Raw genomic sequence first — 115343 nt, forward strand, 5'->3', positions numbered from 1 at the left:
CATGAAAATAGGACTACTTAAAACCTCGTTCACTTGGAACAATGGGGTCACACGATTGACCTGGAGAACCCCATCCATCCCAGGCTCCATCCTTCCCTGTTGAATGACGATGCGTTGGCTCGTCGTCTCGACCGCCTGTATAAGGACAGCATTCACCACATCATTAGCGCTTGCTTGATTCATATTTACCCAAAAGAGGACTTTCTCCCCGAGTCTTCACGCCGATGCGACGAACAAGAACCCTTTACAGCGCATATGAATCGGCCTCGCTAGAATCCCTGTAGGTTCACATACGGTGACAACCGCCGTACGAGCATTAGCTGAGGCCGATTCGGTCAACATCCCGCGGAGCGACCCCTTTACGTTGGCGGAGAGAAAAGTGCCACGCGCCGGGTTCAAGAACCGTCCTCCGCCTATGAAGGTCACCTGGTTATTTAGTGCAAAATTCTGATCAAATACCATCGATTTGAGCAAAAAACTAGTTTTTCACTAGCCTTCTAAAGATTATTTTACCATCAAGTATGGCGTATTAATGCAGAGTCATGAACCAGTTGCAAATATTTTAGTATCTCCGTCTTGATAAATATCATCCGGATAAACGTATAACCCGCCATCGTAATCCAAATCACGATTCCCCATCTCGTAATACGCTTTCCAAGCTAATTTGCTACAATACCACGTGCTGTCATCCGACTTGTAAGAACCTACAAATTTGTATGGTTCTCCTAATTGGTTTCTAATGTAATTACGGGCAAGGGTTCTAAATTGCTGTTCTAAAGTATAGACATATAAACCGACGGCTTGGTCGTAGTTTCTAAATTTCCTTGCCGTGGAATAGTGGACATTACTTTGTCCGTCACCAGGTTGGTTTTCTACATTCGCTTCAATGAATGCATATGAATCTAAACTACCAGTATAATAAGTACCGTCCCATACAGCGGCATGACGATAATACCCCCATGCTACTGAACCATCATGTACTACAATAATATCGCCAGGTGCAAACGCCGCGAAAGATATGTTATTCGTACCTTTGGGTGAACCAAAAGAATCACCAGGCGCCCAGTCCGGCTCAGGGTCATCCTTGTCATAACCCTCTTTAACTCCCAATTCTGATTTTCTGACTAAGTCATACTTATCAATATTCACACTTTGTTTAAGTTTTTCTTTTTGTTCTAACACTTCTTTAACTTCTTTGCTTTCATTGTTTACAACTTTTGAGTCTGCAAAAGCATAGTTTACCAAATTAAATCCAGATAGTAGTGTTACAAACGATGAGGCTACCAAAAATTTCTTAAATTTCCCTTTCAAGTAAATACCTCCTCTACCACTGATGTGTAAATAAAAAAATTTTACAGAACTACGACTTTCTTTCCTTAGCGACTTCGTACAAATCCAATAGATCTACTGTTTTTCACCAACTTTCGAATTCTTTTTTTATAATTCCATTCTAAAAAAAAAAAAAATAAAAAACAACAAAAACCATTCAAAAAAATTCGATAATTTTCCACAAATTATGCCACTTGACTTTGTCCTCATCATGAGACGACATTCACGGTCTGCGCCCTGCAGCACAAGACGATCATTGACGAATGGTTCCATCTTATGGAGATGGAGAGGCGCAGCTTTCCTGAATGCGTCAAGACGTCTTGATCACCGCCAGCCATTCGATTCTCTTTTCGCCTCCGGTCAAAACGACAGGCGCCCCCTCCGTTGGGGACGCCTGTTCCCGTTATTTTTTCAAATTGTAAAACGAGCGGATGCCTTGGTAAATGGCCGTGTGGCCGAGTTCATCTTCAATGCGGAGCAGCTGGTTGTATTTCGCGACGCGGTCGGTGCGCGACGGCGCGCCCGTTTTGATTTGGCCGGCGTTGGTGGCGACGGCGATGTCCGCGATCGTGCTGTCTTCCGTTTCACCGGAGCGGTGCGAGACGACGGCGGTGTAGCCGGCGCGTTTCGCCATTTCGATGGCGTCAAACGTTTCGGTGAGCGTGCCGATTTGGTTCACTTTGATCAAAATCGAGTTGCCGACGCCTTTTTCAATGCCTTCGGCCAGTTTTTTCGTGTTTGTGACAAACAAGTCGTCGCCGACAAGCTGCACTTTTTTGCCGAGCCGCTCGGTCAGCAGTTTATGGCCTTCCCAGTCGTTTTCATCGAGCCCATCTTCGATCGAGATGATCGGGTATTTCGATACAAGCTCTTCATACCAAGCGACCATTTCTTCCGACGTTTTCACAACGCCTTCGCCTTCAAGATGATATTTGCCGTCTTCTTTGTTGTACAGCTCGGACGAGGCAACGTCCATGGCGAGCATCACTTGTTCGCCCGGTTTGTAGCCGGCTTTTTCGATCGCTTCGATGATCGTTTGCAGCGCTTCTTCGTTCGATTTCAAGTTCGGGGCGAAGCCGCCTTCATCGCCGACCGCGGTGTTGTAGCCTTTCGCTTTCAGCACCGCTTTTAAGCTGTGGAAAATTTCCGCCCCCATGCGCAGCGCTTCGCGGAAGCTTTCCGCCCCGACCGGCATGATCATAAATTCTTGAATGTCGACGTTGTTGTCCGCATGCGCGCCGCCGTTTAAAATGTTCATCATCGGCACCGGCAGCGTTTTAGCGTTAAAGCCGCCCAAGTATTGGTACAGCGGCAGGCCAAGCTCGTCCGCTGCCGCGCGGGCGACCGCGAGCGAGACGCCTAAAATGGCGTTGGCGCCAAGCTTGCTTTTGTTTTCCGTGCCGTCTAGTTCAATCAACTTCCGGTCGATCGCCACTTGGTCGGCGACCTCCAGGCCGATGATTTCCGGCGCGATGATTTCGTTGACGTTTTCGACCGCTTTTAACACCCCTTTGCCGAGGTAGCGGTTTTTATCGCCGTCGCGCAGTTCGACCGCTTCATATTCCCCGGTCGAGGCGCCGCTCGGCACCAGCGCGCGGCCGAAGCCGCCGTCTTCCGTATACACTTCCACTTCCACCGTCGGATTGCCGCGCGAATCGAGCACTTCGCGAGCGTAGACATCGATAATGGCAGACATGGGAACACACTCCTTTTCGTATCGTTTTCTCAAGATCATCGTTATTTGACAATCAACGATTTCCCCGTCATTTCTTTCGGCTGCGGCAGGCCGAGCAAATCAAGCATCGTCGGCGCCAAATCGCCTAAGATGCCGCCGTCTCTCAGCTTGATGCCCTTTTTCGTCACGATGACCGGCACCGGATTCGTTGTATGAGCCGTTTGCGGCTTGCCGTCCGGCGTCAGCACTTCATCGGCGTTGCCGTGGTCGGCGGTGATGATGGCGATGCCGCCTTTGGCCAAAATGGCGTCGACGACTTTGCCGAGGCATTCGTCCACTGCCTCCACCGCCTTGATCGTCGGCTCGAGCTTGCCGGAGTGGCCGACCATGTCCGGGTTGGCGTAGTTCAAAATGATCGCATCGTACTTATCGGCTTCAATTTCCTTGAGGAGCGCATCGGTCACTTCATAGGCGCTCATTTCCGGCTTCAAGTCATACGTCGGCACTTTCGGCGAGTTGATCAAAATCCGGTCTTCGCCTGGAAATTTCTCTTCGCGGCCGCCGCTCATAAAAAACGTCACGTGCGGATATTTTTCGGTCTCGGCGATGCGCAGTTGGCGCAGTCCGTGCTGCGACAGCACTTCCCCGAGCGTGTTGTCAAGGTTCGTCGGCTTGAACGCCACGTACCCTTTCACCGTTTCGCTGAAATGGGTCAAGCAGACAAAGAACAAATGCTTCGGATGTTTCGGGCCGCGGTCAAACTCGCGGAAATCTTCGTTCGTAAACGTGTTTGAAATTTGGATCGCCCGGTCCGGGCGGAAATTATAGAAGATAATCGCGTCATTGTCTTGAATCGTCGCCACCGGCCGGCCGTCTTCGCGGACGATGACCGACGGCAGGACGAATTCGTCGTAAATGCCGTGTTTGTACGAGTCCTCGATGCATTCGAGCGGATCGCGGTACGTCGGGCCTTCGCCGTATACCATGGCCCGATACGCCTTTTCGACGCGGTCCCACCGCTTGTCGCGGTCCATCGAGTAGTAGCGGCCCGATAATGTGGCGATTTCGCCGACTCCGTATTCCTTGATTTTTTCCTGCAGTTCTTTGATGTATTGCGGAGCCGTTTGCGGGCCGACGTCGCGGCCGTCCAAAAAGCCGTGGATGTACACACGCTTCACGCCTTCTTTTGCCGCTAAGCGCAAGAGGGCGTACAAATGGTGAATATGGCTGTGCACCCCGCCGTCAGAAAGCAAACCGAACAAATGAAGGCTCGTTCCGTGCTGCTTCACATGGTTCATCGCCGCCAAAAACGTTTCATTCCGGTCAAATTCGCCTTCGCGAATGGCAATGTTGACCCGCGTTAAGCTTTGGTACACAATGCGCCCGGCGCCGATGTTGAGATGGCCGACTTCCGAGTTGCCCATCTGCCCTTCCGGAAGCCCAACCGCCTCGCCGCACGCCTTGAGCGTTGTGTGCGGGTATTCGTTCCAATAGCGGTCAAAGTTCGGTTTGTTCGCCTGAGCGACCGCATTGCCGTACGTTTCGTCGCGCAGCGCAAACCCGTCCAAAATGATGAGCGCAACCGGTTTTTTACTCATAGCGCCCCGCCTCCACCAATTGCAAGAATGAAGCCGGCTCGAGGCTCGCCCCGCCGACTAAGGCGCCGTCTATATGTTCTTGCGCCAAGAAGTCGCGGATGTTGTCCGGTTTGACGCTGCCGCCGTATTGGATGCGGATCGCTTCCGCCGCCTCCGGGCCAAACAAGCGCGAAACGACCGAACGGATATGGCCGCACACGTCGTTCGCATCTTCCGGCGTCGACGATTTGCCCGTGCCGATCGCCCAAATCGGCTCGTAAGCGATGACCGCTTGCTTCACTTGATCCGGCGTCAAGCCGGCGAGCGCTTTTTCCACTTGCGAGGCGACAACGGCGTTCGTCTGCCCCGCTTCCCGCTCCTCAAGCGATTCGCCGCAGCAAACAATCGGCGTCAAGCCGCGGGTGAAGGCGGCCAACACTTTTTTGTTCACGGTCTCATCTGTTTCCGCGAACATTTGCCGGCGCTCCGAATGGCCGAGGATGACGTACGTGACGCCGAGATCTTTGAGCATGACCGGGCTCACTTCGCCTGTGTACGCCCCTTGGTCGGCAAAGTGCATCGTTTGCGCCCCGATTTTTAAATCCGTGCCGTCTGCCGCTTGCACCAACCGATCTAAAAAGAGAAACGGCGCGCAAACAACGGAATCCACTTCGTCGGCCGGCGGCACGTGCCCTTTTACGTCCTCGACAAATTGAACAGCTTCCGCCAATGTTTTATGCATTTTCCAGTTGCCTGCAATGATGCGTTTTCTCATCGTTCACCCTTCCTTTCAATGGGCGGCGTCAGCCGCCATGCGCCCAATCCGGCGCCGCGGGTCATTTGTCTTCGAGCGCGACGACACCCGGCAGCTGTTTTCCTTCCATAAACTCGAGCGAAGCGCCGCCGCCGGTGGAGATATGATCCATTTTGTCGGCCAAGCCGAATTTCTCAACCGCCGCCGCCGAATCCCCGCCGCCGATGACCGAATAAGTATCGGGCGCTTCCGCCAGTGCTTGGGCGACGGCTTTTGTCCCATGGGCGAACGCCTCCATTTCAAAGACGCCCATCGGACCGTTCCAGACAACGAGCTTCGACTCGCGAATGACATCGCGGTACAATTCGCGCGTTTTCGGGCCGATGTCAAGCGCCTCCCAATCGCTCGGAATGGCGTCGATGGCGACGACTTTCGTGTTGGCGTCGTTCGCAAACCGGTCGGCGACGACCACGTCCACCGGCATATAAAAACGGACGCCTTTTTCTTTCGCCTTTTCCATAAACGATTTGGCGAGTTCGATTTTGTCCTCCTCAAGCAGCGACTTGCCGACGTCATGGCCGAGCGCTTTGACGAACGTATACGCCAGTCCGCCGCCGATGATCAAGTTGTCGACTTTTTCAAGCAAATTGTCGATGACGCCGATTTTGTCTTTCACTTTCGCGCCGCCGATGATCGCCGTAAACGGGCGGTCCGGATTCGAGAGCGCTTTGCCGAGCACTTCGAGTTCTTTTTCCATCAAAAACCCGGCCACCGCAGGCAAGTAATGGGCGATGCCTTCCGTCGACGCATGAGCGCGGTGGGCGGCGCCGAACGCATCGTTGACATACAGATCCGCGAGCTCCGCAAACGCTTTGGCCAGCTCTGGATCGTTTTTCTCTTCGCCAGGGTAAAAACGGACGTTCTCAAGCAAGAGCACGTCGCCTTCGTTCAAACGGTCGACCGCCGCTTTCACCTCATCGCCGACCGCTTCATTCGTTTTGGCGACCGGACGTTCAAGCAGCTCGCCGAGCCGCTTCGCAACGGCATCCAAACGCAATTCTTCGACCACTTTTCCTTTCGGGCGGCCGAGGTGGCTCGCCAAAATGACTTTCGCCCCGTTTTCGATCAAATAGCGGATCGTCGGGAGTGCGGCGCGAATGCGCGTGTCATCGGTGATGGCGCCCTCTTCCATCGGAACGTTGAAATCGACGCGGCAAAAGACGCGCTTTCCCCTCACCTCAACGTCGCGGATCGTCTTCTTGTTCATCGTTCGTGCCCCCTTTTGGCTGCAGTTTGGACAAAGGAAAAGGAGTGGGGATCATTTCCCCGCTCCCCTCCATTTCCCTATTATAGACTTGAACGGATGGAAAACTCAACGCCAAGCTGGTTTTACAGCCCTTTCGAGGCGATGTAGGCGGCCAAGTCGACGACGCGGTGCGAATAGCCCGTTTCGTTGTCATACCACGAAACGACTTTCACCATTTTGCCTTCAATGACCATTGTCGACAGCGCGTCGATCGTCGACGAAGCGGTGCTGCCGTTGTAGTCGCGCGACACGAGCGGTTCTTCGCTGTAGGCCAAAATGCCTTTCAGCTCGCCTTCCGCTGCTGCTTTCAACGCGGCATTCACTTCTTCGACCGTCACTTCTTTTTCCAATTCCGCCACCAAGTCGACAACTGATACGTTCGGCGTCGGCACACGCATTGCCATGCCGTTCAATTTGCCTTTCAATTCCGGCAAGACAAGCGCAACAGCTTTCGCCGCCCCGGTCGTCGTCGGAATGATCGATTCCGCGGCCGCGCGAGCCCGGCGCAAATCTTTATGCGGCAAGTCCAAAATTTGTTGGTCGTTCGTGTACGAGTGAACGGTCGTCATCATGCCGCGGACAATGCCGAATTTTTCATGCAGCACTTTGGCAAACGGCGCCAAGCAGTTCGTCGTGCACGAAGCGTTCGAGATGACATGATGGGCTTTCGGATCGTATTTGTCTTGGTTGACGCCCATGACGATCGTAATATCCTCGTCTTTCGCCGGTGCGGAAATGATCACTTTTTTCGCACCCGCTTCCAAATGTTTGGCGGCGTCTTCGCGTTTCGTGAAGCGGCCGGTCGACTCAACGACGATGTCAACGCCGATCTCGCCCCACGCCAAGTTCGCCGGATCGCGTTCCGCCTTGACGATGATTTCTTTGCCGTTGACGACCAAGTTGTTGCCGTTCACCGACACTTCGGCATCCAGACGGCCATGGACGGAGTCGTACTTCAACAAATGAGCAAGCGTATTCGCATCCGTTAAATCGTTCACCGCCACCACTTCAATGTCCGGGTTTTTCAATGCCGCGCGGAAGACGTTGCGTCCGATGCGGCCAAATCCGTTGATTCCCACTTTGACTGCCATCTTATTTTCCTCCTTGCGATTGGATTGTATCAGCAAGGGAGATTACTCCCCTACGAACGCTTTTGCGGCTCCTTCGTCCGTCACCAATAGCGAGTGCGGCGCCCGTTTCATGTACGCGCGAATGGCTTTCGCCTTCGACGCCCCTCCGGCGACGGCGATGACATGCTCGACATGCGGGAGGTGTTCAAGTTGAATGCCAACCGTTTTCACTTTATGGACGACGTCGCCGTACTCGTTGAAATAGTAGCCGAACGCCTCGGCGACCGCATGGCGGGCGATGATTTTCTCCATCTCCACAGGCGGTGTCTTCCGCCGCTTGGCCATCGTCACCGCTTCTCCGATGCCATGGACGACCATGCGGCATGATTGGATGAGCTCAAGCACTTCTTTCACCGCCGGCTCTTCGACAAGCGACGCGTACGCTTCATCGCTCAGCTGGTCAGGCACGTGCAGCAACCGATAGCGGCCCATCGCTTTTTCTGCCATTTTCGCACAAATCGTGTTCGCCTGATTCTCGACATCTTCGCCAAGGCCTCCGCGCGCCGGCACGAACAACACATCGCGAAGCTTCGAATCCGGCGTCATCATCTCCGCGACCGCCGCCATCGTCGTTCCGCCGGCCACGGCGACGATGTCCCCGGGCTCAAGCAGCTCCTTCATGCAGGCAACACACGCTCTACCCATTTCTTTTTTTACCCAAGGGGAATGGTCGCTATCCCCGGCAACGACAATCACGCGCGGAATGCCGAGCTGCTCCTGCAGCGCGGCTTCCAGCTCTTTGAGCCCGAGCGCTTCCCGCATCAAATCATTGAGCGTATGAAGGAGCGCCTGGCCTTCCTCCGTCAACCGCATGCCCGACACATCGGCGGAAAGCAAGTTTTGTCCTTTCAAAAATTCTGTTTCCGACCGGAGAACCCGCTCGCTCATGCCGAGGCTCGCCGCCAGCGCCCGCCGCCCGATCGGCGCCATAAGCGAAATAGAGTGCAAAATTTGATATCGTTTTTGCATAACGTCAAGCAAGTCAGGCAATAATTTTTTTTGTGCCTCCAATAACGGCTGCATGGATCCTTTCTCCTCGATTGAATATAGGGACATTTCATGTCCCGGTATGACATATTACGTCCCGCAGTGCCATAAAAAATTCCTCCCGCGCCATTTTCATTATAGCAGGAGGACGATAGCCGTTCAACTGTTTTGCGCCCGCCGCAACCGTTTTCTCACCGCTTCTTTTTCAATCGCTCCGTAGCCGATTTCTTCGCCATCCAATTCCACAACCGGGATCATCAGCTGATATTTTTCCAGCAGTTCATCATCTTTGTAAATATCAATTTCTTCCAGCGTAAACGAATAGTCCGCCAGCAGCTCCGTCAAAACGGCTTTCGCTTTGTCGCAGAGCGGGCAATTGGTTTTCGTATACAATCGGATATGCATTCATTTCTTCCTCTCTTTCTACAGCAGTTGCCGTTTCGATTGGCCGCCCGTTACGGCAGGCCGATATATTGCCTCCGCTTTGCCGAAGACGGGATGCGCAGCTGCTCGCGGTATTTGGCGACCGTGCGGCGCGAAATGGCGATGCCGTATCGATCGCGAAGCAAATCAGCAAGCTGTTGGTCAGACAGCGGCGCCCGCCGATCTTCCTCGGAAATAAGGGCCTCCATGATCGCTTTCACGTGGGCGGACGATGCCGCTTCATCTCCTGCGGCCGTCGCGGCGTTCGAAAAGAAGCGGCGCAGCTCCACGGTGCCAAACGGCGTTTGCACATATTTATGCCGGACCGCGCGGCTCACCGTCGATTCATGAACGCCGAGCTCCTCGGCCACCTCGCGCATCGTCATCGGCTTGAGCGCCGAAAGCCCAAACTCCAAACACGGGCGCTGGCGGTCGATGATGACAGCCATTAAATGCAGAAGCGTCTGTTTCCGTTGCTCCAAACTTTTCGCGAGCCATGTAAACTGCCGATATTTTTCTTTGATAAACTGTTCGGCATGCCGGTCGCCGGATGCGGCGATGCGCCGCTCGTAATCCCGATTCCATCCGAGCTCCGGATGGATGTCATCATTATAGGCGGCCATCCAGTCTCCATCCGCTCCGCGGGTGACGATGACATCCGGCACGACCAAAGGCGGCGTTTCGCTCGAATAGTGAATGCCCGGCCGCGGCTCGAGTGTGCGAATGAGCTCGAAGACGCGCTGCAGTTCGCCAAGGCTGACGCCAAGCTGCTTGGCCAGCGTTTTCCACGACTTTTCCGCAAAAGGAACAAAATGATAACGGACGATCGTTTCCGCCAGCTCGTCGCGCTCAGGAAGACGTTCAAGCTGCAGCAAGAGGCATTCCGCCAAATCGCGGGCGCCGACTCCCGGCGGGTCGAGCGACTGCACAAGGCGCAGCCCCCGTTCCATCTCTTGTTCCGATGCGGAAAACCGCGCCGCCAGCTCGGCAAGCGGCACGCGCAAATAACCGTCCTCATCGAGCGAGGCAATGAGATAACGGACGATGCGCTCTTCCCGATCACCGAGCTTTAACGCAGGCAGCTGAGAAAGCAAATGGCCAACAAGCGTCTCTGCGCGGGCGCCAATGTTCTCGAGCCATTGCTTTTGGTCTCTTTCTGTCCGGCTTGGCCGTTGCCGCACCCGGGTGCGGCGAATTTCCAAAAACGGGTTTTCCAGCGACTGTTCATATAAAAACGCTTCCAAATCCGCTGCGGAATATTGCAGCAGTTCAATCGCCTGCACCAGTTCCTTTGTCAGCGACAACTGTAGCCGCTGCTCTTGCCATAACTCCGCCCTCATCGTCACGCCTCCCTTTCTTTTATTGTACACGACGGGAGCGGGAGGGGGTAGGAGAAATTTTTGACGGCGGAAAGCGGCCTTGGCGACCGCCCGAACCGGCGCCTGTTCAGACGAAAAAACCCAATGCCCCGCCCGAGCCCTTGATTTGGAAACCCTCTCGAGGAAAGCGGCGCGTCCGCTGCTGATCTAAAAGAAAAACAGCCGCCTAGGCGGCTGTTTTGCCTCGGCAGGATTATAACGGGGCTGACCCAAAAGGCCGTCTGTCTTTAAGACAGGCACAACATATAGTGTTAAAGAAGCGGTCAGCACGCATATATAGAGACGAAAGAGGGCGTCCCCATCCTTTTGGGACACCCTCTTTTTTAACCTAAGGGTCTTTATTCCTTCCCATTTCCTCCTCACCGCCCCGTGCACTCGCTTATACGTATCGCGCCGGACCCCATGATCTCCATCCAGTCGCCCCAGGTCATTCCGTCCTTTTTCTTCATGTGGTTTAGCTTTTGTTATCGTTCAATACCTCGTGCAACTTCTACACGTGTATCACCTCACCTACATAAAAAACGCCGCCCAATCGGGTGACGCAACGGAAGGAGGATTCGGTTTGCACCTTTCACTTATTAGTGGCATTTACACGACAAAAAACAAAAAACTGTAGTCTGGATGAAGAAAGAGCGCTTCCAGATACTCCGTGGCGCCATACGCTTTGTCTGCGGACAAGGTCCGAATCGTGATCGACGGTTGGCGAAACCGAATCGAAGCCAGCTGCTCCAAACTCGTTTCCCGTTCCGCCATATTGTCACTACTCTGCAAACGTACTCGCATATTTTAGATGAGATGGAACAAAAAGAATCCCGGCAGGTCGATCTCGCGATGGCGGAACTGGATCGTACCAAATAGCCGTGCAAAATTCGTACAAAATTTTTTCGGATTCTATCGTTTTTTTCGGGATTCCCAAAAAATGAAAAACGACCGCAAACGCGGTCGTATCAAGGGATTTGGAAATCTCAATCCGAACTTGTCGGATCGTTGGAACGCCCTCGGCAGGATTCGAACCCACGCTAAGAGAACCGGAATCTCTCGTGCTATCCACTACACTACGAGGGCATGTTCACTTGTTGTTCCGTGCATGTTCTATTATAGCAGGATCGTGCAAAAATGCAAGGGGAAAATGCAATAAAAAAACAGGAAAAATTAGGCCTTTGTTCCTTCCACATCAATGCCACCGCCACAGGCAACGGGTTAAAAAAATAAAAAAGCGGTTATGATGAAAAGAGGGATGTTCCCGCTAGCCGCGAATATGTTATAAAGAATGGGGAAGGTCGTTTTGTTTGACCTTCATTGACCATTCGTGTATGATTAAGGCGTACATATTGATCCATTAGGATGGAAAAAGGAGGCGTTTTTGATGTATTTGATTCCGACTGTCATTGAACAGACGAACCGCGGGGAGCGGGCGTACGACATTTATTCGCGCTTATTGAAAGACCGAATCGTGTTCCTTGGCAGCCCGATCGACGACCAAGTGGCCAACTCGATCGTGTCGCAGCTGCTGTTTTTGGCGGCGGAAGACCCGGACAAAGATATTTCCTTGTACATCAACAGCCCGGGCGGCTCGATCACAGCTGGCCTGGCGATTTACGACACCATGCAGTTCATCAAACCGGACGTATCGACGATTTGCATCGGCATGGCCGCTTCCATGGGGGCGTTTTTGCTTGCCGCCGGTGCGAAAGGGAAACGGTTCGCCTTGCCAAACAGTGAAATCATGATCCACCAACCGCTCGGCGGCGCCCAAGGGCAAGCAACGGAAATCGAAATCGCAGCGAAGCGCATTTTGTTCTTGCGCGACAAATTGAACCGCATTTTATCGGAAAACACCGGCCAACCGATCGAAGTGATCGAGCGCGATACGGATCGCGACAACTTTATGACCGCGCAAAAAGCGATGGAATACGGCATCATTGACCGCGTGCTGACGCGCGCTGATGAAAAATAAGGCATGCACATGTTGGCAGAACCGCTATAGAGCTGCTTCCTGCACCGACATTGACGAAAAGGCTGCTTCCGTCCAAAACGGAGCAGCCTTTTCCATTCCTTTCCCCGCCAGCCCCACATGCTGCTTTACTTTTCCTTTTGCACATAGGCGGCGAGCTTTTCGATGGCTTCTTGCTCATCCGGACCGTCGGCAATGAGCGTGATCACCGCTCCATGGCCGATGGCGAGGCTCATCAAGCCCATAATGCTTTTCGCGTTGACCCGTTTTCCGTCTTTTTCCAAAAACACATCAGCGGAAAAACGGTTCGCTTCTTGGACGAACAACGCCGCCGGGCGCGCCTGCAGCCCGGTTTTTAATCTCACTTCCACTTGTTTTTCCACCATTCTCCATCTCCCCTTTACAGCGATTTATGGAAATCGACCGGCTTTCCAGCCCGCAGCCGCTCCGCGATCTCATCAATTTTGCGGAGCCGGTGGTTGATGCCGGATTTGCTGATTTTTCCACCAGCAACCATCTCGCCGAGCTCTTTCAGCGTCACGTCTTGATGCTCGATGCGAAGCTTCGCGATTTCCCGCAGCTTGGCCGGCAGTGAATCAAGGCCGATCGTCTCGTCGATGTAGCGGATGTTCTCCACCTGGCGAAGCGCAGCGCCGATCGTTTTGTTCAAATTGGCGGTCTCGCAATTGACAAGCCGGTTGACCGAGTTGCGCATGTCGCGGACGATGCGAATGTCCTCAAAGCGGAGCAGCGCTTGATGGGCGCCGATGATGTTTAAAAACTCGGCGATTTTTTCCGCCTCTTTTAAATACGTAATAAACCCCTTTTTCCGTTCCAACGTTTTCGCATTTAAAAAAAAGTGGCTGTTCATCAATTCGCATAACGCCCGATTATGCTCCTCATACAGCGAAAAAATTTCCAAATGGTAGGACGACGTCTCCGGGTTGTTGACCGAACCGCCGGCCAAAAACGCGCCGCGCAAATACGAGCGCTTGCAGCATTTTTTCTTGACGAGCTCCGGGGAAATGTCATGGATGAGCGAAAAATCGCCGTTGACAATGTGAAGTTCACGAAGCAAAGAGGCCGCACCGTCGGTCACGCGGACGATGTAGACGTTGTTTTTTTTCAAGCGCATTTTCTTGCGGACAAACAGCTCGACGGCGACATCGTAGCCCTTTTTCAATAACGTATAAATGCGCCGAGCGATCGCCGCATTTTCCGTCTGGACATCGATGGCCATTCGCCCGCCGGAAAACGACAGCGAACCATTCATGCGCAAAAGCGCCGACAGCTCGGCGCGCAAGCAGCAAGGCTTCACCTCTAAATGGGTCAATTCCTTTTTCGTTTCCGATGCAAAAGACACGATCGCTCCACCTCCATTCGTTCCCCGCATCCGGCCGGTTGGAGGTGCCTGACTTTCGGCGCGGCCATCGGGAGCATCACCGCCCATAATGGCGCTTTGCGGCCTACTCGGGTCCCGCCTTTAACGGTGAGGGAGAAGCCCGAGAAGAAGGGCGGCGACTTTCGCCGTATTATGGCGAATGACCCCATCCTCGTACGTGACAATATCGTCGCGGATGACTTGCAACGAAAGCCCGCTGCTGTCGTCACGCACCGGCTCGGCCCGCTCCGCCTCGTAGCGGCGGCGGATCGCTTCCGGGATCGCTCCGCTGTTGATGATCACCGCGTCCAAAAACGGGCCGCCAAGATGAGCATGAAGCGCCTCCACATGGTCGCTCACCGTATAGTGCGGCGTCTCGCCGGCCTGAGTCATAATGTTGCATATATATACTTTTTTCGCCTTCGCCTTGCATACTTCCTGCCCGATTTTCGGCACGAGCAAATTCGGCAAGATGCTTGTGTATAGGCTCCCCGGCCCGATGACAATCAAATCGGCGCGGCGGATGGCATCAACCGTCTCCGGCAGCGGCTCAATGTCTTCCGGCGTTAAAAACACCCTCTTAATTTTTTTTCCCGCACTCGGGATTTTTGACTCGCCAGATACAATGGAACCATCTTCCATCTCCGCGTGCAATACGACGCTCTTGTTCGCCGCCGGCAACACCTGGCCGCGCACGTTCAACACTTTGCTCATCTCACGGATCGCTTTCACAAAGTCGCCGGTGATCGATGTGAGCGCCGCCAAAATCAAATTGCCGAGCGAGTGTCCCGATAAGCCGTTGCCGTTTTGAAAACGGTGCTGGAACAGCTCGACAATGAGCGGTTCGACGTCAGACAGCGCGGCCAATACGTTGCGGACATCCCCGGGCGGCGGAATGTGCAGTTCATCCCGCAGCCGCCCGGAACTTCCGCCGTCATCGGCGACCGTGACAATGGCGGTCAAATCCAATTCATGCTGCTTCAGCCCCCTCAACAGCACGGGAAGCCCGGTGCCGCCGCCGATGACGACCAGTTTCGCTGCTCGTTCGTTCCTCATCGGTGTATGTCCTTTCTCCTCTCCATGTCCCGGTGCGAGACAACAGTTTTATAGTCGGCCGAAAAATGGCGGGCGATATATTCTGCGAGCGCCACCGAACGGTGCTGGCCGCCCGTGCAGCCGATGGCGATCACCAGCTGGCTTTTTCCTTCTCGCTGGTAATACGGCAACATAAACGACAACAAATCAATGAGCTTTTCCAAAAACTTTTGCGTTTCCCCCCACTTGAGCACGTAGGACGATACGTCATCGTCCAACCCGGTTTTCGGCCGCATATGTTCAATGTAATGCGGGTTCGGCAAAAAGCGGACGTCAAACACCAAATCTGCATCAATTGGAATGCCGTACTTAAACCCAAACGACATGACGTTGATGGTAAACCCGGATTGAGCATGCGATGAGAACTGGCGAATGATTTTCTCCCGCAGCTCGCGCGGCTTGAGCCCTGTCGTATCGTAAATGATCTGCGCCCGTCCTTTCAGTTCTTCGAGCAGCTTCCGCTCCAAACGGATTCCCTCAAGCGGGGGCTCGTTCGGCGCAAGCGGATGCGTCCGCCGCGTTTCTTTGTAGCGGGCGACCAGCGTCGAATCTTGGGCGTCCAAAAACAACACCTGGGGGACGACCCATGCCTGCTCAGCCAACTCATCGAGCGCAGCGAACAAATGATCGAAAAAGTCGCGGCTACGCAAATCCATGACAAGGGCGACTTTGTTCATTTTATTCCCGGACTCTTTGACGAGCTCCAAAAATTTCGGCAGCAGCGTCGGCGGCAAGTTGTCAATACAAAAAAAGCCGAGGTCTTCGAAGCTTTGAATCGCCACCGTCTTTCCCGCGCCGGACATGCCGGTGATGATGACGAGCTGAATCGGCTGCATCGCCCCGTTTTGTCCCATCTCCGCCCCTCCTCTCCATCAGCTCGGATCGAGCCGATATGAAAGCAACTCGAATTCCTCTGTATAGACAAACACCCCGTACATGACCCCTTTGCCTTTCAAGGCGTAGTCCAAAATATGATAGTCGCCAGGGGCCATCGGCAGCGTCGAAAGCGTCTCCACCTGATGCCAAGCAAGCGTCCCTTCTTCGGAAGACGGCACGTTTTCGCCAATGAAATCGTCGGCGAAAAACGTAAACATCATCCACTCCGACACCGTTTCATTCCCATTTTTCATCACGATCGTAAAGACGCCTTTCAGCTCTGGATTTTTCAAATAAATGCCCGTCTCTTCCCGGTATTCGCGAATGCATGCTTCGCGCACCGTCTCGCCGGGCTCCATTTTCCCGCCCGGAGCGACCCACCAGCCGCGCCTCGGCTTTTGCAACAGCAGCACTTGGCCGTCTTTATATAATACGCAGTTTGTCACCCGTTGCAATTCGTTCACCCCAACCATCCGCAAACACGCACATAATCATCTTTATTTTACCATAAATAGTTAGGCCGCTCCACCTTCAAACCGCTGGAAACCGTCCGCTTCCCGTCTGCAAAAACCTCGGGGCCCAACATTCCGCTTCCAGCCGAAAGACGCCATCCCCCGCCGTTTCGAGCGGGGCGGCAGGATGCAAGCGCGCAGGCAAAGAAAAAAGAGACGCGGACAAACGCCCGCGCCAAAAAGGATCTATATAAAAGGGGGTCAATTACTTACTTATAGCATACGACAAATGTGTTGCGCCCGTGTTACATCTGGGTTAAATAACCATTACGATTTGATTGCGATTTGGTTACCGGATCAGCTGACCCCTTGCTTATGGAGCTTTTCTTTCAGTTCCTCAACGTAATGCTGGGCGCTTTGCGCGGCGATGCTGCCGTCGCCGGTAGCCGTCACGATTTGCCGGAGCGTTTTTTCCCGCACATCACCGGCGGCGAAAATGCCCGGCACTTTCGTCTCCATCTTTTCGTTCGTGACGATATAGCCGTTTTCATTCGTGATGCCAAGATTGGCAAACGGCTTCGAGAGCGGCACCATCCCGATGTAAATGAAAACGCCGTCGCACGGAAATTCGCGCTCCTCGCCCGTTTGCGTATGCACAAGCGTCACGCTGCCGACTTTTCCGTCCTTTTCGTTGATTTGTTTCACCGTATGGTTCCAGATGAAATCAATTTTTTCATTGGCGAACGCCCGGTCTTGCAAAATTTTTTGCGCCCGCAGCTTGTCGCGGCGGTGAACGATCGTCACTTTATTGGCAAACCGCGTCAAATAGACGCCCTCTTCGACCGCCGAGTCGCCCCCGCCGACGACGACCAAATCTTTCCCTTTGAAAAACGCCCCGTCGCACACCGCACAGTACGAAACGCCGCGGCCGCCGAGCTCGGCCTCCCCCGGTACGCCGAGCTTTTTGTATTCCGCTCCAGTGGCGATGATGACCGCGCGGGCCTTGTACTCTTTGTCGCCGACGATGACCGTTTTGTACGCCTCGCCGTCGATGATTTCTTTCACATCGCCGTATGCGTACTCCGCGCCGAATTTTTTCGCATGCTCAAACATTTTCGTCGCCAATTCCGGGCCTAAAATCGTTTCAAAGCCAGGATAGTTCTCGACTTCCTCAGTGTTGACCATCTGCCCGCCCGGGACGCCGCGCTCGATCATCAGCGTCGACAAATTGGCGCGCGATGTATAGACAGCCGCCGTCAGCCCAGCCGGCCCGGCTCCGGCAATAATGACATCGTAAATTTTTTCGTCTGCCACACCGTCCACTCCCTCGCTTGAGAATCCTTCCATTTTCATCGTATAGAAGTCGATTCGCCCTGTCTATTGATTTGCTCATGTATAGAGCCGGCGCGCTTTTTGCACGTATTTTTGCACCGTCGCCGCCGAAACGCCGTATTTGGCCGCCATCTCTCTTTGCGTCACAGGCTCTCCTTGCTGTCGGCGCCACATGTATTCGATCGCCGCCGCCCACGCGGCTCCGTTCGCAAATGGCTCGCGATCAGCCGACGGATGGACGGCCATCGCGAAGGCGAAGCGGCAGAGCGCTTCCTTTTCCTCATTATGCGCCGAAAGCGCATCGACCATGCGGCCGATGTTCGCCGCCCAAGCGGACGGGCCATCGGTTAAGCCGAACAAAAAGCAGTCGATAAACGGGCGCAGACGGGGATCGGACGGCAAGAGGCGGCATACCGCAAGCGACATCGATGCCTCTTTCGCCTGCGGCGAGCGGCTGAACAAGTACAATCCGTACAGACGGTCGGCCAGCTCGTCGCCCTCCAGCCAAGCCATCAAGCGGATGAGCGCCTCATCCACCGGCGCTGAAACGGCCCACGGCTCCTCACCGCGTTTTTCGGGATGGAGGGTGGCAAGCACCTCCCACATTTGCCGAGCGAGCGACTCATGGCCAGTATAGTAGGCAGCGCAAGCGAGCCAATAATAAAATGGTCCATCACCGTCAAAGCCTTGTTTATACAAACGGTGCAGCCAACGGAACGCCAGATCGAACCGCCCGACAAGCGCGAACGTCGCCCCGAGCTTGTATTGATGCTCGCGAAAAAACGGATGCAAACCGGCCAGCGTCTCGCAAAGCGCGGCCGCCTGTTCTTCCTCACGCAAGTAATAGGCGAAGACAAGCGCGTTGCAAAGCGCATGCAAATTGCCGGGATCGCGTTTGAGCACTTCACGCACTTTCTGTTTCGCTTTGTCGACATCGCCGCTGTAAAAATAAGCAAGCGCCAAATTGTTATGCGCCGACCAAACGTCCGGATAGCGCGCGACGAGCGCTTCAAGCGCTTCAATCGCTTCCGCAAACCGCTCCTCCTCAAGCAAACGGCGGGCCCGATCCTCCAGCACCATCAGCTGCTCCTCTTCTTCCGTCCATTCCGAGCCATCGAGCCGAAGCAGCTCAAGCAAGTCAGCGGCATCGTCGGCAAACTCTCCGGCCGGCTCATGCGCCAAATAACGCTCCGCGTATTGCCTCGCTTCACGAAACAAGCCGAGGCAGGCGAAATTGTTCGCCAAAAAATACAAACAGTCGTACATCGTTTCGTCCAAATCATGGATAATTTTAAACAGCCATTGATTGGAAAATTGATATTCACCAAGCTCCGACAGCACAAGGGCGAGCTGCAAGGCGAATGAGGCGTCGCGCTCATCCAAACGAACGGCGCGCTCAAAATATTTCCTCGCCTTTTCCAAATCGCCTCGGTCGTATGCTTTCATTCCTTTTTTAAAAAAGTAATCTCCGCTTTGAATGAACGGTACAATCGTCGCTTTTCGTGATGATCGCTTCAGTTGTTTTCCCATTCTGTCCTCCGTCGTCCGTAAAATTCGTCGAACAACAGTATACCATATCGGCGGCGAAAACAAGCAAGAAACTTTAGGAATGCGGTTTTTCCGTGCAAAAAAGGAACGCCGGCGCGATGGCAGACGTTCCTTTTTCTCACCTAACCCTCTTATTCTTTTTTGTCGCCCGCTCCCACCTTTTGCGCGTGCCGCTCGGCAAGCGTCGCAAGCACCGCGTCAAGCGGCAGCTTTTGTTCGCGCAACAGCACAAGCAAATGGTACAACAAGTCGGCCGCTTCCCATTTCAATTCCTCGTGGTTTTGGTTTTTGGCGGCGATGATGACTTCCGCCGCTTCTTCGCCGACTTTCTTCAAAATTTTATCGACGCCTTTTTCAAACAAGTACGTCGTGTACGACCCTTCCGGCCGTTCGGCGTCGCGCTTGGCGATGATCTGTTCCAACTCGTTCAAAATGGCGAACCGGTCGGCCGCCGGCGTGCGCGCCGCGCCGTCCAACGAGCGGGAAAAACAGGAATACGACCCGGTATGGCAAGCCGGGCCGGCCGGCTCGACGAGAACGAGCAGGGCGTCGGCGTCGCAGTCGTAGCGGATGTCGACAACGCGCTGCACGTTTCCAGATGTCGCCCCTTTATGCCATAGTTCTTGGCGCGAGCGGCTGTAAAACCATGTTTCTCCGGTCTCCAGCGTTTTTTCAAGCGACTCTTTGTTCATATAGGCGAGCGTGAGCACTTCCTTGCTTTGCGCATCTTGGACGATCGCGGGTACAAGCCCTTTTTCATCAAAGCGAATGTCCGCCGTCATCGCACGTTCACCCCTCTTTCTTTCAAGTACGCTTTCACTTGTCCGACCGACGTTTCCTTGTAATGGAAAATCGATGCCGCCAGCGCCGCGTCTGCTTTCCCTTTTTCGAACGCTTCGAGGAAATGCTCCGCCTTGCCGGCGCCGCCCGAGGCGATGACCGGAACCGAGACCGCTTCACTCACTTTGCGCGTCAACTCAATATCAAAACCGTTTTTGCCGCCGTCCGCGTCCATGCTCGTCAGCAAAATCTCCCCGGCGCCAAGGCGGACCGCTTCCTGCGCCCAAGCGACGACTTCCCAGTTCGTGGCGTTGCGGCCGCCGTGCGTATAGACGCGCCATGAACCAAGCGTTTCATCGTATTTCGCGTCAATGGCGACGACGATGCATTGCGAGCCGAAAAAGTCCGCCCCTTCGGTGATCAAGGTCGGATGGAGCACCGCGGCGGTGTTGAGCGACACTTTGTCGGCCCCGGCGCGAAGCATCCGCTTCATATCCTCAAGCGAGTGGATGCCGCCGCCGACCGTAAACGGAATCGCCAGCTGGGCGGCGACGCGCTCGACGACATCCACCATCGTTTTCCGCCCTTCATGGGAAGCGGAAATGTCCAAAAACACGAGCTCGTCCGCCCCTTGCTCATCGTACGCCTTCGCGAGCTCCACCGGATCGCCGGCATCGCGCAGCTGGACAAATTGCACTCCTTTGACGACGCGCCCGTCTTTCACATCGAGGCACGGGATGATGCGCTTCGTGATCATCGCTCGTTCACCGCCTTGAGCGCTTCCGCGAGCGTAAACTGATTCGTATAAAGCGCCTTGCCGACGATCGCGCCGCCGATGCCTTGTCCAGCATATTGGCAGAGCGCGCGCAAATCGTCAAGCGAGCTGACGCCGCCAGAAGCGATCACTTCTTTTCCCGTCGCCTCGGCCAACCGGACCGCGGCGGCGATGTTCGGGCCCGACAGCGTGCCATCGGTCGCAATATCGGTGAAAATAAACGTCTCCGCCCCCGCCTCGGCGAGCATCCGCCCGAGCTCTTCCGCCTTGACGTTCGACGTCGCAAGCCACCCTTCCGTCGCCACCAAGCCGTCGCGGGCGTCAATGCCAATCACGATGCGGCGGCCGTATTTTTGGAGCATCTTTTTCACAAACGGCGGGTCGGAAATGGCCGCGCTTCCTAAAATGACGCGGGCGACCCCATTTTCTAAATAATGCACGATATCCTCTTCCGTCCGGATGCCGCCGCCCACTTGCACATGGACGGAAAGACGACGGGCCGCTTCAATGACAAACCGGTCGTTGACGCGGCGCCCTTCTTTCGCTCCGTCCAAATCGACCATATGAATCCACTCCGCCCCTTGAGCGGCGAATTGCTCGGCCATCGCGACCGGCGAATCGCCGTACACCGTTTCTTTGTTGTAATCGCCTTGCAGCAGGCGGACGCACTTGCCGCCGCGCATATCGATCGCCGGATAAATCGTAAACGCCGCCATCAACCGTTCCCCCTTCCCGTGACGATGCCGACATAATTGTTCAAGATGCTCATGCCGACCGCACCGCTTTTTTCCGGATGAAACTGTGTGCCAAACACACAGCCGCGCCCGACGACCGCCGGAACATCAACGTCATATGCACTGCTCGCGAGCACGACGTCCTCATCCCCTGGAATGACATAATACGAATGGACAAAATAGACATGCCCTTCCTCGACGCCACGAAGGAGCGGCGACGGACGACGGAAGCGGAGCCGGTTCCAGCCCATGTGCGGCACTTTGTATGGCTCGCCGGTTTTCGTGACGCCCGGAAAGCGGACGACGCGGCCGCGAAGCAAGCCAAGCCCTTTTGTCGGCCCGTTTTCTTCGCTTTCATCAAACAACAGCTGCATCCCTAAACAAATGCCGAGCAGCGGCGTGCCGTTTTCAGCCGCCGAACGGATGAAAGCAGCTAGGCCTGTCTCATTTAAAATGTGCATCGCATCGCGAAACGAGCCGACACCGGGCAAAATCAGCCCGCGCGCCTGCTCGAGCTCCTCTTTGTCGCCGCTTAGGACATACGGACAGCCGAGCCGCTCGAGCGCTTTGCTGACGCTGTATAAGTTGCCCATGCCATAGTCGATGATCCCGATCATCGTCATCCCATTCCTTTCTTCGCTGATCCATGCCAATCGATCGTTTTCCCTCATCCACCGAACAACTTGATGACGGCATGCCTTTTGTTAACGGCGCTCCTTTCACGCGCGGGCCTCTCCTTGGCGCCCGGCCGCATTCCCTTTGCCCGCGGAACTCTTTCCCCACGGAGGCGCCGCACTCCATCGGCTACAGCATCCCTTTTGTCGACGGAACGCCTTTGACGCGCGGGTCGATCATCGTTGCTTCATCCAACGCCCGCCCGAGCGCCTTAAACACCGCTTCGATCATATGGTGCGTATTGCGCCCGTAATGGACGATGACATGCAAGTTCATCCGCGCCTCAAGCGCCAGTTTCCATAAAAACTCGTGCACGAGCTCGACATCAAACGCGCCGACTTTCGCTGCCGGAAACTCGCCGCGAAACTCAAAATGCGGGCGATTGCTCAAGTCGATCACCACTTGCGCCAAGGCGTCATCCATCGGCACAAACGCGTTGCCGTACCGCTTGATTCCTTTTTTGTCGCCAAGCGCTTCCTTGATCGCCTGCCCGAGGCAAATGCCGATGTCTTCCGTCGTATGGTGGTCGTCAATATGCGTGTCGCCTTTGGCCTCAATGTACAAATCGAACTGGCCGTGCTTGGCAAACAAATCGAGCATATGGGTTAAAAACGGCACGCCCGTTTCCAGTTCCGCCTTCCCTTCGCCATCCAACGAAAGCGATAACTGAATGCTCGTCTCGTTCGTCGTTCTTGCGATCGTCGCTTCCCTTGCCATCATTCATTCCCCTTTCTCGAGCCGCACCTCAATGGCGCGCGCGTGCGCCTCCAGCCCCTCGAGGCGGGCAAAGGCGGCGATTTTTTCTCCATGTTGTTTCAATGCGGCTTCACTGTAAACAATCACGCTTGATTTTTTCACAAACTCATCGACGCCGAGACCGCTTGAAAACCTTGCCGTACCGTTCGTCGGCAGCACGTGGTTCGGCCCGGCGAAATAGTCGCCGACCGGCTCGGAGCTGAAGCGGCCGAAAAACATCGCTCCCGCATGGCGGAGCCGGCCGAAAAGCGCGAGCGGTTCTGCCGTCATCACTTCCAAATGCTCCGGCGCCAGTTCGTTCACAACATCCACCGCTTCCTCAAGCGTCTCGGTGACGTAAATGGCGCCGTAGTTCTCAAGCGCCGCTTGGGCAATGTCGCGGCGCGGCAGCGTTTCAAGCTGCCGTTCGACTTCGCTCGCCACCGCCAGCGCCAATTTCATCGACGGCGTCACCAAAATGGCCGACGCCCGCACGTCATGCTCGGCTTGCGACAACAAATCCGCCGCAATCTCATCCGGTCGGGCCGTTTCATCCGCCAGCACGACAATTTCGCTCGGCCCCGCGATCATGTCGATCGCCACATGCCCGAACACTTCCCGCTTCGCCAATGCCACATAAATATTGCCCGGCCCGAAAATTTTGTCAACCGGCCGAATCGTTTCCGTCCCGTAAGCAAGCGCGGCGATCGCCTGCGCGCCGCCGACTTTGTAAATTTCCGTCACGCCGAGTTCATAGGCGGCGGCCAGCACCCCAGCCGGGAGCGTGCCGTCTTTGTTTGGCGGCGAGGTGATGACAATCCGTTTCACCCCCGCCACTTGTGCGGGAATAACGTTCATCAGCACAGACGACGGATAAGCGGCCGTCCCGCCTGGCACGTACAACCCGACCGCATCGAGCGGCGTCACCTTTTGTCCGAGAATTGTGCCGTCTTCTTTCGTCATCCACCATGATTCGCGCTTTTGCCGCTCATGGTAGTCGCGAATGTTCGCCGCCGCTTGGCGAATGATCTCCAGCATCTCCGCGTCCATCGCCGCATGCGCGCGCTTCATTTCCTCTTCCGTCACCTTGAGCGAATCCAGCTTGACGCCGTCAAACCGTTCCGTGTATTCTTTCAGCGCTTCATCGCCGCGGGCGCGCACGTTGGAAATGATATCCAGCACCACGCGCCGCTGCTCCTCCGTTCCGCTTTCAATCGTGCGCCGCAGCGAAACGCCGCCTCGGATCCGTTCGATTTTCATCGTTCGCTCCCCTTTCTGTGACGTCCATCGGTTTTCGTCCATTGCAGTCTGTATAGATGCAATTTGAAGCTTTACCATTTGCAGCTTTTACCGAGTATTTGATCGACTGCCGGGCGACCGAACAACGCCGCTTCCAGACCCATATATGGGTCTGTGAAGCAGGCGGTTGTTCGATCCTCCGTCAGTCGAAAATGGACAAACCGCTTTTCCGTCAAGGATATGTTAAACTTCTTCGTTGCATCTATATGCTATTTTCCAACGGCGTTGTCAACGCCGCTCCGCCCTTCCCGAATCTCCACCAACCCATTCTTCGGAAACCGCCCATTTCCGCTCTGTCACACCTTTTTCCTACGGCTGGGGAATGACCGCCGCCAATCGGTCGACCAACCGTTCAATGTCCCCGCCGTTTAGCCGGTAGCTCGCCGGGTTGACAATCAGGCGCGACGTCACCTCGGCGATCCGTTCAAGCTCGACAAGCCCGTTTTCTCTGAGCGTCCGACCCGTGGAAACGATGTCCACGATCCGGTCGGCAAGGCCGATCAGCGGGGCGAGTTCAATGGATCCGTTCAGGCGGATGATTTCGACTTGCTCGCCTTGCTCGCGAAAATACGTTGACGCGATGTTCGGGTATTTCGTCGCCACCCTTGGTGCGATCTCGTTCATCTTGGCGCCGGGCAGCCCGGCGACCGCCAAATGGCAGCGGCTGATTTGCAAATCGAGCAGTTCGTACACATCCCGTTCTTCTTCCATCAGCACGTCCTTGCCGGCAATGCCCAAATCCGCGACCCCATGCTCGACATAGGTGACGACATCCATCGGTTTCGCCAAAATAAAGCGCATGTTTTCCTCTGGCACATCAATGACGAGCTTGCGCGACTCGGTAAATTCCGGCGGCAGCGCATAATCCCCCCGCCGCAGCAACTCGACCGCCTCTTCAAAAATGCGCCCTTTTGGCATGGCAATCGTCAGCATCATTCTTCCTCCTTGCTCCTCATCATGTCAAATGCGGCGCTGGTCCTCGAGTACACCGCATGCTCTCCACCATCTCCACCGCCATGGGCAGCCTCTCCCGTCCGTTCTTCGCATCCGCTCTGTCCCGCCAATCGCTGTCGTTTTCAACAGCGTCGATGACCAACCGGCGGCCCCTTCTCTGTTATGTTCACTGCCCATCGCGCCCGCTGCGGCCAAGCAAATACACGATCGACCGGTAGCGCTGGCTGTAGGCGTCAATATCACGAATGCCGGCAATGTGCTGCAAGACGACGCGCTTGCCTTCCGCCCGTTTCACTTCGGCCAATTCCACCGCTTCCGCCAGCCGCTCTTGGCTGAACACGATGCACTCGATGTCATCGCGCACATCCGTTTCCCCAATCGCCTCAATCAACCGATCGACGCGCAACCCAAACCCCGTCGCCGGCGCCGGGCGCGAGAACTTCGCCAATAAATCATCATACCGCCCGCCGTTGCCGATCGGGAATCCAACCTGCTCGGCGTACACTTCAAACAAAATGCCAGTGTAATAGCTCATATGGCTGACAAGCGCCATATCGAGCTTCACCGCCTCGGCCACTCCGTACGTCCGAAGCGCCGCCATGAGCGCCGCCAGCTCATCGGCCGACCGCCGCCCCTCCTCGCTTGTGACGAGCGTTTTCGCCTGTTCAATCACGTCCGTTCCACCGCGCAAGGAAAGAAGATCCAACAGCCGCTTTTGATCGATCGACGAAAGCGGCCACGACTTCACATGTTCACGGTAGCCGACGTAATTTTTCTCATATAAAAAACGGCGCAATACACTCGCCCGCTCCTCATTTCCTAAAATCTCCAAAAACAGTGCGTTCACATACCCAATATGGCCGACCGCCACCGAAAAGCGGCCCAACCCCACGCGCTTCAACAACGCGACCATTAAGCTAATGACCTCGGCGTCGGCCGTCACCGTGCCGTCGCCGATCAACTCCACACCGATCTGCTCAAACTCCGCCGGCCGCCCGCCTTCGCGCTGCTGGGCGCGGAATACATTGGCGTTGTACGCCAACCGGAGCGGATTGCCGTCTTCATAAAGCCTTGACGCCGCCACCCGGGCGATCGGTGCCGTCATATCGGGCCGAAGCACGAGCGTATGCCCTTGCTGGTCGAGAAGCTTAAACAGACGATGATCGGCAATCGCCGACGCCGCCCCGACCGTTTCATAATACTCAAGCGTCGGCGTTTCAATAAACTCGTACCCCCAGCGCTCAATTTCCTCCGCCATCACCGAGCGCACCTGCTTTTTCAACTCATATAAAAACGGCAGCGTATCGCGCATGCCTAACGGTTTTTCAAACATGAACAGCTTTTTTGCCATGTCCCCACGCCCTTTATCAAAATGCTTTAGTTTGCTAATATGGTAGAGAAGTGAAGTTATTAGTAGTTTACTCCTTTGCGGCCACAGCGTCAAGGGGGGAATGCTTTATAAATAACAAAACGGACAAGATCGCTTCAAAAAAGGAAGCGCTTGTCCGTTTCGTTCCACACAGCATAGGCGGTGATCTGCTCTCTAATGAAAATAGCGGCGATCCATCTTGCCAAAATCCCTCATTCTCCTTATCTAAAAAACAAGATCACTGACCAAAAAGGCAATATAAAATAACAAAAGAGTAATGAGCGTAAGCAGCACAAGCTTGTATGTTTCCATAACGGAACCCACCCCACAAATATCAGTCCTTTTTCTATCACTCACACAGCCGGCGTCCCTTTTATGTTTCCTTGAAGAGGTTGCTCGGCTCTAAAATAAAGAAATTCCTACTTAATGGTAATGGTCCTGCTGTCTGATACGGCCTGGCCCGAAGCATATACCGTCACATAACCTGTAACCGCACCTGCTTCTAAGTAAGGAATATTGATTGAAGTAGAGTACTTATTTAGATTTTCAATCCAGTAGCTATTCCCTTTTGTATCGGTAAAATGGACAGTAAAATTTGGCCGGTAAGATGAGCCGCCAGCTATATTTACGATCCAACGCACAACCTCGTTTCTATTGTAAATCAGTTGATCCGTGCTTAAATCCACCTCTAAAGGGTAAAAGGCAGGAAATACATTTGCTTCCACTGTTTTGTTCGTTCCTATCATCATGCTCACACTTAAAAATAGCATAGCAGCAAAGCTGCATAATTTGTTCATAGAATGACCACCCTAGTTAATAGCTTAAGCTAGGATTATAAATGGATGTAGACGCCGTCGTATACTCTTCATTGCCGAAACTAACATTCGCAGCGATCCCCGCACCCCTTGGCAGCCCAATAGAGATTCCTAGATCCGCAGCCCATGTGTCATGCCCGCACCAAGCCTTAAAGGCAGAATAAGTTGTTGATTTGATTTTTGACTCGTCATTGCCAATTAAATACACATACGCTGTTCCTTTCGCATCATACGCCGTACTGGTTAAATCATATAGAAAACCTACGCCCGACAGACGATCTTCATCAGTCGCATTATAAATGTTCTTTGTGTCCCAATAATAGGACAAGCATGAACGCTCATAGTAACTGCATTTTTTCTGTTTCTCTGTAAACCCCCAACTTTCTCCATACCAACCTTCACTCCATGAAATAGCAAAGCCATCTTCTAACCGATAAATCGGCATATTGATCCAGTCATAATCAGCCACTAATTTAATATACGGATGGCCATTTTTTGTCCCTAAATCTAAGGCTACAATCTTAAGGGAAATGTCTTCCGTTAAACTGGCAGTAGAAACCTCCACTCTTTCTCGATTTATTTGCTCTTCATTAAATGTATCGCCACTTTGTGCAAAAGATAGCACTTTTTTACTTCCTTATCCTTCACAATTTCCCATTTCGTCTCATCATTTAAGGCATCAATTTGTTCCTTCGTTAAACCTAGTTCTTTTAGTTTTTTGTCTAATTTCTCCTCAGCCCAGCTATAATGATTACCTGAGCCTTGCGAGGACGTTTTTTCTGTCCGTGCATTTGAATTGGCTGCAACACTATTCGTTAGAAACAAAAACAGTACGACAATAACCGTTAGAATGGAGTTCTTATTATTCATGAATCTTCTCCTCTAACTATTTTTTCCGCTATCGAAGTATCCTGTACATATGCATGAAAATTCAATAAGGCATATAGTATACTGTGAAAATATGTGCTTGGAGTGACCTTTTCATGCCGTTCTCGGATAGGAAACCATTTTTCCTGCATCCCTTATTTCATCACGATTCCGGCTGTAGGAATTCTTGAAAGGATTTCTCTGCAAGGGGGAAAATCAATGTTGAGTCAAAAACATAAATGTACACCATCCACTTTCTTAATCATCATATTCCCTTCCATATGGATATCCAAATCAATGAAAGCCGCTGATCTCCTATACACCTCCTTTCCAATGAATCATCTCACTTATTATTTTTCTTAATGTACTAAAAAATAAAAATATAGTTTGTCAAGCCTCTCATTACCTCTTCAAGAAATTTTAACTTCCACCTGTAGATGAGCAATTTTCACAACAATAATTACCATGTAAAAAGAGGCAAACAGGGTATCCCTTATGCCACGTGGAGCTGCTTTTTCACGGCATCAATGGGAATATTTTGTTTCGCTGCACGGTAAATGAACTCTACGAGGCTATGTCCTTTTCTCTTGCACAGGAGATCGAGCCCATCCGAAACATCGCGGTTCGACTCGAGTAGGCTGTACACGTAAGCAAGCTGCACCAAGATCCAGCAGCGTTTCACCGCTCGAACCTGACGAACACGGTACCCATCGAGCTTCAGCTGGTCTTTCGCTTGTCGAAAAAAGCATTCGATCGACCAACGCTGGGCGTAGCAGCGCAAGATCTCTTCATCGCTTAGCTCTCGATCGGTGCTCAAGACGCAGTGAAGATGTTCGGGTGTCATCGGCTGATTGGCTTTCCAAGCGAGCAGCACCACCGCGTGGTCGAGACCGTTGAGCGCTCCTTCGCAACGATAGAAGCGATAATGCTCTTCTCCCACCGTGACGAGGGAGTGTCATTCGGTTCGATGGAGCGGGCCAACCGCTTCGCTTGGACGGCGACGCCATTCGGATAGAGAATCCGGTTCGTCTTGAGCATGGCGATGACGTGGAATCCCTTTTTCAGACAAGCTTCCACGAGCGCTTTTGATGGATACCAAGAATCCATTAGCACATAAACGGGACGGCGTACATCCAACGAAGAAAGCATCTCGATCGCGAGTTCCCCTTTGCTTTTTCCGCCGCCCTGTCGTAAAGACGAAAGGCAAAGGGAAACGCCTGGGTCATCGTATGAACCATGGGCCAAACGAGAGAATGTCCCCAAATCGATTTTTTCTCTGAGTGAGAATCGTGCCCATCACACCCTTGAATGGCGTTTGTTGCCCGTGACGAAGGCTTCGTTTTTTGGCAAATCGCATCATCGATCCAAACAAAAAGGGTTGATTCTCCTGTTTGGCGATGCGTTCGACACGACGAAGCATCCACTGCTGAAGTTTATGAAGCAGCGTCTCTTCCTCCCAAGGGCTTTTCGTGAAAAAATGGAAGAGTGTCGTGCGATGGTTCAGATGAAAGCTCCCATGATGAAGATCCGTCAACGTTCCCGAAAAACCTTTCGTGATCATCGCATCGATGATAGGAACGAGATGCTTCAGGACAGGTTTTGAAACATAAAGGGTCAATCCCAACATCGTGAAAAACTTGTGAATTCCTTGATGATGTGCGAATTGATTCATGAGACATGAACCTCCTTGTGTGAATGGTTGATAGCACATCTATCCTAACCAAGGAATCGGGTTCATGTCTCCTTTTTTGTTTGATTATCAATTTATGTTAGCAAATTTGCTCATCTACAGTTCCACAATCGAGTAGGAGGGGGCGGCTAACCCCCGTCCTCTCACACCACCTAGCATGCGGGTCCACACTAGGCGGTTCGTCAACCTTGACGGAGTTCGAAATATCGTTGCGTCAAACTCTTGAGCCCTTGAGCGGTCCAGTAGGTCTTGCCCAGGGCCTGGTGGAGTTGCGGCGTTTTCGTTGTTCGCCAAGCTCCTTTTCGGGTATTGGCGATCTCCATCACCGCTGTCTCTTTCAGCCCCAGCGCTCTTAACTCACGGATTCTGGTTCTGACCCGTTTCCATTGAAGCCATTGACAGAGTCGAAGCCTCCTCCGAATCCATCCTTCGATGGTCTGAAGGACAGACGGGGTTTCGACGAGCCGAAAATACCCGATCCATCCCATGACGTATTGATTGACGCGATGAATTCGTTCTGGCATCGATATGCTCCAGTTTGGGTTGGTCAGCTGTCGAATCCGCTGTTTCAGACGTTGAATCGACCTTGGGGCGAGCCGGATTCGCGCTTTTCGTTCCGGTGTGAAGCTAAACCCCAGAAAGGCCCGTTTCCACGGGCGGTCCACCGCACTTTTCTCCTCGTTTACTTTGAGTTTGAGCGTTTTCTCCAAGAACCGTTGGATGCTTTGTTTCACCCGTTGTCCTGCCCGCAGACTTTTCACATAGATGTTGCAGTCATCTGCGTAACGGCAGAATTTCAATCCTCGCTTCTCCAATTCCTTGTCTAAATCGTCGAGAAGGATGTTCGCCAGCAGGGGGCTGAGGGGGCCGCCTTGCGGCGTCCCTTCCTCCGTCTGCACCTTCACCCCTTCGATCATAACGCCGGCTTGCAGGTAGGCACGGATCAGTTTCAGCACGCGTTTATCCTTGACTTTTCGGGCCACCCGACTCATCAGGATGTCATGGTTGACCCGATCAAAGAACTTTTCCAGGTCCATGTCGACCACGTACCGATACCCTTCCTGGATGTAGCCTTGCGCTTGCCGCACGGCATCGTGGGCGTTGCGGCCCGGACGGAATCCGAAGCTGGAAGAGGAGAAGTCTGGATCGAAAATGGGTGTGAGTTCTTGAAGAATGGCTTGTTGGATCAGCCGGTCCACCACGGTGGGAATGCCCAGCTGCCGTGTGCCGCCGCCCGGTTTCGGGATTTCGACCCTGCGGACAGGCGCCGGCCGGTAGATTCCCGCCAAGAGTTGGGCGCGGATCGTGCTCCAGTGAGCGCGGACGTCATCACGGAGTTGATCGGTTGATACTCCGTCGATTCCCGATGCTCCTTGGTTGGCTTCGACCCGTTTGAGCGCCGTGATGAGGTTGTCTCTCGCTAAGATGCGTTCCAACAAAGCCATCGTGATCTTCTCCTTCCGCGGGATGAGATTCAGGTCTTGCCGGGTTGCGCTCAGCCCTCGATCTGAGGCCCTCTGGGCTTCACCCTTGCTTCCTCAGATGAGTTCCGAAAGGAATTCTGCTTCGACACGCAACATCTCGAAAGAGTCTGATTCATCCCTGAGTTGACGTTCGGCCCTTCCTGTTTCAGGCGTCTCTTACTCCAGTACTATGGCCTCTGCTGACTCCTGTACGTTCAGCACTTCTGGTTGCCATCGTCAGAAGGCGTTCCGTACAGGCCTCCCCGGATAAGGATGGACACTTTCCACTCATGCACCTGCCCAATCTACCTCCACAGCCCTTGGCGGCTTAGGACTTCGTCTTGTCCAGCAGACTCGTCCGACTGTGGCGGCCTCCCATTGGGTTCGTGTACCTCAGGTCAAGTGTTTGCCTCCAGCTTCCTTCAGATTCCACCTCACGGTGGACACCCTTGCCTTCAGCTAACGGCAGGCGCTCGCCAGCCCCCGTTCGGGACTTTCACCCTATAGCGTCGCACCCATGCCGGGCGTACAGGAAAAGCCGCCCCATTTACGGGGCGGCTTTTTACGTGTTTCGCTGACTTTGCATCTTGTGAACTCTCTCTTATACACCTTCACCGAAAGTTGTTATTCCCATTCTCACCTAAACAGGTTAGACATGAAAAGCCCAATATCGTTTATCATATAGGTATGTACATGCGACGAGCCACACGCAAAAACAAAGACGGAACGACCGTAGCGTATCTCCAGCTTGCTCACAACGAATAGGATCCGAAGGCCAAATGGACGAAAGCGAAGGTGATGGGGATGGGAGGAATTTTGTTTGCCTAGAGATCGTCGAACTCAGGTAAACAATTCCCTCACTTTTTCTGGCCCCTCATTTTTCCAAACCAAAACCCTCCCCGTTCAATCAGAAGGCGGTTTGTTCGTGCGAACGATGCGCATCGGGCAACCCGCGGCCATCGCACCGGGCGGGACGAAATGATAAGCTATTCCTTGAATCTCAAGTTGTTTGTAAAACGTGATAAATCAACATTCCTTTCAATTGAAGGAATCGTGATCCGATATATGAGGTAACCAAATTGTCCTCCCAATGTGTTCAATATCACATCATCGACATCTACTGCTTTATAATGATAATTTAATATCAAAGAAATGAAAAACTGCATAGATTCAATCATGAATGAGCATAAACAAACAATGAAAGATACTCTTTTAAAGCTATTCACTCTATAAAATAAAAGTGGCAGATATATTCCTAGAGGAAGTAGCAACAAAAAGTTGCCCCCAATTTGTGCGAAACCGGTTCCAATTGAGTGTAACGATAATATTTTAATAATAGACAAAAAGGGAACGAAATTTATTGAGCTCTCGATATGACTTGCTTTTAAGTCATGTAACAACTCCTTTTGGAAGGGAATGGGGAACAAGGTAATACCAATAACAACAACAACATGGATGTAAAAAATAACAAAAATTAAACTTTTAGAAAATGGTATATTTTTATAATTTCGTCTAATAAGCAAAACAACTAAAGGAATAAAAAACAAGAAAACTATTGGGATATCGAAGGTTAACAAACAACTCCCCCCAAACATCGTTTTTTATTTTACTGCAGGGACGATCAAATGCTTTTTCCAGCAGACGAAAGATCAACTGAAGCTTATGCTATCGGATTCGCCACATTTGGGCGGTGAAACGGTATGGAGCAGTGGTGCTGTCCTCTTGCGTGTACAACATGGCCGAATCTCAACAAATCCTTTCCGCTGGACTGGAGCTTCTTCGGTCGCGGAAAGATTTCACGTCGTCGAGTTCATTGGTGACCGCACAAGGCAAAAAATTCCCATTGAACAGCTCCATGTCGCCAGAGGGATCGGATCCTATTAGTCTTTTTAATCGCAAAAATTATTGTAATAAAAAATGCTGATCTACAGTTATTTTATATATAATTTGGAACCAGACTGACTCTTAACATATGTGCCATCTGATGGTTTCCAGAGTTTTATATAATAGTCGCCCTCTCCTACATTACTCCAAGTAATTGTTTTATTTCCAGACCGGGGAGCTTTACTGGAGCCAATATAATCATCTGACCAAAATCCATCTCTATATAAGGCTACGTTGAATGTATCTGTAGTGTCAAAAGTATTATTACAATTGTAATCACGACACGCTACCGAGTAAAACACTCCCACTAAATCTTTACCACCTGTGAAACTTCTTGTTTGACCCGTTAAACCTGTTTCAATAACTACTTCCTGCAGCCAAAGCTATTGTGGGCAGCACTAATGATAAACTAAGTGCAATTGACGAAAATATTTTTTTCATAATACTCTCATCTCCTTTAAATCAATTTATCTCTATAAAAAGAAATATCTGCATAAATTGTAAAATAAAAAAAAGAATAAAATCAACAATTTTTGTTCTGCCACCTAAAGTTTCATATTTTCATCATTGATCCTATATAAATCCAACTGGAAGGTTTAACTTATAGGGGACAAAAAACAGACTCTCTGTTTTTTCGTTTCTTTGGCTCTTCACCACAAGTTGTACTTGAGATTTTAAGATAGGTATGCATAGGGAAAATAGAGGGTACAAAAAATGCGAATTTTCCTGTATGGTAAAGGTGACCAAACCAAACCATTGGAGGAAAATTCGCATGTACTCTCAGTTTATCAAAGAACTCATCGATTTACCAGATGTTTTGATTCAAAAGGTACGAAAAGAAGAAGAACGTTGGATTTTCGAACTTTCTCTTCCCGAACAATGCCCGTTATGTCCTGTCTGCTTGAAACGCACGATCAAAATGACAGGAAAAAAGAAGCAATGGATGCATGGCTATGCTCAGCGAATCGGGATTTTTTGGATCGAACTTCCTGTAGAGCGAAGACGTTGTGGTACGTGTGGCATGACATTCAGCACGTCTTATCCAGGAATCTCCCCTCGAAGCATAGCAACGGATGCCTTTCAACAATGGGCAGCGCAATCTTGCATAGGGACATCCATTCAGGCAGTGGCTCGTATGCTCAAGCTTCCTTACACGACCGTTGAACGTTGGTTTTATACCCATGCCCCTTCCTTCCTATCGAATGAAATCCAACCAAAGGCGGTTTGTGTCGATGAGTTTGCGTTTCGAAAAGGGCATGACTACGGGGTGGCGATCATGGATGCCGAAACGGGAGAAGTGTATGCCGTTGAAGCAGGAAAGAACGAGGAAGCCATTGGACGTGCGTTGGCTCATGTGTCTGGTTCTGTTCAGTATGTCGTGAGCGATTTGGCTCCAGCAATGAAAAAAGCGATTCAAAGGGTTTGCTCAGAGGCGACACATGTAGTTGATTATTTCCATGTCATTCAGCTGTTTACAGATGCTTTAGAGCGTTGTCGCAAATATTTAGACAAAGGAGGCAAGAAACACGGAAATGTTCGTTACGTTTGTCGTTTATTGAGCCAATGCCCAGAGAAATTGACGGAGGAAGAACGCCAAATCGTACGGAAATGGTGCAATGAAAGCGATTACTTAAAGTCTGTCTACCAATCGCTCCAACATTTTCGCTATGTGTCTAAAAGCAAAGACGAGCAACAGGCGAAACGACGTTTGGAGGCTTGGATTCACCGATATGTATTTTGTCCTTGTTCGGCTGTACGCGCCATCGCAAAATCGCTTGTCAAACGAACAGATGAAATCATATCATGCATATTGTCACCTTATTCGAATGGAAAAATGGAGGGAACAAATAACAAGATCAAGCTAATCAAACGTCGGGGATACGGATACAGAAATATCCAGCGTTTTGCATTGCGGGTTCGTCTAGAAACAGCTAACATACTTTAATGGTAGGTTCAAGTACATCTTTTGGTGATGAACCGTTTCTTTTTTTCCTCTTCCAAAATGGAAAACCGCCCCCGTTCAATCGGAAAGCGGTTCATTCCTGCGTACGATGCGCATCGGGCAGCCGGCGGCCATCGCCCCGGGCGGAACGTCTTGATGGACGACGGTGCCGGCGGCGACGACGGCGCGGTCGCCGATCACCACGCCGGGCAAAATGGTCGAATTGGCGCCGATCATCACGTCATCACCGATCACCACATCGCCGAGGCGGTATTCGTCCACTAAATATTCGTGGGCGAGAATCGTCGTGTTGTAGCCGATGACGCAGTTGCGGCCGATATGGATTTTTTCTGGGAAGAGAATGTCCGGCATGACCATAAAGGCGAGCGCGGTCTGCTCGCCGATGTTCATGCCGAGAAACGTGCGGTACAGCCAGTTTTTCAGCGGCAAAAACGGCGTGTAGCGCCCGATTTGAATGATGATGACGTTTTTCAGCACTTTCCAAAACGATACGGTGCGGTACAATTGCCAGAGCGAGTTCGCCCCGTGGACGGGGTATTTGGTCGTTCGTCTCACCGGGAGGACGCTTCCTCCTTCCGTTCGTTGATGCCGACAATAGCCAGCAAATCGCTCATTTTTTCCAACATGTAGTCCGGTTCATATTGTTCCAAATAGCCGCGGCCTTTAATCGCCCAGGCGACGCCGGCCGTTTTTACGCCGGCGTTTTTGCCAGCCAAAATGTCGTGGTAGTTGTCGCCGACCATGAGCGCTTCATCTGGCGTTGACCGTAGCAACTCGAGCGCTTTATAAATGGGCTCGGGGTCCGGCTTTGGCCGTGTGACGTCATCGAGGCCGATGACGCACGAGAAAAACGGTTCCAACCGCGTTTTTCTTAACCCCATCAGGGCGGTGTCGTGCATTTTCGTCGTCACGACGCCGAGGCGGAAGCCATGGCGGTGGAGCATTTCGATCGTTTCATACACGGTGTCAAACTCGCGGATCAGTTCGTCATGGTGGGCGTGGTTGAACGTGCGATACGTCTTCACCATCTCCTCGACCCGTTCCGGATCGAGCGAGCTGAACGTCTCATACAGCGACGGGCCGATGAACGGCAAGACGTCCTCACGCTGATAGCGGCCCGGATAATATTTCTCCAGCGTATGCAAAAACGACTGGATGATGAGCTCATTTGTATCAATCAATGTGCCGTCAAGGTCAAACAAAATGGTTCGAATCGTCATGAAGCGGCTTCCTTTCTTTTCGGTTGTTCAAGGCGGCGCCAAAGGAACGCCACCGCCATCGTCAGCAATACGGCCGTCACTAAGCGGATCAAAAGCAGCGGCCATACCGGAATGCCAAGCGGAACGAAAATGAGGGTATCTTCCACCACCGCATGGCACGACACGAGAAAAATGAACGCCAGCGTCAAATCGCGCTTCGAGACGCCGTCTTCTTTCGCGGCTTGAATCATGACGCCAGCGCCATAAGCGAGGCCGAACACAAAGCCGGCCGCGAGCGTGAGCGATGTGTTCGCGCTCATGCCAAGCATCTTGGTCGCCGGCGCCATCCAGCGTGAAACCGTCTCGATCCAGTGGCGTTCTTTTAAAATTTGAATGACCGTCATGAGCGGAATGACGATCGCGACGAGCTGCACGATGCCGGTGATCGCCTTTTTCAGCGCCGCCAAGATGATCTCTCCCCAGCCGGACGGCGCCGCGGCTTCATGCGTGACAAACCCGTATTGGGCGATCTCCTGCCCACCGCTCCATAGATGGGCGATCAACAGCCCGGACACCAACGCGAGCCCGACGCGCACGACGATCATCAGCCAGACGCTCATGCCGGTGCGCGAGGCAACCGATGATTCGACGATCAAGTTATGGGAAAACGAAAGCATGATCGCCAAAATCAACACTTCTTTCACCGTAAACTCGATCGTCAGCATCGCCCCGATCGCCGCATACAGCCCGAGCAAGTTGCCGAGCACAAGCGGCACGGCCGCATCGCCGGATAAGCCGAACCATTTCATGAACGGGGTGACAAGGTCAATGAGCCACGAAAACAGCGGCGTCGGCTGCAACAGCGCTAAAATGAGCGTCACTGGAAAAATGATTTTGCCAAGCGCCCACGCGGTCTTCAGCCCGGCGAGCACACCGCGCTGCAACATTCCTGCCATGTTCTCCTCTCTCCTTTGCTCATCTTCATGCCGCGGTGCAGTGAAGCCATGATTCTCGTGATCCTAAACACGGCATCCTTTTTCTCATCCGTCTTACACCAACCGGAGCCGCTATTCATCTTGATACCGCGCGTCCGCCCAGCCTTTCGCCCGGCGCACGACCCAAAGCACTACGGACAAAACAATGAGCGTCACGGACATCACTTGCGCCGCGCGCAGACTGCCGGCCAGCATCAAGCTGTCGGTGCGCATCCCTTCAATCCAAAAGCGGCCGACGGAATACCAAATCAAATACGACAAAAACAGCTCGCCGCGCCGCAAGTTGACGCGCCGCAGCCAAAGCAAAAGACAAAAACCGGCCAAATTCCAAAGCGATTCGTACAAAAACGTCGGATGCCAATAGCGCCCGTCAATGTACATTTGGTTGATGATCCAATCCGGCAAATGCAAATTTTCAAGAAACTGGCGCGACACAGGGCCGCCATGCGCCTCTTGGTTCATAAAATTGCCCCAGCGCCCGATCGCCTGGCCTAAAATGATGCTTGGTGCGGCAATATCGGCGAGCTTCCAAAACGACAGCCCGCGCGCGCGGGCGAACACCACGCCCGTCGCCACCGCCCCGATCAAACCGCCGTGAATGGCGAGGCCGCCTTGCCAAACTTTTGGAATCTCTGACAAATGCTTTGAATAATAGTGCCATTCAAACAGCACGTAGTACGCCCGCGCGCAGACAATGGCGATCGGCACGGCAAATAACACGAGATCGACAAACGTCTCTTTCGGCAAGCCGCGCCGCACCGCTTCGCGCGTCGCGAGCCATAGCCCAATCAACACACCGGTGCCGATAATGACCCCATACCAATAAATCGTAATAGGGCCAAGGTGCAAAAACACGCGGTCGAGCGGCTGAATCGTCGATTCCATCGTTTCCACCTCCTATGCTCCATGCCCAAACGAGATCCATTCCTTTGACGCAAGAAACGCCGCCGATCAGTCGTAATCGTGCGCGCCGTCTTCGATGGCGTCGCTCAATCGCGCCGAAAACTCCTCAGCCGCGTTGACCCCGAGCCGCTTCAGCCGGAAGTTCATCGCCGCCACTTCGACGATGACCGCCAAGTTGCGCCCTGGGCGGACCGGAATCGTTAATTTCGGCAATTCGGTATCCAAAATTTTCACTTTCTCTTCTTCCAACCCGAGCCGATCGTACTGCTTCTCCGGATCCCAAAGCTCCAAGTCGACGACGAGCGAAATGCGCTTATGCGTCCGCACCGCCCCTGCGCCGAACAGCGTCATCATATTAATAATGCCGAGGCCGCGAATTTCAAGCAGATGCTCGATCAGCTCCGGCGCGCTGCCGACGAGCGTATCTTCATCTTCTTGGCGGATTTCCACACAGTCGTCGGCGACCAACCGATGGCCGCGTTTGACGAGCTCCAGCGCCGTTTCGCTTTTGCCGACGCCGCTTTTGCCCGTGATCAACACCCCGACGCCGTACACATCGACAAGCACCCCGTGCACCGCGGTGGTGGGGGCGAGCTTGCTTTCCAAATAGTTTGTCAATCGGCTTGACAGGCGGGTCGTTTTCATCGTCGAGCGCATGACCGGCACCGACTGGCGCTCAGACGCTTCGATCAGCTCCGGCGGCACTTCCAAGCCGCGCGAGACGATGATCCCCGGCGTAATGTCGGTGCAAAGCCGTTCCATCCGCGACTTTTTTTCTTCCGGCGTCAACGTTTCATAAAACGACAGCTCCGTCCGTCCGAGCAGCTGCAGACGCTCTGCCGGGTAATAGGCGAAATAGCCGGCCATTTCAATCCCCGGCCGCGACAAATCGCTTGTCGTAATCGGGCGGTAAATGCCCTCCGCGCCGCTGACGAGCTCGAGCTGGAACTGTTCAATGATGTCTTTCGTCCGCACTTTTGGCATACGTCGCCTTTCTCCCCTTTCTTCATCTTTTTCCATTGTAACACGTTTCGTTCCGCCGTTGAATGGAAAACATCGGGGAAAACAAAACAGGGACGGCTCCCCCCGTCCCGATCAAGCCAAACACATCAAACCGAAACGATCTTCACCGCATCGTTTCTCCCATTGCAACCCCTTGCCGCATTCGCCATCTTTTCACACGATCACGGAAAACCATGGCGCCACCGGCCTTCCAATGGATCACGCCCCCGTTACGACCGGTTGCGCAGCGGCTCGATAATCGCTTTTTGCACGAGCAGGTGGAAAAACGACAAGACGATCGAGGCGAGCAGCGCCGTGCCAAAGCCGCCGATTTGAAACGCATCGCCCATCAGCCCTGCAGTCATCATGAGCGTGAGGGCGTTAATGACAAACAAAAACAACCCAAGCGTCAACACGGTCACCGGCAGCGTCAACAAGATGAGCACAGGGCGAACGACGGCGTTGAGCACCGCCAAAATCACGCTCGCCAAAAACGCCGCGCCGATGCCGCTGAAGTGAATATCGTCAAAATAGCCGTCAATCGCCATCAGCAGCACCGTATTGATCAACACACCGATCAGCCAATTGAGCATCCCATCACCATCTTTTTTCGAGTCTCGCGCCCGCCTGCCACGCCTTTTGACAGGCCCAAAAAAGCGGGGCCGCGGCATCGTCGGCAAACGGACGCTTTCTCTTATTTTAACACTTGAATCCCTTTTATGACATTCCAAACGATGACAACGAGATTCACCGCCCCAGCAACGAGGAACCCAAGCCAGACGAGCCCGCCGCCAAAAAGAAGCGATTCCTCGCCCCAATGGCCGAACAGCACCGGCGACGCGGCTAACGCAATGAACAAGAGGATCGTAACGGCCGGAATCAAATGCGACACGAGCGACCGCTTCGCATGATGTTTCACTTCCACATCCTCCACGACAAAATAGACGACAATCGGCAAAATGAACGGCGCAAAAAAGACGCTGAAATAACAAAGCGCGGATAACACTTTGTTCGTCGACAAGCGGAAATCCCCTTTCCATAAGTTTCTTTTACCTTGTATATACGACCGCGGCTTGGAAAAGTTTCCTTTTTCTCTTTCCAAAAGCGGCCGTCTCCCATATGCCAAAGCGGCCAAGGCCTTTACGCCTTCGCCGCTTCATACCGCGCCTGCATGCGCGCCCGGTCGCGCTCGAGAATCGGTTTCAAGTAGCGGCCGGTGTGCGACTCCTTCACCTCGGCCACCTCTTCCGGCGTGCCGACGGCGACGATTTGTCCGCCGCGGTCGCCGCCTTCCGGACCTAAGTCAATGATATAGTCCGCGGTTTTGATGACGTCCAAGTTATGTTCGATGACAAGCACGGTATCGCCGTTGTCGACGAGCCGGTGGAGCACATCGAGCAGCCGGGCGATGTCATCGACATGAAGCCCGGTCGTCGGCTCGTCCAAAATGTAGAGCGTCCGGCCGTTGGAGCGGCGGTGAAGCTCAGCGGCGAGCTTGACGCGCTGCGCCTCGCCGCCCGAGAGCGTCGTCGCCGGCTGGCCGAGCTTCATATAACCGAGCCCGACGTCATAGAGCGTCTCGAGCTTGCGTTTGATTTTCGGGATCGAGGCGAAAAAGTCGAGCGCATCTTCGACCGTCATGTCGAGCACCTCGGCGATGTTTTTTCCTTTATACGTCACCTCGAGCGTCTCGCGGTTGTACCGTTTGCCGTGGCACACTTCGCACGGGACGTACACGTCCGGCAAAAAGTGCATCTCAATTTTGATGATCCCATCGCCATGGCACGCCTCGCAGCGCCCGCCTTTGACATTGAAGCTGAACCGCCCTTTTTTGTAGCCGCGCACTTTCGCTTCGTTCGTCGAGGCAAACACATCGCGGATGTCGTCAAACACCCCGGTGTACGTCGCCGGGTTCGAGCGTGGCGTGCGGCCGATCGGCGACTGGTCGATGTCAATGACTTTATCGAGATGCTCCAGCCCGCGAATGTCGCGGTGCTCGCCCGGCTTTGCTTTCGCCCGGTGCAGCTTTTGCGCCAGCGCCTTATACAACACTTCGTTCACGAGCGTGCTTTTGCCCGAGCCCGACACCCCGGTGACAGCGACAAACGTGCCGAGCGGGATTTTCACCGATACGTTTTTCAAGTTATGCTCGCGCGCGCCGACCACCTCAAGCCAACGTCCGTCCGGACGGCGACGCTCGGCCGGAATCGGGATGAATTTTTTCCCCGATAAATACTGGCCGGTGAGCGAGTTCGGGTCGTTCATCACTTCTTCCGGCGTGCCGGCGGCGACGACCTCGCCGCCGTGGATGCCCGCCCCCGGACCAATGTCAATCAAATAGTCCGCGGCCAGCATGGTATCCTCGTCGTGCTCCACCACAATGAGCGTATTGCCGAGGTCGCGCATGCTTTTCAACGTCGCGATCAGCCGGTCATTGTCGCGCTGATGAAGCCCGATCGACGGCTCGTCGAGCACGTACAGCACCCCCGTCAGCCGCGAGCCGATTTGCGTCGCCAAGCGGATGCGCTGCGCCTCGCCGCCGGAGAGCGTTCCTGCCGAGCGGCTGAGCGTCAAATAGTCGAGGCCGACGTTTTGCAAAAAACCGAGACGGTCGCGAATTTCACGCAAAATAAGGCGAGCGATTTGCGCTTCTTTTTCGGTCAGCTCGAGCCCGTCAAAAAAGGCGAGCGCCTCGGTCACCGACATGGCGGTGACCTCGCCGATATGCTTGCCGCCGACAAGGACGGCCAGGCTTTCTTTTTTCAGCCGGTAGCCTTGGCATGTCGGACATGGTTGTTCCGCCATATACTTTTCCATCTGCTCGCGGATGTAGTCCGAGCTCGTCTCGCGATAGCGGCGTTCGACGTTCGGAATGACGCCTTCAAATGCGATGTATTGTTCGCGCACTTGCCCGAAATCATTCGTATAGCGGAAATAAATCGGCTCTCCGCCGCTGCCGTACAAAATTTTATCGAGCTGCTCTTTCGGCAAATCCTTCACCGGCACGTCCATCGGGATGCCGTAATGGCGGCACACGGCTTCGAGCAGCTGCGGGTAATATTGCGAGCTTTGCGGCTCCCACGGAGCGATGGCGTGTTCTTTTAACGTCAGCTCATCGTTCGGGATGACCAAATCGAGATCCACTTCGAGCTTCGCCCCGAGCCCGTCGCAGTCCGGGCAGGCGCCGAATGGACTGTTGAACGAAAACAGACGCGGTTCAAGCTCCCCGATCGAAAAGCCGCAGTACGGACAAGCGTGCTTTTCGCTGAACAGCAGCTCTCCCTCGCCGATCACGTCAACGACAACTTTGCCGTCGGCGAGCTTCAGCGCCGTCTCAAGCGAATCGGCAAGCCTGGCGGCGATGCCGTCTTTGATGATGATGCGGTCGACGACGACATCAATCGAATGTTTTTTGTTTTTTTCAAGCTCAATGTCCCCCGTCAACTCGCGCATCTCGCGGTCAATACGGACGCGCACATACCCTTGTTTGCGAATATCCTCCAATGTCTTGGCGTGCGTCCCTTTTTTTCCCGAGACGATCGGCGCCAAAATTTGCATTTTCGTCCGCTCCGGGTAAGAGAGCAGCCGGTCGACCATTTGCTCGATCGTCTGCGATTGGATTTCAATGCCGTGCGTCGGGCAAATGGGGCGGCCGATGCGGGCGAATAGAAGCCGCAAGTAGTCGTAAATTTCCGTCACCGTGCCGACGGTTGAGCGCGGGTTGCGGCTCGTCGTTTTTTGATCGATCGAAATGGCCGGCGACAATCCTTCAATCGCATCGACGTCCGGTTTTTCCATCTGCCCTAAAAACTGGCGGGCATACGCCGACAGCGATTCGACGTAGCGCCGCTGGCCTTCCGCGTAAATCGTATCAAACGCCAGCGACGACTTCCCCGACCCGGACAGCCCGGTCAAGACGACGAGCTTGCCGCGCGGGATTTCGACGTCAATGTTTTTCAAGTTGTGGGCGCGCGCCCCTTTGACGATAATTTTATCCATTCCGTTCACCCGGCCATCACCCTTCCGCTTTCAATTCGAAAATGATATCGCGCAGCTGGGCGGCCCGCTCGAAGTCGAGCGCTTTGGCCGCCTCTTTCATTTCCGCTTCGAGCTTTCGAATCAGCTCTTCCCGCTCTTGTTTCGTCATCGCTGCCGCCGGCTTTGCCTCGTACATCTCCGTCTCTTCCGCCGCATACGTCGCGCGGATGACGTCGCGAATCTCCTTTTTCACCGTGCGCGGCACGATGCCGTGCTTTCGGTTGTACTCTTCTTGAATCGCGCGGCGCCGCTTCGTCTCTTGAATGGCGATTTCCATCGATTTCGTGATCGTATCGGCGTACATGATCACATGGCCGTTCGCGTTGCGCGCCGCCCGGCCGATCGTCTGGATGAGCGAGCGCTCCGAGCGCAAAAACCCTTCTTTGTCGGCGTCCAAAATGGCGACAAGCGACACTTCTGGGATGTCGAGCCCTTCGCGAAGCAAGTTGATGCCGACCAGTACATCGTATTTGCCGAGCCGCAAATCGCGGATGATTTCAATGCGCTCGAGCGTCTTAATTTCCGAATGCAAATACGCCACCTTGATCCCCGCTTCTTTCAAATAATCGGTCAAATCTTCCGCCATCTTTTTCGTCAGCGTCGTCACCAACGTCCGTTCGTTCCGCTCGACGCGCTCGTGAATTTCGCCGATCAAATCGTCGATTTGCCCTTTCGTCGGACGGACGTCAATCGTTGGGTCGAGAAGCCCGGTCGGGCGGATGATTTGTTCGACAACGCCCGGGCTGTGCTCGAGCTCGTACGGCCCTGGCGTCGCCGAGATGTAAATAATTTGATTGATTTTTTGCTCGAACTCTTCAAACGTGAGCGGCCGGTTGTCAAGCGCCGACGGCAGACGGAAGCCGTGGTCGACAAGCACTTGCTTGCGCGCCCGGTCACCGTTGTACATGCCGCGCAGCTGCGGCAAGGTGACGTGCGACTCATCAACGATGATCAAAAAATCGTCCGGAAAATAGTCAAGCAATGTATACGGCGTTGAGCCCGGCGGCCGCAGCGCCAAATGGCGCGAGTAGTTTTCGATGCCTGAACAAAAGCCCATCTCGCGCATCATTTCAAGGTCATAGCGCGTCCGCTGCTCAAGCCGCTGCGCCTCTAAGAGCTTTCCTTGCGCGCGCAGTTCGGCAAGCCGCTCCTCAAGCTCTTGTTCGATGTTTTGAATGGCGAGCCGCATTTTCTCCTCGCGCGTCACGAAGTGCGACGCCGGGAAAATGGCGACATGCTCGCGCTCGCCGAGCACCTCGCCGGTTAAGGCGTCCACCTCGCGGATGCGCTCGATTTCATCGCCGAAAAATTCGACGCGAATGCAATGTTCATCGCGCGACGCGGGGAAAATTTCGACAACATCGCCGCGGACGCGGAACGTGCCGCGGCGAAAATCGATGTCATTGCGGTCGTATTGGATGTCAACGAGCCGCCGAAGCAACGCATTGCGCTCGATTTCCATCCCAACGCGCAGCGAGACGACGAGCTCCCGATATTCTTCCGGCGACCCTAAACCGTAAATGCACGACACGCTCGCAACGATAATCACGTCCCGACGCTCAAACAAGGCTGATGTCGCCGAGTGCCGCAATTTGTCGATTTCATCGTTGATTTTCGCGTCTTTTTCAATGTACGTATCCGTCTGCGGCACATACGCTTCCGGCTGATAGTAATCGTAATAGCTGACAAAATATTCGACGGCGTTGTGCGGGAAAAACTCTTTCAGCTCGCTGTACAATTGGCCAGCGAGCGTTTTGTTGTGGGCGATGACAAGCGTCGGTTTGTTGACTTGGGCGATCACGTTCGAGATCGTAAACGTTTTGCCCGTCCCCGTCGCCCCAAGCAGCGTTTGATGCTTCACCCCAAGCCGCAAACCGTCAACGAGCTTGGCGATCGCCTGCGGCTGATCGCCTTGCGGTTCGTATGGCGACACTAATTGAAAACGGCCCTCCACCGTTTCGCCTCCTCCTTCGTACCATCTTTCCCCATTGTATCACATCGTGATGATCCATGCATCAAAAATGCGAACTCATATTCGTACCAACCCACTCAGTGTTTTCCATTGCTTCGCACCGAAAAACGCGAAAAAGCGGACCCATTCATGCCCAAGGTCCGCGTCTTCGCTCCGTTCCGTTTCGACAATCCGAGGTTCAGCCGACGATGCCTTTTTCCAAAAACAGACGGTTGAACCGACAACGCCGCTTCATTTTTGCTTCAGATGGTCGAGCATGCGGCCGGCCCAAAGAAAGCCGGCGATCGTCGATGCAATGTCAGCGACGATTTCATGCAGCTCGTCCGTATAGCCTTTCAAGTAGGAAGCGACAAGCAGCGCTGTCGTCAACAGCACAGCGATGTACCGATTGTACGTCACCCGCGCAAACAACAGCACCAATAGGCACGGAATGATGAGTGCCGCCAAAAACCACATGATCCATTCTCCTTTACGAAACAGCTTCAGACGCTGATGCGTTCCGATCACGGACGAACAGCAGCCCGAGTTCATGATGCTCATCCTCATAGAGCGCCCCTTGGACGAAACGGACTTCGCCGTTATGTCCTACGACATCCAACTTGCAGAACGCGCGGTTGCGTTGGAGCGCCTCGTAAAACTCGGTTTCGGTCCGCACCGGGGCGCCGTTTGTTTTGATGATGACTTCCCCGATCGAAAGCCCCATTTTTTCCGCTTTCGAGCCGGGAAGCACGCCGACAATCACCAAGCCGTGCGGATGGCGGGCAAAGCGGGGCGGGCGGGCGCGGTCGGCGCGATGCCCGGAAAACGCGATCCATTCGCGGCCGATGATGGCCATAGCCCCCGCCGCCACCGTGAGCGGTGGATACCATATACCGGAAGCAGCCAATAGGGCGACAACGAACGCCAGCCGAACAACAAGCCGCCCCTCCGCGCGCGCCGCTTCCGCCGGCAGCATGTGCTGGCGGCGCTGGGAAAAGCCGAGAAGAAACGGCACGAGCCAAAATGAATAGCCGTCTCCCGTCGAAACGAGCGGCCACCAGGAAGCCGGAGGCAGCGCGCCGCCTGATACGGGCAGCACAACCGGCACAAACCAAAGACGCTGCGTCCATTGCAGGCCGACCGTCATCCCTCGCTTGCTTTTCGCAAGCTGCGGCGAGGCCGCCTCGTTTCGCGTGCGAATGATGAGCCATCCTTCCGAAAGCAAAAGCAACGCAAGCCACACCGCCAAAGCCGGCGCCGCCGCCATGCCATCGGGAAGCCATCGGGACAACGCGCTGCTTCGCTCCGCCAAACCGAACACGAGAAGCGCGCCGCCAACCGTATAAGCAGGCGACAACAACCGCGCTTCCATCGCCAAGCTAAAGAGCACCGTCAGCACCGTCACCGTCCAAACCGCTTCCTGCGGCACCGCGATCCCGATGCCGACGGCCGCCGCCGACAACATCGCTCCAGCCATCCATCCCTTCGTCCAAAGCCCGCGCCACTCTTGCCATAGGCTGTAGACGCGCACATGAAAATCGCGGCGCTCCCGCTTCACCCGCCGCCAACCGACGGCCAAAGCGAGCGCGGCGCCATAATAAAGAAGCGGCTGCCGCCAAACCGACGCGACGCCCTCAAGCCATTCCAGCCACCATGTTGCCATCCGCTTCACCCCTTGCGTCGTTCATCATTCTTTATCTTCTATTCTACCAAATGGCATGGCCAATTCCCATGCCCACAGCCATCTTTTTTCACCAATGGCGAATCTTCGCTGTTTTCCACTTTCTTTGCCGAATCAACACTAGTTTTGTCGGCTGGGAAGGATTTTCAAAGATGCAGAGGAAAAAGTATAAACAAGACGAAACAAGGAGGAGTGAAACGATGGAATTGAAAACGTCCGACGTCGCTGCTCGCCTTGGTGTATCGCCGAAAACGATCCAGCGCTGGGTGCGCAAATACGACATTCCGTTGCGGAGAAACGAGGCCGGCCACTACTTGTTTGATGAAAAAACGGTCGCCTTGCTCGAACGGGTCAAATTTGAACAAGGCGCCGCCATGGAAGCGCCGCCGACCCCGAAACGCCCTCCGACGCCGCTGCGGAACAACATTCCTATTGACGCCTTACATGAATCGATCGAACCCGAAATCGCCCGCGTCTCCTCGCGCTTGGACCAGCTTGAACGGCAACTGGAGCAAAAAGCAGATGACGTCGTCTCCATTCAACTGTTGCATCACCGCCAAGAAATGGAAGAAATCGTCGCCCGCCTCACTGCGTTGGAGCAGCTTGTCGCCCGCCTTGAACAGCAGCTGAATACCCGTCCCCCGGCTCCCCATGAACCGCCGGAAGAGACGAAACAGAAACGGCGCGGCCTTGGGCGGGTGATGGGGTTGTTTGCCTAATGGTTCCATCCTCCCTGCTTGACGCAGGGTGTTTTTTTGGTTGCCTCTTTCCCCTTTTTCTCCCCCTTCACTACTTCTTTACAATTTTTTTATGCTTTTTTAATCGCAGCGGTTTATAATGGATCATGTTGTGCAATCTTCCCGTATGGGAAAGGAGGGCGCGCGAGATGGAACAAAGAGAACGAAAAGCGGTCGCCATCGCGTTCATCGTATTGGCTCTCTACCTTTCTCCGCTGTACATGTTAGGCGAACACGCCCATATTCGCGTGCACGACAATATGGATTCGAACATCGCCTGGTATCGCGTGCTCGTTCGCAGCGGCCAACTATTTGGCCCAATCGATGCCGTCATCCCGCAAGTGATCAACGGGTTGCCGCGCAACGCCTTCGGCACAGAATTCAGCGGCATCGTGTGGCTGCACGCTTTGTTTCCCTCCATGGTGGCGTACGCGCTCAGCCAGACGATCACGAGGATATTTGCCTTTTTGGGTATGTATTGGCTGCTCAGGCGCCACTTTTTGCCTTCACCGGAATCATGGCTCATTCGCGTCGGGGCGGCGCTTGCTTTTGCGCTGACACCGTTTTGGCCGTCCGGCATGTTAAGCACGCTCGGCATGCCGCTGGCGCTTTGGGCGTTTCTGTCGATCCGCAACGGAGAAGCGACATGGAAAGAATGGCTTGCGATCATCTTGCTTCCGTTTTACGCCAGCTTTGTGCTCGGATTTTTCTTTTTCCTCGCCGCGATGGCGGCGGTGTGGCTGTTTGACGGCGTTGTCCGCAAGCAGTGGAACAAGCGGTTTTTCGCCGCGATCGCCCTGATGACAGGCTTGTTTTTGGCCATCGAGTACCGCCTCGTGTACTCGCTTGTCTTCAGCGGCGAACCGACGAGCCGGAACGAGTTCCTCTCCTCGCGGCTCAGCTTCGTCCACTGCCTTCGTTTAACGTTGAAAAACTATGTGCTCGGCCATACGCATGTGATGACCGTCCATGGGCCGATCATCTTGCCGGTGCTTTGGGCGGCGTTTTTTCTCGTTTTGCGCCGCCGTCAGCGCGGGCCATTGGAGCGGCGCTTCCTTTTGCTGTTTTGGTTGAACATCGCCTTATCGGCTTGGTATGCATTTTGGTTTTACAAAGGGTGGCAGCCGCTGAAAGAACGGATTTCACTTTTGAATACGTTCAATTTCGCCCGCTTCCATTTTTTGCGGCCGATGGTCATTTACGTCGATTTTGCCTTGGCCTTGCAAATCTTAGCCAAGGAACGGACCGCATGGCGGCGCCTCGTGCCGATCGCCTTGGCGCTGCAGCTGCTTTTGCTTGGCGGGTTTAACGAGGAAATCCGCTATCGCCTCGCTGGCACGCCGTCATTCGAGCAGTTTTATTCCGAACATTTATTTACCAAAATCAAGCAATACATCGGCAAGCCGGTATCGTCCTACCGCGTCGCCAGCGTTGGGCTTCACCCGGCCATCGCTCAATACAACGGGTTTTATACGCTCGATACGTACAACAATTTTTACCCGTTATCGTATAAGCGGAAGTTTCGCCGCATCATTGCCAAAGAATTGGACAAAAGCCCAGTGCTGAAAGACTATTTCGACCATTGGGGCAACCGCGTCTATTTGTTTTCGGCAGAGCTCGGGAAACATTACATGTTCACGAAACGCTCGCATAAAGTCATTCGTCATTTCGAGATCGACACAAAGGCGTTCAAACAGCTTGGCGGCAAGTACATTTTTTCCTCCGTCCCGATCATGAACGCCCGCGACATCCATCTCCGCTTCTTGCGGGCGTTCACCGATCGACAGTCAGTCTGGAAAATTTATGTATACGAAGTGGAGTGAAAGGGAGGCAAGAAACATGGTGGACAAACCATTGTTAGCCATCGTCGTCCCATGCTACAACGAAGAAGAAGTGTTGCCGGAAACGGCCCGGCGGCTGACCGCTTTGCTTGAGCAGCTGCTCGAAGAAGGAGCGGTCGCCATCGGCAGCCATATCGTTTTTGTCGACGACGGCAGCCGCGACCGGACATGGGCGCTCATTGAAGAAGAAAGCGAGCGCAACCCGTTTGTCTCCGGTGTGAAACTCGCTCGCAACGTCGGCCATCAGCGGGCGCTGCTCGCTGGGCTCGAAACCGTTCGCGCGTACGCCGATTGTGCCGTGTCCATTGACGCCGATTTGCAAGATGATGTGGAGGCGATCCGCGAATTTGTGCAAAAATACCGCGAAGGGTATGACATCGTGTATGGCGTGCGGCGGAGCCGAAAGACAGACACGTGGTTCAAGCGTACGACCGCCCAAGCCTTTTATCGGTTCATGAGGGCCATCGGAATCGAGCTGATTTACAACCACGCCGATTTCCGTCTGATGAGCAAGCGGGCGCTCGATGAACTGAGCCGTTACACGGAAGTCAATCTCTTTTTGCGCGGGTTGGTTCCGCTCGTCGGCTTCCGCTCGACGTGCGTCTTTTACGACCGGCATGAGCGGTGGGCTGGACAGTCGAAATACCCGCTCAAAAAGATGCTCGCCTTCGCCTTTGACGGCATCACGTCCTTGAGCGTCGCACCGATTCGCGCCATTACGCTCATCGGTTTTTTGGCCTTTCTCACGAGCGGTGCGGCCGGGCTGTACGCCCTCATCAGCAAACTTCTCGGGCACGCCGAATCAGGCTGGACGTCGCTCATGATCTCCATTTGGTTCATCGGCGGTCTGGTGCTCATGAGCCTCGGCCTCATCGGGGAATACATCGGCAAAATTTATCAAGAGGTGAAACGGCGGCCGCGGTTTGCGATCGAAAAAACCGTGCAGCTGCCGCTTCCGACAGAAAAGGAGAAGACCCCGGCCCTATAGAGATGATAAAAAGAAAGGGTGTCCCAGAAAGATCGGGACACCCTTTCTTATTACCGTATATAGCATCAATCGTCCTCAGCTCGCTTACGACGGAAACAACACGCCAAGCGCTTTTTTCAGCTGCACATCATGGTTCGGATCGCGGACGGCTTCCATGATTTTCGTTTGCAGCACATCCGCCGTCGTCTCATCGATTCGTCCCGTAACCGGCAGCTGATTCGCTTTTTGGAACGCTTGAACGGCTTGTTCGGTTTCTTTGCTGAAGTAGCCGTCCGTGCGGCCCGGGTTGAAGCCAAGCCCTTTGAGCATTTTTTGCGCATTGGCGATTTGCTCGTCGTTCATGTCATACCGAAGCGGTTTTTCCACATGAAGCGGAGCGACGTGGAAATAATCCGGCTGCGCCACCGCGACATCCGGCTTGATCCCTTTTTTATGGATCCAATGCCCGTCCGGCGTCAGCCATTTGTACAGCGTCAATTTGATGTTGCTGCCGTCGCCCATCGGAATCGCCTGCTGCACCGTCCCTTTGCCGAACGTTGCCTCGCCGACCAGCTTGTAGCCGCCCGCTTCCTTCATCGCTCCCGCCAAAATTTCCGACGCGGATGCGCTTCCTTTGTCGATGAGCACAACGATCGGGTATGGCTTTTTCGCCGTTAAATCGGAATAAAACTTTTGCCGATCGCCATCGCGTTCTTCAATTTGCACATATGGTTTGCCTTTCGGGATGAGCTGTTTCAAAATTTCCTCAACGCTTTGCAAATAGCCGCCCGGATTGCCGCGCACATCGATGATCAAGCCATCAATATGTTCGGCCTCAAGCTTCGCCAATTTCTTTTTAAAATCGGCGGCCGTGTTTTCCGAAAACGACGTAATTTGCAAATAGCCCGCCTTTTTGCCGTTGTATGTTTTGATCGAGTCATACACCGTCTGAATCGGAATTTCGTCGCGGACGACTTTGACTTTCATCACGTTTTTGACGCCGGGGCGCAAAATGTCAAGCTCCACCGTTGTTCCTTTCTTGCCGCGGATTTTCAATACCGCTTCATATAAATCAAGCCCTTCCAGGCTTTCTCCGTTGACGCGCAAAATTTGATCGTTCGGCTTCAGACCCGCTTTTTCCGCCGGCGAGTTTTTGATCGGAGCAACGATCGTCACCTTGCCGTCGATCATGCTCACTTCGGCGCCGATCCCCTCAAACGACGAGTCGAGCGACTCGTTGAACTGCTCCGTCGTTTCCGCATCCATGTAGACGGAATACGGGTCATGGAGCGTGTTGATCATACCTTGAATGGCGCCTTCCGTCAGTTTTTCTTCATCCACTTTCTCCACGTACCGATTCTTAATGAGCTCATAAGCTTGCCGGATTTTTTTCATCTCTTCGCTGTCGTTCGTCGACTTGGACGGCTCATTCGAAACAATCGTCGAAAGCGAGCCTTCCATCGGGCGGTCCGCCAACTGAAGGCCAGCGTACGTCCCTCCCGCCCCAATGAGCATCGATATGGCCATCAATGCGGCCGTCGTCGATTTTTTCACGTTGCTTCCTCCTCACCCTATGCTTGACCTTCCCCACCGCTTGCTGCGGTGCGAGAAGGGGGCTTTCTCCTCGCTCCTCCGTCAGTGAAGCAAATGAACATCCCTTCCGCCCCAACGCTGACGGCTTTTGCAAAACACGAAAAGGAAAAGCACCGCCTCACGCCGTGCCATGCCTTTATCTTCATCATATGTTGGGCTTGTACCGAGTATGCTAGTGCGTTGTCTATCCTTTACTAGTTTACACGCTCCTTGTTGATTTCTCAACTCATACAGAGCGGAAAAAAGAGGCACCCCTCGCCCTTGGCGGCGAACGATGCCTCTTCTTGATTCGTCTTCTTGGCACGATCTAGAATGGAAGCCAAACCAATGAGCCGCACAAAAACGAAACGCTTTCACCCCTCTTTTGGCAAGTCGATGAGCATCAACCGCGATCCTTCGTTCGTTGCGAGGCGAAGAACCGGCGTTTCCGTGATGCGGGCCGCATCGCGCCGCTCGAGATGGTCCTCGCCGTTTAACGTCAGATCCCCCTCAATGACAAAGACAAAGATGTTCCGCCCTTCCGGCTGGGTAAACGTCAGCTTATGCCCGGCTTCCAAATCGGAAAGATAAATCGTCAAATCTTGATGAATGTGAGCAATCCCCGGGGAAGACGGGTGTTTCGTGACAATCGGCAGCAAGGCGTTTTTCATCTTGTCGACCGGAAACTCGGTCCGCTCGTACGACGGCGGCAATCCGTATTGTTCCGGCAAAAACCAAAGTTGCAAAAAGTTCACCTCTTCCGTCGCCGAAGGGTTCACTTCCGAATGGACGATGCCGGTGCCGGCCGACATCCGCTGCACGCCGCCGAACGTTGTCACCGCCTTATGTCCGGTGCTGTCTTCATGTTGCAAATAGCCTTTAAGCACGATCGACACAATTTCCATCTCCCGGTGCGGGTGAGCGCCAAAGCCGGAGAGCGGCGCAACGAAATCGTCGTTTAACACCCTTAGCGGGCCAAACTGGATGTTGTTCGGATCATAATACTCGCCAAATGAGAAGCTATGGTATGTTTTCAGCCAGCCGTAATCGGCATGATATCGGGACGACGCCCGGTCGATGCGGATCATCTTTTCCACTCCTTCATTGCCGGAAATGACCGGCCATCAAGCGCGTGCTGTCCTGAACCAGCAAGCGCCATCCCCATTAAGGCCTACAATATTGATTCCCGTTTTGCGTTGTCTCATCCCCGTTGGGCGCCGACATCTCCTTTATTCAATAAATCTTGAATTCAAGATAATTATATAAAACCTGCCTTCACTTGTCAATCGGCAAACAGGCCAAAAAAATGGGACAAATGGATGATTTACCTGCGGCAAATGGACAACTTATAGTGAAAGTAACGCCGCATCTTCTCCTGCGAGGAGATACGGCGAAAAGGCAAAGCGCTGGAAACAGCGTGGCGCAAAGCTAAAGGGGCTACGGCGAAAGACGCTATGCCAGCCAGCTGCCGAACGTATCTTCAATCCATCATTGATGAAGGGAGAAGAAAAGCATGAAGCGAATGCTAGTTGGGTGCCTCGCTGCTGCCTTGTTGTTTTCATCAGGATGGGCAACAGCCGAAGCCAAGGGGAAACAACAATCCAAGCCAAAATGGGCCGATAAAAACAAAGACGGCATCCCGGATGATTGGGAACTGAAGTACAAACTCGGTCTAGGGAAAAACGTCGCCAACCAGGACAAAGACCGCGACGGCTTAACCAACCGAGTGGAATACAACCTCCGTCTGAATCCGACGAAAACAGATACGGACAAAGATAAAATATTAGATGGGGACGAAGACAACGACCGCGATGGGCTGACAAACAGCGCCGAGGTAGCGCTCGGCACTAAACCCGAAGATGCCGACAGCGACAACGATCATGTCAAGGACGGAGCAGAGAAGAAAGGAAAAGCCCAACTGGCTAACGTCGTCCAAAAACTTGAGCTACAAATGAAAACCGCGGCTAACCAAACGATTAAAATCGACTATCATTGGTCTGACCGCCATTCCCATTTGCACATTAAAGACCAGACGGGTGAAGTGACAACAAATGATGTCCAGTCGCTCATTAACGACTTGCAAGCATCACCGTCGCTGTCAAATGATGAAGTCATCGCCAAAATCCAAACTCTCTTTTCCCTTGATACTCCGTTCCGCCTTGAACTCGAGTGGAAATATGGAAGCGGCCGGGCGCGGAAACTTTCCGTCAAGCAAGACGAGGACAAAGGAGAAAATGCTGGGCAACCCGGCGATGATCAAGATGACGATGACCAAGGCCATGATCAAGACGGTCATGATCAAAATCACGACCAAGACGATGATGACTACGATGGTGGCAATGTAGGCGGCGACGATGGCAACAGCAGCGAATAATCGCGTCCTGAGCAGACAAGCAGCTGCCCGAAAGGCCGGGAAACCGGCTAATGAGGGCAGCCGTATTTTTGTTGGAGCTTGCCACCACTTATTTCCTTATCGCCCTTTTTTCTCCCCCGTTGCTAGTGTAAAGGACGCACGGGGCTGTTGCGGCTAAAATTCCGTAGTAAAATAAACACCCGAACCGATCAATAACAAAGCCGTTGCCTATCTCCCTTTTAGGCAAGTAAACAGTCCCTCATTCTCCCTTCCTTCCCTCATCCGAGGGTTCTTCTAGCAATAGGTCAATAATCGGGCAGTTATATAAATTGTCTTCATGAGGGCAACATTCCTTTAACTGCTGGAGCATCGCTTCGATCCGCCTCAAATCGCGAATGCTGGCTTGAATCTCCTCGATCTTTTGCGTAACAAAGCGGTACATGTCTTTGCATCGATCGCGATCCCGATCGACAACGCCAAGCAGTTTATCAATTTCCGCCAAGGTGAATCCGAGCCCTTGCAACCGCTTAATAAACTGAATTCGCCTGACCGTTTCCTCCGTATACAGACGATATCCGCCTTCTGTCCGCTCTGTTTCTGGAATAAGCCCTTTCCGTTCGTAGTATCGGATCGTTTCTTTATTGACATGGCATGTTTCTGCCAGCTCGCCGATGCGGTAATGTTTCATATAACCACCTCACCCAAAAGCATAAACCTTGTACTATAGTACAGGGTACTATAGTACAGGGTCAAGTCAATATAAAAGTTGGGCCGGCGAAAAACAACTGTTCCCCCTGATCGATTGGTTATCGTGCGAAAAGAGGAATCGATGTTACAAAGTTTTTCAATTTGAGAAGTGCTGCTGTTAAGCTTCATGCTCTGTTCAATCACCAGCCTTTTAAGGAAGCGTTCCGCCAAACGGACCGCTCCCCATTAAGCTTCGTTGCAACCGCAACAGCAATGAGTTCCAACCCGTTGATAACGGTCCGCGAAGCGGCGGCCCAATTCGAAGGCCTCATCCCGCGCAGCACGATAACTTCGAAACATCTTGGTCAAACGTAAGCGCCGCCAGCTTCAGCCCCTCCGCCATCGTTAAATACGGAGCCAACGTGCGGCGAAGGTCGTCGATCGTTAATCCGAATTGAATCGCCAACGTCGCAGCGTAAATGACCTCGCCGGCATTGTCCGCAACAACGTGGGCGCCTAGCAGCTTGCCCGTACGGGCCTCAGCGACAAGTTTAAACACCCCCGTCGTTTCCCGGTTGACGATCGCGCGCGGCACCGCCTCAAGCGGCAGGACGGACGTTTTCACGTCATACCCGTTTTCTTTCGCCCGCTGTTCGGTCAACCCGACGGTGGCGATGGCCGGATGGGTGAACGTCACCGCCGGAACGACGGCCGTATCCCAGCGCTTGTTCAGCCCGCCGACGGCATTGGCCGCGGCAACGGCTCCCTGATAGGCCGCGACATAGACGAACTGCGGGCCGAGCGTGACATCGCCTGCCGCATAAATCGACGGGTTCGTCGTCCGTGTATATTCGTCGATCAAAATTTCCCCGCGCGCCCCGACTTCCACACCGGCTGCTGGCAAGTTCAACGCCGCCGTATTCGGCGTTCTCCCGGCAGCCACGAGCAATTCGTCCGCTTCGATGACCCGGGTGCGGCCGTCTACATTCACATACACTTTTTTCGTATTCCCGTCTTGTTCGACCCGTTCAAACGAAGCGCCGGTGATGATGCGGATGCCTTGTTCCGTGAGCGCCCGCGCCACCGCTTCGGAAATTTCCGGGTCATACTCTTTCAGCAGGCGTGGGCTTCGCTGCATCAACGTCACCTCCGAGCCGAGATGGTGGAACAGTTGTCCCAACTCCATACCGATGTAGCCGGCGCCGATGACGGCGAGCCGCTTCGGCACCTTTTTCAGCTCGAGCAACGTCGTGCTGGTCAAGTAGTCGACATCATGAAGCCCCCGAATATCCGGCACAGCCGGGGAAGCGCCTGTCGCGATCAAAAACCGTTTCGCCGACAGCGTTTGGCCGTTCACTTCAATCGTTTGGCGCCCAACAAATCGGGCTTCCCCTTGGATGAAATCGAACCCATACTCTCCGATCAAGTCTGCATATTTCGCTTGGCGAAGCTGCTCGACCAGCTCATTTTTTTGCTTCACTAACGGCGCCAAATCAACCGGACCAGCGGATGTATGCAGGCCGAGAAACGGATGATTTCGCGCCAACGCATTGATTTCACCAGCCCGAAGCAATGTCTTTGACGGCACGCAGCCGATATTGACGCACGTCCCCCCGACCGTGCCACGTTCGACCATCGCCACTTTCGCCCCGTATTTCACCGCTTCGATCGCCGAGGAAAACGCCGCCCCGCCGGAACCGATGACGATGTAGTCATACTCTCCCTCGCCATCGATGACAGATCTGGCTGATGCGGTGATCTCCTCGGCTTCCCCCGGCTCGTAATGGGCGTTTTTGACCGCTTGTCTCGCCATGTCAACGTCCGTGCCCTCAGGCAGCGCGAATACCGCTTCACTGCGCTGGAAGCTGACATCCATCAGCTTGGCCCCAATCGCCCCCAGCGCTCTGGCGACATGTTGTTCACAGCCGGTGCATGTCATGCCTTGGACGGTCATTCGATATGTTTTCATGGTAAAAAACACTCCTTATCAACAAATGTCTCTTTCCTATTTTGTTCAGATCCTCGATTATGAAACCTATATCACTCATCCTCATGATTCGTTCGGAAGGGGAAACAGCACACCCCATGGCCGTTTCCCGTTTTCCCTAGGCCACAGCTTTCCGTTTCACCTGATCGCATTGGCTTTCGCTTTCCAAACATCATCATCAGCGAAAAGAAAAACAAAACCGTAAAAAAGCCGATGGCAAGGCTTTGGTGTCGGATCAAATACGCACCGACCGATGTTCCAGCCAACAACGGCAGAATAACCGCCAGATGGCACGGGCAGCTGAGCAGTGCCAGCACGGCCCAAAACGATTTTTTGACCATTCCCATCGTTCTCCCTCCTTGCGATGACGGGGTGGGGGGTTCCCGTCTTTGCTCAACATTATAAACGATGGACTAAGGTACAGAGTCAAGGGGGAATGTGGTGCGGCCAAACCATTTCCTTGATGTCAAATCAATCAAAAAAAAAATACGCAACTTGTCCTGCCAAAAGACAGACAAGTTGCGCAATGCCACCTACCGTTCGAAATTAGAAAGGAATATAGTCAAGCGGATTGACCGCATTCGTTTTCGCCTCGTTCCAGCCGCCGCGATGCAGTTCAAAATGAAGATGCGGACCGGTCGAATGACCGGTATTGCCCATGTAGCCAATCATTTGTCCTTTACGGACGTGCTGCCCTTCGCCAACAAGACGCGCTTCTAAATGAGCGTACACGGTCGTATAGGTTTGCCCATTAATCACATGGCTGATGAAAATGACGTTGCCGTAGCTGCTAGAATAGTAGGAGCGGAACACAATGCCGTCCGCTGCAGCGACAACCGGCACAACGGGAGCTCGCTTGCCGATGTCGACCCCTGGATGGAAGTCCGTGCCGCCAAACCGGTAGCCAAAGCCCGAGGTGATCGGTCCGTTGGCCGGCCGGGTAAACGCCCCGCTCGATACAGGCGGCGTGCTGCCGCCGGATGGCGTTTCTCCTGATGACGCTCCTCCACCGTTTGGCGAGGCATATGTACGTCCTCTCTGTTTCGCTTCTTCTTCGGCCCGTTTTTGCCGTTCGAGTTCGGCAAGCTGCTCTTTCACCGCCGCTTCTTGTTTGGCGATCAGTTCTTTTTCTTCTTCAAGCGCCATCTTATGATCATGCTCTTCTTCCTCTTTTTGCTTCAAATCGGCCATCAGGCGATTTTTTTGTTCCAGCTGGCCGGCCAGCTCGGCCTGCAGCTGCTTCAATTCTTGCAAATCCTCTTGCAGCTTGTTTCGCTTCTCCGTCAATTCGGCTTCCTTTTTCTCTTTTAACGCTTTATCGGCTTCCTGTTCGCGGATGATTTGTTGGTCCGCTTCCATGATCGTCGTTACGGCGCTCATCCGGTCGATGAAGTCGCTGAAGCTTTGCGCGCCAAGCAATACTTGCAAGTAGCTGATCGCCCCGCCGCTTTCCTGCAAGGAACGAAGCCGCTCCTTTAAAATTTCATTTCGCTTTTCAATCCGTTCTTGAATTTCGGCAATTTCTTGTTTCAATTGGTCAATGGCTTGCTCCGTTTGGTCAATATCTGCGCTGACGTTGCGGATTTTGCCGCTCGTTTCCTCAATGGCAATGTTCAGCTTTTCAATATCGTTGGCGACTTGTTTTTGCTGCGACTGAAGGGCTTCGATGTTTTTTTGCGCCTCGCTGATTTTTTCCTGCACCTCTGACCGTTTCGAACGAAGCGCGTCGATCTCGCCTCGCTTTTGTTCGATATCACGAGTGCTGACGGCGTCCGCCGCCGGCGGCAGAACGCCAAGGCCGAGCGCCGCGGCGACAGCGAGCGCCATCATGTTTTTCTTTTTCATCGCTTTCCCCTCTCCCTATGATTCTTTTTTACACTTTCAAAAACTTACGCACTGACATGACGCTTCCCCAAATGCCGATGCCCGCGCCGATCACCAAGAGCAGTGCGCTCAACTGCCACATAAACGGCGAAAACGGAAGAAGTTCAAAAAACGGCAAGGAAACGCGCTGTTCATACACTTGATACACGTTGTAGTACACGATCGAAAGCGCCGCGATCGGGAAGAGAGCGCCGAGCATTCCAAGCCATAACCCTTCCAAAAAGAACGGCCAGCGGATAAACCCGTTCGTCGCGCCCACGAGCCGCATAATTTCAATTTCGCGGCGGCGGGCGAAAATCGTAATTTTGATCGTGTTGGAAATGAGAAACATCGCCGTAAACAACAATCCGAGAATGAGCACGAGCCCCACGTTGCGCGCCACTTTCAGCGCGTCAAACAGCTTCTCGACCGTCCCTTGGCCATAATTGACTTTATGGACGAACGGCAATGTTTCGATTTGTTTGGCGATTTTCACCGTATCTTGCGGATGGGCCGCTTTCACGACGTATACATCGCTCAACGGATTGTCCTGTTCAAATAAGCGGAACGACGAGCCTTCATCCCCCATGCTTTTGATCAGCCGCTTCAGCTCTTCGTCCTTCGATGAATAGCGCACTTCCTTGACGTTTGGAATGGCTTCAATTTGCCGGCGCAAAGCGTCTTTTTGCCGGCTGTCGGCCGTCAGCTCGATATGGACGCGAATTTCGACATCGTTTTCGACTTTTTGGGCAAAATGGTTGATGTTGAACATGACGACAAAAAAGACGCCGACAAGCAAAAGCGTCACCGTGACGGCGCTCGCGGAGGCAAACGTCATCCAACCGTTGCGGCCAAGGCTTTTGATGCTTTCCCGGACGTGGCGCTTAAACGTATGAAGCGTCATAGCCGTATTCCCCCTTCGCCTCGTCGCGGACGATTTTCCCGTTTTCGATGGCGATGACGCGCCGCCGGGTCGCGTTGACAATCTCTTTGTTGTGGGTCGCCATCACAATCGTCGTTCCCCGGTCGTTGATTTTTTCAAACAGCTCCACAATGCCCCATGAGGTTTCCGGGTCCAAGTTTCCTGTTGGTTCGTCGGCAATCACGATCTTCGGGGAGTTGACGATTGAGCGGGCGATGGAGACGCGCTGCTGTTCGCCCCCGGACAGTTCGTTCGGATAAGAGCGGATTTTATGCTTGAGGCCGACTAAGTCGAGTACTTCCATCACTTTTTTGCGGATCACTTTCGGCGATTCTTCAATGACTTCCAAGGCAAAGGCAACGTTTTCGTAAACGTTGAGCTTCGGAAGCAACTTGAAATCTTGGAACACAACACCGATATGGCGGCGCAAAAGAGGGACTTTGCTGTCTTTGAGTTTGGCAAGGTTGACGCCGTTGACCATAATGGTCCCGCTCGTCGGCTTTTCCTCGCGGTACATCATCTTAATAAACGTCGACTTCCCAGCTCCGCTGGGTCCAACGACATAGACGAATTCTCCTTGCTTGATGCGGACGTTGATGCCGTTTAACGCCACAACGCCGTTTGGATACGTTTTGTATACATCTTGCATTTCAATCATCATCATCACCTATTTTCGACTTCCCTGTTGCCATTTCTCGAGCTGTTTCGAATGAATCTTGCAAAATTCCGCAAGGATTATTATAACACGATTTTCTATTGTCGAATTTTACATTTATATTTCAAATGGGGAACAATGGAGAAACTAGGACAAAAGATGCAAAAACAGAAAACACCGCCCCGTTCTTAAGCGAACAAGGCGGTGCACCTTCCTTGAATGAAACAATCTTTTCCTTTCAAAGAGTCAGAAACATCCGTCCATTATTTTTTCGCAGCCAGCCATTCCGCCACTTTGTCGGCGTCTTCCCCTTTAATGATTCCTGCCGGCATCGCGCCGCGGCCGTTGGTGATAATGTTTTTAATTTCATCTTTGGAATACTTGCTTCCAACCTTTTGCAAGTTCGGGCCGACCCCGCCCGACAGGTCTTGTCCATGACAGGACGCACAGTTTTGTTTAAAAATTTGCTCGGCAGCCGCTGCTGTATCCCCTCCGCCGTTGCTGCCGCCGTTTTTCTCCCCGGCATTGTCCCCGCCACCGCCGCACGCGGCAAGGGCGAGCGAAACGCCAAGGAACATCGCAGCCAATTTCCATTTCATGGCGAACTCCCCCTGAAAACAAAAATTTCGTTCTCATTTATTATAACCGATTTCTTCCGTTTTAGGTACGTTGAAATCCTTCGCCGAGCACCTCAGCGGCGTTCGCAACGATGACAAACGCTGTCGGATCAATGGTTCGGACCAATTGTTTCAATTTCGTGAACTCCGATTGCGCGACGACGCACATCAACACCGGCCGCTCATGTTCCGTGTAACCGCCATACGCGGGCAAGCGCGTCACTCCGCGGTCGATTTCGTGCAAAATGGCGCGGCGCACTTTTTCTTCTTCATTCGTAATAATAAGAGCGATTTTCGAATACCCAAGCCCGACTTGGACGAGGTCGATCGTTTTGCTCGTCACATACAACGCGATCAACGCATAGAGCGCCCGTTCAATATCAAACACAAACACCGCGCTCAACACGATCAAGCCATCGATCAAAATGACGCACATGCCAAGCGACAGCCCGGTATATTTATGGATGATTTGCGCTGCCAAATCGGTGCCGCCGGTCGACGCCCGGCCGCGGAAGACAACGCCGAGGCCAAGCCCGACGCCGATGCCGCCAAAGATCGCGCCAAGAAGCGGATTCGTCGTCGCCGGCTCCATCTCTTTCGTCAAATAGACGACAAGCGGCAAAAACACCGTCCCGACAAACGTTTTCACGCCAAACTGCCGGCCCAAAAGCACAACGCCAGCGATAAAGAGCGGAATGTTGAGCGCCCATTGGACGTAGGCAGGCTGAATGCCAAACAACGCGTGCATAATCGTGCTGATGCCGCTGACTCCGCCCGAGGCGATCCGGTTCGGCAGCAAAAACACGTTAAACGCCACAGCGACGATCGCCGCGCCGATCAGAACATACGCATACTCCAAAGCCGCCTCCACCGCCGGAGGCATGGTCTTCTCTCTTCGCTTCCGCATGCTTCCCCACCTTCCTCTGTGAGTATAGCATGCCCGTTTTGGCAAGTAAATGACAGCCGATTAACGCGATAATGGTATGCTATGCTAAAGGAAAAAAGGACGATCCGATGATCGCCCCTAGCCAAAAAATACAATCCTCAATACACATCCCCGCGGTTGCCGATCGCCTCAATATAGATGATTCGTTCATCATGATCGATGCGAAACAAAACACGATATGTTCCGATTCGCAGCCGATATAATCCATCCTGCCCCTTCAACTTTTTAATATCCCCCTGCGGTGGGATCGCAAGCAGACCTTGCAACCCAGAGGCCAACCGTTCTTGAACCTCTTTTTCTTGCCTAGCGATGAATTTGACTGCAGCCTTACGGTAAATCAACTTGTAGCCCGAATTCACGCTTGGCTTCTCCCCCGGTGATATATCCTTCATCGCTTTGCAGCTGCTGGCGCTCTTCTTCCGTCAACGCTTCTTCTTCATCTGTTTCGTCAATCCGCTCCCATACCATTCGTTCCTTTCTGGACCGATCAAGCAAGTACATCAAAAAATCGTACGCTGTTTGATGATCCGTTTCATCCAACCGGTCAATCAGTTCGTAAAGCAATTGTTTGCGCACAGCCAAAGCCATCGCCCTCCTTTTTCCTTATCATTACCTTCAGCGTATCACGAAAGCATAGATGCGTCAAAAGGCCAAAACACGATTTTGAAGCCAAAAAAAGGACGATCCGATGATCGCCCTTTACTTCAACTTCGCACGCAAATACGCGTCAATAAACACATCTATTTCCCCATCCATCACCGCTTGCACATTGCCGACCTCGACGTTCGTCCGATGGTCTTTGACAAGCGAATACGGATGGAAGACGTACGAACGAATTTGGTTGCCCCAGCCGATTTCTTTTTGCTCGCCGCGCAGCTCAGCGAGTTCGGCTTGCTGCTCCTCGAGTTTCTTTTGGTACAATTTCGCCTTCAACATATTCATCGCTTTTTCGCGGTTTTTGATTTGCGACCGCTCCGATTGGCACGTGACGACAATCCCGGTCGGCAAGTGGGTGATGCGCACGGCCGAGTCGGTCGTGTTGACGTGCTGCCCGCCCGCGCCGCTTGAGCGGTACGTGTCGATTTTCAGCTCTTCCGGCCGGATCTCAATTTCAATGTTATCATCCAATTCCGGCACAACCTCGCACGACACGAACGACGTATGGCGGCGGCCTGAGGCGTCAAACGGCGAGATGCGAACCAGCCGATGCACCCCTTTTTCCGCTTTTAAGTAGCCGTAGGCGTTGTGCCCTTTAATGAGCAACGTGACGCTTTTAATCCCGGCTTCCTCGCCCGGGAGGTAATCGAGCGTCTCGACTTTAAACCCTTTTTTCTCCGCCCAGCGCGTGTACATGCGCAACAGCATCGACGCCCAGTCTTGCGATTCCGTGCCGCCCGCGCCCGGGTGGAGCTCCAAAATGGCGTTGTTTTGGTCGTACGGCTCGTTGAGCAGCAGCTGCAGCTCGAACTCGCTGAAGTCTTTCATCAGCTTTTTCGCTTCCTCGACGAGCTCAGCTTGGAGCTCGTCATCCGGCTCTTCCTTGAGCAGTTCGTACGTCACTTCCAAGTTGTCAAACCGTTCTTCAAGCGAGGAAAATTCCTCGACGAGATCTTTGAGCGCATTCACTTCGGAAATGACCGCCTGCGCCGCCTTTTGATCATCCCAAAAGTTTGGCGCGGCCATTTGCTCTTCTAATTCGCGAATGCGCGCCTGCTTCGCTTCGAGGTCAAAGAGACCCCCTGATTTCCGCTAATCGCTTAGCCATTTTCTCAAGCTCTTGCTTGATTTCCACCAAATCGATCATGTTGTCCTCACCTCATCATCAATATAGTATGCCAACGATGAATGTCTGCCATTCAAAAGGGAGGCCGAGCCTCCCTTTTATATTTATAAACGGTCACACCGTTCTTCCGCAACAATGTTTATATTTTTTCCCGCTCCCGCACGGGCACGGGTCGTTTCGGCCGACGCGCACCGCCTTGCGGACCGGTTTTCTCTTCGGTTCTTCGCCGTCTTCTTTCGGGTGAACCGCTTCGCCTTTGGCCACCTCTTGGCGCTCAAGGTTATGGTGAATTTCCGCCTTCATAATATAGGTGGCGACTTCCTCTTCAATCGCCGCAATCATCTCCTCAAACATGGCGTAGCCTTCCATCTGATATTCGCGCAGCGGGTCGACTTGCCCGTAGGCGCGCAAATGGATGCCTTGGCGAAGCTGCTCCATCGCGTCGATATGGTTCATCCATTTCATATCGACAGCGCGCAAGACGACGACGCGTTCAAACTCGCGCATCTGTTCAGGCGGGATTTGCGCTTCTTTCTCATCATAGCGCGCCTTCACTTTCGCCCAAATGAGCTCGATCATCTCTTCGGGCTCTTTGCCGCGCAAGTCAGCTTCCGTTACATCCCCTTCCGGAAGCAGATGGGCGTTGAGATACTCAACGAGCCCTTTCAAATTCCATTCTTCCGGAACCTCTTCTTTCGGCGTATGAGCGTTGACGACGCGCTCGATCACCGATTGGATCATCTTTTCGATAATGCCGCGCAAGTTGTCGGAATCGAGCACTTCATAGCGCTGGCGGTAAATGATTTCCCGCTGCTCGCGCAGGACATCGTCATATTGAAGCAGCTGTTTGCGGGCGTCGAAGTTGTTGCCTTCGACCCGTTTTTGCGCCGACTCGACCGCTTTCGTCACCATTTTGCTTTGGATCGGCTGCGAGTCGTCCATTCCAAGGCGGTCCATCATCGCCATTAAGCTTTCCGAGCCGAAACGGCGCATCAATTCATCTTCAAGCGACAAGTAAAACTGCGACACCCCAGGATCGCCTTGACGCCCGGAACGGCCGCGCAGCTGGTTGTCGATCCGCCGGCTTTCGTGACGCTCCGTGCCGATGACCGCGAGCCCGCCAAGCTCTTTGACCCCTTCGCCAAGCTTAATGTCCGTCCCGCGCCCGGCCATGTTCGTCGCAATCGTCACCGCGCCTTTTTGCCCGGCTTGAGCGATGATTTCCGCCTCTTTCGCATGGTTTTTCGCGTTTAAGACGTTGTGCGGGATGCCGCGTTTTTTCAGCATCTCCGACAACATCTCGGACGTTTCGATCGCCACCGTGCCGACAAGCACGGGCTGCCCTTTCGCATGGCGGGCGGCGATGTCCTCGACCACGGCGCGGAATTTCCCTTCCATCGTCCGATAAATCAAATCCGGACGGTCTTCGCGGATGACCGGGCGGTTCGTCGGAATGACGACGACGCGCATGTTGTAAATGTTGCGGAACTCTTCCTCTTCCGTCTTCGCCGTCCCCGTCATCCCCGCCAATTTTTCGTACATGCGGAAATAGTTTTGGAACGTGATCGTGGCTAAGGTCATCGACTCGTTTTGAATCTCGAGCCCCTCTTTCGCCTCAATGGCTTGATGAAGCCCATCGCTGTAGCGGCGGCCGTGCATCAAGCGCCCGGTGAACGGGTCGACGATGATCACTTTTCCGTCTTGCACGACATAGTCGACATCGCGCTGCATCGTCACGTGCGCCCTTAGCGCCAGCTGAATATGATGGTTGAGCGTGACGTGTTTCAAATCGAACAAGTTGTCGATGCCAAACGCGCGCTCCGCTTTGTTGATCCCTTCTTCCGTCAGCTGGACGCTTTTCGTTTTTTCATCGTATGTGTAATCGACATCTTTGCGCAACGTGCGGACAAACGCATTCGCCTGCACATACAGCTTGGTCGACTTCTGCGCCGTGCCGGAAATGATGAGCGGCGTCCGCGCTTCATCGATCAAAATTGAGTCGACCTCGTCGATGATCGCATAATAGAGCGGCCGCTGCACAATGTGCTCTTTATAGAGCACCATGTTGTCGCGCAAATAGTCAAAGCCAAACTCGTTGTTCGTCCCGTACGTAATGTCAGCGTTGTACGCCGCCTGCTTCTCCTCGCGCGACATGCCGCTTAAGTTCAAGCCGACGGTCATGCCTAAAAACTCATACAATTTGCCCATTTCCGTCGCATCGCGCGTCGCCAAGTATTCGTTGACCGTCACGACATGCACGCCGCGCCCCGTCAAGGCATTCAAATAGACGGGCATCGTCGCCGTCAACGTTTTCCCTTCCCCAGTTTTCATCTCGGCGATGTCGCCTTCATGCAAGACGACGCCGCCCATAATTTGCACTTTATATGGGTACAAGCCAAGGACGCGCTTTGCTCCCTCGCGCACAACGGCAAACGCCTCAACAAGCAAATCATCGAGCGATTCGCCTTGTTGGTAGCGGGCTTTGAATTCCTCGGTTTTTTGCCGCAGCTGTTCATCGGACAGTCGGGCCATCTCCGGACCGAGCGCATCCACTTGATCCGCAATTTTCTCGAGCCTTGCCAACTGACGCTTGTTCGGGTCAAATACTTTTTTTAAGACTCCAAGCATAGGAAACGCTCCTTATTTTTCATGGACTCACTTATTCATCATATCATTTACAGGGATAGGTGACAACTGTTGCACAGGCTTAGAGAGGGGCATGTCCAAAAGAGGGAATCACGCCTTGGACTGAAGCTGCTCAATCGCCGCTTCCGCATGGTGAAGCCGCCGGTTCAGCGCATAAATTTCAAAACTTTTCTCCTCAACTTTTTCATGAATTTTGCGAAGCAATATTTGCACATCATCCACAAGCTGCGTTTCGACCCGATGAAGCGTCTCTTTCACTTCCTCCAATTCAGTTTCCAAGCCATTCAACCGCGTTTCCACGCCGTCCAACCGGGTCTCCACGCCATTCAACCGCGTTTCCACGCCGTCCAACCGGGTCTCCACACCATTCAACCGCGTTTCCACGCCGTCCAATCGGGTCTCCACGCCATTCAACCGCGTTTCCACGCCGTCCAACCGGGTCTCTACGCCATTCAACCGCGTTTCCACGCCGTCCAATCGGGTCTCCACGCCATTCAACCGCGTTTCCACGCCGTCCAACCGGGTCTCTACGCCGCCCAACCGCGTTTCCACACGGTCTAACCGCTCTTTCACCGCGCCCATTTCCTGTTCGAGGCCGACGAGGCGTCCGTTCATCTCCGTCAAACGGCCATCCATCTGCTCAAACCGTTGGCGAGTTTCTTCTTGGAACACCAAAAATCCTTTTTCCATGTTGTCCAACTTGGACAAGATTTGACGCAACAATTCCTCCATCGCTCTCCCCCATTTTGATTTTTCTCATGCATATTATAACATCCCCTGCCAAAAAAAGCAGGGGATGCGCACAAGAGGCAACCGTTTAATTCGCCTCGATCAATCCGTATTTTCCGTCTTTGCGGCGGTAGACGATGTTCGTCCGGTTTGTTTCCGCATTGGTGAAAATGAAGAAGTTGTGCCCCAACAAATTCATTTGCAAAATCGCTTCTTCACTGTCCATCGGCTTCAAGCTGAAATGTTTCGTGCGCACGATTTCAAACTCCTCTTCATTCTCCGCCGCGGAAGCGCCGATCGAGACAGGGGCAGCCAGCTTCGCTTCTTTCTCGCGGTCGCGCAGCTTCCGATTGACTTTCGTTTTATGTTTGCGGATTTGCCGCTCCAGTTTATCCGTCACTAAATCGATCGCCGCATACATATCTTCATGGCGCTCTTCAGCGCGCAGCAACAAATGCGGAATCGGAATGGTCACTTCGATTTTCCCTTGTCCATCGTTATAGACTTTTAAATTGACATGGACATTCACGTCATCGGTGCGATCGAAATAGCGCTCCAATTTGCCGATTTTTTTCTCCACGTACTCGCGCAGCGCTGGCGTGACTTCGATGTTTTCCCCGCGAACGTTATACATCATCGCTGACCACTCCTTATCTTTAAAACTGTAAATCCCTACACTTTTTTATTACCCATCCAATCCATGTTTCAATCAAAAATATTTTTGAAGATTTTGTGAAAAATACAGGAAAATATGGTAAGATAGGCATAGGTGTTTTTTCTTATGATGTGGAAGGTACGGAGTGTGTGAACGATGCGAAAGGTCCATATTTCCCATGCGAAAAGCGGTGACGTGCTCGCTGTCGACTTGTTCGCCGCCAACGGCAGCGTCCTTTTGTCGCGCGGCGTGCGGCTGACAAGCGGCTACATCCGTTCTTTAGCACAAAAAGGGGTTCAATACATTTATATTGACGACAAACAAACATATGACATCCGCCCGCGCCCGCTCATCAGCCCGACCGTGCGCCAGCAGGCGGTGAAAAAAGTGTACGAGACGATGACGGCCTTGATTGAGCAAAAAAAGCTGCTCAGCCGTGTGTCCTCCCTCGATTTAGGAAAAGAGTACGAAAAAGTGTTCAAAGACATTTTGGATTATTTGCTCAAACAAGAAGATTTGCTCATCAACTTGTCGGATTTGGTCATTTCCAATGGATACTTTTTCCATCATTCAGTCAACGTCGCCACCATTGCGGGTGTCATCGGCATCGCCAAAGGCTACCGCCCCCAGCAGCTGCTTGACCTTGGCATCGGCGCTCTGTTGTTTGACATCGGCATGACGCAGCTTCCTGATGGGCTCTGGCGGAAAAAAGGAGTCTTGACGGAAGAGGAAAAGGAAATCGTCCGCCGCCATACGTATCTCGGCTTCGAGCTGTTGCGGCGCCAGCGCAACATTTCTCTCTTTTCCGCCCACTGCGCCTTGCAGCACCATGAGCGGTGCGACGGCAGCGGCTACCCGCGCGCCTTATCGGGCGATGAAATTCACGAATACGCCCGCATCGTCGCCATCGCCGACGTTTTTGACGCCTTGACATCGGCGCGCTACCACCGAAGACAATACTCGCCGCACGAGGCAGCCGAATACCTATCCGCCGCCGGCGGCATTTTAGACTATGATCTGATCAAGCTGTTTCTCTCTCACATCGCCATCTACCCGGTCGCCACGACCGTCTTGCTCAACACCGGGCACGTCGGCGTCGTCTCGCAAGTGTTTCCGGGCTTCCCGCTCCGCCCCATCGTCCGCGTCATCAAAAACCCAGCAGGCGAGGAGCTGAAAAGCCCGTATGAGATTGACTTGCGGAAAGAGATGAACATCACGATCGTGAAAGCCGTCTGAAGCGAAAAGGACAGCGCGCGCTGTCCTTTTCTTTATCGCCGTTTGTCGCAAAACATCCCGTCAAACGAAAGCGGCTGCTCGTACGGGTGAACGTAGCGGGCGTTCGCCTGCCGCTTCGCCCCTGTCATCCGCAAGTCGCGGCGAATTTCTTTGCACACCCGAAACAGCCGTGCCTCAATCTCTTGATTCCAAACGATGATCTCACGGCCAAGCTCTTGTTCTTCCTCGCTGTATGGCGGCCGCAGCTTCCGAAGCAGCTCCTCACGCTCCCGAAGCAGCCGATCGACCGCCGCAAGCCGCTCTTCGCGCTCCTCGGACGGCCACGGCAGCGCCGTCGCCTCAAGCAACTCCTTCGTTGCGCGCCAAACATCGTGTACAACGCCCATTACGCCTGCCCGCCTTCCGCGTATTGGCGCTGCCGGTTCAGCTGAATCACTTGCTTCCACGTATCGCGAAACTCGACGACATACCCTTCCACCTCGTCCAAAATCGCCGCATCGTTTTTCACATTCGCCTCGACCAGGCGGCGGTAGATGTAGTCATACATGGTCATCATCGATTTCGCGACGTCATATTCCATTTTCAGCGTCGCCATCAATTCCAACATGATCTTTTGCGCCTTCAACAAGTTTTCATTACGCGCCGCGATATCGCCCGTCTCGATCGCCTGCCGTGCGAGCTTGATAAACTTCAAGCAGCCGTTATACAGCATCAATGTCAACTCCCCAGGCGACGCCGTCTGCACGGCGTTCGCTTGGTAGTGTTGATACGGATTGTTCGTTGCCATCCCGATCACTCCTCTTCCACGTCAAGTGCTGCACACGTTTCAAGACTGAGGCAAAAACGTTTTTTCAGCCAAACCGCCCCCTTCAAGAGGCGTCGCGCCTTTTCAGTTGTCTCAGCCCAAAACCTCCATCATCAGGAAGCGGATCGCTTTCCGATGATGGCCAAGCGCCAACGGACGCCTGCATGCCACAGCCGCTGATCGTTATCTTTGCATGCCGCCAAAGGCATTCATCAAATACATGCTTTGTTGGTTGGCGCGCTGAATCGCCTCTTCCATCGCTGTGAATTGGCGATAGTAGCGGTCTTCAATCTGTTTCAGCCGATCTTGAAACCGGTCAATTTGGTCATTGATCTGGATTAAATCGCGCCCGATCGCAAACTGCTGGTTCGTCCAAACGGTTTTCCCCGCCTTTTGCTCAATCTTCCCGATCGTTTCCTTGATCGTATCGCGCAGGCGGCGGGCGATGCCTTTTTCCGCATCGGTCGCGCCGTCTTGGTTAAACAGCTGATACACCGCCTGGGGGTTTTCCTTGATTTTCTCCCGCAGCTTCGTTTCGTCAATGATCAACTTCCCGCCGTCTAGATAATTCGACGACGTCGTAATCCCGATTTGCGCGAGCTGCGAGAACCCGCTTGGGATGTTCGCCCCTTCGACTTTCGTGTACACATTCATCCGCATTTTGCTGAGGGCGCTGGACAAAATCGAATCGCCGCGAAGCATCCCGCTCCGCGCCTTTTCTTCCCACAGCTCAATTTGCTTTTCCGTCATCGCTTCCTTTTGCTCGTCGGTAAGCGGCGGGTAGTCGCGATAGCGCTCTTCTTTCAGCTCGGCGTTGATTTTGGCGATTGTGTCGTTGTATTTGTCGACAAACCCTTTAATGGCGTTAAACATCGCGTCCGCGTCCGTCGCCACCGACACCGTCGCCGTGCCCGTCCCTTTGACCGTATACGTCACACCGTTGATCGTAAATGTGTTCGACGAGCGGGTCGTTCGCAAGCCGTTGATGGTGATGTCGGCGTCTTTCCCTGCCGTTTTCCCCGTGAGCTCTTGCCCCGCTACGGTATTCGTAAACCCTAGCTTTTGCGCAAAAAAGTCAGCCGTCGCCTGATCGGCGAGCACCAGACTCGCTTGAGCCCCCGTGTCTTTTTTCATGATCGAAACCCGCCTAGTTTGCTCGTCGTAAAACGCGCTGACACCAAGATCTAGGTTGCTGTTGAGTTGGGCGATCACCCCGTCGAGCGTCGTTCCTTGTTTCACCGTCATCGTCGCCTGCTTCGTCGTCCCATCCCCGTTTGTCACGTTGATCGTCAGCGTCACATCAGCGGCAACGGAAAAACTCGCCTTGTCCACTCTCACCGTAGCATCAGACAGCCAGACGGCCGATGTGGCCACTTGGTTTACTTGCATCGTCGTCGCCACGTTCGCCGCACTCGAGCCCGCCGTCGCCGTCACGACCGATTCATTCGAGCTCGAAACCGTTTTTTTGAGCATGCTGCTTTGGAGCGTGATGTTGCTGAACAAATAGTCGTCAAGCCCCTGAAGCAACGTGTTCATCGCTCGGTAATCATCGCGCTGCCACTCGAGCAGCTGCTTTTTCTGCTTCAATTTATCAAGCGGCGCCCGCTCCGCTTTCATCAAATCGCTGACGATTTTGTCAATATCCATCCCGCTCGCGAGGCCGCTGATGCGCAACGTATTCGCCATTTCGACTCACCACCGTTAAATTTTTTTATCCACCAAAAGCCCGACAAACTCCATCATCGCCGCGTACATATCCAACAGCTTTTTCGGCGGAATTTCGCGGATCACCTCATGCGTCTTTTCATCGATTACTTGCACGTAATACTCGTTCAACTCTTTGTGCAGCTCAAACCGAACCGACGTATGGCTCGGCTGCACGAGCTCATTCAAGCCGTTGACCACTTTCTCAAGCGTTTCCTCTGATGGCAGCCTCTCAAGAGGAGACGACGCCTCTGCCTCCTGCGGCCGCGCCGCTGAAAGCTCGACGTCCCCCTTCGCCTGTTCACTTCGCATCGGCTCATATGAAAGGAAAGAAGAAGACACCCGTTCAATCGTCATCCGAATCCGCTCCTTTGGTTTGGACGCTTTCTATTGTTTATATCGGATGAAACATGGGAAGTGTGAAGGGGGGAAAGGAGAGAAATGCGGTGGGCAACGGAGAAAGAGTCCTTCTTGGAAAAATTGATGTATAATACAAGGTATCGAAAAGCAAAGGAGATGAGTACGTTGGGGTTGGAACATTTAGAGCAGTTTTTGAAACAGAAGAAAGAAGAGAGGGAGCGAAAGCAAATCAGCTGAGGCATTCAAGAAGACCAATTCCCTCGAAGACAAAGACGACATCGAATACGCATGGAAAATCGTCACTCCCCCGCCAAACATCCGGTTTATTGATCTAAATGAAGATTCTTTTTCCGACGCTTTATTAGAGGTTCTTGCGCGTCGAGACGGACGGTTTTGTCGGGGGAAGGAAAATTTTGTTTTCACCAGTCTTGTAGATCTATGCGCGATAAACAACTGCACAATGCAATGCCAGCTTTCTCGCTTTAGCGGTTGATAACATCGTTTTACTAGGGGAATCATGAATTTCGGCATGATATGGATTTCGTCGCGACGGACAATAAACAAGATGAGCGCCGATATCCATACAAAAACCGGCTTCAACATAGACGACAGCCTTTATTTTTTCCACACCAAAACGGTCTTGAAACCTAGAAACGACCTCTTCCTCCGTGCGTCCACCGTCTCGGTCAACAGAAACCCCTCTCTTATCTTTGAACAAAGCAGATGATGGACGATTGTGCTCCTCATCCCATACAATGCTCGGAAAAACAGCCCTAAACAGCCTTTCTTCCCGTTCGATCTCTTGTTTCATAAAAGTCAACAATGGTTCGATTGATCTCCCGCACATCGTATGGGATCGATGTTTCCATTTCACGTCCATCTGCATATGACACAAAAACATCAATTTTGTTTTCAAAAAGTTCAAACTCCAAGTAATCTCCATTTTCTTTTTCAAACTCAAGCTGAATGCTATCTCGTGCTGTGGGGAACAGCTTCGGCTGCTTAATGATCGTGTGAATCACACTGAAGACCTTCTCAATCAATTTATCGGAAAATGAATCCGCGCCATTTCCATTCCAATCGTTCCCCAGTTCTCTGATGGCTTGCAGTTTGGCTATGTTTTCTGCCTTTCGCACTTGGTCATAAATAAAGGGAGTCACCCGTCCAAAAGAATGCTCATTTCGCCATATCACCGTTTTCATCGGTGTTGCTGTTTCCTCAACAAGGGGCAACCAAACATGTTCCTCTCCCACTGTTTCCCGAATCAATGGTTCCGAAACGGGGAAACGGGCACGGACAGCTTGGGTTTTCGGCAAACGAAAATACTCGTCGATTCCAGTAGATGAAGACTTCTCTGCGCGTAAAATCATCGCTGTGTCCCCTCGTTCCGAATTTGTTCCAACATCATAATATGCTCACCCAGCCACTCGTGAAAAAGTTTCGCGGTCTCCAAATTCATCACAACCCCAGTTGACACATAGCGGATAATATTTTCTTCATGGTCAGGGGGCCGTACATCCGTCTTTCTTGCTGGCTGTCCTGTTCCTTCAAACACGTATGTTTCCTCGTGAGGCAAGGGACGGCGTTCAAAATAAAAGTTCACAACAATCTCCCCCTGCGGAGAAATTCCGCCATGCGCCCCATTGACGTAGACAGGATTATAGTCATCAGCAAACAAGTATTTAAAATGAACGACCTTTTCTTTGCCAGACATGATACAACCTCCATGCCACAGTCTTTATTTTCATTATGAACATACGTTTTGAAATAAACAAGATGTAACCTTGCCCTTAATACCTAAGGCCCGAATTGCTAACGATATCTAAGAGGCTGGTGAAAAACAACGGATTCGCTCAGTTTGTGAGAAATCGCAAGAAATGACGCTATGGTATTGCAAGGTTTTGCAATTTGAGAAACACAGTTGGAGAACAGCATTTCCCCTTACATCACCAGCCTTCTAAATCATAAAACCGTATTTTTCCTTTCTCCATTCCCATCGCCATTTCCTGCCGCGGTCACCAATAAAAACTCAGAAAGCTGCTTCCATCAAATAAAAACCAAGCAGCAAACCTCGTTATTTTCGATAAAAGGAGAGCACTTTGTTTACCCCTTCTATAACCGTTCGAATATCATATTCGCTCATTTTCGGAAAAATGGGGATCGTTAACGCTCCTTCATACCACTTTTCCGCCACCGGGCAAATTCCTTTCTTGTATCCTAATCGTTGATAATAAGGGTGAAAATAAACTGGAATGTAATGAACGTGCACTCCGATATTTTCTGCCCGCAGCGCTTCAAATATCTCTTTGCGCCCCACCCGGAAATGCTCTACTTGCAGTTGAAGCACGTATAAATGCCAGCCGGAGTCCACATACGGGAGCTGATAAGGAATGCGCACTCCTGGAATGCGAGAAAACACCTCATGATAGATTGCGGCAATTTCCCGCCGTTTCTGCACAAACGCATCGAGCTTTGCCAATTGGCTGAGCCCGAGCGCTGCCTGCAAATCCGTCATTCGGTAATTATAGCCAAGATCCACCATCTCATAATACCAAGGCCCTTCATTCTTGCCTACCGTTGTAATCCCATGTGTACGAAAGAGTTTTAATTTATGATAATACTCCTCATCATCCGTGACAATCATCCCCCCCTCGCCTGTCGTGATCGTTTTGACAGGATGAAAGCTGAACATCGTCATATCTGCTAACGAGCCTACTTTTTTCCCTTTATAACAAGCTCCTAAAGAATGGGCGGCATCTTCGATGAAGACAAGACCATATTTTTTAGCGATTTCCCGAATCGGATCTAAATCGGCAGGCTGACCTGCAAAATCAACGGCAATAATGGCTTTCGTGCGCGGAGTGATGGCCTTCTCAATGAGGCTGGGGTCGATATTGTACGTGTTTTCATCAATATCCACAAACACAGGCTTGCCCCCTACATACCGCACACAGTTGGCGCTGGCTGCGAAGGTAATCGGGGTCGTAATCACCTCGTCCCCTTGTGAAATACCGGCCGCATGACAAGCTGCATGAAGAGCCGCTGTTCCATTGGCAAACGCCACCGCATATTTCGCCCCGACATAGCGGGCCACCGCTTCTTCAAACTGCTGAATTTTCGGCCCTTGTGTAATCAACGGGCTTCGCAATGTTTCGACCACCGCTTGAATATCCTCTTGATCAATCCATTGCTGTCCGTAAGACAAAAAGGATTCACGCACAGGGGTTCCACCATGGATCGCTAGCTTCACGCTTCATTCCCTCCTTGGATATACTGAAGAAAAGCCGCCCCGACTACATCAGGCGGCTCGTTTTGATCCATTCTTCCGTCTTTTGAATCCCTTCTTCAAGAGACACTTGCGGCTCCCAACCAAGCAATCGCTTGGCTTTCTCATAATTGCATAACAACTTCTGAATCTCGCTCTGTGGGTGAATATGGGGAACATGCTCAATCCGCTTTTCATCGCCCACAATGAGCTTGGCCAAATCATTGATCGAAATGTCCCGGCCTAATCCAGCGTTCACGATTTCCCCGTTCACCTTGTCTGAATAGCCTGCCTGAACAACAAATCGCGCACAATCGTCCACATACAATAAATCGCGTGTTTGCGTGCCATCGCCGTAAATTTGCAACGTCTCCCCCATCAATTTTTTCCGAATAAAGATGGCGACAACCCCGCCTTCGCCGCTCGTTTTTTGATAAGGACCATATGTATTAAACGGACGCACAACGACAACGGGCAGGTGATAGGCATAGAAATAAGACAACACCATATTTTCCGCCGCAATTTTCGCTCCAGCATACGGCGAAGCCGGCTTTGTCGGGTGAGTTTCGGCAATCCCTGTTTCATGATAGCAACGGTCATACACCATGCATGTGCTCATAAAAACCAATTTGGTTCGATGCTTCCGACATTGTTCAAGGAGATAAAACGTTCCAATCGTATCGTTGTAAAACGTTGTTCTTGGATCATCAATGGAATCCTGTACGTTAATCGATGCCGCTAAATGGTAGCAAAGATCATATTCATGTTCATGAAAAAGCTGTGCAAGCAAACGCTCGTCTTTGATATCTCCGACGATGAATTGCTTCAAATTCGGATGATGGCGAAACTCGGAAATATTTTCTTCCCGCCCATTCGAAAGGTCGTCAAGAATCCAGACATCATGCCCATCGTCAAGCAGCCGTTTCGCCACGGCGCGTCCAATAAACCCTGCACCGCCTGTCAACAATATTCTCATACGGATCACTCCTTACCATAATAAATCCCATGTCACCGGCGTTCCTTTTTTTACGTCACGTTTCACTGTTTTTCCAAGCAGCTGATCGAAATATTTCGGCGGCAATCCATTTCCAGGACGAATTGCGCGCACGTTTTCCTTCGTCAACGTTTCTCCCGCTCTCATATCGCGCACAATGTATAACGACCGCCGATGTTTCAATGATGCTTCCTCCGCTTTCGTAGGACCATATTGAATCCCGCCGATGCTTTGCCACGCCCGTTCCGTTTCCGTCACCAATGCAGCCATTTCATGCGGTTCCATGGAAAAGGCTGCATCCACCCCTCCTTCTGCGCGTGAAAGGGTAAAATGTTTTTCAATGACAGTAGCTCCGAGCGCAACAGCGGCGACGCTGACCCCAATGCCCATCGTATGGTCGGACAACCCTACTTGACATTGAAACAGCTCTCTCATATGCGGAATCGTCGCCAAATGTGAGTTCTCTGGCGTCGCGGGATATGTGCTTGTACATTTTAATAAAATGAGGTCGTGGCATCCCGATTCCCTCGCCGCTCTAACCGTTTCGTCCAACTCCGCCGCTGTCGCCATTCCTGTTGAAATCATTAATGGTTTCCCTGTTGCGGCAACCTTGCGTATTAAAGGCAAATCCGTATTTTCAAACGAGGCGATTTTATAGGCAGGCACATTCAATTCCTCTAAAAACTCAACGGCCGTTTCATCAAAAGGGGTGCTGAACGCAATAAGCCCTAATTCTTTACAGCGCTGAAAAATCGGCTCATGCCATTCCCAAGGCGTGTACGCTTCCTGATAGAGCTTATAAAGCGAATTCCCTTGCCAAAGGTTATCAGGGTCATCAATAAAAAAATCTCCTTCGTCTATATCGAGCGTCATGGTATCCGCCGTATACGTCTGCAATTTCACCGCATCGACACCCGCCCGCGCTGCTGCTTCCACGATGGCCAACGCTCTCTCCAACGATTGATTATGGTTACCGGACATTTCTGCAATAATAAATGGTTTATGATTTCGCCCGATTAGACGGTGGCCAATTTGAATGTCTTTGATCAATGAATCATCCCTCCAATAACGCCTTCACGACCGGATGTACGATATACGCTTTTGTACTCCCCACCAATTCGAGCGCTTTGCGGCTCATGTGCTTCAGCTCTTCCCGCGAAGCCACCGCTCTATCTATGATATCGGCATAATCAGCCGATTTTACATCTGCATGCCAACCGATATTCCAAACGGCTCCGTACGCGGCAGCGTCTTCCGTCGATCGCCTTTGGTTCTCCGCCACGATCGTCACCGCGGAGGGCAGGCCGAGAAAGCATCGTTCCCACATCGACACGCCGCCGGCCCCCAGCGAAAAATCCGCCTTTGCCATCAACTCAGCAAGGTAATCAATTTGGCAATGGTAATGAAAGCCCATTTCACGACAGAATTGTTCCACGCGAAAACGATTCGAATTGGCTTTACCTACCACAACGTCAACTTCCACATCAAGAACATCCAACTCCTTGAAAGCATGCAGCGCTTTCTCCGTTTCATTCGTCGGATCGCTGCCGCCGAAAAACAGAAGGATCCGCTTCACTTGACCGTTGCGAAGATTGGAGAATTTTTTCGCTTCATAAAATTCCGGCCGCAACAACATATATTGTGGACCTAACAATAGACGGCAGCCTGGCGGCACAAGACTATGATACCGCTGTTGCGCCTGACGGTAATAGTTTTGATCCAACAACAAATCACATTGATGAGGTCGGTTCGCTAAATCATCGATCACCATCACACGACCGACATAAGCTCTCACGTTTTCTTCCCAGCGATGGTCAAGTTCATAATGATCGACAATGCACCAATCTACTGACGGAAGGAATCGTCGAACCACATCAATCGTCCATTGTGCGTCCACTTCTTGTACCACAGGTCCGTTGTAAATAAGCCGGAACACAAGAAACCCATTTCTTTCCACCTCATCACACAAATCCCCTGGGCCCGCCCTCATGGCAAAATAAACGGCACAACCGGCGTCTTTCAACATCCTCGCCAATGTCAAACAGCGCATCACATGACCAGTGCCGATCGCAAACGATGAGTCGACACGGAATAAAATATTCATGATCCTATCCGCCTCTATCCATTCAAGCCATAAAATGTTTGTGATACATAACCGTTTCAACGATTTTTTCCGCTCTTGCCAGCCAAGTATGCTTTTCCATGACTTTCTTTCTTCCATTTTCAGCAATCTTCTGCAACGTTGCATTATCATCTAAAAATGACTGTATCCTAGCATGAGGATATGGAGCAAAAGAGTACAAAAGAAGATCTTCTCCGTCCTTAAATTCACGTTCCAAAAATAAAACTTGCAGCGAGATCTTGAATAAAATATCGAAGCACACCATACTGACTTTGCCCATTATAAAGGACAATCGTTTTATTTTGATGACTCATCGCTTTGCCTCCGCGTACACATTTTACACCACCGGTTTTTGCTGAACATGGGCGTTGAGCTTGGCCACATCCGGATGATCCAGTAAAAACTGAACGACCTCGCTCGAACGAACGAGCCGATTCCCTTTGAAATGGTTCGCAACGGCCGCGCACAATTGATAGTCTTCTTCGGTATCCAACGTGATGCGCAACTGCGGTTGGCAAATGGCTTTCGGCGCTTGAACATAGGTGCGTCGGAATTCACTTGAAAATTCATAGGCATAGTATGTCACATGCTCGCGATGACGCGGCTCTTTGCCATGATGGTATATGTATTCGAGCGCCGAAAACGACACCATTTCAACCACTAGGCCGCGCGGCAACTCTCCCTCCACGATGACAATATCCGATGGTTCTGCTTTCATAGCTCCCACAATTTGGTCTGCCAATTCATAATCAACAAACGGACAATCCGCCGTCACACGAATCACATAGTCAGGCTGATAAGGTTTTGCACATTCATAATAGCGCGCAAGCACATCATCCTCCGATCCGCGAAAGCACGGAACGTGATGCTGCTTGCACCACGACTCAATCGCATCATCCTGCGGCAGAGTAGACGTGGCAACAATCACATCATCCATTTCCTTTACTTGTTGGCATCGTGAAACAACATAGTCCAACACAACCGTATCCCCAAGCGGCATGAGCACTTTTCCCGGCAGCCGCGATGATCCCATGCGGGCTTGGATGATGATGAGTGTTTTCAACTGAATCCCCCTTTACAAATCGATTACGAAATCGGCGGGATACCGAATTTGTTTCTTTTCATTGGTTGAACGGATAAATGGATAATCGTTCAAGTTCACCCCTTGGGACTCAAGGAAAAACCAATAAAAACTGTCCAAACCGGCTTCGAGGCTTACCGTTGAGGCTCCACCGAAGCGGGGATTGCACTCGATGAGATGAAACTGCCCCTCATAGTCGATGATCACCTGCATCACGGCATGCCCGTATAATCTTAAATAGGAGGCGACAGCGATGCACATGTCCTCTAATTTCTCATTTCGGATCGTCGTTGTGATTTGTGACTCCCCATTGACAACGTACTCCCTCGTTCGAGCCACTGCTCCTTTCACACGCCCTGTCCTTGTCATATAGAGATCGATGCTGAACTCTGCCCCGGCGATAAAAGGTTGAAAAACAGGGGCCTCTAGCTTTTGGGCATGGCGATTTGCTTCTTCTTTCGTTAAACGAAGCCCGATGTTTGTCGCCCCCGCTCCGTAACGCTCCTTCACAACATAATCGCCATCATCCAGCTCTGCCAACGAAAGCGTCGTCGGAACGACCGGAAATCCATAAGCGGAGAGCACTTCATAAAACCGTAGCTTATCAAGACAAACGTCAACCGCTTGTTGTCCAGACACCATGACAAATATACCGTTTTCTTCGAATGCTTGGCGATAGAACGAAAAAAACGGAAGCTCGCCGTCTCTTGTCGGTATAATGAAGCGGATCTGCTTCTTGCGACAAATTGAAATGAATTCTTCAACGGTGAAATGCTCTAAAGAAGGCATTGGCCAGAATTCATCGACAAAATATTTCCCAATACAATTTCCATTCCGATCAGCGCCAATCACGGCCCCTGATATTCCCATTTTCTTCATCGCACGTCGAACCGCTTGAAGCAAAGGAACCTTTTTCGAAATGCTGGTCACCAAGACGTTGATACAAACCACCTCTTTCACCAAACCCGGAAAAAGTTCCCTCGACCTACCAACGCTTGTCAATCAATTCTGTCAACGAACGAATCGTCATGTCCGCCTCGTATTCCGTCCCCAACTTCGTTCGCATATGGTCGCCAACCTCCCGAACAATCCGCACGGTCCCCATCCCGAGACGTTTGGCGGCAATAAAATCCTTATTTGGGTTATCACCAATGTACACACAATCGCAAAAATTCAATCCCAAACACTCGACCATCTTTCGATACGGCGTCTCGCTCGGCTTCCAATGTTCCCTTCCCAAATCACCGGTCACGATGATTTTATCTACGGAATGCTCAAGTTCAAGAGCTTTGATTTTCGCCCATTGCATCGTCGAATCCCCATCCGTGATGATGCCGATCTTTTTTCCTGTCTGTCTCAAATGAGCCAGGACTTCCTTCGCATCATCATATAGCGAAATATCGGGCCGATGACTGCGATAAAGATGGACGAGGCGGGCAATATCGGCGTCAATACCCAGATGCTTGCATACGTCATCAAACACCCGTCCACGTCCATTTCGTTGCCATTCTTCGATAAGCATTCGATAAATGTTGTGTATCCCCATATCTGACCGCTGATTCGCCAGCTCATTGGCCACCATCCAAAATCCCGATCTGACGTAATCGTGTTCACAATACAGCGTGTCGTCGAGGTCGAAGATGTAGGCTTCGAAGTCCTTCATTTCATCAGTTCACCGTGAAATTTTATTGTTGAATACGGTAAGCGCCCTTGCGATAACCGCATCCATATCATAATAGCGATATTCAGCCAACCGTCCTACAAAGAAAACATGCGGGAACTGCCGCGCCCTCTCTTTATATTTGGCATACAACTCTAAGTTTTCTTTTTTCGGAATAGGATAATAAGGAATATCCTTCCCTTTTACATTTCGTTCGTAACCTTGAGGATATTCTTTGACAATTGTTGTTGATGAATGCTCTTGGCCAGTTAAATGTTTAAATTCCGTAATTCTCGTAAATTGATATTCATTCGGATAATTGATGGTACCAACAGGCTGCACAAACTCCTTTTGAATGTTTTCAAATTCAAAGCGAAGAGAACGATAAGGAAGCTCACCAAATTCGTAGTTAAAAAATTCGTCGATTTTCCCTGTATAAACGAGTATTCCTTTAAATTCCTGCCCAAACAAACTGATCTTTCCATTCTTAACGTCAATGTCTATTACTTCTTTATAATCCGTATTTAACATAAGCTTAATATTAGAATGGGATAATAACTTTTCGAAAATTTTCGTATAACCTTCTTTCGGCATTCCCTGATAAGCATCTTGAAAATAGCGGTTATCCCTAGAAATATATACCGGCACTCTTCCAGTAACCGTCGGGTCTAGCTCTTCCGGTTTCATTCCCCATTGTTTTGTCGTATAGTTCAGAAACACTTTTTCATAAACAAAATCCGCCAAAAACTTTAAGTCCTTATCATCCGTTTCACGCAACTTCAAAATGGGAACTTTTACGTTATAACCGAATTTGCTCACTAACTTCTCTTCCAAAAGTCTGGCAAGCGATTCAGGTAACAGCTCATGTAATGTATTTAAATTAAACGGAATCGGAACCTTTTTCCCATCAATGGAACCGAGAACATGATGATGATATAAATGCCAATCCGTAAATTGCGACAAATAGTCCCATACTTCTCTGGAACGAGTATGGAAAATGTGCGGCCCATACTTATGGACTAAAATTCCGTTTTCATCATAATAGTCATACGCGTTGCCACCAATATGATTTCTCTTCTCAATGACTAATACCTTTTCGTTTAATTGAGTAGCGATTCGTTCTGCTATGACTGCTCCAGCAAATCCTGCACCAACAACGACATAGTCAAACATGTTGCTATTCTCCTTTTTTTTCAAGCCTTTTTAACACGAATGGCAAGAACAGAACAACCAATAACCCAGCGATGATTGATCCAGTCATAGATACAATTGACATCATGATATGCTTCATTCTCATCCAGCGAATTTGTCCTGGAGTAATGTCCCATAAATCAGAAATCAGATTGCAAATTATTCGCCTTTTCGACTTTAATGACAATGAAAATTGAAAAACATTAAAAAAGCCAGCTCCGGTCAGATTGGAAACAGGGATGATCACAACATCATAAATTTCGTTTTTTAATTCAGGCACCGGTCTTTTGATCGAAAAGGATTGTTTATAAGGATATACAATGATTTTTTTGATGACATCATATTTTTCTACAAGTTTGACACTGTGCTCATGTGTCAACATATGATACTCGTAATCAGGAAATGTATTGATAATAGCCTTTAGGTTGTTATCTAACTGTTGCATACTTGCAGATCGAACGATTAATAGTTTCTTCATCCGACTATGTACTCCTTAACCATGCATACATACTTCATTCCCTTTTACGCCTAAAAGAGGCCAGTGCTGAAAGGAAGAAGCGGCTGATTCTCATTATGGCTCTACTGGAAAAACCTTGTCATGTTCGTATCCTTTTCCCAACCAAAGCCGCTGAGTTGGATGCAAAACTATTTTTCACCGACCTCCTAAGCGTTACCGATAGAATGTAAATGAAAGATTGAACGGGACACGCAGCTTCTGTGCGATAGCCCGATCCACTGCCTTTCGCTTTCCTTTTAATTTGTATGCTTCACGAAAAGCTGACCACATCGCCTTTAAGTAAACCGTCGTTTTCTGCTCTATAGAATAATAAAGACAATTATATATTAATCTAAGCGTTGTGTTTAACGCCATATCCATAGGATAATGCTTCCAAACGAGCCAAAACGCATTTCTGGTGTAGTAGAACGGCGCTCTCCAAGAAGCGCGGTTTTTAGGCGAATACTTGTGATAAGAAACAATGTTAGAATAAAATTCAATGCGATACCCTGCATCCCAAATTTTAAAGGCGCAATCCATTTCATTATGATAAAGAAAAAATTCTTCAGGATAATATCCAATTTTTTTGAATAAATCTTTCCGAATCCCTACGCCCGCACCATTAAAAGACATCAAGTAGTCGCTGGCTACGGCCTTCACTCCTACTGTCTCATCTGTATCCTCTAATTCGTTTTTAATCTCATCGTAATGATAATAATTGCGCACATCAAAGGCCACTGCACCAAGCTGTTCATCCTTTTCGAACACTTGAACCATTCGCCGGATCGCATGTCTGGCGGGGAAAGAATCATCGTCAATGGCCACAATATATTTTCCTTTCGCCTGTTCAAATCCAACATTATACGCAGCAATGCCAATATTTTTTCCTATTTTGATCAAACGTACATCAGCAAATTCTTCTTCTACCATTTCCGCTGTTCCGTCAGTGGAAGCATTGTCCACAACGATGATTTCCAACGGCTCATAGTCGATCTTCTGAATATGACACAAGCTCTCCCGCACGTCATCTTTGCGGTTCCAGGCCAGCATGACAATGCTAACTAATGGGAACGGTTGCCTCATTGTTGCTCCCTTCTTCTGACGCGTTCAATATATGATGCAATTGACAAAGTCGAGCGTAAATCAATGGGCTCATAACAGCAATGAATTGTTCATACAAGTCCCGCATCACCTCAATCGCATTGGCTTCCTCTCTCAAATCAACAACATTGAGAAACTCATCCACGACAATGACATGAGAAACTTTACTTGGTGTTTCTAAAATATGTTTAGAAAAATAGATAAGGAGTGTGTGTTCATCAACATTCTTTTTCCATTTTCTCAATGCCGATTCTATTTCATCTTCGTTTATACATAATACAAGGCATTCGATCCCCTTTCTCTCCATATAGCCATTCAAAATGTTAGAGTTTGTATTTTGTCCCGCTAGTGCCACAACCTTTGAATAATGTTTCAAATATGGCTCCAGAAGATCAGCTCTTGCAACTTCCTTCTCAAAAATTCGATTTTGTTTCGCTCTTCCTGTTATATTATTCAATGCATCTTCATAGGCCATATAAATCGTTTGAGCGACGTTATGCACCCCTTTAGCTCCTCCAAAATATAGCGCTTTAAACCATTCATCAATGATCATCTTGGCAAGGTCCATCAAGGTTTCTTGTTTCGCATACTTGGCAAAAAAGCGGATTTTATTTCTCGTTAGATAATAATGCGGAAATGTGCTTGTGTGCAAAGCTACTCCCGTTTTATGCCAAACTTTTGCCCGCGAACACGCGACAACACGATATCCGCTCTTCTTAAATCGATAACACCATTCTATGTCGTCCCAATGAATAAACCATTTTTCATCCATCAATCCGATTTGGTGAATCGCATCTGCGCGAATTAAAGCGCAACATACTGGAACGTAGTCACATTCCACTATGTATGGCAAATGCTTTGGTTGCAAGACATTTTGATAGAAAGGAGCCACTTTGAACCCATCCCAATCAATAGCTGCTCCTATTTCCTGCAATTGATCAGGAACATCCATTTTATAAATCGCCGAACCAACAATACCGATAGAAGGATCGCCTTCCAAGACATCCACTAAGTGTTTTATAGCCTCTTTGTCAATGACCACATCATTGTCAAGCAATAAAATATATCGATGCCCAGCTCGAAGCGCCTCCCTCATTCCCTGATTAAATCCGCCCGCTCCTCCTTTATTTTCATCGTTAATAATAAGCGTGAGTTTTCCACCAAATAATTCCCGTACAAGTTCAGCTGATCCATCTGTTGAGGCATTATCCACTACATATAACGAAAAATTTTGATACGACGAAGCTAAAACCGACTCTATACAACGGATCAAATATTCTTTCTTGTTAAAATTGCAAATCACAATTCCCACCAGTGTTACCATGTTTTTAACTCCTTTCATTTCTTTCCATCACACTGGTCCACTCTCTTATCTATCCCATTATAAAAAGCTCCTTATGTTTTTCTAAAAATTCTTTCATACCTTCCTCCTGTAAGAAAAAGGAAAAATGTCCACAAAACACATTATGCACTACACACATGACACGTGAAAGCTCTACACATTTTTGGCATAAATCCTCTTCATCTACCCCTAGCATGCCCTCCTTCGCTCCAATCTTGAACCCCCCGATTTGCTCCCAATATTCCCTTTTGAATAGGATCGCTCCTATACTGAAACGATGGGGCACAGTAGAATAGTCAAAAGGCTTGTCGGAAATTTTTTGAGCCACTTCGTCTAACGGAAGGCTATGCCGCCAAATCCAGCGAGCAGCCTCTGGGTCGGAGTGACACTTAATTCCATTGGCTGCATATTTCAACTCCCTAAACACCCGTTTATATTCCTGGTCTAACCCTAACGCTTTAAGGAATTCCACGTAAGTGTATCCATTTAGATTGATAATCGGCGCAACAAAGCCAGGATGGAACAGCCCTTCTTCCAAAATACGTTCATAACCTAAACGCAAATGTTGAAAATATCGATCAGTCACAAAAATATCTTCATCCAGCTTAAAAATCCATTCTGCTTCTTTATGTTCTGCAATCGCCAAGTTTTGCGCCAGCGAGACGTCATTTATCTTCGTAAATAAATATGACCATTGATGACGTTCAGCCCAGCGTGCCAACTCTTCAGAGTAGAGACCGGAAGATACAAGACACATATCAACATTTGAAGGAGCATACCTGGCCAACCTTTCAAGAGTAAATGGCCAAAGATATGGTTTATACCCCGCTAGTATGATGGCAAGTTGCGCCTGACCTTTCCGTCTATCAACAAAGGTATAGTATTGGGAATCACGAGCTACCATTTGCATTCGTTTGATAACGCTTTTCTTCCCATTGCTGATTGCCTTTTGAGAATATAGTCGGATGATTTCCACTCCCTGTTGTCTAACAGACTGAAGCCGTTCATAAATAGCCTGTTCAAAGGTAGAAGAAATTACAATCGCTTTGATCCCAGACGCCATGGCCTCTTCTACCTTACAAACAGGCAACCCGAATTTCCTTTCTCCTTCCACGTTTTCATCGCGATCAAGCAAGCAGGCAACTTTATTCACAAGCTGGCCAATTTGGTCCAATAACCACTCTGTATGTTTTCCAGTACCGTAGATCGCCACTTCCTGCTCATTGTATTGTTCCAATGTTTCCATAAGGATCTGAACACGCCAATCTCTTTGTTGAAGATCATGAAACAGCTTGAGCATTTCTCTACTTTGTCTCCTTACTACTTATATTTTGAATTGGTTTCCGTGACGCTTTCTCTTCACAACGTCCACGTCACCTTAACTTTTTCTCTCTCCTTCGTTATGAGGAGAAAAGACGAACAATTTCATGATGGTTGACCTCTCCCCTTGATCTTTACCGCTACTTGTTCATGATAGCGACAATATGCGATATACTCAAATGCAATCCGTTTACTCTCAACAAATTCTTGGAACGCTTTAAATTCTCCGTTTTTCCAACCTGGGTAGTTAAAAAATTCGTCAAATACAATAATGGTTCCCTCTCCAATCCTCTCATCCAATGCATCAAAAATGTCTCGGGCAGAGGAATATAAATCGCAATCAATATGAATAAATGAACAATCACCATGGTTTGTTTTCAAAAACTCAGGTAAACTTTCATGAAACAAACCTTGAATCAATTGGACATTATCGTTTACAATCGGTAATTGATCGATTCGAAAGGTTCCTCTGGGAAATCCATCTCTCCAATCCTCAGGCAATCCTGCAAACGAGTCAAATCCATAAACAGTATGTGGCACTCTGGCTGAAATAAAATTGATGCTATCTCCTTGAAAAACGCCGAATTCCAAGAAAAGCCCCTCTTTTTTTGCTAAACCTAATGCATACTCCAACAATGAGTAACGATCGGGAAAAGAAGGAACACCTATGAGATGCTGTTCAACAAAATCAGCGGTTTCGTGCAGTGCTCTCCTTTGCAATTCTTGTTCAATATTCTTAGCTTGCATTTCTACATATTGTTCAAACATTGTCATATAATTACGAAAACGTGTCCTTTCCTCTACAATTTGGAGGCCATTATAAAAATGGATTCCTTCAATTAATTGAAATGACTCCAACTGTTTTTTAATGGACTCATAAAAAGAAGAGGCTACAAAAACTTTCAACCCCTTCAATGGTTGCTCAACAATCACTGTCGGAGGATGTACAGGATAGCCGAAAAACAAAGTGCCCCATTTTTCCGGATCGTTGTCAACGAAGAAATCGATTTGGAGATCAATTAATTCCCTCAGTACTTTTTCTCCCCCACTGCTTGCTCCAAAAACAATCACCATTTCTCTTTTGCCCCCCCAACTCCTCACATCGCAATGATCCTTATAAATTAACGTTATATACACAAAATTTCCACAATAAGTTTACAACCAAAAAAGAAACACGAACCGGACTCTGTGGGATAGATGGACTCCTGACGCCCACAAGACAGCTCAAATAATGCAATCAAAAACAGCTCCGCATTGCGTAAGGAGGTATCGGCTGTTGATTGCTCTAACTATGTCATCAAAATGCTCGTTTACTATTTTCAGCATCTACAATCCTTACATTCGATTCCTTGAAAGAAAAACACCCCATCTCCTTGCAACACAATTTCCACCAAATGTTCTCCAACATTCAAATCGTATTTTTCAAATAACATTTGATGGAATTTTTGGAGGAACGGAGGAGGTAGGTCTTTTTCTCTAACTGAAAACTTGTCAATATGACCATCAATCGTAATCCGAATCTCGTCTGAGCCATCCGCATGCCTCGCCCCAATCACCCGAAGCGCCGTCCCTTTAAACGTAAACTTAATCGTGGCATTCGGTTCGTTCGTTTCGTAATATGCGCTGATCACATCCGCTTCTCCGGACGATTGTTTTTCAATTTTAATCTCCTTTTTCCGCCATTGGCCGATGTATTGAAATTCACTAGATGTGCATTCGCGTCTCTTCCAGCCATCGTCCTTCTGTTTCAGGGCGGGATGCAGATAGGTTTGCACCAACGGCGCCATTTCGTTATAGACTTGCTGGCATAGATGCAAATAACTGCGGAACGCCCGAACCACCTTGCCCGCTTTCACAACGGGATCTTGCTCTTTGCGGATGTTGTGCGCTTCTTTTTGCAGCATTTCCGTATAGACACGAACGACAGGCCGGACGTATACGTCAAAAAAGTCGTTTTGGGTGAAGCGGCGGAACTGCTCATCGAAGCGGGCGAATAATTTGAGCAATTTGTCTTCTTTTTTTCGAATAGCGGCTCGCTCCAACTCATGAAACATGGCTTCAAGCTCATGATATCTCTTGATGAAATCGGTCATCGCACGCTTCATGTTCCCGATTTTGTCTTCCATCCCTTGCGTCGGGTTGCGTTCTTGGCCGGCATGCCAGTTTTCATTCACGACTTTCTTCGTCAACCGGGTTTGGATGACGGCCTCCAGCGGAAGAAATGGGGCACCAGCAATATCCGCACCGCCTTTTGTTGTGTTGATGACTTCGATCTGAGCATACTTCTGGATATAGTGCTCCATCAACAGCCGCATTTGGTTGAGCGATTCATTCGTCGTGACAAGGCGGCCGTATACGTCCTTCACTTGCATGAGGCCGCGCCGCTCATGTTCGAGCACTTCAGCGGTCTGCTTTTCTCCCCGTTTGATTTCTTTCGCATAATAGTAATTGTCGCGAAAGGCGAAATTTTGCCCGACAAGAATGACCGGATTCGCCTCCAGCTTCGCCAAGATTTGCAATGTAATGATGGCGATGGAGAACGCATCGTCGATCACTTCGCTGTGGTCAAGGCTGTCCAAATAGTATGGCGTTACCGTGTCTTGGGAGGTGACGGCGTAAAACTTTGGCCCCTTGTATTTTTGAATCGTTTCGTATCCGACGCTCGTCCCGTAAATCATCGGCACGTGGACGTCAATTCCTTTATCAATCATGTCCCAAAACACAGCGAAATTATGAGCTTGTGGATCATATGTGCAAACAGCGTCGGGAAGGATGCCGTTCGCCACTAACGCTCGATTCGCTGATCCGACGGCAAATATATAGGCCAGCCCTTTTTCCTTTATATAGCGAAGATTGTCATATTCCTCTTGCAGCGACGGCCCAGCGGCCACAAGCAAAACCGGTTTGGAACGAAAATGTTCTTTTCGGCTGAAAATGCTTGGCGACCTCCACGTTGTCGGCAAGTTCATCAAGCTGTTCAATGTCCAGCGCTTGCCAAAGGCAAATTCGGTCGCCAAGTTGATGCGCTTCGACTGGAGAATATCTCGAAACTGTCGGACAAATTGTCGATATTGATCCACGAAAATGCGCTCATAACTCGGCAGCGCCACAAGCCCCACATTCGTCTCAAGCGCGTTGGCAAACTCGGCAAAAAACTGCCTGCGCGAAGCCTCGTCCGTTTCCACATAAAGATAGCGAAGCCGCTGAAGCGGCCATTCGGTCACCCGTTTGCACGACAGAAAGCGGAAAAAGACCCACGGATTCGGTTCATAAATGGTGAACGACTTATCAGGAAACATGGATAACAGTTTTTCGACATGATAGCCGAGCCCGATGCCGTAAAAGAACAAATGGTCGCATTGCTCCACTTGGTCCTTGAGCTGTTGGGCGAGGCGCTCGGCTTCTTGCTCGGGATTGTATTTGCTGTGCAAATACAGAGGGCGTCCATCCACATGAACTTGAATCGTCGGCAGACCAGCATGGGACGGGATGATTTCATATTGTTTCCAAATCGATTCATGCTCAATTTGCTTCCATAGCTGCCAAATGGATGGGTAGCGGTTTTGCAAAAATTGTTCATTCTCTGTCAACAACATGATGCTCATCTCCTAATCACTCACGGGTTTCCCCTATATTAAGCCTTCTGCCAAAATCCAACGGCGCAATGTTTCTTTATCAATCATCTCGCCTTGAAACGGATTTTGACACGGACGGATGTTCCATTCTTTCGGATAGGCATGCGGCTTCCAGCCAAAGGGAGGCCCGATCACATACATGTCTTCCGTCTCCCATGCCGCATGCGCTTCGTCTTCTGTCATCAGCTCTTCGTACATTTTTTCCCCTGGACGCAAGCCAATTTCTTTGATTTTAATCGTTTGGGTAATGTGGTATTTTTTTGAGACTTCCTCAATCATCACCTCAACTAAATCTTTCAGCGCCACCACCGGCATTTTCAGCACGAACACTTCTCCGCCCACGGCCAGTTCGTTGGCTTTTAAGATGAGAGAAATGGCTTGCGACGGCGTCATCATGTAACGAAGCATGTCCATATGGGTGACGGTCACTTCCCGATCCTCTAAAATTTGTTTTTTAAACAACGGAATGACCGAACCGCGCGAACCCATGACATTGCCGAACCGCACCGCGGAGAAAATCGTTTGCTTCGGCCCTTTTTGATATTCGGTCGCCGCGATCAACCGTTCCGCCGCCAGCTTTGTGGCGCCGTACGTGTTCGTGGGCGAAATGGCCTTGTCCGTGCTGGTGAATAACACCTTTTTCACTCCGGCGCTCAAAGCGGCTTGAATGACATTTTGCGTGCCGATAATGTTCGTTTTCACCGCTTCAAACGGATTGTATTCACAAGCGGGCACATGCTTCATGGCAGCGAGATGAAAGACGTAGTCAATATCCTCCATCGCCCGCAGCACCCGCGCTTCGTCGCGGACATCTCCGATTAAGAAGCGAAGCACTTGGGAATGTTGTTTGAATTGTTGCGCCAGTTCAAACTGTTTATGCTCATCGCGGCTAAAAATGCGAATGACGCTCGGGTCATGCTGCAAGAGCGCTTTGGTGAGATGTTGCCCGATCGTTCCCGTGCCGCCAATAATTAAGATTTTTTTCCCTTTGTAGATGCTCAACTCGGTTCACTGCCTTTGCTGTCTGCGTTTAGTTCACGACATGGACTTTTACGTGCTCCATAATGCCCTTCCATAACGGCTTGACTTCATATTGGATCAAGTCGGCGATCAAAATTGCATCCCCTGCTTCTACAGCCTCAAGCAATTGCCGCAATTGTTCCGCCAGCGTCTCCCGGATGTGGGCGAACGCTTGACGATCAAACGGATGTTTCGGATGTTCGGCGAGCCAATAAAGAGCTTGGTCGATCCATTGGATTCCTTCAAGCATTTGCTCAAATCGAATCCATGTATGTTCGGAAGGGGTTTGATAAAATTCATCGATGATACGCTCAATCTCTGGCAAGGCACGTGTCAAATACGAATGCATCGTCTGGAACACATCGCGTATGTATTCTTGCATCGTCACCGCCACGACATCAATCGTGCGGATGGAATCGATTCGCTCTTCGATATAAGCCTCCATCTCATCGTAAACTTCGACGCCATCGACGACGAGATGGCTCAATTGCCGATCCTCCTCGGCAAGCATGGAGAAGATGTTTTGCCACATCTCTTCAAGCTCCGATCGATCATTGCGATATTCAAATGTTTGTCCGAAAATGTTGAGCTGCATATCTTGCACTCTCCTACACGAAATTTGTCAGCCATGATTCGACACCTTCTACCATTATTATCGGATGATCTTTGTCAATGTGAAGCGAATCATAAAAGAAAATGATTCCAATTGGTTCCCTAAAAGGACAGTCATGTAAAGGAACATGTCGCTTTACCAACCTGTTTTTCAAATGGAGAAACCTTATGTATTCACTCTCCTATTCACACCATCTCATGTCAATGAAGGAAGAGCTTCCAAACATGAAGCAAGGCCTCCTCTCGATCGACCGAGAAGAGGCCTTGTTGGATGTTTCGATTAGCGCAGAAGCTGAAGCACGCTTTGCGGCTGTTGGTTCGCTTGCGCCAACATCGATTGGGCCGCTTGGGTGAGAATGTTTTGTTTCGTAAATTCCATCATTTCCTTCGCCATATCGACGTCGCGGATGCGCGATTCCGCCGCCGTCAAGTTTTCCGCCGACGTATCCAAGTTGTTGATCGTATGCTCTAAGCGATTTTGGTAAGATCCAAGGCGGGCGCGCTCCGTCGAAACGGTGTTGATCGCGATGTCGATTTTCGAAATCGCTGCCGTTGCGCCGCTGAAAGACATGATATTTAAAGCATATTCAGGCGTGCTGGCGTTGCTAACGTCTGTCAATTGGTTCGTTGTACCACTTGTAAATGTAGCGTTAGAAATACCTACCTTAAGCTCATTCGATACGCTCGTACCGTTTGAAGTAGTAGCAGCACCTAAGCCACTAGCTTTGCTACCGGCCGTTGTCCCCGCCAACCCAAGCGCTTGGGCGCGCATATCGAAAATTTTAATTTCAAACGACTGATTGGTGTTCGCCCCAATTTGCAGTTTAATCGGGCTCGCGCCGCTGACATTGCCGTTCAGCAATTTTTGCGTGTTGAATTCCGTCGTATTGCCGATCCGGTTGATTTCGGACGTCAGTTGGTTGAACTCTTTTTGCAGCTGCTCGCGGTCTGCTTGCGTATTCGTGCTGTTGGCCGCCTGCGTCGCCAGCTCGCGCATCCGTTGAAGGATGGAGTGCACTTCATTCAACGCACCTTCCGCCGTTTGAATGAGCGAGATGCCGTCTTGGGCGTTGCGGCTCGCTTGCTCCAACCCGCGAATTTGGCCGCGCATTTTTTCCGAGATCGCAAGACCTGCTGCATCGTCGCCTGCACGGTTGATGCGGAGGCCAGACGAAAGTTTTTCAATGGATTTCGAGGCGTTGGTCGTATTGGTCGTCAACTGCCGATACGTATTCAACGCCGCGATGTTGTGGTTGATTCTCATGTTCTCTTCCTCCTTGAAATGATGTTTTCCACGTCCTTGTGGAATGACGGGGCTGGGGCGAAAGTCGGCCGCCTTTCGCCGCAAGCCGCGCTCACTTTTTATATCGGCGCGTTTTTTGGAAGTTTAATAGGGAAATGAAAATTTTTTGTCGACGGGGCGAAAAAAGCGCCGCGTGGGCGCTTCGATGTTATGGTTGTTTCCATTGTTTCAGCTTGGCGGTCAGTGCGGCGAGCGAGGCTTCGGACGCTTGGGAGGCGGCGTTGTTTTCCGCTTGGATGGCAAGATACACTTCTTTGCGGTGGATGTCGATCTGTTTTGGCGCGTTGATGCCGAGTTTCACTTGGTCGCCTTGGATGGCGAGGACGGTGATTTCGATGTCATCGCCGATTTGGATGGCTTCTTTGATTTTGCGCGTTAGGACAAGCATCGGGCCGCCTCCTTTACGTCGCCACTTTTTCCGGGAAGAGGCGATGTTTCGTTTTGTACGGTGTATTCGTTAAGATCACTTGTTTGCCGAACCGCTTGCGGGCGTTGATGACAACGGGCGCCTGCAAGTTCGCCGTCGTCTCGTGAAACGGGTCGGCGACGGTGAGGATCACGTACACCGCGACGTCGCGTTCGCTTTTGATGTCAAGTTGTTCGACCGTCGCTTCATCCAGTTCAAATTCGTATGTTGGAAAGTACGAAAACGGTTCGATCAAGACAAACCCGAGCGCAGGGGTCTCGACCGACTGCAAGATGACAAACGGCGTGTCGGCGAGCGGAAGAAGGACGAACCGCTTCTCGTCCGCGAATCCGGGCAGGCCGTGGGGAAAGTGGACGATGTCTTCTTCCTTCACCGCCACTGTTCCGTGGTATTTCGTGTCGATGTTCATGCGTTGCTCCTCCTGTTTTCTCAAATGACGACGTCAATGTGAAGCGACGGGCGCTGGGCGAGGGCGATCTTGACCGCTCCTTGCTGGTATCGGATGATCGGCGCATGCGGTTTCACATCGATGCGCGGCGCGTGGGTGTTCCAGTCGATCGCCAGCCGTCCTGGTTCATAGTCGACCTTGACGCCAAACGGCGGCGGAACGAGGGCGATGTTGAACTCAAGCGGGGGGCCTTCACTGTTGGCCTCCGCCTGTTCAACGAGAGGATCCCCCCCATGTTCGATGCGCATCAGTTCATCGCCTTGGACCGCAGCGCGCTCGATGAAATCGAGCACCGCTTGCCGCCCGTCAGCGGCCTCGTCTTCGATCAATTGGAACACGTGCCTGTTGTTCACCGCCGCCCACGCCTCGGTCTGGTCGATCGTCAAGCGCGCGGGGATGGAAGCAACGCTCATTTCGGCAGGCGGCTGTTCGATCGTCATCTCGGCGGGCGGCTGGGTGATGTCAAGCCGCGCCCGTTCTCTTGAGATCGCCAGCTTGGCGTACGTCGCTTCCATCTTGAGCTGCGGAATGCGCATCTTCTTCCTCCTTTCGGCGAAAAAAGCTAGCTTAGCGCAAAAAGTCAACCAGCGTCGGCTGGATAACGCGCGCGCCGACTGCCAAGGCGGCGCGGTGGACGCTTTCTTGCGTTTTCAAGTCGGTGATGACTTTTTCAAGATCAACGTCTTCGTTGTCCGACAACATTTTTTCCGCGATCACTTGTTGGCTGTCGATGCGGTCTTCCATCAGCTCGATCCGGTTCATGCGCGCCCCGAGTTCGGCGCGGACGCCGAGCAAATTCGTCAAATGGCTGTCGAGTTTGTCTAAATAGCCCGTTAAATCATTACCGGTCGTACTCGGATTTTCGAGGGAAGCGGCCAAGTTTTGCAAGTCGGAAAACAATCCGCTGCCCGCCCCGAACGCTGTGCTTGGCGGAATGTTGACCGGAATGTAAATGCCTTTCGCTAGCTCAATGTTCAGCTGTTGGCTGTTCGTCGACACGGAAATCGTGCCGTCCGGGTTCACCGTAACAGGTGGCTCCGTCGTTTTCGCGCCGTTGAAAATGTATTTGTCGCCGACTTTCGTATTGGCGATCGTGACCAAATGTTCGGTCAGTTGCCGCACTTCTTTGGCGATCGACTGGCGCTGCGTCTCTTCGTATGTATCGTTGCTCGCCTGCACGACGAGCTCGCGGATGCGCTGCAGCGCCTGCGTCGCCTTGTCAAGCGCTGAATCAGAGTTTTCCACCCAGTTGTACGCTTCAGAGAAATTGCGTTTGAACTGCTCGACTTCGGCTAAATTCGAACGGTAGGCGATTCCTTTCATCGCCACAACAGGATCGTCCGACGGGCGGGTGATTTTTTTCCCCGTCGAAAGCTGGGTTTGATATTTGTCCAAATTGGCGTAGCTTCGTGTAATCTGCTTAAGCGTATTGTTCGCCAACATGCTTTGCGTAATGCGCATCACCGTTCACCTACCTTCCGACGACGCCCATGCCGTTGATGAGTTTATCGAGCATTTCGTCAATCACCGTGATTTGCCTTGCCGCGGCGTTGTAGGCGTGCTGGAATTTGACCATGTTCATCATCTCTTCATCCAGCGACACGGAGCTGACCGACTGCCGTTTTTCCTCCACCGACTGGCGCAGCGTTTCGCTGTTCGTTTTCATCCGGTTCGCCTGCTCACCGTCGACGCCAAGCTGGCCGATCCAGCCTTGGTAGTTCGTTTCAACCGTGCCTGAGGAAAGCGGCAAATTAAGGGACGCCAAGTTGACGGAGATGCCGTCTTGCAGCGAAACGGTCGCATTGGACAGAAGCAGGCTGCGGACGTTGGCGAGGTTGATGGCGTTGTTGCCGTTCCCTGTTTCCCCGCTTTTCGTTGACGCCGCGATGTTCGCCAAATCGTCGATGTCGGCCGCGAGTTTGATCGTTTTCGCCGCGCCGCTCACCGCGCCGATCCCGTCAAAAAACGGGCGCTTCGTGCTTCCGTTCAGGCCGTAGCCTTGTTGGTGTACGGCGTTAAATACCGTGCCGAACGTATAGGCGAGTTTGTCCAAGTTCGACAGCATATCTGGGTACAGCCCTTTGACGATCGGCTGGCCGCTGGCGTCGGTTCCTGTTTGATAGCCGTATCCTTCGATCAGCCCGCGCAATTTGCCGTTCGGAAGAGAGGAAAAGGAAACGGCTGTTATACCTATATTGAGCGCATTGACACCTGAAGCGGGAGGCATCTCCTTCACCCCGTCGCCGTCGACGTCGCTGCCGTCGGGGAACGAAACCGATGCGGCGTTGCGGCCTTGTACGAGATACACTTTCGCGCTCCCGTTCATCACGTAAACATCGTACGTTCCTTCCGCCATGGGCAAGGCGTTTCCGCCAGTTGGATGCTTTTCCACACCGATCTCCATATATTGCGACAGCTGGTCGACCAACCGATCCCGCTCGTCGTACAAGTCGTTCGGCAAATAGCCGTTCGGTTCGATTTCGGCGATCCGTTCATTCAATGCGCTGATTTGGTTGAGAAGGGAATTGATCTCCGTCACCGTCGTGCCGATTTGCGTGCCGATGTCCGTGCGGATTTGCGCCAAGGAATTGGACAAGTAATGGAACGTTTCGACGACCGCCAACCCGCGCTGGCGGACGACGGAGCGCGCTCCTTCGTTCTCCGGGTGGGTGCTCAAATCTTGAAGCGCCTGCCAAAACTGGTCCATCGTTTTCGCCAGTCCGCTGTCGGACGGCTCGTTCATAATGTCTTCCATCTTCGACACCGCATCCGCGCGCGCTTCCCAGTACCCGAGCTTGCTGTTTTCGCCGCGGTATTGGATGTCGAGGAAATATTCGCGCACCCGTTCGACCGACGACGCTTCCACCCCTGTCCCCATTTGCCCTGGGATGTTCGGGCGGTTGAGGCCGGGCGTCGGGAACGGCGGCGTCGGCTGCAGTTGAACGCGCTGCCGTGTATACCCTTCCGTATTGGCGTTGGCAATGTTATGGCTTGTCGTGTACAAGGCGGCTTGTTGGGCCATCATGCCGCGCCGGGCGGCTTCGAGACCGTGGAATGTCGAGAGCATCGTTCTTCCTCCTTACGCTTTCGATTCAAACAGCGGGCGCTCGGGCGAAGGGGCATATTGTTGCGTGCGGCTGTAGGTGGACAGCGTCGGGGCGAACGTCTCGATCATCGCGGTGACAAACTGGAGCGACTGTTCGATGAGCTGGCGGTTCAGCTCATTCGCTTCCGCCACCGCGGCGACAGCCGTCTGAAGCCGCGCTTGGCATTCTCTTAGCTCCTCGCGCTCCTTGCCTGTCGCCAGGTGGACGCATTGAGAAATGGTCGCCGCCTCATTGCCGAGCGCCTCCTTCAGCCAATGCCGCCGCCGTTCTTCGAGTTGGCGGATGGCCAAAATATGCTTCTGTTCATCGGCAAGCAAAGCCGACAGCGCCTCGATGTCGTTTTTCTTCAACGCTTCCGTCTTCCGCCGCGAAAGCGCCAGCAAGCTTTCATAAAGCTCACTGTGCGCCCGCAAAAGATGGATGAGTGCCGCAAACGTCATCACGATCCGCTTCCTTTATCGATGGTTTCGGTAATACTCGATCATCCGCTTGGCGACCGCCCGCGGGTCGACTTGGTATGCGCCGTTTTCAATTTGTTGGCGCAGCTCTTCAAGTTTCGCCTGCCGCGCCTGTTCCCAGCTTGCCGCTTCTTGCAGCTCTTTCGCTTCTTTCGAAATTTCCACTTGATCTCTAGGCGCCTTCTCCGCCGCCAGCCGCTCCGTTTTGGCGAGCTGACGCTGGTACGGGTTGACGCCCATCGGTCCAATATGGCGGATTTTCATCACATTCACCTCGCTTGACCGGCGCTTGTTTGCATTTGGCTATTGTTTATATCGGAACGTTGACGGAAATGTTTAGCGTTCTTGATAGTCTTGGGTGTAATAAGTGGCATGGCGGGGACGATCTTCTTTTTTCTTTTCCCCCTCCGCCCGACGCAAGCCGGCTTGCAGCTGGCCAAGGCACTTGGCGCACAGCCGCCCTTCACGGATCATCGCTCCGCACGAGTCGCAAGGGTAGCCGAGATTTGGAAAATGGACGAGCTGCAGCCGCCCCGCGCGAATCCATTTGATGATCAGCTTCTCCTCCACCCCTGTCGCCTCAACGACTTGCGCCATCGTCGCCGTGCGGTTTTCCCGTCTGCGCAAAAAGGCATAAACGCGTTCAAATTGCCGCTCTTCTTCTTGATAGCACGACTCGCATACGTCACGGGTCGATAATTTGACAAACAACCGCCCGCACTTCGAACAATTGGATAGTTCCGCCATCGTGGATCCCTCCCGATCATTGCCTATGAAGCCGCCGTATAAAAACTTATTAGGTTTGAATAATGGCGCCCGCCTGGTGGTCACCAACTCGTCGCGAACACCACCCTCCTGTCAGTGACGCATCCCTGCATTCGGCGCCGTTGACCATCTTCCACAGCCGCAAGCAGATCGATAATATGTCAATATTGATGACCAACGCAACATTGCGGAATCGATCTTGTACTCTTAAACGATTCCGTCATGTGTAAATATTGATGATCAGCCCTTGAATCTCGCCGACGAGCCGCAAAATCTCAAGTCCACGCTGTTCTTTTTGCAGCACTTCGTTCGTCAGTTCAACGAGCTTTTGATCAACTTCCTTCACGAGTTTATAAATGCGCGCCCGCCCGCCGCGGCTGAAGCCGCGCTGTTCTTCCAGCTGCAGGCCGTTTTTCACCGCGTCGTCCAAAAACGACTTGACGAGCTGTTTATATTTGCGCAAATCCTCCACCGTCCGCGACTCGGCAAGCTTTTTCCCTTGCTCCTCAATTTGGCGGACTTGTTCGTTGATCCGCTCCCATACGACGTCGCGGCGCGTTTTCGCCATGACTTCGGTGAACGACACCGATTCCATCGGAGCATCGTCTTTGCGGCTCACATTTGTCAGCCCTGTGCGCGTCACTTTTTGCACTTCCATCGTCATCACCTCTCGCTACCCCCATTATCGCACAACCATAGCAAAAGGGCGAGGCGTTTATGCCCCGCCCGATGCGGTCCGATTAGCTTTTCAACAGCTGCAAAATCCCTTGCGGCAGCTGGTTCGATTGCGCGAGCATCGCCTGCGCCGCCTGCGTCAAGATATTGTTTTTCGTAAATTCGGCCATCTCCATCGCCATATCCGTATCGCGGATGCGGGATTCGGCGGCGGTCAAGTTTTCGTTCGCGGTTGTTAAGTTGTTAATGGTATGCTCGAGGCGGTTTTGGTAAGCGCCCATTTTCGATCGCGTTTTCGACACTGATATAATCGCTTCATCTAATTTTGCAATAGCAGCTTGGGCATTCGCTACCTGCTTGATATCCAATGAGCTAATGTCTTTCTTGTCTTCCCCAAGAGAGTCTTTTTTTTGCTTTTCCCACGATATTGTCAACGACTGCCCATTATTCGGCCCCAGCTGGATCGTAATATTTTGGCCGCTGGCTAAAATATTCATAGTGTTAAATTGTGTATCCGTTCCGATCCGATCAATTTCATCCTTCAATTGTTGGAATTCACTGTCAAGCGCTTCGCGATCCGTATCTTGGTTCGTCCCATTCGCCGCCTGCACAGCCAGCTCGCGCATCCGCTGCAGGATGCTGTGGACTTCGTTTAACGCCCCTTCCGCCGTTTGGATGAGCGAAATCGCATCGAGCGCGTTCCGTTCCGCCATTTGCAAGCCGCGAATTTGCGAGCGCATTTTTTCCGAGATGGCAAGCCCCGCCGCGTCGTCAGCCGCCCGATTGATGCGCAAACCAGAGGAGAGGCGCTCCAAGTTTTTCGAAATGTTCGATTGGTTGGCCGCCAAGTTGCGGTAGGCGTTGAGCGCCTGAATATTATGATTGATTCGCACAAACATCCGCTCCTTTGCTTATGATTTCTCGTATGCAATGAATTGCTCGTACGCTGCTGTTTTTTGCTTGAGCGCCGTTTGCGCGGGGGAGGCGCCGCTTTTCAGCGCCTCGTTCCACGCGGTGGCGATTGTGGTGGTTAATTGCAGCACTTCCCGAACGATCTTGACGTCTTTTTTCATATTCGCCTCGATGAGGCGCTCAGCCATATAGTTGTAGAGCGCATCCAACTGATGGGCGATAATGCCCGCGTCATAGCGCAATCCGGCGCCGAGCCGGCGAAGGATGTCGTTTCCTTTTTGCAGCTGTTTGTTCGCTTTCCAATAGTCTTTTTGTTCAAGGGCCGCGATGGCCTCTTCCAAACATTCCATCAATCCTTCATATAACAATGCCGTCAGCTGTTGCGAGTTTTTTTGGTAAATCCATTCCTCAGTTAAAAAGTCCAACGCCGTGCACCCCCATTTGCCCTCTGCCTTTTATATCGGCGATGAGTTGACAATGTTTAATCATTTTTTTCAATTTCTTCAATCAAAATCAAAATTTCGGCAATGACCGCGTACAGCTGCGGCGGAATGCGGTCGCCAAGATCAAGCTGAAGCAAGTTTTGCACGAGCAATGGGTCCTCTTGAATCGGGATGTGATGCTGTTTCGCCAGTTCAATGATTTTCTGCGCCACATGCCCGCTTCCTTGGGCGACAACCATGGGCGACTGGCCCGACGATTCGTCATACCGGATGACGGCCGCCGTCGGACCAGTCATTTGCTTTCGTTTTTTTTGATTGAAATATTGCGCCATCATATCGTGAAATCGTACCCTCTTTCCGTAAACGGTCCGTACAGGCGAACGGATGGCACCCGTTTTTCTTCTTCCTGCCGCTTCGTTTCATTCGTCAGCTTTGTGATGTTGACCATTTTGACGTGGTAGCCGATCTCCTCCAATCGCTTTTTCGCCATATCGATGAACGGCGCGGCTTTTTGGGCAAAGTCATCGCGGTCGTTGCGAAGGGTGATGGACAAGCTTCGCTCATTGGCTTGAAGCAAAATGCCGAGGTCTCCCAGTTTTTTCGTCTCCAGCAAGAAATACAGCTGACAGTTTTCCCAATCGATTCGCTCGCCATCTTGGCGGGCGTTGACATAGACGTTGACGTTCCGCACTTCATTTTGCCATCGCAACGGCAAGGAGAAGAACAGGCTTTGCATGCCCACTCCAGCGTCCCATCGGTTTAGCAGTTGCTGACCAGTCAGATTCGTTAACGCTTGTTCCGCTTGCCGGGCGATGGGCTCATTTCCACTTTGTGCAAGCTGCAGAAGCGTCGCCTTCATATTCTGCGGTGTTCCTTCCCCGTCAGCGCCTTTTTGCACGAGCGATTCAGCCGCCTCATAATCGTGCATGAAGCCAAATCGGCGGAGCGCTTCAAACAATTGACGCGCCGACGGTCCGTCAACGAACGGCTGCACCGCTTCGTTCATTTGCCGGAGAAATGCTTTTGACAAATCTGCCTGCGGTTCGCCCAATCCAGCTACAAAATGCTTGACTTTTGTTTCGGACGGTTTCAACACCATATTCGCCAGAACGTCTTTCACTTCATTCACAATCTTCCGCGCCCCGCGTTCATCCCCTTGGTGAAGCCGCTTTTTCGCTTCAGCCAGCTGGGAGCTCGCCTTCATCAGCTGCTTTTCCGTCGCCATGTCCGTAAACAGCATCAAATCACTTTTTAAAATGACGTTGTCCAACTGCTTAATTGCGCTTTCCAAGTACTGTTTTGCCTGCAAGCGGGCGGCTTGTCCTCTTTGTTCCGCCCAGTGCAGCACCGTCTCCAAATGGTGCATCACATTGCGCTTCACAATCTGAAAGTCACGGGACGCCTGTGCCATTTTGGCTGTGACCGTTTGCACGAGAAAGTCTTTCGTTTGCATCGCCACACTCGCTTGCATCCATGTTCCATTAAGCGGAACATGGTCCGATGATCCCGAAGAAAGGGTTTGTTCCATGTCACTCAACATATCGAACAACGCTTTCCTGGCAGCAAGCTCTCTTCCGTTTTCCATAAACTGGCGCGCTTCTGTCAATGCTTCGTTGAACGCCTGCCTCCAGGCAGGATGAATCTGAACTCCTTCTCCAATCTCCTTTTGAATCAAGTCAAGCACTTGTTCAAGATGCGGCTCTTTTTTCAGTTGCTCGATGGCATGAAGAACCTTGTCGCGCAATAAATTGATCGCTTGCATCATCTCTGTGCCATTTGCCTTTTGATGCGGTTCGGACAAAAGAGCTGTTAATCGTTGCAGCAATTGTTGAACGAATTCTTGTGGAGAACCAACACGGGACATAGAAGTTGACGCACTGTCGTCCAATTTTCCTTCCATGGAAACGCGGAATTTCTTTTGTTCATTCACCTTAAGCTCCTCTACCATATCTACGAGCCTCTCTCCGAGCGGCTTCCCATGCAGCGCCTCATGGACGGCCGCAAGATGAACGTTCGTCAGTTCTAAATGCTTATTGATGACCGCGCGGACGGTATCGAGTTTTTGCTCTACGGTGCCTGGGGCTTCGGTGAAAAACGTCCGCAAGGTGGAAACGATCTCTTTTGTGAGCGATTGTCCATGTTTTTGCAGCCAATCTCCGACCTGTCTCAGCTCAGGCAATAACGGTTCAGAAGCAGAAAAATGAACCGCTTGTTTGTCCGTCTCTTGTGGCGGACGGGGAACGATTCGCGCCACAGGAACTCCTTCTTGTTCACCGACGATTTGGATCGTTGCACGCCCTTCCTGCGGCCATTCTCCTTCCGTTCGCACCCGCACGTCGGTCCCCTTGATCACGACGACTGCCTCGCCGTCTCGGCTTTCTTTGATGACGGCATCGTATGTTTCGCCCTTTTGCACCATCAGGGTTTGATTTGGCGACGTTATCGATTGTCTAGTAAAAACGTTGCGAATTTCCATCCCCGTTCACCTTCCGCTCGATTCGATTGCTACTGTTTATATCGGCACATCCACCATGAATGTTTACACCCTTCACGCCCGCACCAACGTCAACGCCCACACCTCGGCCGCCCCCGCTTCAAGCAACACAAGGGCCGCGTGGCGGATGGTGATGCCCGTCGTGTAAATGTCATCGATGAGAACGATTCGTTTCCCTGCAAGCGGCGGGCGGTCAACGAGGAAAAACGGGTTGTCGGTCTTCAGCCGTTCGCGGCGCGATTTTTTCGACTGCTTCTCGGAATGCCGGCGGGCCAGCCAAGGGAAATACGGGGATGGAAGCAAGCGGGCGAGCGCTTCCGCTTGGTTGAAGCCGCGCTCATACAGCCGTTCGGGGCTCAGCGGGATCGGGACGATGTGCCAATCGCGGCCGAAATGGCGGCGAAACGCTTGGGAAAACGGACGGCGGAACGCCTCGATGATGGCATAGTCGCCGCGGAATTTCCATAAGGCGACGACGTCTTTCATCCAGTCGTTGTATATATACACAGATCGGTTTTTCACGAGCGCCCTCCCCCATTGTTCATCTTCCTGCCACCTTAGACAGTCGGCGCACAGCGATGGCTTGGCTTCCTCAAGCGGGCGGCCGCACATCTCGCAAAGGCGGCCGTCAATGAGTTTGAACGACCCGCGGCAACGCGGGCAAAGGACGTCAAGGTCTTCGAGGAAAAGAAGCTGGCGCCAGCTCGCGATCGGGTTGTACGGAGAATGGCAAAGGAGACAGTTCATGGGCGCAGCAGCCCCCTTTTCTTCGCTTCTTCGTTCATGCGGAGGATATGGCGGCGCGCCCGCACCATCTCGTTCGTTTTCCCGTGATGGAAAAAGCGGACATCGCCATCGGGAAACGCGGCGTGGCGGCCCACGCGGCCGGCGATTTGCACGAGAGCGCTTTCGGTGAAAATGCGGTCTTCCGCGCCAAGGACGGCGACATCGATGTTCGGCACCGTCACGCCCCGTTCAAGGATCGTCGTGGTGACGAGCAGCGGCACGCGCCCATCGCGAAATGCCTGAACGTGCTCGGCTCTGTCTGGGGCTTCGGCATGAACGCCGACGATGCGGGGATCGACGCGCTGCAAGAGGCGGGTGACAGCTTCAAGCTCATCGATATGGGGAACGAACAAAAACGCTTGTTTTCCCTGCGCCAAACGATGGAGAACCCACGCAAGGACGTTTTCGGGCAAGCGGCCGCGCTCTAACCGTTTGCGCCAATTGCCGCACCATTCGAACACGGGGACGGGAAGCGGACGGCCGTGGTAGCGGGCGGGGATGACGACAGCTTTCCGTTTACCTCTTGTGATGTCAAGCTGCCAAGCGCGGGACGGGGTGGCGGTTAAATAAATGAGGCTCGACTGTTCTTTTCGCGCTTCACGAACGGCGTATTCAAGCATCGGCTCAACAGAATATGGAAAGGCATCGACTTCATCCACGATCATAACGTCAAAGACGCGGTAAGCCCGCAGCAACTGGTGGGTGGTTGAGAGGACCAAGGAAGCGATCCGCCCGCGCTCTTCGCTTCCCCCGTGCCAAACAGCGAGCGGAACGCGCGGGAACGCTTGGCGAAAGCGGGGAGCAAGCTCGCGGACGACATCGGTCCGTGGCGTGGCGAGGCCAACGCGCCAGCCCTTCTCGAGCGCGGCGGCGATGGCGGGAAACAAAATCTCGGTTTTCCCTGCCCCGCATACGGCCCAAACGAGCAGTTCGCTTCGATCGAGCACGGCCTGTTTGACAGCCATAGCGGCATCCTCCTGAGCGGCGGACAGCGTCCCATCCCAAACAAGCGGCGCCTCGTGCCGCTCGGACGGAAGCGGCATCGTCACGTGCACAAGGTGAGTGCAGGAGCTGATGCGCCCCATCACGAGACACTTGCGGCAATACGCGCAATCCGATCCACAGCGGGCGCATGGAAACGATGCAAAAAGACGCGCGTCTTCATTCCCGCAGCGCATACAGCGCCAGCCGCTTGATGTTTTGATGAGGCCGGGCTGTTCGCATAGCGAACCAGTCTGGATGGCGGCAGCGACTTCTCCATCGGGAAACGGCAGCTGCTCTCGGGGTAGGCGCTGGCCGTTCAGCCAAGCGACGAGCGGCGAAGCAGCGGCTGATGGGGGAATGTACAATGAGCATCACTCCTTTTGTCATTCAGGAAAAGCATGTCTCCTAGTCGGGAGCCAAAAAGAGCGGGTGACGCGGCAAAAACGCCATGGAAAACACCCTCTCCCCAAGTTGAGAGACTTGAAGCGCATAAAGGTACAGGAAGAGCGATCGACGGTGTTCGTTTTCGTAAAAAGTTAGAAAGGTGATAAAAAATGGACGCCATGCACAAAACGGCAGCATTCGATCAGAAAAGAAAGTGGAGATGAAAAGGCCTTTCCAAATGGAATAAGGATGTGGTTTGACCGTCTTTTTCACGACATATCGGCCTTCGAAAGAAATGGATGCGGCGAAACCTGACGCCAGCAAAGATTCACAGGAGAGTCATGGAGTCGATCGATAACGTGTTTCGACAACATTCCCAGGGAAATAGCGACAAATTTTTCAGGAAAGGAAAACGGTTCGACAAGTTCGGCCAGCCCCACATCTCCGTCCGTTTCATAAAGCGGAGAGAAAACTACTGTACAACAAATTCGCCGCCGCGCAAGGCGGAGCGCACCGTTCCGCCTTGCGCTTGGCTGTAGCGCCTCGAGACGGCGCTTTGCGGCCTCGGCTTAAGGCTGATACCACGTCAACCCGAGCGCGCCTTCGCCGACATGCGTGGCGATGACTGGGCCAAAATAGCTGATCGAAAATTCGACGTGCGGATAGCGGGCGGACAGCTCATCGCGCCAGCGGCCCGCTTCATCCGGCTGGTTGGCGTGGATGATGGCGGCTTTGAGCGGCACACCCTTTTCCGCATCTTCGGCGAACAGCTCTTCGATGCGGTGGATCGCTTTTTTGCGCGTGCGAATTTTTTCAAACGGCACGATCACTTTGTTTTCAAAGCGAAGAAGCGGCTTGATTTGCAAGAGGCCGCCGATGAACGCCTGCGCCCCGGTCAGCCGTCCGCCCCGCTGCAGATGGGCCAAGTCGTCGACCATAAAGTAGGCGCGCAGCGTTTGTTTCATTTCATCCAAGCGAGCGATGATATCCTCAGGGGACCTCCCCGCCTGCGCCATTTCCGCCGCTTCGATCGCATAAAACCCTTGTGCCATGCAGCTGATTTCCGAGTCGTATGCGTAAACACGCAATCCGTCCACCATCGTCCCTGCCGTGACCGCCCCTTGGTACGTGCCGCTGATGCCGCTTGAGAGGTGGATGCTGACGACCGCCTCGTATCCTTCCTCGCGAATGGCGGTGAACAAGTCAATGAACTCACCGACCGACGGTTGGGACGTCGTCGGCAACGTCGGATGCTGCTTGATTTTGGCAAAAAATTCATCGGCCGTCATATCCATCTCTTCGCGGTACGTCTCATTCCCGAAAATGACGCTGAGCGGAATCAAGCGAATGCCCAGCCTCTCGCGCACCTCTTTCGGCAAGTAGGCCGTGCTGTCGGTGACAATTGCCGTTTTCACGAACGCCATTCCTTCCTGATTTCAAATTTTCTTCCATTATACCAAAAAGACAAACCGCCCACCACTACGAATCCAAATGGGGGATAGCGCACCGCAAGGACCTAAACAAAGCCGCTTGCCGCCAACCACAAGACAGCTTGTCCTCACCACGGACACACCAACAACAAAGCATCGCTGCCTCGATCCCCTCAACACCAGCCGCCAGACGCCCGTCCAATCCGCCGACAATAGGCGAAAACGGAGGGGGCATTGCCATTAGCGCACTTCCACCCAGCCGTTTTTGATCGCCACAACGACCGCCTGCGTCCGGTCGTTGACGCTTAATTTTTGCAAGATGCTGCTGACGTGGTTTTTCACCGTTTTTTCGCTAATGTAAAGCGCTTCGCCGATGGCGCGGTTGCTTTTGCCGTCAGCCAACAGCTGCAGCACTTCGCACTCGCGCCGCGTCAGCAAATGAAGCGGGCGGCGCACCTCCTGCTTAACCACTGCGCCGCCTTTTTCTGTCGTCAAGCGGCGGTATTCGCGAATCAAGTTGTGCGTCACTTTCGGATGCAAGTACGAACCGCCTTCCGCGACGATTCTCACCGCCTCAATGAGCGTATCGGCATCCATCTCCTTCAACAAATACCCGGCCGCTCCCGTCTGCAAGGCGCGCATGACATAGTTTTCATCGTCATGAATCGACAGCACGACGACTTTCGTATCAGGGTAAGCTTCAATCAGCTGTTTCGTCGCCTCAACGCCGTTGATGTCCGGCATGTTAATGTCCATCAGCACCAAATCGGGGCGGTATGTTTCGACGATCGAAAGCGCTTCGCTTCCGTCGCTTCCTTCCGCCACGACTTCAAAATCGCCCTCAAATTCCAAAATGCGCTTGATGCCCTCGCGAAACAGCTGGTGATCGTCGATAATCGCGATGCGTGTTTTCATCGTTTCCTTTCCTCCTTGTTCGTTTTGTCAGTCGAACGGTCGAGCGGAACGCGAATGAACACGGTCGTTCCGCTGCCAATCTTTGAGCGGATGTCGAGCGTGCCGCCGAGCAGCTCCACCCGCTCCCGCATTCCAATCAAGCCGAACGCATTTTCTTTTTTGACCGATGGATCAAATCCTTTGCCATCGTCTTTGACACTGACAAGCAGATGGTCGCACGTCACTTCCATTTTGACGTCGATATGGCGCGCTTCGGCATGCTTCAAGGCGTTTTGCACCGATTCTTGGACAAGCCGAAACACGGCCGCCTCCATCCGCGACGGCAGCCGAATTTCTTCGCCGATATGTACAAAGGAAATGTGGACTCCCTTGTTATATTCTTCGGTCGTTTGCAAATATTTTTTTAGCGTCGGAACCAATCCTAAATCATCAAGCGCCATCGGCCGCAAATCGTAAATGATGCGGCGCACTTCGGACAAAGCCGAACGCACCATTTTGCGAAAATCGCGAATTTCGGCGATCGCCGCCTCTGTCCCTCGCTCTTTGATCACCTTTTCGACCAAATCAGACCGAAGAAGGACGTGAGCGAGCAGCTGTGCCGGGCCGTCATGGATTTCCCGCGACAGCCGCCGCCGCTCTTCTTCCTGGGCTTCGATGATCTTCAGCCCAAATTCCTGCTTTTGCTTCGCTCCTTCAATAAGCTCGCCGACCTGGCGGAAATCGCTGTTTAAGTAGTGGAGCACGACCGTAATTTGTCCAACTAAATAATCGGCGCGTTCGATAATTTGCGCAAGGCTCGCCAATCTCCGCTCGAGCTCGTCGCGGCGCAGCCGCAGCTGTTTCTCCCGCTCGCGCACCATCGTCAGCTTCATATGCAGCTCATGCGCCTGCTCATACGCCTCGCGAATATCTTGCTCCGAGTGGGTGGAAAAGTTTTGGCTCACTTCCGACAGGCGGCGGCGCGCCTGACGCGCCTTCATTTCCAGCTGATCCGCTTCTTCGATCGCCTGCACGGTCAGCCGCTTCACCTCCTCGAGTTCGCGAAGCAAATGGTCGTGCTCTTGACGCGACTGCTCCCCGATGCGGAAAATTTCGTCTTTGCTGTGTTGAACGGTGTCGATCATTTTTTCGACAATCCGATCCAACTGCTTCACGTCCCACTGTTTTGCCTCAGCCATTTGCCAACCTCCAACAGCGCTGCCAAGCGGTGCGCATGGGCGCCAGCAAAATTTGTTTGAAGGAAAAAAGTTGTCGATTTATAATAATAAAAGCATGCCCTATCTATTGCTCTTTTATTTTCAGTTTACCATAATTAGAGTAGAGCGCTAGCCATTCATGCAAAAAAATGAACAAAATTAAACCGTTTTCGCGTTTTTTGTATGTTGAGGTGTTTTGCTTTGTTGCAAACATATTACACGGTCAAAGGATACGGCGAACGCGAGATCGTGATCGAAAAATCACGGTTCATCTGCTATATCAATCGCGCCGAAACCGAGGAAGAGGCCGTCGCCTTTATTCAACAGATCAAGAAGAAGCATTGGGACGCCACCCACAACTGCTCCGCCTATTTGATCGGCGAGCATGACCAAATCCAAAAAGCGAACGATGACGGCGAGCCGAGCGGCACCGCAGGGGTGCCGATGCTTGAGGTGCTGAAGAAAAAAGGATTGAAAGACACCGTCGCCGTTGTCACCCGCTACTTTGGCGGCATCAAGCTCGGCGCGGGCGGGTTGGTTCGCGCTTACAGCCGCGCCGTCTCCGAGGGGCTGAACGCCGCCGGCATCGTCGAGCGTCGGCTCATGCGCGTCATGCATGTCACGATCGACTATCCATGGCTTGGGAAAGTGGAAAATGAGCTGCGCTCTTCCGTATATACTATTAAAAATATCCAATATGCCGACCGCGTCACGTTTGACGTTCTCGTTCCCGAGGACGGCCAGTCTTCGTTCGGCGAGTGGATGACCGAACTGACAAACGGAAGGGCGAACATTCAGGCGGGAGTGATGGAGTATGCCGAGCGGTTGCTTCCGTCTTCCTAAAATGACACCGTAAAGGAAAGAAGGGTTAAACGATGAATCATACAAGAAAAACGGTGAAAAAGCGAAAGAAAAAAAAGCGGCTCCGCCGATTCTTTTTGCTCGTGTTTCTTCTTTTGCTCGGGGGTGTCAGCGCCTTTGGCTACAATATTTACTCCGAGACGAAACAGGCAACAAACAAAATTTACCAAGAGCTTGATCCATCAAGCAAGCCTGCAAGAAATATTGAAATGCGCAAAGATCCGTTTACCGTGCTGTTGGTTGGAGTGGAAAACCAGTACCACGACGAGGAGGGGCGGTCTGATGTCGTCATGTTGTTGACCGTCAATCCGAAGACGAACAAAGTGTATTTGTTGAGCATTCCCCGCGATACGCGCGTTTACATTCCGAGCGAAGGGAGGAAAGACAAAATCACCCACTCCTACAGTCATGGAGGCATTCAATCGACGATTGCAGCCGTCAATGAGCTGATCGATGTTCCGATCGACTATTACGTGACGACGGATTTTGAAGGGTTCGAAAAAATTGTCGATTCCCTAGGCGGCGTCACGGTGGATGTTCCGTTTACATTCAAAGCTCAGCTGACAGGTTCGCTCAAATGGCATACGTTCCATAAAGGCAAACAAGAGTTGAATGGCAATGAAGCGCTTGCCTATGTGCGCATGAGAAAATCGGACCCCCGCGGCGATTTTGGCCGAAACGAGCGGCAAAAGCAAGTCATTCGCGCCATTATTGACAAAAGCACGTCCATCACCTCGTTGCCGAAGCTGGATGACGTCATCGCCGATTTAGGGGATCACGTGCGGACGAACATCCCTCCGTCCGAGTTGTTGTCATTCATCTACGTCTATCAAAAAATGAAAAACGCGGATGTAGAAAATTTGCATTTGAAAGGATACGACGAAACGATCAACGGCGTGTACTACTACATCCCGGACGAGCAATCGGTCAGCTCAATCAATGAAACGCTGCGGCAAGCGCTCGAGACGTCCAACGCCTCCCTCACGCGCAGCGATTCACCATCCACACAAAGCCAAAATTAACGATCACAAAGAAGGTGCTCCCAAACGCAATGGGGCGCCTTTTTCCATTTACAGCGTATATCATGCCGCAATGATGATGAAAGAACACAACCTTTCATGTCCTCTGCTTTTTTCTCTCTTTTTCAACAAAACTTTTCATTTTTTTCTCATAATAGGACTGAATTCGGGTTGGATAAAACGGCAAAATTCGCTATGATAGTATAGAAAACGCAAACTTGAGAAAAAGGGGGGATCGAATCCTTGAAAAAAACGCTTCTTTCCGTCTTGTTGGCGACTTGCCCGCTATGGCCGTCAGCCGCCTTGGCCGCCGATGGAAGTCCTTCCTCATCCTCACCGACACTCATGGTCGCTGAGCATAACGCTTTGCTGAGGAGAGGAGCGACGGATTCCTATCAAATCGTCGAATCCATTTCCGCTGGCCAACAAGTAAAAGTCATCGACAAGTTCCAAAATGCTGCTGGCGAAACGTGGTATCGCATCGAATACAAGGGCATCACGGGCTGGGCGCGGGCAGACGACTTTTCTGAAGCGCATGTCTCTTCCGCCTTCCCTAACGTGATGTTCGCCAAGCAAGACTCGTTGCTGAGAAGAGGGGCAACCGATTCATATCGGGCCGTTGGTTCGATTCCCGCTGGCCAACAAGTGAACGTCATAGACGAGTTTCAAAATTCCTATGGTGAAACGTGGTACCGCATCGAGTACGGAGGCGTCACCGGCTGGACGCGTGCGGACAGCTTTTCCAACCAACCGCCTTCCATGCTCGTCGGAAAGCGTGCGGTAATCGCCGCCAACGACATCGCGATGCGCAAGGGGGCATCCCCTTACTATCCGGTCGTAAAAACACTGTCTAACGGCGATGTCGTCTCCATCATTGCCGAGTTCACCAATTCGCTCGGGGAACAGTATGTGCGTGTGGAGTGGGCGGGAGTCAAAGGATGGGTGAAAACGGAACAGATCTACATACCCAAACAGCTTCCGACACTTTTGCCGACATTCATGAACGTTGTGCAGTCCTCCCCGGTTCGCCGCGGGGCGAGCGTCCATTACCGCGCCGTCGCCACAGTGTCACGCGGTCAATCTGTCAAAGTGATCGATTTGTTCGTCACAAATGGCCAGGAACTTTGGTACCGCGTTGATCTCGGACATGTCCGGGGATGGGTGTCGGAAAAAGTGTTGACGATGTCATCAACCATTTCGGTTCCAAGCGGTGTCTCGGATGCGTCCAGCATCTCAGGCCAGCCGCTGACGGTCAGCGTGTCGGTCGCCAATGTGCGGCAAGCTCCATCTTTAAAAGCAAAAGTCGTCACCCAACTGAAAAAAGGAACCAAACTGAACAGCCTGTCAAGCGCCAAAGATGCGTCGGGAGCGCTTTGGTACAAAGTGTCCCTCAATGGAAAAACGCTCGGCTGGGTGCACGAGACGGTCGTAACCAAATCCTACCTTTCCCCACCAGCCAGCCAGGGGAAGCAAAAGCAGGTGACAACTGCTAATGCGGCGCTGTTTGCCGAACCTTCGTTGAGCGCCGCCGTCATCGAGCGGATTGCGAAAAACCGAACGGTCACGGTTTTGAAGACGACAGAAGCATCTCCGTTCGACTGGGTGCAAGTCACCTCTGCATCGGGGAAAACGGGATGGATGCCGGCGTTTGAGGTAAAAGCCCCATCCTACGTATACGTCAAACAGGCGGGCACTCCGCTGCGCCGAGGCGCCTCTTCGAACTATCAATCGTTGAAGACGCTGGCAGCGAATGAGCGGCTTGCTGTCCTTTACGAATATCATGGATGGCTGAATGTCGAAACATCCAATGGCGTCCGCGGATGGGTGGAGGAATCGAGCACATCTACCGTCGCCTTAAATAGTCTCGTTGAACCGACGTTTTCGACCATCAACGAAGATGCCTATTTGACGTGGAAAAAAACTTCTAATTTCCGCGTCTCCTATTCGTTGTTGCCGGGCAATCGTCTGAAAATCACCGGCTCGTTTTCCTACGCTGAAGTCCCGTCGACCGACATTCCAGGCATACAAACGGTGGAGTGGAACGGCAGCAGCCTGCTCATCACCTTTGAACCGGGGTACACGTTCACCCTTCGCCATTACAGCGACCGATTGGCGCTGAAAATTCTCGAGACCGGACTCAAGGGCAAAAAAATCATCATTGACGCAGGGCACGGGGCGCACGACACCGGGGCGATCGGCCCTGGCGGCACGCGGGAAAAAGATATTACTCTCGACACCGCCTTATTGCTAAAAGAAGAATTGGAGCGGGCCGGAGCGATCGTGAAATTGACGCGAAGCACCGACATCTTTTTGGAGCTGTCGGAACGGACATGGATCGCCAACAGTTCCGACTACGACGCCTTTATCAGCATTCACGCCGACTCGTACTCGCGGACATCTCGCGGAACGACAACGTACTACAACGTATCGAGCAACTTCAATGGGCCAAAAAGCGAGCAGTTGGCCGCCATCGTGCAAAAACATCTTGTCCAACAGCTCGGAACATATGACCGCGGCCATAAAACGCAAGACTTTTACGTCAACCGGAAAAACGAGCTGCCGAGCATTCTCGTTGAGCTCGCCTTCATCTCCAATCCGAATGAAGAGGCGCTGCTCAAAACGAAAGCGTTCCGCCAAAAAGCGGCCGTCGGCATTCGCGAAGGATTGGAAGAGTATTTCAGCCAATTCTAGTTTGTTCGCGTTCGGAGAATAATAGCATGAGAAGGCCGGTCATGCAACGGATTGCAAAGCTTTACGACGGAGTTCGTCAAACTGAGAAACATGGCAACATCGCGTTTTCATTCCTTGCGATTCCTCATGAACCGAGCGAATCCGTTGTTTTTCACCGGCCTTTTAGGAAAGCTATTATTCTCCTTTCTTTCCATATCCAAAAACGGGGGAGATGAACATGATGAAACGAAAAGCCAAATGGGCCGTTGCTGCCAGCCTGGCGGTCGGAATGACGGCAGGCGCCCTCTTGTTTACGCCATCGGCGATGAAAGCATCGGAAGAAGTCGTGTTAGCGAGCGTCGACTGGGTGACTTCCCAGCTCAACCCGATGAAAAACGACATTGCCAACCTGAAAGCACAACTGGCCGCCCAGCAACAACAAATTCAACAACTTCAACAACAACTTGCCAGCAAACCCGCTTCGCCTTCTTTGCCTTCTGTCGTCTATGTAGCGAAAAACAATGCGGCCGTCCGCAGCGGAGCGTCAACGAGCTACCGCGTCATCACTTATAAACAGGCAGGGGCTTCACTGCAAGTCGTCGGGGCGCACCTTACTTCCCAAGGACTGTGGTACAACATCATCCTCTCCTCATCGTTGAAAGGTTGGATTCATTCCGGCGATGTCTCGACATCCGCCGTCAGCAGCGACAGCACCAAGCACGTCATCGCCACGGCCGCGGTCAATATTCGAAAAGGAGCGACGACTTCTTATCCGACTATTGCGACCGTTCCAAAAGGGACAGAGATGGTCTATATTCAGCCGTTTACCAACAGCAAAGGAGAGAAATGGTACAACGTGCAGCTGTCTGATGGGCGGCGGGGTTGGATGGCCGCTGAATTTGGTGAGGTGAAGTAGACGGTGAAAAAATTAGCGTGGTTGGCCGTCGGCCTGTTTTTGCTCATCGTCTCTCCTTCCGCCTCGAACGCCGCTGGGGTGAAAACGTACAACAATCCCGTGCAAGTCCTTTTATATAAAGGCACATCGGCGACAGTCGCCGTCGAAGGAAACTATCAAATCGTCAATAAAGAGACGTTGACGATCACCCCGTTGCCAAGCGGGACAAGCCTGACATTTCGGTCTTCCTCTTCGACCGTGTTTGTCACGTACAACGGAAAGACGGATTTTTCAAGCACCGGATTTACCATTCAAGAAACGATCGGCGCTGCGCCGTTGTCGCTTGTGAAAGTGAATCAAACCCGCTATCGCGGAAGCGTCGACATTCGTCTGCAAAATGGCGCCTTGTATGCTGTCAATATTTTAGATATGGAAGATTATTTAAAAGGAGTCGTGCCGAGCGAGATGCCTGCCTCTTGGCCGCTCGAAGCGCTGAAGGCGCAAGCCATTGCAGCCCGAAACTATGCCTATAAACATAAAACAAGTTTGACGACCAATCCAAACACACAGACGTATAAAGGATATGATGGAGAATCTCCCCGATCGAACGAGGCAGTGGATGCGACAAGAGGATTGTATCTTAAATATAATGGCAGTGTCATTGAAACGTATTACCACTCGACAAGCGGCGGCAGAACCGCCAACGTAAGCGACGTCTGGAACTCGTCGCAAACCGCCTACCCATATTTGGCGAGCGTCGATGACCCGTATGAATCATCGCCGTACAGCCGCTGGTCGTTCACCTTCTCCCCGTCTGTGCTGTTGCGTTCGTTCGGGCTCACCGATCCATTGGTTGTTTTATACGACGTCTCGATCGCCAAAACCGGCGCGAACGGAGAAGTGGGTGCCGTCACGATTGAAACCTCGGCAGGCGAAAAAACGGTGAAAGGCAATGAAACGACCATCCGCAAACTGTTCCCGCTAGACGGCAATCAATTTTACGGCATCTTGCCGTCCAACTGGTTTGACATTCAAGTGCAAAAAAGCGGTCCATCAGTGTCGATTCAAACGACTAGCGGCAACATCGCCGCCTCTCCCTTGTCATCTTACTCCGTCCAAACAGGGAACGGAACGGTTTCGCTCGCCGGCGTCGAAGGAATCAAAGTACAAACAACGGATGGCATCATGCCGCTTTCCGCCTCGCCGTCAGGGGTTAGCTCGATCACTGTCACTGGAAAAGGATGGGGGCACCGGATCGGCATGAGCCAATACGGAGCAAAAGCATTCGCCGAGCGCG

Annotated in this window: 116 protein-coding genes, 1 tRNA gene, 1 pseudogene and 1 riboswitch (1 of these 119 running past the window's edge); of the genes and pseudogenes, 14 read left to right on the forward strand and 104 right to left on the reverse strand. The window is 52.0% G+C overall.

Going from position 1 to position 115343, the window contains the following annotated elements; genetic code table 11:
* Positions 1-24: 24 nt before the first annotated feature.
* Positions 25-281, forward strand: a pseudogene (locus tag GYMC52_RS18975) (DUF4277 domain-containing protein); the annotation flags it as partial.
* A gap of 259 nt (positions 282-540) precedes the next feature.
* Here the strand turns inward: GYMC52_RS18975 and GYMC52_RS15820 are convergent.
* The 11 genes from GYMC52_RS15820 to GYMC52_RS15880 form a co-directional block, all read right to left on the reverse strand.
* The gene (locus GYMC52_RS15820; protein WP_013524584.1) at positions 541-1311 is read right to left on the reverse strand and encodes a YiiX/YebB-like N1pC/P60 family cysteine hydrolase; all 771 of its coding nucleotides are present in this window, start codon (positions 1309-1311) and stop codon (positions 541-543) included.
* Positions 1312-1732: 421 nt separating this feature from the next.
* Positions 1733-3025, reverse strand: coding sequence for a phosphopyruvate hydratase (gene eno, locus GYMC52_RS15825; RefSeq protein WP_011232524.1), 1293 nt, complete (start codon positions 3023-3025; stop codon positions 1733-1735).
* A 41-nt stretch (positions 3026-3066) separates the two neighbouring features.
* Positions 3067-4602 (reverse strand): 2,3-bisphosphoglycerate-independent phosphoglycerate mutase, encoded by a 1536-nt coding sequence (gene gpmI / locus GYMC52_RS15830; protein WP_013524585.1) that lies wholly within the window; start codon positions 4600-4602, stop codon positions 3067-3069.
* Positions 4595-5356, reverse strand: coding sequence for a triose-phosphate isomerase (tpiA, locus tag GYMC52_RS15835; protein WP_013524586.1), 762 nt, complete (start codon positions 5354-5356; stop codon positions 4595-4597). The genes gpmI and tpiA overlap by 8 nt, the downstream gene beginning before the upstream one ends.
* A gap of 61 nt (positions 5357-5417) precedes the next feature.
* Positions 5418-6602, reverse strand: a complete 1185-nt coding sequence (locus GYMC52_RS15840; RefSeq protein WP_013524587.1) for a phosphoglycerate kinase — start codon at positions 6600-6602, stop codon at positions 5418-5420.
* Positions 6603-6724: 122 nt separating this feature from the next.
* Positions 6725-7732, reverse strand: a complete 1008-nt coding sequence (gap, locus tag GYMC52_RS15845; RefSeq protein WP_011232528.1) for a type I glyceraldehyde-3-phosphate dehydrogenase — start codon at positions 7730-7732, stop codon at positions 6725-6727.
* 42 nt (positions 7733-7774) lie between these two features.
* A complete protein-coding gene (locus GYMC52_RS15850) occupies positions 7775-8794 on the reverse strand; it encodes a sugar-binding transcriptional regulator (protein ID WP_013524588.1) in 1020 nt (339 codons plus the stop codon).
* A 123-nt stretch (positions 8795-8917) separates the two neighbouring features.
* Entirely contained in the window at positions 8918-9163 is a 246-nt protein-coding gene (locus tag GYMC52_RS15855) for a glutaredoxin family protein (RefSeq protein ID WP_011232530.1), read from the reverse strand.
* Positions 9164-9213: 50 nt separating this feature from the next.
* Positions 9214-10521, reverse strand: coding sequence for an RNA polymerase factor sigma-54 (rpoN, locus tag GYMC52_RS15860; RefSeq protein ID WP_013524589.1), 1308 nt, complete (start codon positions 10519-10521; stop codon positions 9214-9216).
* Positions 10522-11148: 627 nt separating this feature from the next.
* A complete protein-coding gene (locus GYMC52_RS19635) occupies positions 11149-11313 on the reverse strand; it encodes a hypothetical protein (protein WP_015375785.1) in 165 nt (54 codons plus the stop codon).
* Positions 11314-11553: 240 nt separating this feature from the next.
* Positions 11554-11625: transfer RNA gene (locus GYMC52_RS15880), tRNA-Arg, on the reverse strand.
* A 301-nt stretch (positions 11626-11926) separates the two neighbouring features.
* On the opposite strand from GYMC52_RS15880, the gene clpP reads away from it, so the two are divergent.
* On the forward strand, positions 11927-12517 hold the full coding sequence (gene clpP, locus GYMC52_RS15885) for an ATP-dependent Clp endopeptidase proteolytic subunit ClpP (protein WP_011232532.1): 591 nt from the start codon (positions 11927-11929) through the stop codon (positions 12515-12517).
* 125 nt (positions 12518-12642) lie between these two features.
* On the opposite strand, the gene GYMC52_RS15890 is transcribed toward clpP, so the two are convergent.
* The 23 genes from GYMC52_RS15890 to GYMC52_RS15990 form a co-directional block, all read right to left on the reverse strand.
* Positions 12643-12900, reverse strand: coding sequence for an HPr family phosphocarrier protein (locus GYMC52_RS15890; RefSeq protein ID WP_013524590.1), 258 nt, complete (start codon positions 12898-12900; stop codon positions 12643-12645).
* Positions 12901-12914: 14 nt separating this feature from the next.
* Positions 12915-13877 carry a DNA-binding protein WhiA gene (gene whiA, locus GYMC52_RS15895; RefSeq protein ID WP_011232534.1) on the reverse strand — a complete coding sequence of 321 codons (963 nt, stop codon included), beginning with the start codon at positions 13875-13877 and terminating at the stop codon, positions 12915-12917.
* A gap of 120 nt (positions 13878-13997) precedes the next feature.
* On the reverse strand, positions 13998-14951 hold the full coding sequence (locus GYMC52_RS15900) for a gluconeogenesis factor YvcK family protein (RefSeq protein ID WP_013146373.1): 954 nt from the start codon (positions 14949-14951) through the stop codon (positions 13998-14000).
* Entirely contained in the window at positions 14948-15844 is an 897-nt protein-coding gene (gene rapZ / locus GYMC52_RS15905) for an RNase adapter RapZ (RefSeq protein ID WP_013524591.1), read from the reverse strand. Before rapZ ends, GYMC52_RS15900 begins: the two co-directional genes overlap by 4 nt.
* Positions 15845-15862: 18 nt before the next feature.
* Positions 15863-16339 carry an NUDIX hydrolase gene (locus tag GYMC52_RS15910; RefSeq protein WP_014196721.1) on the reverse strand — a complete coding sequence of 159 codons (477 nt, stop codon included), beginning with the start codon at positions 16337-16339 and terminating at the stop codon, positions 15863-15865.
* 336 nt (positions 16340-16675) lie between these two features.
* Positions 16676-17632, reverse strand: a complete 957-nt coding sequence (gene trxB, locus GYMC52_RS15915; RefSeq protein WP_013146376.1) for a thioredoxin-disulfide reductase — start codon at positions 17630-17632, stop codon at positions 16676-16678.
* A 75-nt stretch (positions 17633-17707) separates the two neighbouring features.
* Positions 17708-19180 carry a tetratricopeptide repeat protein gene (locus GYMC52_RS15920; RefSeq protein ID WP_013524592.1) on the reverse strand — a complete coding sequence of 491 codons (1473 nt, stop codon included), beginning with the start codon at positions 19178-19180 and terminating at the stop codon, positions 17708-17710.
* A 149-nt stretch (positions 19181-19329) separates the two neighbouring features.
* Positions 19330-19980: a bifunctional phosphoribosyl-AMP cyclohydrolase/phosphoribosyl-ATP diphosphatase HisIE gene (gene hisIE / locus GYMC52_RS15925; RefSeq protein ID WP_013146378.1), complete on the reverse strand. Its 651-nt coding sequence runs from the start codon at positions 19978-19980 to the stop codon at positions 19330-19332.
* Positions 19977-20735, reverse strand: coding sequence for an imidazole glycerol phosphate synthase subunit HisF (gene hisF / locus GYMC52_RS15930; protein ID WP_013524593.1), 759 nt, complete (start codon positions 20733-20735; stop codon positions 19977-19979). The genes hisIE and hisF overlap by 4 nt, the downstream gene beginning before the upstream one ends.
* Complete coding sequence (hisA, locus tag GYMC52_RS15935) at positions 20732-21469, reverse strand: 1-(5-phosphoribosyl)-5-[(5-phosphoribosylamino)methylideneamino]imidazole-4-carboxamide isomerase (RefSeq protein WP_013524594.1); 738 nt, start codon at positions 21467-21469, stop codon at positions 20732-20734. Before hisA ends, hisF begins: the two co-directional genes overlap by 4 nt.
* Positions 21469-22110: an imidazole glycerol phosphate synthase subunit HisH gene (gene hisH, locus GYMC52_RS15940; RefSeq protein WP_013524595.1), complete on the reverse strand. Its 642-nt coding sequence runs from the start codon at positions 22108-22110 to the stop codon at positions 21469-21471. Before hisH ends, hisA begins: the two co-directional genes overlap by 1 nt.
* A gap of 181 nt (positions 22111-22291) precedes the next feature.
* Entirely contained in the window at positions 22292-22879 is a 588-nt protein-coding gene (hisB, locus tag GYMC52_RS15945; RefSeq protein ID WP_013524596.1) for an imidazoleglycerol-phosphate dehydratase HisB, read from the reverse strand.
* Between the two features lie 3 nt (positions 22880-22882).
* A complete protein-coding gene (gene hisD / locus GYMC52_RS15950; protein WP_013524597.1) occupies positions 22883-24157 on the reverse strand; it encodes a histidinol dehydrogenase in 1275 nt (424 codons plus the stop codon).
* Positions 24158-24505: 348 nt separating this feature from the next.
* Entirely contained in the window at positions 24506-25129 is a 624-nt protein-coding gene (hisG, locus tag GYMC52_RS15955; protein ID WP_013524598.1) for an ATP phosphoribosyltransferase, read from the reverse strand.
* 187 nt (positions 25130-25316) lie between these two features.
* Positions 25317-26501 (reverse strand): ATP phosphoribosyltransferase regulatory subunit, encoded by a 1185-nt coding sequence (locus tag GYMC52_RS15960; RefSeq protein ID WP_013524599.1) that lies wholly within the window; start codon positions 26499-26501, stop codon positions 25317-25319.
* 437 nt (positions 26502-26938) lie between these two features.
* Positions 26939-27316: a hypothetical protein gene (locus tag GYMC52_RS15965; protein ID WP_013146386.1), complete on the reverse strand. Its 378-nt coding sequence runs from the start codon at positions 27314-27316 to the stop codon at positions 26939-26941.
* A gap of 16 nt (positions 27317-27332) precedes the next feature.
* A complete protein-coding gene (locus tag GYMC52_RS15970) occupies positions 27333-27959 on the reverse strand; it encodes a hypothetical protein (RefSeq protein WP_013524600.1) in 627 nt (208 codons plus the stop codon).
* A complete protein-coding gene (locus GYMC52_RS15975; protein ID WP_013524601.1) occupies positions 27911-28204 on the reverse strand; it encodes a hypothetical protein in 294 nt (97 codons plus the stop codon). The genes GYMC52_RS15970 and GYMC52_RS15975 overlap by 49 nt, the downstream gene beginning before the upstream one ends.
* A 490-nt stretch (positions 28205-28694) precedes the next feature.
* Complete coding sequence (locus tag GYMC52_RS20075) at positions 28695-29045, reverse strand: transposase (RefSeq protein WP_230982715.1); 351 nt, start codon at positions 29043-29045, stop codon at positions 28695-28697.
* Entirely contained in the window at positions 29042-29350 is a 309-nt protein-coding gene (locus GYMC52_RS20080; protein WP_230982716.1) for a transposase, read from the reverse strand. Before GYMC52_RS20080 ends, GYMC52_RS20075 begins: the two co-directional genes overlap by 4 nt.
* 73 nt (positions 29351-29423) lie before the next feature.
* Complete coding sequence (locus GYMC52_RS20085; protein WP_230982717.1) at positions 29424-29873, reverse strand: hypothetical protein; 450 nt, start codon at positions 29871-29873, stop codon at positions 29424-29426.
* A 200-nt stretch (positions 29874-30073) separates the two neighbouring features.
* The gene (gene ltrA / locus GYMC52_RS15985; protein ID WP_013524602.1) at positions 30074-31336 is read right to left on the reverse strand and encodes a group II intron reverse transcriptase/maturase; all 1263 of its coding nucleotides are present in this window, start codon (positions 31334-31336) and stop codon (positions 30074-30076) included.
* 1004 nt (positions 31337-32340) lie between these two features.
* Complete coding sequence (locus GYMC52_RS15990; RefSeq protein ID WP_227456669.1) at positions 32341-32949, reverse strand: VanZ family protein; 609 nt, start codon at positions 32947-32949, stop codon at positions 32341-32343.
* Between the two features lie 1061 nt (positions 32950-34010).
* Between GYMC52_RS15990 and GYMC52_RS15995 the strand changes: the two genes are divergently transcribed.
* Positions 34011-35183, forward strand: a complete 1173-nt coding sequence (locus tag GYMC52_RS15995; protein WP_013522940.1) for an ISL3 family transposase — start codon at positions 34011-34013, stop codon at positions 35181-35183.
* Positions 35184-35258: 75 nt separating this feature from the next.
* On the opposite strand, the gene GYMC52_RS16000 is transcribed toward GYMC52_RS15995, so the two are convergent.
* The 11 genes from GYMC52_RS16000 to GYMC52_RS16050 all read right to left on the reverse strand — a co-directional run bounded on the left by GYMC52_RS16000 (position 35259) and on the right by GYMC52_RS16050 (position 46952).
* Entirely contained in the window at positions 35259-35756 is a 498-nt protein-coding gene (locus tag GYMC52_RS16000; RefSeq protein ID WP_013524603.1) for an acyltransferase, read from the reverse strand.
* Positions 35753-36421: a pyrophosphatase PpaX gene (gene ppaX / locus GYMC52_RS16005; RefSeq protein ID WP_013524604.1), complete on the reverse strand. Its 669-nt coding sequence runs from the start codon at positions 36419-36421 to the stop codon at positions 35753-35755. The genes GYMC52_RS16000 and ppaX overlap by 4 nt, the downstream gene beginning before the upstream one ends.
* Positions 36418-37356: a nucleoside recognition domain-containing protein gene (locus GYMC52_RS16010; RefSeq protein ID WP_013524605.1), complete on the reverse strand. Its 939-nt coding sequence runs from the start codon at positions 37354-37356 to the stop codon at positions 36418-36420. The genes ppaX and GYMC52_RS16010 overlap by 4 nt, the downstream gene beginning before the upstream one ends.
* Before the next feature lie 111 nt (positions 37357-37467).
* On the reverse strand, positions 37468-38280 hold the full coding sequence (gene lgt, locus GYMC52_RS16015) for a prolipoprotein diacylglyceryl transferase (protein WP_013524606.1): 813 nt from the start codon (positions 38278-38280) through the stop codon (positions 37468-37470).
* 66 nt (positions 38281-38346) lie between these two features.
* A complete protein-coding gene (hprK, locus tag GYMC52_RS16020) occupies positions 38347-39282 on the reverse strand; it encodes an HPr(Ser) kinase/phosphatase (RefSeq protein WP_011232552.1) in 936 nt (311 codons plus the stop codon).
* A 248-nt stretch (positions 39283-39530) separates the two neighbouring features.
* Positions 39531-39893 (reverse strand): phage holin family protein, encoded by a 363-nt coding sequence (locus tag GYMC52_RS16025; protein WP_013524607.1) that lies wholly within the window; start codon positions 39891-39893, stop codon positions 39531-39533.
* Positions 39894-39994: 101 nt separating this feature from the next.
* Positions 39995-40321: a DUF4870 domain-containing protein gene (locus GYMC52_RS16030; RefSeq protein ID WP_013146395.1), complete on the reverse strand. Its 327-nt coding sequence runs from the start codon at positions 40319-40321 to the stop codon at positions 39995-39997.
* 119 nt (positions 40322-40440) lie between these two features.
* A complete protein-coding gene (gene uvrA / locus GYMC52_RS16035; RefSeq protein ID WP_041469611.1) occupies positions 40441-43299 on the reverse strand; it encodes an excinuclease ABC subunit UvrA in 2859 nt (952 codons plus the stop codon).
* Positions 43300-43315: 16 nt separating this feature from the next.
* Positions 43316-45292: an excinuclease ABC subunit UvrB gene (gene uvrB / locus GYMC52_RS16040; protein WP_013524609.1), complete on the reverse strand. Its 1977-nt coding sequence runs from the start codon at positions 45290-45292 to the stop codon at positions 43316-43318.
* Positions 45293-45541: 249 nt separating this feature from the next.
* The gene (locus GYMC52_RS16045; RefSeq protein ID WP_013146398.1) at positions 45542-45766 is read right to left on the reverse strand and encodes a CsbA family protein; all 225 of its coding nucleotides are present in this window, start codon (positions 45764-45766) and stop codon (positions 45542-45544) included.
* Between the two features lie 13 nt (positions 45767-45779).
* Positions 45780-46952 carry a PDZ domain-containing protein gene (locus GYMC52_RS16050; protein ID WP_013524610.1) on the reverse strand — a complete coding sequence of 391 codons (1173 nt, stop codon included), beginning with the start codon at positions 46950-46952 and terminating at the stop codon, positions 45780-45782.
* Positions 46953-47170: 218 nt separating this feature from the next.
* Between GYMC52_RS16050 and GYMC52_RS16055 the strand changes: the two genes are divergently transcribed.
* The 3 genes from GYMC52_RS16055 to GYMC52_RS16065 all read left to right on the forward strand — a co-directional run bounded on the left by GYMC52_RS16055 (position 47171) and on the right by GYMC52_RS16065 (position 50536).
* Complete coding sequence (locus GYMC52_RS16055; RefSeq protein ID WP_013146400.1) at positions 47171-47689, forward strand: MerR family transcriptional regulator; 519 nt, start codon at positions 47171-47173, stop codon at positions 47687-47689.
* A gap of 167 nt (positions 47690-47856) precedes the next feature.
* On the forward strand, positions 47857-49530 hold the full coding sequence (locus GYMC52_RS16060) for a DUF6044 family protein (protein WP_013524611.1): 1674 nt from the start codon (positions 47857-47859) through the stop codon (positions 49528-49530).
* Positions 49531-49546: 16 nt separating this feature from the next.
* Positions 49547-50536, forward strand: coding sequence for a glycosyltransferase family 2 protein (locus GYMC52_RS16065; protein WP_013524612.1), 990 nt, complete (start codon positions 49547-49549; stop codon positions 50534-50536).
* Positions 50537-50620: 84 nt separating this feature from the next.
* Here the strand turns inward: GYMC52_RS16065 and GYMC52_RS16070 are convergent, their stop codons facing one another.
* On the reverse strand, positions 50621-52069 hold the full coding sequence (locus GYMC52_RS16070) for a S41 family peptidase (RefSeq protein ID WP_013146403.1): 1449 nt from the start codon (positions 52067-52069) through the stop codon (positions 50621-50623).
* Positions 52070-52461: 392 nt separating this feature from the next.
* The gene (locus GYMC52_RS16075) at positions 52462-53175 is read right to left on the reverse strand and encodes a pirin family protein (RefSeq protein ID WP_013146404.1); all 714 of its coding nucleotides are present in this window, start codon (positions 53173-53175) and stop codon (positions 52462-52464) included.
* 299 nt (positions 53176-53474) lie between these two features.
* Positions 53475-53560: riboswitch (cyclic di-GMP riboswitch) on the forward strand.
* A gap of 40 nt (positions 53561-53600) precedes the next feature.
* On the opposite strand from GYMC52_RS16075, the gene GYMC52_RS16080 reads away from it, so the two are divergent.
* A complete protein-coding gene (locus tag GYMC52_RS16080) occupies positions 53601-54461 on the forward strand; it encodes a hypothetical protein (protein WP_013524613.1) in 861 nt (286 codons plus the stop codon).
* A 238-nt stretch (positions 54462-54699) separates the two neighbouring features.
* On the opposite strand, the gene merR is transcribed toward GYMC52_RS16080, so the two are convergent.
* The 14 genes from merR to hpf all read right to left on the reverse strand — a co-directional run bounded on the left by merR (position 54700) and on the right by hpf (position 67912).
* Positions 54700-55128, reverse strand: coding sequence for an Hg(II)-responsive transcriptional regulator (merR, locus tag GYMC52_RS16085; protein ID WP_013146406.1), 429 nt, complete (start codon positions 55126-55128; stop codon positions 54700-54702).
* Positions 55129-55455: 327 nt separating this feature from the next.
* Positions 55456-57096: a mercury(II) reductase gene (merA, locus tag GYMC52_RS16095; protein ID WP_013524614.1), complete on the reverse strand. Its 1641-nt coding sequence runs from the start codon at positions 57094-57096 to the stop codon at positions 55456-55458.
* Between the two features lie 71 nt (positions 57097-57167).
* Positions 57168-57461, reverse strand: a complete 294-nt coding sequence (locus GYMC52_RS16100; RefSeq protein ID WP_013524615.1) for a transporter — start codon at positions 57459-57461, stop codon at positions 57168-57170.
* Positions 57462-57660: 199 nt separating this feature from the next.
* Positions 57661-58959 carry a murein hydrolase activator EnvC family protein gene (locus GYMC52_RS16105; protein WP_013524616.1) on the reverse strand — a complete coding sequence of 433 codons (1299 nt, stop codon included), beginning with the start codon at positions 58957-58959 and terminating at the stop codon, positions 57661-57663.
* Between the two features lie 28 nt (positions 58960-58987).
* Positions 58988-59881 carry a permease-like cell division protein FtsX gene (ftsX, locus tag GYMC52_RS16110; protein ID WP_013146410.1) on the reverse strand — a complete coding sequence of 298 codons (894 nt, stop codon included), beginning with the start codon at positions 59879-59881 and terminating at the stop codon, positions 58988-58990.
* Positions 59862-60557 (reverse strand): cell division ATP-binding protein FtsE, encoded by a 696-nt coding sequence (ftsE, locus tag GYMC52_RS16115; RefSeq protein ID WP_011232571.1) that lies wholly within the window; start codon positions 60555-60557, stop codon positions 59862-59864. Before ftsE ends, ftsX begins: the two co-directional genes overlap by 20 nt.
* Before the next feature lie 260 nt (positions 60558-60817).
* The gene (cccB, locus tag GYMC52_RS16120) at positions 60818-61153 is read right to left on the reverse strand and encodes a cytochrome c551 (protein ID WP_013524617.1); all 336 of its coding nucleotides are present in this window, start codon (positions 61151-61153) and stop codon (positions 60818-60820) included.
* 61 nt (positions 61154-61214) lie between these two features.
* Complete coding sequence (locus GYMC52_RS16125) at positions 61215-62078, reverse strand: YitT family protein (RefSeq protein ID WP_013524618.1); 864 nt, start codon at positions 62076-62078, stop codon at positions 61215-61217.
* A 137-nt stretch (positions 62079-62215) separates the two neighbouring features.
* Entirely contained in the window at positions 62216-62476 is a 261-nt protein-coding gene (locus GYMC52_RS16130) for a type II toxin-antitoxin system RelE family toxin (protein ID WP_013524619.1), read from the reverse strand.
* Complete coding sequence (locus GYMC52_RS16135; RefSeq protein ID WP_011232575.1) at positions 62445-62705, reverse strand: hypothetical protein; 261 nt, start codon at positions 62703-62705, stop codon at positions 62445-62447. Before GYMC52_RS16135 ends, GYMC52_RS16130 begins: the two co-directional genes overlap by 32 nt.
* 111 nt (positions 62706-62816) lie before the next feature.
* A protein-coding gene (prfB, locus tag GYMC52_RS16140; protein ID WP_013146416.1) for a peptide chain release factor 2 occupies positions 62817-63921 on the reverse strand; the annotation gives its coding sequence in 2 pieces (ribosomal slippage) (positions 62817-63845 and positions 63847-63921; 1104 coding nt in all).
* Between the two features lie 93 nt (positions 63922-64014).
* Entirely contained in the window at positions 64015-66528 is a 2514-nt protein-coding gene (gene secA / locus GYMC52_RS16145) for a preprotein translocase subunit SecA (RefSeq protein WP_013524620.1), read from the reverse strand.
* A 108-nt stretch (positions 66529-66636) separates the two neighbouring features.
* On the reverse strand, positions 66637-67278 hold the full coding sequence (locus GYMC52_RS16150; protein ID WP_041469492.1) for an LA_3659 family protein: 642 nt from the start codon (positions 67276-67278) through the stop codon (positions 66637-66639).
* A gap of 85 nt (positions 67279-67363) precedes the next feature.
* A complete protein-coding gene (gene hpf, locus GYMC52_RS16155) occupies positions 67364-67912 on the reverse strand; it encodes a ribosome hibernation-promoting factor, HPF/YfiA family (RefSeq protein WP_013524622.1) in 549 nt (182 codons plus the stop codon).
* 174 nt (positions 67913-68086) lie between these two features.
* Here hpf and GYMC52_RS16160 point away from each other — a divergent pair, with 174 nt between their 5' ends.
* A complete protein-coding gene (locus tag GYMC52_RS16160; RefSeq protein ID WP_013524623.1) occupies positions 68087-69166 on the forward strand; it encodes an HD-GYP domain-containing protein in 1080 nt (359 codons plus the stop codon).
* Positions 69167-69198: 32 nt separating this feature from the next.
* Here GYMC52_RS16160 and GYMC52_RS16165 read toward each other — a convergent pair whose 3' ends face one another.
* From GYMC52_RS16165 to flaG, 4 genes are all read right to left on the reverse strand, one after another.
* Positions 69199-69552, reverse strand: a complete 354-nt coding sequence (locus tag GYMC52_RS16165; RefSeq protein ID WP_013524624.1) for a flagellar protein FliT — start codon at positions 69550-69552, stop codon at positions 69199-69201.
* Complete coding sequence (gene fliS, locus GYMC52_RS16170; RefSeq protein WP_013524625.1) at positions 69552-69953, reverse strand: flagellar export chaperone FliS; 402 nt, start codon at positions 69951-69953, stop codon at positions 69552-69554. Before fliS (GYMC52_RS16170) ends, GYMC52_RS16165 begins: the two co-directional genes overlap by 1 nt.
* 201 nt (positions 69954-70154) lie before the next feature.
* Positions 70155-71657 (reverse strand): flagellar hook-associated protein 2, encoded by a 1503-nt coding sequence (locus tag GYMC52_RS16175; protein WP_013524626.1) that lies wholly within the window; start codon positions 71655-71657, stop codon positions 70155-70157.
* Between the two features lie 15 nt (positions 71658-71672).
* Positions 71673-72032: a flagellar protein FlaG gene (gene flaG, locus GYMC52_RS16180; RefSeq protein ID WP_013524627.1), complete on the reverse strand. Its 360-nt coding sequence runs from the start codon at positions 72030-72032 to the stop codon at positions 71673-71675.
* Positions 72033-72146: 114 nt separating this feature from the next.
* On the opposite strand from flaG, the gene GYMC52_RS20235 reads away from it, so the two are divergent.
* Positions 72147-72272: a hypothetical protein gene (locus tag GYMC52_RS20235; protein WP_255347943.1), complete on the forward strand. Its 126-nt coding sequence runs from the start codon at positions 72147-72149 to the stop codon at positions 72270-72272.
* Between the two features lie 199 nt (positions 72273-72471).
* On the opposite strand, the gene GYMC52_RS19485 is transcribed toward GYMC52_RS20235, so the two are convergent.
* From GYMC52_RS19485 to GYMC52_RS16375, 39 genes are all read right to left on the reverse strand, one after another.
* Positions 72472-72846 carry a hypothetical protein gene (locus GYMC52_RS19485; protein WP_144319748.1) on the reverse strand — a complete coding sequence of 125 codons (375 nt, stop codon included), beginning with the start codon at positions 72844-72846 and terminating at the stop codon, positions 72472-72474.
* Complete coding sequence (locus GYMC52_RS16190; protein WP_013524629.1) at positions 72809-73405, reverse strand: hypothetical protein; 597 nt, start codon at positions 73403-73405, stop codon at positions 72809-72811. Before GYMC52_RS16190 ends, GYMC52_RS19485 begins: the two co-directional genes overlap by 38 nt.
* Positions 73402-73749, reverse strand: a complete 348-nt coding sequence (locus GYMC52_RS16195) for a hypothetical protein (protein WP_013524630.1) — start codon at positions 73747-73749, stop codon at positions 73402-73404. The genes GYMC52_RS16190 and GYMC52_RS16195 overlap by 4 nt, the downstream gene beginning before the upstream one ends.
* 360 nt (positions 73750-74109) lie before the next feature.
* A complete protein-coding gene (pseC, locus tag GYMC52_RS16200; RefSeq protein ID WP_013524631.1) occupies positions 74110-75285 on the reverse strand; it encodes a UDP-4-amino-4,6-dideoxy-N-acetyl-beta-L-altrosamine transaminase in 1176 nt (391 codons plus the stop codon).
* 43 nt (positions 75286-75328) lie between these two features.
* Positions 75329-76276 (reverse strand): dTDP-glucose 4,6-dehydratase, encoded by a 948-nt coding sequence (locus GYMC52_RS16205; RefSeq protein WP_013524632.1) that lies wholly within the window; start codon positions 76274-76276, stop codon positions 75329-75331.
* Between the two features lie 12 nt (positions 76277-76288).
* Positions 76289-77344, reverse strand: a complete 1056-nt coding sequence (gene pseI / locus GYMC52_RS16210) for a pseudaminic acid synthase (protein WP_013524633.1) — start codon at positions 77342-77344, stop codon at positions 76289-76291.
* A 4-nt stretch (positions 77345-77348) separates the two neighbouring features.
* Positions 77349-78398 (reverse strand): UDP-2,4-diacetamido-2,4,6-trideoxy-beta-L-altropyranose hydrolase, encoded by a 1050-nt coding sequence (pseG, locus tag GYMC52_RS16215; RefSeq protein ID WP_013524634.1) that lies wholly within the window; start codon positions 78396-78398, stop codon positions 77349-77351.
* A gap of 22 nt (positions 78399-78420) precedes the next feature.
* Positions 78421-78696: a glycosyltransferase gene (locus tag GYMC52_RS16220; RefSeq protein ID WP_230982718.1), complete on the reverse strand. Its 276-nt coding sequence runs from the start codon at positions 78694-78696 to the stop codon at positions 78421-78423.
* A 57-nt stretch (positions 78697-78753) separates the two neighbouring features.
* Complete coding sequence (locus GYMC52_RS16225; protein WP_013524635.1) at positions 78754-79479, reverse strand: cytidylyltransferase domain-containing protein; 726 nt, start codon at positions 79477-79479, stop codon at positions 78754-78756.
* Positions 79480-79491: 12 nt separating this feature from the next.
* The gene (locus tag GYMC52_RS16230; RefSeq protein ID WP_230982775.1) at positions 79492-80457 is read right to left on the reverse strand and encodes an ATP-grasp domain-containing protein; all 966 of its coding nucleotides are present in this window, start codon (positions 80455-80457) and stop codon (positions 79492-79494) included.
* A gap of 25 nt (positions 80458-80482) precedes the next feature.
* Complete coding sequence (locus GYMC52_RS16235; RefSeq protein ID WP_013524637.1) at positions 80483-81160, reverse strand: HAD family hydrolase; 678 nt, start codon at positions 81158-81160, stop codon at positions 80483-80485.
* Positions 81161-81169: 9 nt separating this feature from the next.
* The gene (gene glf / locus GYMC52_RS16240; protein WP_013524638.1) at positions 81170-82330 is read right to left on the reverse strand and encodes a UDP-galactopyranose mutase; all 1161 of its coding nucleotides are present in this window, start codon (positions 82328-82330) and stop codon (positions 81170-81172) included.
* A 4-nt stretch (positions 82331-82334) separates the two neighbouring features.
* Positions 82335-82826 carry a hypothetical protein gene (locus GYMC52_RS16245; protein WP_013524639.1) on the reverse strand — a complete coding sequence of 164 codons (492 nt, stop codon included), beginning with the start codon at positions 82824-82826 and terminating at the stop codon, positions 82335-82337.
* 192 nt (positions 82827-83018) lie between these two features.
* Positions 83019-83927, reverse strand: a complete 909-nt coding sequence (locus GYMC52_RS16250) for a glycosyltransferase family 2 protein (protein WP_013524640.1) — start codon at positions 83925-83927, stop codon at positions 83019-83021.
* Positions 83902-85269: a glycosyltransferase family 2 protein gene (locus GYMC52_RS16255; RefSeq protein ID WP_013524641.1), complete on the reverse strand. Its 1368-nt coding sequence runs from the start codon at positions 85267-85269 to the stop codon at positions 83902-83904. Before GYMC52_RS16255 ends, GYMC52_RS16250 begins: the two co-directional genes overlap by 26 nt.
* 49 nt (positions 85270-85318) lie before the next feature.
* A complete protein-coding gene (locus tag GYMC52_RS16260; RefSeq protein WP_013524642.1) occupies positions 85319-86587 on the reverse strand; it encodes a hypothetical protein in 1269 nt (422 codons plus the stop codon).
* A gap of 125 nt (positions 86588-86712) precedes the next feature.
* Positions 86713-87681, reverse strand: coding sequence for a class I SAM-dependent methyltransferase (locus GYMC52_RS16265; protein WP_013524643.1), 969 nt, complete (start codon positions 87679-87681; stop codon positions 86713-86715).
* A 245-nt stretch (positions 87682-87926) separates the two neighbouring features.
* A complete protein-coding gene (locus tag GYMC52_RS16270; protein WP_013524644.1) occupies positions 87927-90203 on the reverse strand; it encodes a 6-hydroxymethylpterin diphosphokinase MptE-like protein in 2277 nt (758 codons plus the stop codon).
* A 33-nt stretch (positions 90204-90236) separates the two neighbouring features.
* On the reverse strand, positions 90237-91244 hold the full coding sequence (locus tag GYMC52_RS16275; RefSeq protein ID WP_013524645.1) for a UDP-N-acetylglucosamine 4,6-dehydratase family protein: 1008 nt from the start codon (positions 91242-91244) through the stop codon (positions 90237-90239).
* 28 nt (positions 91245-91272) lie between these two features.
* Positions 91273-91857: a hypothetical protein gene (locus tag GYMC52_RS16280; RefSeq protein ID WP_013524646.1), complete on the reverse strand. Its 585-nt coding sequence runs from the start codon at positions 91855-91857 to the stop codon at positions 91273-91275.
* Positions 91858-92154: 297 nt separating this feature from the next.
* Positions 92155-93138 (reverse strand): flagellin, encoded by a 984-nt coding sequence (locus tag GYMC52_RS16285; protein ID WP_013524648.1) that lies wholly within the window; start codon positions 93136-93138, stop codon positions 92155-92157.
* A 187-nt stretch (positions 93139-93325) separates the two neighbouring features.
* Positions 93326-93565 (reverse strand): carbon storage regulator CsrA, encoded by a 240-nt coding sequence (gene csrA, locus GYMC52_RS16290; RefSeq protein ID WP_013524649.1) that lies wholly within the window; start codon positions 93563-93565, stop codon positions 93326-93328.
* 13 nt (positions 93566-93578) lie between these two features.
* A complete protein-coding gene (gene fliW / locus GYMC52_RS16295) occupies positions 93579-94013 on the reverse strand; it encodes a flagellar assembly protein FliW (RefSeq protein ID WP_013524650.1) in 435 nt (144 codons plus the stop codon).
* Between the two features lie 20 nt (positions 94014-94033).
* Entirely contained in the window at positions 94034-94588 is a 555-nt protein-coding gene (locus GYMC52_RS16300; protein WP_013524651.1) for a DUF6470 family protein, read from the reverse strand.
* Between the two features lie 31 nt (positions 94589-94619).
* On the reverse strand, positions 94620-95513 hold the full coding sequence (gene flgL, locus GYMC52_RS16305) for a flagellar hook-associated protein FlgL (RefSeq protein ID WP_013524652.1): 894 nt from the start codon (positions 95511-95513) through the stop codon (positions 94620-94622).
* A 10-nt stretch (positions 95514-95523) separates the two neighbouring features.
* Positions 95524-97119, reverse strand: coding sequence for a flagellar hook-associated protein FlgK (gene flgK, locus GYMC52_RS16310; RefSeq protein ID WP_013524653.1), 1596 nt, complete (start codon positions 97117-97119; stop codon positions 95524-95526).
* 12 nt (positions 97120-97131) lie between these two features.
* The gene (locus GYMC52_RS16315; RefSeq protein ID WP_041469496.1) at positions 97132-97599 is read right to left on the reverse strand and encodes a flagellar protein FlgN; all 468 of its coding nucleotides are present in this window, start codon (positions 97597-97599) and stop codon (positions 97132-97134) included.
* A 15-nt stretch (positions 97600-97614) separates the two neighbouring features.
* Positions 97615-97881: a flagellar biosynthesis anti-sigma factor FlgM gene (gene flgM / locus GYMC52_RS16320; protein WP_013524655.1), complete on the reverse strand. Its 267-nt coding sequence runs from the start codon at positions 97879-97881 to the stop codon at positions 97615-97617.
* Positions 97882-97953: 72 nt separating this feature from the next.
* Positions 97954-98364, reverse strand: coding sequence for a TIGR03826 family flagellar region protein (locus GYMC52_RS16325; protein WP_013524656.1), 411 nt, complete (start codon positions 98362-98364; stop codon positions 97954-97956).
* A gap of 238 nt (positions 98365-98602) precedes the next feature.
* On the reverse strand, positions 98603-99040 hold the full coding sequence (locus GYMC52_RS16330; protein ID WP_013524657.1) for a YaaR family protein: 438 nt from the start codon (positions 99038-99040) through the stop codon (positions 98603-98605).
* 82 nt (positions 99041-99122) lie between these two features.
* Positions 99123-99950 (reverse strand): flagellin, encoded by an 828-nt coding sequence (locus GYMC52_RS16335; RefSeq protein ID WP_013146436.1) that lies wholly within the window; start codon positions 99948-99950, stop codon positions 99123-99125.
* Between the two features lie 18 nt (positions 99951-99968).
* The gene (fliS, locus tag GYMC52_RS16340; protein ID WP_013524658.1) at positions 99969-100394 is read right to left on the reverse strand and encodes a flagellar export chaperone FliS; all 426 of its coding nucleotides are present in this window, start codon (positions 100392-100394) and stop codon (positions 99969-99971) included.
* Positions 100395-100450: 56 nt separating this feature from the next.
* Positions 100451-100747 carry an EscU/YscU/HrcU family type III secretion system export apparatus switch protein gene (locus tag GYMC52_RS16345; RefSeq protein WP_013524659.1) on the reverse strand — a complete coding sequence of 99 codons (297 nt, stop codon included), beginning with the start codon at positions 100745-100747 and terminating at the stop codon, positions 100451-100453.
* Positions 100744-102888, reverse strand: coding sequence for a hypothetical protein (locus tag GYMC52_RS16350; RefSeq protein ID WP_013524660.1), 2145 nt, complete (start codon positions 102886-102888; stop codon positions 100744-100746). The genes GYMC52_RS16345 and GYMC52_RS16350 overlap by 4 nt, the downstream gene beginning before the upstream one ends.
* Positions 102889-102960: 72 nt before the next feature.
* Positions 102961-103653 (reverse strand): ComF family protein, encoded by a 693-nt coding sequence (locus GYMC52_RS16355; protein ID WP_013524661.1) that lies wholly within the window; start codon positions 103651-103653, stop codon positions 102961-102963.
* Positions 103650-105041, reverse strand: coding sequence for a DEAD/DEAH box helicase (locus tag GYMC52_RS16360; protein ID WP_013524662.1), 1392 nt, complete (start codon positions 105039-105041; stop codon positions 103650-103652). The genes GYMC52_RS16355 and GYMC52_RS16360 overlap by 4 nt, the downstream gene beginning before the upstream one ends.
* Positions 105042-105629: 588 nt before the next feature.
* Positions 105630-106475 carry a DegV family protein gene (locus GYMC52_RS16365; RefSeq protein WP_013524664.1) on the reverse strand — a complete coding sequence of 282 codons (846 nt, stop codon included), beginning with the start codon at positions 106473-106475 and terminating at the stop codon, positions 105630-105632.
* A gap of 255 nt (positions 106476-106730) precedes the next feature.
* Positions 106731-107405, reverse strand: coding sequence for a response regulator (locus tag GYMC52_RS16370; protein WP_013524665.1), 675 nt, complete (start codon positions 107403-107405; stop codon positions 106731-106733).
* Positions 107402-108583 (reverse strand): sensor histidine kinase, encoded by a 1182-nt coding sequence (locus GYMC52_RS16375; protein ID WP_013524666.1) that lies wholly within the window; start codon positions 108581-108583, stop codon positions 107402-107404. The genes GYMC52_RS16370 and GYMC52_RS16375 overlap by 4 nt, the downstream gene beginning before the upstream one ends.
* A 219-nt stretch (positions 108584-108802) precedes the next feature.
* On the opposite strand from GYMC52_RS16375, the gene GYMC52_RS16380 reads away from it, so the two are divergent.
* The 5 genes from GYMC52_RS16380 to GYMC52_RS16400 form a co-directional block, all read left to right on the forward strand.
* Positions 108803-109444, forward strand: coding sequence for a YigZ family protein (locus tag GYMC52_RS16380; protein ID WP_013524667.1), 642 nt, complete (start codon positions 108803-108805; stop codon positions 109442-109444).
* Positions 109445-109476: 32 nt separating this feature from the next.
* Positions 109477-110484 carry an LCP family protein gene (locus tag GYMC52_RS16385; protein ID WP_013524668.1) on the forward strand — a complete coding sequence of 336 codons (1008 nt, stop codon included), beginning with the start codon at positions 109477-109479 and terminating at the stop codon, positions 110482-110484.
* 240 nt (positions 110485-110724) lie between these two features.
* Positions 110725-113172: an SH3 domain-containing protein gene (locus tag GYMC52_RS16390; protein WP_013524669.1), complete on the forward strand. Its 2448-nt coding sequence runs from the start codon at positions 110725-110727 to the stop codon at positions 113170-113172.
* A gap of 217 nt (positions 113173-113389) precedes the next feature.
* On the forward strand, positions 113390-114067 hold the full coding sequence (locus tag GYMC52_RS16395) for an SH3 domain-containing protein (RefSeq protein WP_013524671.1): 678 nt from the start codon (positions 113390-113392) through the stop codon (positions 114065-114067).
* 3 nt (positions 114068-114070) lie between these two features.
* A protein-coding gene (locus tag GYMC52_RS16400) for a SpoIID/LytB domain-containing protein (RefSeq protein WP_013524672.1) crosses the window boundary here: on the forward strand, positions 114071-115343 show its 5' portion. It continues 59 nt past the right edge of the window; 1273 of the gene's 1332 nt are visible here — the first part of the coding sequence; its start codon is at positions 114071-114073; the stop codon falls past the right edge of the window.

This window comes from Geobacillus sp. Y412MC52 (genome assembly GCF_000174795.2).
Taxonomy (GTDB): Bacteria; Bacillota; Bacilli; order Bacillales; family Anoxybacillaceae; genus Geobacillus; species Geobacillus thermoleovorans.

Excerpts from the sequence above, each read along its gene's own strand:
- eno (WP_011232524.1), bottom strand. The coding sequence starts at position 3,025 with ATGTCTGCCATTATCGATGTCTACGCTCGCGAAGTGCTCGATTCGCGC.
- gpmI (WP_013524585.1), bottom strand. The coding sequence starts at position 4,602 with ATGAGTAAAAAACCGGTTGCGCTCATCATTTTGGACGGGTTTGCGCTG.
- tpiA (WP_013524586.1), bottom strand. The coding sequence starts at position 5,356 with ATGAGAAAACGCATCATTGCAGGCAACTGGAAAATGCATAAAACATTG.
- GYMC52_RS15840 (WP_013524587.1), bottom strand. The coding sequence starts at position 6,602 with ATGAACAAGAAGACGATCCGCGACGTTGAGGTGAGGGGAAAGCGCGTC.
- gap (WP_011232528.1), bottom strand. The coding sequence starts at position 7,732 with ATGGCAGTCAAAGTGGGAATCAACGGATTTGGCCGCATCGGACGCAAC.
- GYMC52_RS15850 (WP_013524588.1), bottom strand. The coding sequence starts at position 8,794 with ATGCAGCCGTTATTGGAGGCACAAAAAAAATTATTGCCTGACTTGCTT.
- GYMC52_RS15855 (WP_011232530.1), bottom strand. The coding sequence starts at position 9,163 with ATGCATATCCGATTGTATACGAAAACCAATTGCCCGCTCTGCGACAAA.
- rpoN (WP_013524589.1), bottom strand. The coding sequence starts at position 10,521 with ATGAGGGCGGAGTTATGGCAAGAGCAGCGGCTACAGTTGTCGCTGACA.
- GYMC52_RS19635 (WP_015375785.1), bottom strand. The coding sequence starts at position 11,313 with ATGGCGGAACGGGAAACGAGTTTGGAGCAGCTGGCTTCGATTCGGTTT.
- clpP (WP_011232532.1), top strand. The coding sequence starts at position 11,927 with ATGTATTTGATTCCGACTGTCATTGAACAGACGAACCGCGGGGAGCGG.
- GYMC52_RS15890 (WP_013524590.1), bottom strand. The coding sequence starts at position 12,900 with ATGGTGGAAAAACAAGTGGAAGTGAGATTAAAAACCGGGCTGCAGGCG.
- GYMC52_RS15900 (WP_013146373.1), bottom strand. The coding sequence starts at position 14,951 with ATGAGGAACGAACGAGCAGCGAAACTGGTCGTCATCGGCGGCGGCACC.
- rapZ (WP_013524591.1), bottom strand. The coding sequence starts at position 15,844 with ATGGGACAAAACGGGGCGATGCAGCCGATTCAGCTCGTCATCATCACC.
- GYMC52_RS15910 (WP_014196721.1), bottom strand. The coding sequence starts at position 16,339 with ATGGTTGGGGTGAACGAATTGCAACGGGTGACAAACTGCGTATTATAT.
- GYMC52_RS15920 (WP_013524592.1), bottom strand. The coding sequence starts at position 19,180 with ATGGGAAAACAACTGAAGCGATCATCACGAAAAGCGACGATTGTACCG.
- hisIE (WP_013146378.1), bottom strand. The coding sequence starts at position 19,980 with ATGACGGCGGACATTCGCTTTGATGAAAAAGGGCTTGTACCCGCGATC.
- hisF (WP_013524593.1), bottom strand. The coding sequence starts at position 20,735 with ATGATCACGAAGCGCATCATCCCGTGCCTCGATGTGAAAGACGGGCGC.
- hisA (WP_013524594.1), bottom strand. The coding sequence starts at position 21,469 with ATGGCGGCGTTTACGATTTATCCGGCGATCGATATGCGCGGCGGCAAG.
- hisH (WP_013524595.1), bottom strand. The coding sequence starts at position 22,110 with ATGACGATGATCGGGATCATCGACTATGGCATGGGCAACTTATACAGC.
- hisB (WP_013524596.1), bottom strand. The coding sequence starts at position 22,879 with ATGGCAAGGGAAGCGACGATCGCAAGAACGACGAACGAGACGAGCATT.
- hisD (WP_013524597.1), bottom strand. The coding sequence starts at position 24,157 with ATGAAAATCGAACGGATCCGAGGCGGCGTTTCGCTGCGGCGCACGATT.
- hisG (WP_013524598.1), bottom strand. The coding sequence starts at position 25,129 with ATGCTGACGATTGCCATGCCAAAAGGGCGCATTTTTGAAGAGGCGGTC.
- GYMC52_RS15960 (WP_013524599.1), bottom strand. The coding sequence starts at position 26,501 with ATGGCAAAAAAGCTGTTCATGTTTGAAAAACCGTTAGGCATGCGCGAT.
- GYMC52_RS15965 (WP_013146386.1), bottom strand. The coding sequence starts at position 27,316 with ATGAACAAATTATGCAGCTTTGCTGCTATGCTATTTTTAAGTGTGAGC.
- GYMC52_RS15975 (WP_013524601.1), bottom strand. The coding sequence starts at position 28,204 with ATGAATAATAAGAACTCCATTCTAACGGTTATTGTCGTACTGTTTTTG.
- GYMC52_RS20075 (WP_230982715.1), bottom strand. The coding sequence starts at position 29,045 with ATGACACCCGAACATCTTCACTGCGTCTTGAGCACCGATCGAGAGCTA.
- GYMC52_RS20080 (WP_230982716.1), bottom strand. The coding sequence starts at position 29,350 with ATGCTTTCTTCGTTGGATGTACGCCGTCCCGTTTATGTGCTAATGGAT.
- GYMC52_RS20085 (WP_230982717.1), bottom strand. The coding sequence starts at position 29,873 with ATGAATCAATTCGCACATCATCAAGGAATTCACAAGTTTTTCACGATG.
- ltrA (WP_013524602.1), bottom strand. The coding sequence starts at position 31,336 with ATGGCTTTGTTGGAACGCATCTTAGCGAGAGACAACCTCATCACGGCG.
- GYMC52_RS15990 (WP_227456669.1), bottom strand. The coding sequence starts at position 32,949 with ATGTTTGGGGGGAGTTGTTTGTTAACCTTCGATATCCCAATAGTTTTC.
- GYMC52_RS15995 (WP_013522940.1), top strand. The coding sequence starts at position 34,011 with ATGTACTCTCAGTTTATCAAAGAACTCATCGATTTACCAGATGTTTTG.
- ppaX (WP_013524604.1), bottom strand. The coding sequence starts at position 36,421 with ATGACGATTCGAACCATTTTGTTTGACCTTGACGGCACATTGATTGAT.
- GYMC52_RS16010 (WP_013524605.1), bottom strand. The coding sequence starts at position 37,356 with ATGGCAGGAATGTTGCAGCGCGGTGTGCTCGCCGGGCTGAAGACCGCG.
- lgt (WP_013524606.1), bottom strand. The coding sequence starts at position 38,280 with ATGGAATCGACGATTCAGCCGCTCGACCGCGTGTTTTTGCACCTTGGC.
- hprK (WP_011232552.1), bottom strand. The coding sequence starts at position 39,282 with ATGCCAAAAGTGCGGACGAAAGACATCATTGAACAGTTCCAGCTCGAG.
- GYMC52_RS16025 (WP_013524607.1), bottom strand. The coding sequence starts at position 39,893 with ATGCTCAATTGGCTGATCGGTGTGTTGATCAATACGGTGCTGCTGATG.
- uvrA (WP_041469611.1), bottom strand. The coding sequence starts at position 43,299 with ATGGATAAAATTATCGTCAAAGGGGCGCGCGCCCACAACTTGAAAAAC.
- GYMC52_RS16045 (WP_013146398.1), bottom strand. The coding sequence starts at position 45,766 with ATGTGGTTTTTGGCGGCACTCATCATTCCGTGCCTATTGGTGCTGTTG.
- GYMC52_RS16050 (WP_013524610.1), bottom strand. The coding sequence starts at position 46,952 with ATGGCAACATGGTGGCTGGAATGGCTTGAGGGCGTCGCGTCGGTTTGG.
- GYMC52_RS16055 (WP_013146400.1), top strand. The coding sequence starts at position 47,171 with ATGGAATTGAAAACGTCCGACGTCGCTGCTCGCCTTGGTGTATCGCCG.
- GYMC52_RS16060 (WP_013524611.1), top strand. The coding sequence starts at position 47,857 with ATGGAACAAAGAGAACGAAAAGCGGTCGCCATCGCGTTCATCGTATTG.
- GYMC52_RS16065 (WP_013524612.1), top strand. The coding sequence starts at position 49,547 with ATGGTGGACAAACCATTGTTAGCCATCGTCGTCCCATGCTACAACGAA.
- GYMC52_RS16075 (WP_013146404.1), bottom strand. The coding sequence starts at position 53,175 with ATGATCCGCATCGACCGGGCGTCGTCCCGATATCATGCCGATTACGGC.
- GYMC52_RS16080 (WP_013524613.1), top strand. The coding sequence starts at position 53,601 with ATGAAGCGAATGCTAGTTGGGTGCCTCGCTGCTGCCTTGTTGTTTTCA.
- merR (WP_013146406.1), bottom strand. The coding sequence starts at position 55,128 with ATGAAACATTACCGCATCGGCGAGCTGGCAGAAACATGCCATGTCAAT.
- merA (WP_013524614.1), bottom strand. The coding sequence starts at position 57,096 with ATGAAAACATATCGAATGACCGTCCAAGGCATGACATGCACCGGCTGT.
- GYMC52_RS16100 (WP_013524615.1), bottom strand. The coding sequence starts at position 57,461 with ATGGGAATGGTCAAAAAATCGTTTTGGGCCGTGCTGGCACTGCTCAGC.
- GYMC52_RS16105 (WP_013524616.1), bottom strand. The coding sequence starts at position 58,959 with ATGAAAAAGAAAAACATGATGGCGCTCGCTGTCGCCGCGGCGCTCGGC.
- ftsX (WP_013146410.1), bottom strand. The coding sequence starts at position 59,881 with ATGACGCTTCATACGTTTAAGCGCCACGTCCGGGAAAGCATCAAAAGC.
- ftsE (WP_011232571.1), bottom strand. The coding sequence starts at position 60,557 with ATGATTGAAATGCAAGATGTATACAAAACGTATCCAAACGGCGTTGTG.
- cccB (WP_013524617.1), bottom strand. The coding sequence starts at position 61,153 with ATGAAATGGAAATTGGCTGCGATGTTCCTTGGCGTTTCGCTCGCCCTT.
- GYMC52_RS16125 (WP_013524618.1), bottom strand. The coding sequence starts at position 62,078 with ATGCGGAAGCGAAGAGAGAAGACCATGCCTCCGGCGGTGGAGGCGGCT.
- GYMC52_RS16135 (WP_011232575.1), bottom strand. The coding sequence starts at position 62,705 with ATGGCTTTGGCTGTGCGCAAACAATTGCTTTACGAACTGATTGACCGG.
- secA (WP_013524620.1), bottom strand. The coding sequence starts at position 66,528 with ATGCTTGGAGTCTTAAAAAAAGTATTTGACCCGAACAAGCGTCAGTTG.
- GYMC52_RS16150 (WP_041469492.1), bottom strand. The coding sequence starts at position 67,278 with ATGGAGGAATTGTTGCGTCAAATCTTGTCCAAGTTGGACAACATGGAA.
- hpf (WP_013524622.1), bottom strand. The coding sequence starts at position 67,912 with ATGATGTATAACGTTCGCGGGGAAAACATCGAAGTCACGCCAGCGCTG.
- GYMC52_RS16160 (WP_013524623.1), top strand. The coding sequence starts at position 68,087 with ATGCGAAAGGTCCATATTTCCCATGCGAAAAGCGGTGACGTGCTCGCT.
- GYMC52_RS16165 (WP_013524624.1), bottom strand. The coding sequence starts at position 69,552 with ATGGGCGTTGTACACGATGTTTGGCGCGCAACGAAGGAGTTGCTTGAG.
- fliS (WP_013524625.1), bottom strand. The coding sequence starts at position 69,953 with ATGGCAACGAACAATCCGTATCAACACTACCAAGCGAACGCCGTGCAG.
- GYMC52_RS16175 (WP_013524626.1), bottom strand. The coding sequence starts at position 71,657 with ATGGCGAATACGTTGCGCATCAGCGGCCTCGCGAGCGGGATGGATATT.
- flaG (WP_013524627.1), bottom strand. The coding sequence starts at position 72,032 with ATGACGATTGAACGGGTGTCTTCTTCTTTCCTTTCATATGAGCCGATG.
- GYMC52_RS19485 (WP_144319748.1), bottom strand. The coding sequence starts at position 72,846 with ATGAAACAAGAGATCGAACGGGAAGAAAGGCTGTTTAGGGCTGTTTTT.
- GYMC52_RS16190 (WP_013524629.1), bottom strand. The coding sequence starts at position 73,405 with ATGATTTTACGCGCAGAGAAGTCTTCATCTACTGGAATCGACGAGTAT.
- GYMC52_RS16195 (WP_013524630.1), bottom strand. The coding sequence starts at position 73,749 with ATGTCTGGCAAAGAAAAGGTCGTTCATTTTAAATACTTGTTTGCTGAT.
- GYMC52_RS16205 (WP_013524632.1), bottom strand. The coding sequence starts at position 76,276 with ATGAGAATATTGTTGACAGGCGGTGCAGGGTTTATTGGACGCGCCGTG.
- pseG (WP_013524634.1), bottom strand. The coding sequence starts at position 78,398 with ATGAATATTTTATTCCGTGTCGACTCATCGTTTGCGATCGGCACTGGT.
- GYMC52_RS16220 (WP_230982718.1), bottom strand. The coding sequence starts at position 78,696 with ATGGGCAAAGTCAGTATGGTGTGCTTCGATATTTTATTCAAGATCTCG.
- GYMC52_RS16235 (WP_013524637.1), bottom strand. The coding sequence starts at position 81,160 with ATGAAGGACTTCGAAGCCTACATCTTCGACCTCGACGACACGCTGTAT.
- glf (WP_013524638.1), bottom strand. The coding sequence starts at position 82,330 with ATGTTTGACTATGTCGTTGTTGGTGCAGGATTTGCTGGAGCAGTCATA.
- GYMC52_RS16245 (WP_013524639.1), bottom strand. The coding sequence starts at position 82,826 with ATGAAGAAACTATTAATCGTTCGATCTGCAAGTATGCAACAGTTAGAT.
- GYMC52_RS16250 (WP_013524640.1), bottom strand. The coding sequence starts at position 83,927 with ATGAGGCAACCGTTCCCATTAGTTAGCATTGTCATGCTGGCCTGGAAC.
- GYMC52_RS16255 (WP_013524641.1), bottom strand. The coding sequence starts at position 85,269 with ATGGTAACACTGGTGGGAATTGTGATTTGCAATTTTAACAAGAAAGAA.
- GYMC52_RS16260 (WP_013524642.1), bottom strand. The coding sequence starts at position 86,587 with ATGCTCAAGCTGTTTCATGATCTTCAACAAAGAGATTGGCGTGTTCAG.
- GYMC52_RS16265 (WP_013524643.1), bottom strand. The coding sequence starts at position 87,681 with ATGGTGATTGTTTTTGGAGCAAGCAGTGGGGGAGAAAAAGTACTGAGG.
- GYMC52_RS16270 (WP_013524644.1), bottom strand. The coding sequence starts at position 90,203 with ATGTTGTTGACAGAGAATGAACAATTTTTGCAAAACCGCTACCCATCC.
- GYMC52_RS16280 (WP_013524646.1), bottom strand. The coding sequence starts at position 91,857 with ATGCAGCTCAACATTTTCGGACAAACATTTGAATATCGCAATGATCGA.
- GYMC52_RS16285 (WP_013524648.1), bottom strand. The coding sequence starts at position 93,138 with ATGAGAATCAACCACAACATCGCGGCGTTGAATACGTATCGGCAGTTG.
- csrA (WP_013524649.1), bottom strand. The coding sequence starts at position 93,565 with ATGCTTGTCCTAACGCGCAAAATCAAAGAAGCCATCCAAATCGGCGAT.
- fliW (WP_013524650.1), bottom strand. The coding sequence starts at position 94,013 with ATGAACATCGACACGAAATACCACGGAACAGTGGCGGTGAAGGAAGAA.
- GYMC52_RS16300 (WP_013524651.1), bottom strand. The coding sequence starts at position 94,588 with ATGCGCATTCCGCAGCTCAAGATGGAAGCGACGTACGCCAAGCTGGCG.
- flgL (WP_013524652.1), bottom strand. The coding sequence starts at position 95,513 with ATGCGCATTACGCAAAGCATGTTGGCGAACAATACGCTTAAGCAGATT.
- flgK (WP_013524653.1), bottom strand. The coding sequence starts at position 97,119 with ATGCTCTCGACATTCCACGGTCTCGAAGCCGCCCGGCGCGGCATGATG.
- GYMC52_RS16315 (WP_041469496.1), bottom strand. The coding sequence starts at position 97,599 with ATGACGTTTGCGGCACTCATCCATCTTTTGCGGGCGCACAGTGAGCTT.
- flgM (WP_013524655.1), bottom strand. The coding sequence starts at position 97,881 with ATGAAAATCCGCCATATTGGACCGATGGGCGTCAACCCGTACCAGCGT.
- GYMC52_RS16325 (WP_013524656.1), bottom strand. The coding sequence starts at position 98,364 with ATGGCGGAACTATCCAATTGTTCGAAGTGCGGGCGGTTGTTTGTCAAA.
- GYMC52_RS16330 (WP_013524657.1), bottom strand. The coding sequence starts at position 99,040 with ATGGAAGTGCAAAAAGTGACGCGCACAGGGCTGACAAATGTGAGCCGC.
- GYMC52_RS16345 (WP_013524659.1), bottom strand. The coding sequence starts at position 100,747 with ATGATGGCGCAATATTTCAATCAAAAAAAACGAAAGCAAATGACTGGT.
- GYMC52_RS16350 (WP_013524660.1), bottom strand. The coding sequence starts at position 102,888 with ATGGAAATTCGCAACGTTTTTACTAGACAATCGATAACGTCGCCAAAT.
- GYMC52_RS16355 (WP_013524661.1), bottom strand. The coding sequence starts at position 103,653 with ATGAACTGTCTCCTTTGCCATTCTCCGTACAACCCGATCGCGAGCTGG.
- GYMC52_RS16370 (WP_013524665.1), bottom strand. The coding sequence starts at position 107,405 with ATGAAAACACGCATCGCGATTATCGACGATCACCAGCTGTTTCGCGAG.
- GYMC52_RS16375 (WP_013524666.1), bottom strand. The coding sequence starts at position 108,583 with ATGGCTGAGGCAAAACAGTGGGACGTGAAGCAGTTGGATCGGATTGTC.
- GYMC52_RS16385 (WP_013524668.1), top strand. The coding sequence starts at position 109,477 with ATGAATCATACAAGAAAAACGGTGAAAAAGCGAAAGAAAAAAAAGCGG.
- GYMC52_RS16395 (WP_013524671.1), top strand. The coding sequence starts at position 113,390 with ATGATGAAACGAAAAGCCAAATGGGCCGTTGCTGCCAGCCTGGCGGTC.